The sequence below is a fragment of the Pseudomonas sp. IT-232MI5 genome, from assembly GCF_949767845.1.
GTDB lineage: Bacteria > Pseudomonadota > Gammaproteobacteria > Pseudomonadales > Pseudomonadaceae > Aquipseudomonas.
In genome coordinates, this window is record NZ_CATKQE010000058.1 from 1 (window position 1) to 112,882 (window position 112,882).

At 59.9% G+C, this 112,882-nt stretch carries 107 protein-coding genes, 6 tRNA genes and 1 pseudogene (1 of these 114 cut by a window edge); 81 read left to right on the forward strand and 33 right to left on the reverse strand.

Translation table 11 applies throughout. From position 1 onward, the window contains the following. The coding region (locus tag ACM6JQ_RS23265; protein WP_414894740.1) for a calcium-binding protein at window positions 1-1,384 on the forward strand (1,384 nt) is incomplete at its 5' end. 171 nt (window positions 1,385-1,555) lie between these two features. Here ACM6JQ_RS23265 and ACM6JQ_RS23270 read toward each other — a convergent pair. Further along, window positions 1,556-4,450: a ribonucleoside-diphosphate reductase subunit alpha gene (locus ACM6JQ_RS23270; RefSeq protein WP_095114529.1), complete on the reverse strand. Its 2,895-nt coding sequence runs from the start codon at window positions 4,448-4,450 to the stop codon at window positions 1,556-1,558. 877 nt (window positions 4,451-5,327) lie between these two features. Between ACM6JQ_RS23270 and ACM6JQ_RS23275 the strand changes: the two genes are divergently transcribed. Both ACM6JQ_RS23275 and ACM6JQ_RS23280 read left to right on the forward strand, forming a co-directional pair. Continuing rightward, window positions 5,328-6,050, forward strand: a complete 723-nt coding sequence (locus tag ACM6JQ_RS23275; RefSeq protein WP_414894741.1) for a response regulator — start codon at window positions 5,328-5,330, stop codon at window positions 6,048-6,050. Further along, on the forward strand, window positions 6,047-7,657 hold the full coding sequence (locus tag ACM6JQ_RS23280; RefSeq protein ID WP_007917529.1) for an ATP-binding protein: 1,611 nt from the start codon (window positions 6,047-6,049) through the stop codon (window positions 7,655-7,657). Before ACM6JQ_RS23275 ends, ACM6JQ_RS23280 begins: the two co-directional genes overlap by 4 nt. A 71-nt stretch (window positions 7,658-7,728) precedes the next feature. Here ACM6JQ_RS23280 and ACM6JQ_RS23285 read toward each other — a convergent pair whose 3' ends face one another. Both ACM6JQ_RS23285 and ACM6JQ_RS23290 read right to left on the reverse strand, forming a co-directional pair. Then, complete coding sequence (locus tag ACM6JQ_RS23285; protein WP_007917528.1) at window positions 7,729-8,454, reverse strand: 4'-phosphopantetheinyl transferase family protein; 726 nt, start codon at window positions 8,452-8,454, stop codon at window positions 7,729-7,731. Window positions 8,455-8,604: 150 nt separating this feature from the next. After that, on the reverse strand, window positions 8,605-9,396 hold the full coding sequence (locus ACM6JQ_RS23290) for a dienelactone hydrolase family protein (protein WP_007917527.1): 792 nt from the start codon (window positions 9,394-9,396) through the stop codon (window positions 8,605-8,607). A 143-nt stretch (window positions 9,397-9,539) separates the two neighbouring features. On the opposite strand from ACM6JQ_RS23290, the gene ACM6JQ_RS23295 reads away from it, so the two are divergent. The 3 genes from ACM6JQ_RS23295 to ACM6JQ_RS23305 all read left to right on the forward strand — a co-directional run bounded on the left by ACM6JQ_RS23295 (window position 9,540) and on the right by ACM6JQ_RS23305 (window position 12,312). Next, entirely contained in the window at window positions 9,540-10,142 is a 603-nt protein-coding gene (locus ACM6JQ_RS23295) for a membrane protein (protein WP_007917526.1), read from the forward strand. A 149-nt stretch (window positions 10,143-10,291) separates the two neighbouring features. Beyond that, window positions 10,292-10,969: a response regulator transcription factor gene (locus ACM6JQ_RS23300; protein ID WP_007917525.1), complete on the forward strand. Its 678-nt coding sequence runs from the start codon at window positions 10,292-10,294 to the stop codon at window positions 10,967-10,969. After that, entirely contained in the window at window positions 10,966-12,312 is a 1,347-nt protein-coding gene (locus ACM6JQ_RS23305) for an ATP-binding protein (protein ID WP_038367433.1), read from the forward strand. The genes ACM6JQ_RS23300 and ACM6JQ_RS23305 overlap by 4 nt, the downstream gene beginning before the upstream one ends. A 192-nt stretch (window positions 12,313-12,504) precedes the next feature. On the opposite strand, the gene ACM6JQ_RS23310 is transcribed toward ACM6JQ_RS23305, so the two are convergent. Continuing rightward, the gene (locus ACM6JQ_RS23310) at window positions 12,505-13,503 is read right to left on the reverse strand and encodes an AraC family transcriptional regulator (RefSeq protein WP_414894742.1); all 999 of its coding nucleotides are present in this window, start codon (window positions 13,501-13,503) and stop codon (window positions 12,505-12,507) included. Between the two features lie 351 nt (window positions 13,504-13,854). Between ACM6JQ_RS23310 and ACM6JQ_RS23315 the strand changes: the two genes are divergently transcribed. Both ACM6JQ_RS23315 and ACM6JQ_RS23320 read left to right on the forward strand, forming a co-directional pair. Continuing rightward, window positions 13,855-15,189 (forward strand): dicarboxylate/amino acid:cation symporter, encoded by a 1,335-nt coding sequence (locus ACM6JQ_RS23315; RefSeq protein ID WP_007917521.1) that lies wholly within the window; start codon window positions 13,855-13,857, stop codon window positions 15,187-15,189. A 146-nt stretch (window positions 15,190-15,335) separates the two neighbouring features. Then, complete coding sequence (locus tag ACM6JQ_RS23320) at window positions 15,336-16,517, forward strand: CaiB/BaiF CoA transferase family protein (RefSeq protein ID WP_095114434.1); 1,182 nt, start codon at window positions 15,336-15,338, stop codon at window positions 16,515-16,517. A gap of 133 nt (window positions 16,518-16,650) precedes the next feature. On the opposite strand, the gene ACM6JQ_RS23325 is transcribed toward ACM6JQ_RS23320, so the two are convergent. Beyond that, entirely contained in the window at window positions 16,651-17,145 is a 495-nt protein-coding gene (locus ACM6JQ_RS23325; protein ID WP_007917517.1) for a SprT family zinc-dependent metalloprotease, read from the reverse strand. Between the two features lie 127 nt (window positions 17,146-17,272). Next, window positions 17,273-17,875, reverse strand: coding sequence for a Yip1 family protein (locus tag ACM6JQ_RS23330; protein ID WP_007917515.1), 603 nt, complete (start codon window positions 17,873-17,875; stop codon window positions 17,273-17,275). 289 nt (window positions 17,876-18,164) lie between these two features. Between ACM6JQ_RS23330 and ttcA the strand changes: the two genes are divergently transcribed. Further along, window positions 18,165-18,989, forward strand: a complete 825-nt coding sequence (gene ttcA, locus ACM6JQ_RS23335; protein WP_007917513.1) for a tRNA 2-thiocytidine(32) synthetase TtcA — start codon at window positions 18,165-18,167, stop codon at window positions 18,987-18,989. 135 nt (window positions 18,990-19,124) lie between these two features. Then, the gene (locus ACM6JQ_RS23340; protein WP_414894743.1) at window positions 19,125-19,799 is read left to right on the forward strand and encodes a DNA-3-methyladenine glycosylase I; all 675 of its coding nucleotides are present in this window, start codon (window positions 19,125-19,127) and stop codon (window positions 19,797-19,799) included. A 114-nt stretch (window positions 19,800-19,913) separates the two neighbouring features. Here ACM6JQ_RS23340 and ACM6JQ_RS23345 read toward each other — a convergent pair whose 3' ends face one another. Genes ACM6JQ_RS23345 through arsC form a run of 3 tightly spaced genes read right to left on the reverse strand, consistent with a single transcriptional unit; the run spans window position 19,914 to window position 21,287 of the window. Then, the gene (locus tag ACM6JQ_RS23345; protein WP_007917509.1) at window positions 19,914-20,339 is read right to left on the reverse strand and encodes a DUF2069 domain-containing protein; all 426 of its coding nucleotides are present in this window, start codon (window positions 20,337-20,339) and stop codon (window positions 19,914-19,916) included. A gap of 1 nt (window position 20,340) precedes the next feature. Then, complete coding sequence (gene wrbA, locus ACM6JQ_RS23350) at window positions 20,341-20,937, reverse strand: NAD(P)H:quinone oxidoreductase (protein ID WP_414894744.1); 597 nt, start codon at window positions 20,935-20,937, stop codon at window positions 20,341-20,343. Continuing rightward, a complete protein-coding gene (arsC, locus tag ACM6JQ_RS23355) occupies window positions 20,934-21,287 on the reverse strand; it encodes an arsenate reductase (glutaredoxin) (protein ID WP_007968707.1) in 354 nt (117 codons plus the stop codon). Before arsC ends, wrbA begins: the two co-directional genes overlap by 4 nt. 113 nt (window positions 21,288-21,400) lie before the next feature. On the opposite strand from arsC, the gene ACM6JQ_RS23360 reads away from it, so the two are divergent. After that, window positions 21,401-21,868 carry a TlpA disulfide reductase family protein gene (locus ACM6JQ_RS23360; RefSeq protein WP_007917494.1) on the forward strand — a complete coding sequence of 156 codons (468 nt, stop codon included), beginning with the start codon at window positions 21,401-21,403 and terminating at the stop codon, window positions 21,866-21,868. 242 nt (window positions 21,869-22,110) lie between these two features. Here ACM6JQ_RS23360 and ACM6JQ_RS23365 read toward each other — a convergent pair whose 3' ends face one another. Both ACM6JQ_RS23365 and ACM6JQ_RS23370 read right to left on the reverse strand, forming a co-directional pair. Beyond that, the gene (locus ACM6JQ_RS23365; RefSeq protein ID WP_042705045.1) at window positions 22,111-22,515 is read right to left on the reverse strand and encodes an META domain-containing protein; all 405 of its coding nucleotides are present in this window, start codon (window positions 22,513-22,515) and stop codon (window positions 22,111-22,113) included. Beyond that, entirely contained in the window at window positions 22,515-22,949 is a 435-nt protein-coding gene (locus tag ACM6JQ_RS23370) for a hypothetical protein (RefSeq protein ID WP_007917492.1), read from the reverse strand. Before ACM6JQ_RS23370 ends, ACM6JQ_RS23365 begins: the two co-directional genes overlap by 1 nt. Window positions 22,950-23,082: 133 nt before the next feature. On the opposite strand from ACM6JQ_RS23370, the gene ACM6JQ_RS23375 reads away from it, so the two are divergent. Beyond that, window positions 23,083-23,535 (forward strand): hypothetical protein, encoded by a 453-nt coding sequence (locus tag ACM6JQ_RS23375; RefSeq protein WP_007917490.1) that lies wholly within the window; start codon window positions 23,083-23,085, stop codon window positions 23,533-23,535. Between the two features lie 12 nt (window positions 23,536-23,547). Here ACM6JQ_RS23375 and ACM6JQ_RS23380 read toward each other — a convergent pair whose 3' ends face one another. Then, window positions 23,548-24,537 carry a 2-hydroxyacid dehydrogenase gene (locus ACM6JQ_RS23380; RefSeq protein WP_007917488.1) on the reverse strand — a complete coding sequence of 330 codons (990 nt, stop codon included), beginning with the start codon at window positions 24,535-24,537 and terminating at the stop codon, window positions 23,548-23,550. 82 nt (window positions 24,538-24,619) lie between these two features. After that, window positions 24,620-27,373 (reverse strand): response regulator, encoded by a 2,754-nt coding sequence (locus tag ACM6JQ_RS23385; RefSeq protein WP_095114444.1) that lies wholly within the window; start codon window positions 27,371-27,373, stop codon window positions 24,620-24,622. A gap of 219 nt (window positions 27,374-27,592) precedes the next feature. On the opposite strand from ACM6JQ_RS23385, the gene ACM6JQ_RS23390 reads away from it, so the two are divergent. From ACM6JQ_RS23390 to ACM6JQ_RS23420, 7 genes are all read left to right on the forward strand, one after another. Next, window positions 27,593-28,315 carry a response regulator transcription factor gene (locus tag ACM6JQ_RS23390; protein ID WP_414894745.1) on the forward strand — a complete coding sequence of 241 codons (723 nt, stop codon included), beginning with the start codon at window positions 27,593-27,595 and terminating at the stop codon, window positions 28,313-28,315. Continuing rightward, the gene (locus ACM6JQ_RS23395; RefSeq protein WP_414894746.1) at window positions 28,302-29,726 is read left to right on the forward strand and encodes a histidine kinase sensor domain-containing protein; all 1,425 of its coding nucleotides are present in this window, start codon (window positions 28,302-28,304) and stop codon (window positions 29,724-29,726) included. Before ACM6JQ_RS23390 ends, ACM6JQ_RS23395 begins: the two co-directional genes overlap by 14 nt. 253 nt (window positions 29,727-29,979) lie before the next feature. Beyond that, window positions 29,980-30,882, forward strand: coding sequence for a cysteine synthase CysM (gene cysM, locus ACM6JQ_RS23400; protein ID WP_042705044.1), 903 nt, complete (start codon window positions 29,980-29,982; stop codon window positions 30,880-30,882). Continuing rightward, the gene (gene rlmD, locus ACM6JQ_RS23405) at window positions 30,882-32,258 is read left to right on the forward strand and encodes a 23S rRNA (uracil(1939)-C(5))-methyltransferase RlmD (RefSeq protein ID WP_007917478.1); all 1,377 of its coding nucleotides are present in this window, start codon (window positions 30,882-30,884) and stop codon (window positions 32,256-32,258) included. Before cysM ends, rlmD begins: the two co-directional genes overlap by 1 nt. A gap of 101 nt (window positions 32,259-32,359) precedes the next feature. Then, window positions 32,360-34,603, forward strand: coding sequence for a GTP diphosphokinase (gene relA, locus ACM6JQ_RS23410; RefSeq protein ID WP_007917476.1), 2,244 nt, complete (start codon window positions 32,360-32,362; stop codon window positions 34,601-34,603). Between the two features lie 126 nt (window positions 34,604-34,729). Beyond that, complete coding sequence (gene mazG, locus ACM6JQ_RS23415) at window positions 34,730-35,563, forward strand: nucleoside triphosphate pyrophosphohydrolase (protein ID WP_007917475.1); 834 nt, start codon at window positions 34,730-34,732, stop codon at window positions 35,561-35,563. 25 nt (window positions 35,564-35,588) lie between these two features. Then, the gene (locus ACM6JQ_RS23420) at window positions 35,589-36,131 is read left to right on the forward strand and encodes a DUF2058 domain-containing protein (RefSeq protein WP_016987455.1); all 543 of its coding nucleotides are present in this window, start codon (window positions 35,589-35,591) and stop codon (window positions 36,129-36,131) included. Window positions 36,132-36,201: 70 nt separating this feature from the next. Here the strand turns inward: ACM6JQ_RS23420 and ACM6JQ_RS23425 are convergent, their stop codons facing one another. From ACM6JQ_RS23425 to ACM6JQ_RS23450, 6 genes are all read right to left on the reverse strand, one after another. Beyond that, on the reverse strand, window positions 36,202-36,390 hold the full coding sequence (locus ACM6JQ_RS23425) for a hypothetical protein (RefSeq protein WP_007917473.1): 189 nt from the start codon (window positions 36,388-36,390) through the stop codon (window positions 36,202-36,204). 391 nt (window positions 36,391-36,781) lie between these two features. Beyond that, entirely contained in the window at window positions 36,782-38,002 is a 1,221-nt protein-coding gene (gene fabB / locus ACM6JQ_RS23430; protein ID WP_003227152.1) for a beta-ketoacyl-ACP synthase I, read from the reverse strand. 11 nt (window positions 38,003-38,013) lie between these two features. Beyond that, window positions 38,014-38,529 carry a 3-hydroxyacyl-[acyl-carrier-protein] dehydratase FabA gene (fabA, locus tag ACM6JQ_RS23435; RefSeq protein ID WP_003227150.1) on the reverse strand — a complete coding sequence of 172 codons (516 nt, stop codon included), beginning with the start codon at window positions 38,527-38,529 and terminating at the stop codon, window positions 38,014-38,016. A gap of 247 nt (window positions 38,530-38,776) precedes the next feature. Continuing rightward, the gene (locus ACM6JQ_RS23440) at window positions 38,777-40,681 is read right to left on the reverse strand and encodes an ATP-binding protein (RefSeq protein WP_123376383.1); all 1,905 of its coding nucleotides are present in this window, start codon (window positions 40,679-40,681) and stop codon (window positions 38,777-38,779) included. Next, a complete protein-coding gene (locus ACM6JQ_RS23445; protein WP_007917470.1) occupies window positions 40,678-41,610 on the reverse strand; it encodes an ABC transporter substrate-binding protein in 933 nt (310 codons plus the stop codon). Before ACM6JQ_RS23445 ends, ACM6JQ_RS23440 begins: the two co-directional genes overlap by 4 nt. Before the next feature lies 1 nt (window position 41,611). After that, on the reverse strand, window positions 41,612-43,735 hold the full coding sequence (locus ACM6JQ_RS23450) for a TonB-dependent receptor plug domain-containing protein (RefSeq protein ID WP_414894747.1): 2,124 nt from the start codon (window positions 43,733-43,735) through the stop codon (window positions 41,612-41,614). Window positions 43,736-43,931: 196 nt separating this feature from the next. Between ACM6JQ_RS23450 and ACM6JQ_RS23455 the strand changes: the two genes are divergently transcribed. The 9 genes from ACM6JQ_RS23455 to ACM6JQ_RS23495 all read left to right on the forward strand — a co-directional run bounded on the left by ACM6JQ_RS23455 (window position 43,932) and on the right by ACM6JQ_RS23495 (window position 52,123). Continuing rightward, complete coding sequence (locus tag ACM6JQ_RS23455) at window positions 43,932-44,957, forward strand: NAD(P)H-dependent glycerol-3-phosphate dehydrogenase (RefSeq protein WP_095114424.1); 1,026 nt, start codon at window positions 43,932-43,934, stop codon at window positions 44,955-44,957. A gap of 21 nt (window positions 44,958-44,978) precedes the next feature. Continuing rightward, window positions 44,979-45,326 carry a DUF4389 domain-containing protein gene (locus tag ACM6JQ_RS23460; RefSeq protein WP_008087808.1) on the forward strand — a complete coding sequence of 116 codons (348 nt, stop codon included), beginning with the start codon at window positions 44,979-44,981 and terminating at the stop codon, window positions 45,324-45,326. Beyond that, the gene (sixA, locus tag ACM6JQ_RS23465) at window positions 45,323-45,775 is read left to right on the forward strand and encodes a phosphohistidine phosphatase SixA (RefSeq protein WP_095114423.1); all 453 of its coding nucleotides are present in this window, start codon (window positions 45,323-45,325) and stop codon (window positions 45,773-45,775) included. The genes ACM6JQ_RS23460 and sixA overlap by 4 nt, the downstream gene beginning before the upstream one ends. Before the next feature lie 204 nt (window positions 45,776-45,979). Then, window positions 45,980-47,635 (forward strand): AMP-binding protein, encoded by a 1,656-nt coding sequence (locus tag ACM6JQ_RS23470; RefSeq protein ID WP_095114422.1) that lies wholly within the window; start codon window positions 45,980-45,982, stop codon window positions 47,633-47,635. A gap of 31 nt (window positions 47,636-47,666) precedes the next feature. Further along, window positions 47,667-48,110 (forward strand): hotdog fold thioesterase, encoded by a 444-nt coding sequence (locus ACM6JQ_RS23475; protein WP_042560476.1) that lies wholly within the window; start codon window positions 47,667-47,669, stop codon window positions 48,108-48,110. 311 nt (window positions 48,111-48,421) lie between these two features. Beyond that, window positions 48,422-49,228 (forward strand): alpha/beta fold hydrolase, encoded by an 807-nt coding sequence (locus ACM6JQ_RS23480; protein ID WP_007917459.1) that lies wholly within the window; start codon window positions 48,422-48,424, stop codon window positions 49,226-49,228. Then, entirely contained in the window at window positions 49,225-50,079 is an 855-nt protein-coding gene (locus ACM6JQ_RS23485; protein ID WP_007917457.1) for an alpha/beta hydrolase, read from the forward strand. The genes ACM6JQ_RS23480 and ACM6JQ_RS23485 overlap by 4 nt, the downstream gene beginning before the upstream one ends. Before the next feature lie 115 nt (window positions 50,080-50,194). Beyond that, window positions 50,195-51,001, forward strand: coding sequence for a DUF4892 domain-containing protein (locus ACM6JQ_RS23490; protein WP_042704990.1), 807 nt, complete (start codon window positions 50,195-50,197; stop codon window positions 50,999-51,001). Window positions 51,002-51,070: 69 nt separating this feature from the next. Further along, window positions 51,071-52,123, forward strand: a complete 1,053-nt coding sequence (locus ACM6JQ_RS23495; protein WP_007917454.1) for an AI-2E family transporter — start codon at window positions 51,071-51,073, stop codon at window positions 52,121-52,123. Between the two features lie 511 nt (window positions 52,124-52,634). Here ACM6JQ_RS23495 and xopAW read toward each other — a convergent pair. From xopAW to ACM6JQ_RS23510, 3 genes are all read right to left on the reverse strand, one after another. Further along, complete coding sequence (gene xopAW, locus ACM6JQ_RS23500) at window positions 52,635-53,492, reverse strand: XopAW family type III secretion system calcium-binding effector (protein ID WP_414894748.1); 858 nt, start codon at window positions 53,490-53,492, stop codon at window positions 52,635-52,637. A gap of 234 nt (window positions 53,493-53,726) precedes the next feature. Beyond that, the gene (locus ACM6JQ_RS23505; RefSeq protein WP_095112864.1) at window positions 53,727-54,776 is read right to left on the reverse strand and encodes a sensor histidine kinase; all 1,050 of its coding nucleotides are present in this window, start codon (window positions 54,774-54,776) and stop codon (window positions 53,727-53,729) included. Continuing rightward, window positions 54,776-55,537, reverse strand: a complete 762-nt coding sequence (locus ACM6JQ_RS23510) for a response regulator (protein WP_007917450.1) — start codon at window positions 55,535-55,537, stop codon at window positions 54,776-54,778. The genes ACM6JQ_RS23505 and ACM6JQ_RS23510 overlap by 1 nt, the downstream gene beginning before the upstream one ends. 284 nt (window positions 55,538-55,821) lie before the next feature. On the opposite strand from ACM6JQ_RS23510, the gene pyrF reads away from it, so the two are divergent. Continuing rightward, window positions 55,822-56,520: an orotidine-5'-phosphate decarboxylase gene (pyrF, locus tag ACM6JQ_RS23515; protein WP_161986598.1), complete on the forward strand. Its 699-nt coding sequence runs from the start codon at window positions 55,822-55,824 to the stop codon at window positions 56,518-56,520. Window positions 56,521-56,645: 125 nt separating this feature from the next. On the opposite strand, the gene ACM6JQ_RS23520 is transcribed toward pyrF, so the two are convergent. Both ACM6JQ_RS23520 and ACM6JQ_RS23525 read right to left on the reverse strand, forming a co-directional pair. Further along, complete coding sequence (locus ACM6JQ_RS23520) at window positions 56,646-57,650, reverse strand: NADP-dependent oxidoreductase (protein ID WP_414894749.1); 1,005 nt, start codon at window positions 57,648-57,650, stop codon at window positions 56,646-56,648. Beyond that, entirely contained in the window at window positions 57,647-57,784 is a 138-nt protein-coding gene (locus tag ACM6JQ_RS23525) for a hypothetical protein (RefSeq protein ID WP_157279740.1), read from the reverse strand. Before ACM6JQ_RS23525 ends, ACM6JQ_RS23520 begins: the two co-directional genes overlap by 4 nt. A gap of 103 nt (window positions 57,785-57,887) precedes the next feature. Here ACM6JQ_RS23525 and ACM6JQ_RS23530 point away from each other — a divergent pair, with 103 nt between their 5' ends. The 4 genes and pseudogenes from ACM6JQ_RS23530 to ACM6JQ_RS23545 all read left to right on the forward strand — a co-directional run bounded on the left by ACM6JQ_RS23530 (window position 57,888) and on the right by ACM6JQ_RS23545 (window position 62,318). After that, the gene (locus ACM6JQ_RS23530; RefSeq protein WP_007917441.1) at window positions 57,888-58,649 is read left to right on the forward strand and encodes an SDR family oxidoreductase; all 762 of its coding nucleotides are present in this window, start codon (window positions 57,888-57,890) and stop codon (window positions 58,647-58,649) included. A gap of 191 nt (window positions 58,650-58,840) precedes the next feature. Then, the gene (locus ACM6JQ_RS23535; protein ID WP_095112866.1) at window positions 58,841-60,241 is read left to right on the forward strand and encodes a PLP-dependent aminotransferase family protein; all 1,401 of its coding nucleotides are present in this window, start codon (window positions 58,841-58,843) and stop codon (window positions 60,239-60,241) included. A gap of 991 nt (window positions 60,242-61,232) precedes the next feature. Then, window positions 61,233-61,457 (forward strand): annotated as a pseudogene (locus tag ACM6JQ_RS23540) (HAMP domain-containing protein); the annotation flags it as partial. Next, window positions 61,455-62,318 (forward strand): methyl-accepting chemotaxis protein, encoded by an 864-nt coding sequence (locus ACM6JQ_RS23545; protein WP_371857963.1) that lies wholly within the window; start codon window positions 61,455-61,457, stop codon window positions 62,316-62,318. The pseudogene ACM6JQ_RS23540 and the gene ACM6JQ_RS23545, both read left to right, overlap by 3 nt. A 1,229-nt stretch (window positions 62,319-63,547) precedes the next feature. Here the strand turns inward: ACM6JQ_RS23545 and ACM6JQ_RS23550 are convergent. Continuing rightward, window positions 63,548-64,306: a hypothetical protein gene (locus tag ACM6JQ_RS23550; protein ID WP_042705064.1), complete on the reverse strand. Its 759-nt coding sequence runs from the start codon at window positions 64,304-64,306 to the stop codon at window positions 63,548-63,550. A gap of 384 nt (window positions 64,307-64,690) precedes the next feature. Between ACM6JQ_RS23550 and ACM6JQ_RS23555 the strand changes: the two genes are divergently transcribed. The 6 genes from ACM6JQ_RS23555 to ACM6JQ_RS23580 all read left to right on the forward strand — a co-directional run bounded on the left by ACM6JQ_RS23555 (window position 64,691) and on the right by ACM6JQ_RS23580 (window position 65,314). After that, window positions 64,691-64,766 (forward strand) — tRNA-Glu (locus tag ACM6JQ_RS23555). 2 nt (window positions 64,767-64,768) lie between these two features. Further along, window positions 64,769-64,844: transfer RNA gene (locus ACM6JQ_RS23560), tRNA-Gly, on the forward strand. Window positions 64,845-64,948: 104 nt separating this feature from the next. Then, a tRNA-Glu gene (locus ACM6JQ_RS23565) sits at window positions 64,949-65,024 on the forward strand. 3 nt (window positions 65,025-65,027) lie between these two features. Further along, a tRNA-Gly gene (locus tag ACM6JQ_RS23570) sits at window positions 65,028-65,103 on the forward strand. 57 nt (window positions 65,104-65,160) lie between these two features. Then, window positions 65,161-65,236, forward strand: a tRNA-Glu gene (locus ACM6JQ_RS23575). A gap of 2 nt (window positions 65,237-65,238) precedes the next feature. Continuing rightward, a tRNA-Gly gene (locus ACM6JQ_RS23580) sits at window positions 65,239-65,314 on the forward strand. A gap of 123 nt (window positions 65,315-65,437) precedes the next feature. Here the strand turns inward: ACM6JQ_RS23580 and ACM6JQ_RS23585 are convergent. The 3 genes from ACM6JQ_RS23585 to ACM6JQ_RS23595 all read right to left on the reverse strand — a co-directional run bounded on the left by ACM6JQ_RS23585 (window position 65,438) and on the right by ACM6JQ_RS23595 (window position 67,563). Continuing rightward, on the reverse strand, window positions 65,438-66,076 hold the full coding sequence (locus ACM6JQ_RS23585; protein ID WP_095112868.1) for a LysE family translocator: 639 nt from the start codon (window positions 66,074-66,076) through the stop codon (window positions 65,438-65,440). Between the two features lies 1 nt (window position 66,077). Further along, the gene (locus ACM6JQ_RS23590) at window positions 66,078-66,848 is read right to left on the reverse strand and encodes a 2OG-Fe(II) oxygenase (protein WP_007908184.1); all 771 of its coding nucleotides are present in this window, start codon (window positions 66,846-66,848) and stop codon (window positions 66,078-66,080) included. An 88-nt stretch (window positions 66,849-66,936) separates the two neighbouring features. Beyond that, window positions 66,937-67,563, reverse strand: a complete 627-nt coding sequence (locus ACM6JQ_RS23595; protein WP_007908185.1) for a hypothetical protein — start codon at window positions 67,561-67,563, stop codon at window positions 66,937-66,939. A 90-nt stretch (window positions 67,564-67,653) separates the two neighbouring features. On the opposite strand from ACM6JQ_RS23595, the gene ACM6JQ_RS23600 reads away from it, so the two are divergent. Next, entirely contained in the window at window positions 67,654-68,652 is a 999-nt protein-coding gene (locus tag ACM6JQ_RS23600) for a LysR family transcriptional regulator (RefSeq protein ID WP_095112869.1), read from the forward strand. A 110-nt stretch (window positions 68,653-68,762) separates the two neighbouring features. On the opposite strand, the gene ACM6JQ_RS23605 is transcribed toward ACM6JQ_RS23600, so the two are convergent. Together ACM6JQ_RS23605 and ACM6JQ_RS23610 are read right to left on the reverse strand one after the other, a co-directional pair. Further along, window positions 68,763-69,170 (reverse strand): PA2817 family protein, encoded by a 408-nt coding sequence (locus tag ACM6JQ_RS23605; protein ID WP_414894750.1) that lies wholly within the window; start codon window positions 69,168-69,170, stop codon window positions 68,763-68,765. A 74-nt stretch (window positions 69,171-69,244) separates the two neighbouring features. After that, entirely contained in the window at window positions 69,245-71,692 is a 2,448-nt protein-coding gene (locus ACM6JQ_RS23610) for an acyl-CoA dehydrogenase (RefSeq protein WP_414894751.1), read from the reverse strand. Window positions 71,693-71,940: 248 nt separating this feature from the next. Between ACM6JQ_RS23610 and ACM6JQ_RS23615 the strand changes: the two genes are divergently transcribed. The 4 genes from ACM6JQ_RS23615 (at window position 71,941) to ACM6JQ_RS23630 (ending at window position 75,099) form a co-directional block, all read left to right on the forward strand. Further along, window positions 71,941-72,600 (forward strand): transglutaminase-like domain-containing protein, encoded by a 660-nt coding sequence (locus ACM6JQ_RS23615; protein ID WP_095112871.1) that lies wholly within the window; start codon window positions 71,941-71,943, stop codon window positions 72,598-72,600. A gap of 43 nt (window positions 72,601-72,643) precedes the next feature. Continuing rightward, complete coding sequence (locus ACM6JQ_RS23620) at window positions 72,644-73,267, forward strand: glutathione S-transferase family protein (protein WP_414894752.1); 624 nt, start codon at window positions 72,644-72,646, stop codon at window positions 73,265-73,267. 123 nt (window positions 73,268-73,390) lie between these two features. After that, window positions 73,391-74,323: an ABC transporter ATP-binding protein gene (locus tag ACM6JQ_RS23625; protein ID WP_414894753.1), complete on the forward strand. Its 933-nt coding sequence runs from the start codon at window positions 73,391-73,393 to the stop codon at window positions 74,321-74,323. Further along, window positions 74,320-75,099 carry an ABC transporter permease gene (locus ACM6JQ_RS23630; protein WP_007908200.1) on the forward strand — a complete coding sequence of 260 codons (780 nt, stop codon included), beginning with the start codon at window positions 74,320-74,322 and terminating at the stop codon, window positions 75,097-75,099. Before ACM6JQ_RS23625 ends, ACM6JQ_RS23630 begins: the two co-directional genes overlap by 4 nt. A 135-nt stretch (window positions 75,100-75,234) precedes the next feature. Here ACM6JQ_RS23630 and ACM6JQ_RS23635 read toward each other — a convergent pair whose 3' ends face one another. Beyond that, window positions 75,235-75,753 carry a DUF2062 domain-containing protein gene (locus ACM6JQ_RS23635; RefSeq protein WP_007908202.1) on the reverse strand — a complete coding sequence of 173 codons (519 nt, stop codon included), beginning with the start codon at window positions 75,751-75,753 and terminating at the stop codon, window positions 75,235-75,237. A gap of 136 nt (window positions 75,754-75,889) precedes the next feature. Between ACM6JQ_RS23635 and ACM6JQ_RS23640 the strand changes: the two genes are divergently transcribed. The 12 genes from ACM6JQ_RS23640 (at window position 75,890) to ACM6JQ_RS23695 (ending at window position 87,355) form a co-directional block, all read left to right on the forward strand. Further along, window positions 75,890-78,124, forward strand: coding sequence for a DNA internalization-related competence protein ComEC/Rec2 (locus ACM6JQ_RS23640; RefSeq protein WP_414894754.1), 2,235 nt, complete (start codon window positions 75,890-75,892; stop codon window positions 78,122-78,124). 101 nt (window positions 78,125-78,225) lie between these two features. Further along, entirely contained in the window at window positions 78,226-78,861 is a 636-nt protein-coding gene (locus ACM6JQ_RS23645) for a MotA/TolQ/ExbB proton channel family protein (RefSeq protein ID WP_414894828.1), read from the forward strand. Continuing rightward, complete coding sequence (locus ACM6JQ_RS23650; RefSeq protein WP_007908223.1) at window positions 78,858-79,286, forward strand: ExbD/TolR family protein; 429 nt, start codon at window positions 78,858-78,860, stop codon at window positions 79,284-79,286. The genes ACM6JQ_RS23645 and ACM6JQ_RS23650 overlap by 4 nt, the downstream gene beginning before the upstream one ends. After that, window positions 79,286-80,296 carry a tetraacyldisaccharide 4'-kinase gene (gene lpxK / locus ACM6JQ_RS23655; protein ID WP_007908225.1) on the forward strand — a complete coding sequence of 337 codons (1,011 nt, stop codon included), beginning with the start codon at window positions 79,286-79,288 and terminating at the stop codon, window positions 80,294-80,296. The genes ACM6JQ_RS23650 and lpxK overlap by 1 nt, the downstream gene beginning before the upstream one ends. Before the next feature lie 21 nt (window positions 80,297-80,317). After that, window positions 80,318-80,503: a Trm112 family protein gene (locus ACM6JQ_RS23660; RefSeq protein WP_003174668.1), complete on the forward strand. Its 186-nt coding sequence runs from the start codon at window positions 80,318-80,320 to the stop codon at window positions 80,501-80,503. Next, on the forward strand, window positions 80,500-81,264 hold the full coding sequence (gene kdsB, locus ACM6JQ_RS23665) for a 3-deoxy-manno-octulosonate cytidylyltransferase (RefSeq protein ID WP_414894755.1): 765 nt from the start codon (window positions 80,500-80,502) through the stop codon (window positions 81,262-81,264). Before ACM6JQ_RS23660 ends, kdsB begins: the two co-directional genes overlap by 4 nt. After that, the gene (locus ACM6JQ_RS23670; RefSeq protein WP_102900035.1) at window positions 81,264-81,728 is read left to right on the forward strand and encodes a low molecular weight protein-tyrosine-phosphatase; all 465 of its coding nucleotides are present in this window, start codon (window positions 81,264-81,266) and stop codon (window positions 81,726-81,728) included. The genes kdsB and ACM6JQ_RS23670 overlap by 1 nt, the downstream gene beginning before the upstream one ends. After that, on the forward strand, window positions 81,725-82,744 hold the full coding sequence (murB, locus tag ACM6JQ_RS23675; protein ID WP_414894756.1) for a UDP-N-acetylmuramate dehydrogenase: 1,020 nt from the start codon (window positions 81,725-81,727) through the stop codon (window positions 82,742-82,744). Before ACM6JQ_RS23670 ends, murB begins: the two co-directional genes overlap by 4 nt. Before the next feature lie 249 nt (window positions 82,745-82,993). Then, complete coding sequence (locus ACM6JQ_RS23680; RefSeq protein WP_007908233.1) at window positions 82,994-83,464, forward strand: (2Fe-2S)-binding protein; 471 nt, start codon at window positions 82,994-82,996, stop codon at window positions 83,462-83,464. Then, window positions 83,461-85,782 carry a molybdopterin cofactor-binding domain-containing protein gene (locus tag ACM6JQ_RS23685; RefSeq protein WP_414894757.1) on the forward strand — a complete coding sequence of 774 codons (2,322 nt, stop codon included), beginning with the start codon at window positions 83,461-83,463 and terminating at the stop codon, window positions 85,780-85,782. The genes ACM6JQ_RS23680 and ACM6JQ_RS23685 overlap by 4 nt, the downstream gene beginning before the upstream one ends. Then, a complete protein-coding gene (locus tag ACM6JQ_RS23690; protein ID WP_414894758.1) occupies window positions 85,782-86,762 on the forward strand; it encodes an XdhC family protein in 981 nt (326 codons plus the stop codon). Before ACM6JQ_RS23685 ends, ACM6JQ_RS23690 begins: the two co-directional genes overlap by 1 nt. Beyond that, entirely contained in the window at window positions 86,759-87,355 is a 597-nt protein-coding gene (locus ACM6JQ_RS23695; protein WP_414894759.1) for a nucleotidyltransferase family protein, read from the forward strand. Before ACM6JQ_RS23690 ends, ACM6JQ_RS23695 begins: the two co-directional genes overlap by 4 nt. 295 nt (window positions 87,356-87,650) lie before the next feature. On the opposite strand, the gene rne is transcribed toward ACM6JQ_RS23695, so the two are convergent. After that, complete coding sequence (gene rne, locus ACM6JQ_RS23700) at window positions 87,651-90,872, reverse strand: ribonuclease E (RefSeq protein WP_007908237.1); 3,222 nt, start codon at window positions 90,870-90,872, stop codon at window positions 87,651-87,653. Between the two features lie 699 nt (window positions 90,873-91,571). Here rne and rluC point away from each other — a divergent pair. Genes rluC through sppA form a run of 3 tightly spaced genes read left to right on the forward strand, consistent with a single transcriptional unit; the run spans window position 91,572 to window position 94,194 of the window. Continuing rightward, window positions 91,572-92,531, forward strand: coding sequence for a 23S rRNA pseudouridine(955/2504/2580) synthase RluC (gene rluC, locus ACM6JQ_RS23705; RefSeq protein ID WP_034155359.1), 960 nt, complete (start codon window positions 91,572-91,574; stop codon window positions 92,529-92,531). After that, window positions 92,518-93,180, forward strand: a complete 663-nt coding sequence (locus ACM6JQ_RS23710; protein ID WP_007908241.1) for an HAD-IA family hydrolase — start codon at window positions 92,518-92,520, stop codon at window positions 93,178-93,180. Before rluC ends, ACM6JQ_RS23710 begins: the two co-directional genes overlap by 14 nt. A 24-nt stretch (window positions 93,181-93,204) precedes the next feature. Next, complete coding sequence (gene sppA, locus ACM6JQ_RS23715; RefSeq protein ID WP_007908243.1) at window positions 93,205-94,194, forward strand: signal peptide peptidase SppA; 990 nt, start codon at window positions 93,205-93,207, stop codon at window positions 94,192-94,194. A 48-nt stretch (window positions 94,195-94,242) separates the two neighbouring features. On the opposite strand, the gene ACM6JQ_RS23720 is transcribed toward sppA, so the two are convergent. Then, window positions 94,243-94,821, reverse strand: coding sequence for a Maf family protein (locus ACM6JQ_RS23720; protein WP_007908245.1), 579 nt, complete (start codon window positions 94,819-94,821; stop codon window positions 94,243-94,245). A 105-nt stretch (window positions 94,822-94,926) separates the two neighbouring features. On the opposite strand from ACM6JQ_RS23720, the gene ACM6JQ_RS23725 reads away from it, so the two are divergent. The 22 genes from ACM6JQ_RS23725 to araG all read left to right on the forward strand — a co-directional run. Further along, window positions 94,927-95,454 carry a YceD family protein gene (locus ACM6JQ_RS23725; RefSeq protein ID WP_007908248.1) on the forward strand — a complete coding sequence of 176 codons (528 nt, stop codon included), beginning with the start codon at window positions 94,927-94,929 and terminating at the stop codon, window positions 95,452-95,454. A 13-nt stretch (window positions 95,455-95,467) separates the two neighbouring features. Continuing rightward, on the forward strand, window positions 95,468-95,650 hold the full coding sequence (rpmF, locus tag ACM6JQ_RS23730; RefSeq protein ID WP_003179396.1) for a 50S ribosomal protein L32: 183 nt from the start codon (window positions 95,468-95,470) through the stop codon (window positions 95,648-95,650). Window positions 95,651-95,654: 4 nt separating this feature from the next. Continuing rightward, the gene (plsX, locus tag ACM6JQ_RS23735; protein WP_081498723.1) at window positions 95,655-96,665 is read left to right on the forward strand and encodes a phosphate acyltransferase PlsX; all 1,011 of its coding nucleotides are present in this window, start codon (window positions 95,655-95,657) and stop codon (window positions 96,663-96,665) included. 123 nt (window positions 96,666-96,788) lie between these two features. Then, window positions 96,789-97,727 carry an ACP S-malonyltransferase gene (gene fabD, locus ACM6JQ_RS23740; protein ID WP_414894760.1) on the forward strand — a complete coding sequence of 313 codons (939 nt, stop codon included), beginning with the start codon at window positions 96,789-96,791 and terminating at the stop codon, window positions 97,725-97,727. Window positions 97,728-97,743: 16 nt separating this feature from the next. Then, window positions 97,744-98,487 (forward strand): 3-oxoacyl-ACP reductase FabG, encoded by a 744-nt coding sequence (gene fabG / locus ACM6JQ_RS23745; RefSeq protein ID WP_007908254.1) that lies wholly within the window; start codon window positions 97,744-97,746, stop codon window positions 98,485-98,487. 196 nt (window positions 98,488-98,683) lie between these two features. Next, entirely contained in the window at window positions 98,684-98,920 is a 237-nt protein-coding gene (gene acpP, locus ACM6JQ_RS23750) for an acyl carrier protein (RefSeq protein WP_003175607.1), read from the forward strand. 108 nt (window positions 98,921-99,028) lie between these two features. Then, window positions 99,029-100,273, forward strand: coding sequence for a beta-ketoacyl-ACP synthase II (gene fabF / locus ACM6JQ_RS23755; RefSeq protein WP_007908259.1), 1,245 nt, complete (start codon window positions 99,029-99,031; stop codon window positions 100,271-100,273). After that, window positions 100,273-101,088: an aminodeoxychorismate lyase gene (gene pabC / locus ACM6JQ_RS23760; RefSeq protein WP_007908266.1), complete on the forward strand. Its 816-nt coding sequence runs from the start codon at window positions 100,273-100,275 to the stop codon at window positions 101,086-101,088. Before fabF ends, pabC begins: the two co-directional genes overlap by 1 nt. Before the next feature lie 2 nt (window positions 101,089-101,090). Beyond that, window positions 101,091-102,266 carry an endolytic transglycosylase MltG gene (mltG, locus tag ACM6JQ_RS23765; RefSeq protein WP_414894761.1) on the forward strand — a complete coding sequence of 392 codons (1,176 nt, stop codon included), beginning with the start codon at window positions 101,091-101,093 and terminating at the stop codon, window positions 102,264-102,266. 19 nt (window positions 102,267-102,285) lie between these two features. Next, window positions 102,286-102,918 (forward strand): dTMP kinase, encoded by a 633-nt coding sequence (gene tmk / locus ACM6JQ_RS23770; RefSeq protein ID WP_007908268.1) that lies wholly within the window; start codon window positions 102,286-102,288, stop codon window positions 102,916-102,918. Beyond that, window positions 102,911-103,894, forward strand: coding sequence for a DNA polymerase III subunit delta' (locus tag ACM6JQ_RS23775; protein ID WP_414894762.1), 984 nt, complete (start codon window positions 102,911-102,913; stop codon window positions 103,892-103,894). Before tmk ends, ACM6JQ_RS23775 begins: the two co-directional genes overlap by 8 nt. A gap of 42 nt (window positions 103,895-103,936) precedes the next feature. Beyond that, window positions 103,937-104,293, forward strand: coding sequence for a PilZ domain-containing protein (locus ACM6JQ_RS23780; protein ID WP_007908272.1), 357 nt, complete (start codon window positions 103,937-103,939; stop codon window positions 104,291-104,293). A 14-nt stretch (window positions 104,294-104,307) separates the two neighbouring features. Next, window positions 104,308-105,099: a TatD family hydrolase gene (locus tag ACM6JQ_RS23785; RefSeq protein ID WP_007908274.1), complete on the forward strand. Its 792-nt coding sequence runs from the start codon at window positions 104,308-104,310 to the stop codon at window positions 105,097-105,099. A gap of 454 nt (window positions 105,100-105,553) precedes the next feature. Continuing rightward, entirely contained in the window at window positions 105,554-106,192 is a 639-nt protein-coding gene (locus ACM6JQ_RS23790) for a TetR/AcrR family transcriptional regulator (RefSeq protein WP_007908276.1), read from the forward strand. Window positions 106,193-106,329: 137 nt separating this feature from the next. Continuing rightward, window positions 106,330-107,298, forward strand: coding sequence for a GTP 3',8-cyclase MoaA (locus ACM6JQ_RS23795; protein ID WP_007908278.1), 969 nt, complete (start codon window positions 106,330-106,332; stop codon window positions 107,296-107,298). A gap of 171 nt (window positions 107,299-107,469) precedes the next feature. Further along, entirely contained in the window at window positions 107,470-108,075 is a 606-nt protein-coding gene (locus ACM6JQ_RS23800) for a DUF4823 domain-containing protein (protein WP_007908280.1), read from the forward strand. Between the two features lie 15 nt (window positions 108,076-108,090). Beyond that, window positions 108,091-108,651 (forward strand): DUF1285 domain-containing protein, encoded by a 561-nt coding sequence (locus ACM6JQ_RS23805; RefSeq protein ID WP_007908283.1) that lies wholly within the window; start codon window positions 108,091-108,093, stop codon window positions 108,649-108,651. 137 nt (window positions 108,652-108,788) lie between these two features. Then, window positions 108,789-109,505, forward strand: a complete 717-nt coding sequence (locus tag ACM6JQ_RS23810) for a FadR/GntR family transcriptional regulator (protein WP_007908284.1) — start codon at window positions 108,789-108,791, stop codon at window positions 109,503-109,505. Window positions 109,506-109,637: 132 nt separating this feature from the next. Further along, the gene (locus ACM6JQ_RS23815) at window positions 109,638-110,513 is read left to right on the forward strand and encodes an SMP-30/gluconolactonase/LRE family protein (RefSeq protein WP_007908286.1); all 876 of its coding nucleotides are present in this window, start codon (window positions 109,638-109,640) and stop codon (window positions 110,511-110,513) included. A gap of 271 nt (window positions 110,514-110,784) precedes the next feature. Continuing rightward, window positions 110,785-111,603, forward strand: a complete 819-nt coding sequence (locus tag ACM6JQ_RS23820; protein WP_007908288.1) for an SDR family oxidoreductase — start codon at window positions 110,785-110,787, stop codon at window positions 111,601-111,603. Between the two features lie 136 nt (window positions 111,604-111,739). Beyond that, entirely contained in the window at window positions 111,740-112,744 is a 1,005-nt protein-coding gene (locus ACM6JQ_RS23825; protein WP_007908290.1) for a substrate-binding domain-containing protein, read from the forward strand. 53 nt (window positions 112,745-112,797) lie between these two features. Continuing rightward, window positions 112,798-112,882, forward strand: the beginning of a protein-coding gene (gene araG, locus ACM6JQ_RS23830; protein WP_007908292.1) for an L-arabinose ABC transporter ATP-binding protein AraG. The gene runs 1,460 nt beyond the window's last position; 85 of the gene's 1,545 nt are visible here — the first part of the coding sequence; its start codon is at window positions 112,798-112,800; its stop codon lies beyond the right edge, outside the window.

Sequence of the window (112,882 nt, forward strand, 5' to 3'; positions counted from 1 at the left end):
TAACCAAAATACCTACCGATTGAGCGTGGAAATCGAGCGCCTGAACTTCACCGGGACTGGCAATTTCACTGCATACGGCAATGCTTCCGACAACATCATCACGGGCGGGGCTGGCGATGACACGCTGTTCGGTGGTGCAGGGGCGGACCAACTCATTGGTGGAGATGGTTTTGATACGGTCAGTTATGCCGATGCCGACAAGGGCGTGAGCATCAATACTAAAACGGGGATCCACACCGGAATTGCTGCCGGCGATGTTTACACCAATATTGAAGCGATCATTGGTTCGAACTTTGGTGATGCGTTTGTCGGGGATGCGGGAGTCAATCGCTTCAACGGTGGTAGTGGTATGGATTTGGTGAGTTTTGCCAGCGAAACTGCGGGTATCACCCTGGATTTGGGGGCGCCTGTTTTCACCGGGGCTGCCGCTGGCGATATTTACACGTCGATCGAAATATTCCAGGGCACGGCGCAGGCCGACAGCTTTACCGGCAGCGCGGCAGGGGCGGAGAATTTCGTCGGTGGCGCTGGTGCGGATCTATTGACGGGGGTTGGTCGAGGTGATGGCGCTTGGTACTTGACCAGTACTGGTGGCGTTCAGATCAACTTGTTGGATGGCACAGTCGCAGGAGGCGACGCTCAAGGTGACGTGTTGATCAACATCGATAACCTGATGGGATCGGCATTCAATGACACGCTGACTGGCAACGCCTATTCGAACAAGCTTGAGGGTGGTGCGGGTAACGACATTATCTACGGCGGCGAGGGTGATGATTTTATTTACGGCTATACGGTCACTGATATCGGCGCTTTCGGGCCAACAGCTATCAGTGGTGTCCAGGCTGATACGCTCTACGGCGGTAACGGCAATGACACCATGCGTAGTGCCGATAACGATACTGGCAGTGTTCTTTATGGTGAGGCAGGCAACGACAACATCACCGTGTCGGCCGGGATTGCCTATGGTGGTGACGGCAACGATACCTTGACGGGTACCGGTTACGGCTATGAACTCCAGGGTGGTGCAGGTTTTGATACGTTGAACTTGCGCGGCTCGGGTGATGCCTTGGGCGGTGAGGGTGGTGATGCCTATGTCGTGTACTCGAAAACCATGGTAGGCATTCAGGACACAGGCACATCGGGGGTTGATACCGTCACCCTCAAGAACATTCAGAGTGTCAGTGATGTGCGGATCGTCCAGAACGATCTTGGCGCCTACGTCTTCAATGCCGCCGATCTGCAAAGCGGCAACTTGGACTCCGGCGTGTTCCTGAAGGACTGGTACAAGGGCGGTAATACCATTGAAACCTTTTTCACCAACAACGGTGAGTCCTTCACCATTCCTGTCGTAGGACAGGCGATGTCCGAGTCATTCGCAGTCTGACAAAGGCGTTGCATGCATAAAAACGGCGAAGCCTGCATTCAGGTTTCGCCGTTTTTTTTGCTTCAATATTTACTCCAGACAAAAGAAAACCCCCGACACACCAGAAGTCTGTCGGGGGTTTCTTTTGCCCGGAGAGTATCAGGCGTCTCGCAACGCCTGATTCAGCTCAGCTTATTGGCAAGCTTCGCAATCCGGCTCGTCGATCGCGCAAGCCTTTGGCACTGGAGCAGGACCGGCAGGTGCTGCCAGAACCGAATCGTCGCCGTGGTTGCCGCCGCTGGAAACAGCGTTCAGCTTGCCGGTGTTGATGGTCGACTTCTCGGTGCTGGTCGCGGCCAGGGCACGGAGGTAGTAAGTGGTTTTCAGACCACGGTACCAGGCCATGCGGTAGGTCACGTCGAGCTTCTTGCCCGATGCGCCGGCGATGTACAGGTTCAGCGACTGGGCCTGGTCGATCCACTTCTGACGACGGCTGGCCGCGTCAACGATCCACTTGGTGTCCACTTCGAACGCGGTCGCGTAGAGCTCTTTGAGTTCTTGCGGGATGCGCTCGATCTGCTGAACCGAACCGTCGTAGTACTTCAGGTCGTTGATCATGACCGAGTCCCACAGACCGCGAGCCTTGAGGTCGCGAACCAGGTACGGGTTGATCACGGTGAATTCGCCCGACAGGTTCGATTTCACATACAGGTTCTGGTAGGTCGGTTCGATCGACTGCGAGACGCCAGTGATGTTGGCGATGGTCGCGGTCGGTGCGATGGCCATGATGTTCGAGTTACGAATGCCTTTTTGTACACGGGCGCGAACCGGTGCCCAGTCGAGGGTTTCGTTCAGGTCGACATCGATGTACTTCTGGCCACGGGCTTCGATCAGGATCTGTTGCGAATCCAGCGGCAGGATGCCTTTGGACCACAGCGAACCCTGGAACGTCTCGTATGCGCCGCGCTCGTCAGCCAGGTCGCAGGAAGCCTGGATCGCGTAGTAGCTGACCGCTTCCATCGACTTGTCGGCGAACTCGACGGCAGCGTCGGAACCGTAAGGAATGTGCTGCAGGTACAAAGCGTCCTGGAAGCCCATGATGCCCAGACCGACCGGACGGTGCTTGAAGTTGGAGTTCTTCGCTTGTGGCACCGAGTAGTAGTTGATGTCGATAACGTTATCGAGCATGCGTACAGCGGTGTTCACGGTGCGTTCCAGCTTGGCGGTGTCCAGCTTGCCGTTGACGATGTGGTTCGGCAGGTTGATCGAGCCCAGGTTGCAAACGGCGATCTCGTCCTTGTTGGTGTTCAAGGTGATCTCGGTGCACAGGTTCGAGCTGTGAACCACGCCGACGTGCTGCTGCGGGCTACGCAGGTTGCACGGGTCTTTGAAAGTCAGCCATGGGTGGCCGGTTTCAAACAGCATGGAGAGCATTTTGCGCCACAGGTCTTTGGCCTGGATGGTCTTGAACAGTTTGACCTTGCCTGGGTATTCGGTCAGCGCTTCGTAGTACTCGTAGCGCTCTTCGAAGGCTTTACCGGTCAGGTCGTGCAGGTCCGGCACTTCGGATGGCGAGAACAGGGTCCACTTGCCGTCATCGAAGACACGCTTCATGAACAGGTCAGGGATCCAGTTGGCAGTGTTCATGTCGTGGGTACGACGACGATCATCACCGGTGTTCTTGCGCAGTTCGATGAACTCTTCGATGTCCATGTGCCAGGTTTCCAGGTAGGCACACACAGCGCCTTTGCGCTTGCCACCCTGGTTAACGGCAACGGCGGTGTCGTTCACCACTTTCAGGAACGGAACCACGCCTTGCGACTTGCCGTTGGTGCCCTTGATGTACGAACCCAGAGCACGCACCGGCGTCCAGTCGTTGCCCAGGCCGCCAGCGAATTTCGACAACATGGCGTTGTCGTGGATCGCGTGGTAGATGCCCGACAGGTCATCCGGCACGGTGGTCAGGTAGCAGCTCGACAGCTGTGGACGCAGGGTACCGGCGTTGAACAGGGTCGGGGTCGACGACATGTAGTCGAAGGACGACAGCAGGTTGTAGAACTCGATCGCACGGTCTTCTTTCTGCTTCTCTTCGATCGCCAGGCCCATGGCCACGCGCATGAAGAAGATCTGCGGCAGTTCGAAACGCACGCCATCCTTGTGGATGAAGTAACGGTCGTACAGGGTTTGCAGACCCAGGTAGGTGAATTGCTGATCACGCTCGTGGTTGATCGCCTTGCCCAGTTTTTCCAGGTCGAAGGAGGCCAGCACAGGGTTCAGCAGTTCGAACTCGATACCTTTGGCGATGTAAGCCGGCAGCGCCTTGGCGTACAGGTCGACCATTTCGTGGTGAGTGGCGCTTTCGGCCACACCGAGGAAGCCCAGGCCTTCGGCACGCAGGGTGTCCATCAGCAGGCGGGCGGTGACGAACGAGTAGTTCGGCTCACGCTCGACCAGGGTACGGGCGGTCATCACCAGCGCGGTGTTGACGTCGGTCAGGGCCACGCCGTCGTAGAGGTTTTTCAGGGTTTCGCGCTGGATCAGGTCGCCGTCGACTTCTTCCAGACCTTCGCAGGCTTCGGTGACGATGGTGTTCAGACGACCCATGTCCAGCGGCGCCAGGCTACCGTCGGCACGGGTGATGCGGATCGACGGGTGAGCGTTGACCGCTTCTTCGGCCGGTGCGTGGGCAGCGCGCTCTTTCGAACGACCGTCACGGTAGATCACGTAGTCGCGAGCGACTTTCTGCTCGCCGGCACGCATCAGGGCCAGTTCGACCTGGTCCTGGATTTCTTCGATGTGGATGGTGCCGCCCGATGGCATGCGACGCTTGAAGGTTGCAGTGACCTGTTCGGTCAGGCGCGCAACAGTGTCGTGGATTCGCGACGAAGCGGCAGCGGTGCCGCCTTCAACTGCGAGGAACGCTTTGGTGATAGCGACGGTGATCTTGTCATCGGTGTAAGGAACGACAGTGCCATTGCGCTTGATCACGCGCAGTTGACCAGGCGCGGTGGCTGCCAGATCCGAATTCGAATCGGCGGCCTGCGGCAAGGTGCCCTGCGGGTTCTCGCGAGTTGTGTCGGTTTGCATGGGTGTCTCCACGTTCTCTATGTTTGTTTGGGCACCATCACGGTGCCCACCGTTCCGTCCTGAAGCACTACAACCGGCACGCGCCGGGCATAACGACTTCGGGACAGTTCAGGAAGAGGGCCTTGTGAGCGCCGCTTCCATGCCGAAGTCTTCGGTTCACGCGATACGCGTATCACCGCATTCCTTTCGGGGAGCAGTTTCGCCACTGCAACACCCGTACCGTAAACACCGTGATCGGCGCAAAAACGGTAGCCATCCGCAGGCGCGGTTTGGGCTTTCGAAAATACGTTTGGTTCAACCAGACAATGGCAATAAAAAGCCTTGAATTCACTGCCGGGTTTGTGTTTGGTTTTTTAGCGTCAAACCCTACATGTAGGGTTTTTTTGCGCTCGGGCTACAAGATAATGCGTTTCAGGGGGGGATTGCAACGTACTACCTGTGGATAAGCCTGTGCGTAAATTGTGTAAGAAACTTCGAAAATGCGTGTAGGCCGCGAACCTGCTGAGCTAGACCGTCTGTCACTGTTTTTTCACCGGGAAAAACGCTTCAGCGGATTTTTAAGGGCGCGAACCCTATCACAAAAAACCGCCTTGTCCGAACGCATTTACCGACTTGTGTTCTGGCTGTACGCCGTTTATACAATCGGCTCATGCGCAGGCATTGTTATCCTCCAGAAACATGACAAAAGGACGGGAGGATCACGCTAAATATCGCGTACCTCTGTAGGAGCTGCCGAAGGCTGCGATCTTTTGATCCTGATCTTGAAAAGCAAGATCAAAAGATCGCAGCCTCGTTTCACTCGACAGCTCCTACAGGGATTGTGTGTCTGGGCAATCGCCTTCCTTTTATCAATAACAATAGAAAGTAGAGGTCACCGGTGGAGCAACAAGCCTTTCAGGTATTGATCGTCGAGGATGACCAGCGATTGGCCGAACTGACGCGCGACTACCTGCAAGCCAATGGACTGCGCGTGGACATCGAAGGTAACGGTGCGTTGGCGGCGGCGCGGATCATCAAGGAGCAGCCGGATCTGGTGATCCTCGACCTGATGCTGCCCGGCGAAGATGGCCTGAGCATTTGCCGCAAGGTGCGTAATCAGTATGACGGGCCGATTCTGATGCTCACTGCGCGCACCGACGATGCCGATCAGATCCAGGGGCTTGACCTCGGTGCCGACGATTACGTGTGCAAACCGGTGCGCCCACGGCTGTTGCTGGCGCGAATCCAGGCGTTGCTGCGCCGCAGCGACACACCCGAACCGGTCACCGAGAAATCCCGTCGTCTGCAATTTGGTCCGTTGGTGGTCGACGACGCCTTGCGCGAGGCGTGGCTGAGCGACAATGGCATCGAACTGACCAGCGCCGAATTCGATCTGCTCTGGCTGCTGGTGTCCAACGCCGGGCGCATTCTGTCGCGCGAAGAAATTTTCACCGCACTGCGCGGCATCGGCTATGACGGTCAGGACCGTTCGATCGATGTGCGCATTTCGCGCATTCGCCCGAAAATCGGTGACGACCCCGACCATCCGCGCCTGATCAAGACCATCCGCAGCAAAGGTTATCTGTTCGTGCCTGAAGCCTGCGTAGATCTGCCGCTGTGAACTCGATCTTCCTGCGCATCTACGGCGGCATGTGCGCAGCGATCATTCTGGTGGCGGTGCTCGGCGTGCTGGCGCTCAACCTGCTCAATCAGGTGCGCAGCGAGCAATATCGCGAGCGGCTGGCCCACGGCACATTCTCGCTGATGGCCGGCAATCTGCAACCGATGAACGAAACCGAGCGCCATCGCGCGTTGCTGGTGTGGGAGCGGTTGCTGGGGATTCCGCTGGCGCTGAAGAAGTTTGCCGAGACCGATCTCGATCTGTCCCAGCGCACCCGCGTACAGCGTGGTCAGGCGCTGGTCGAGCAGACCGGGCCGCACGCGGCGAAAGTCTATCGAATGGTCAGCGACAAAGAGCAACTGGTGCTGGTGGGGGAAGTGCAGCAGATCAGCGAACAACTGGCCCGCGCGACCATTTACCTGCTGGCCGATGAACTGGTGCGCGTACCGGTCGGCGAACAGCCCAAGCGCCTCGCGCAGATAAAGGAAGAAAAGGGTTTCGGTTTCGATCTGCGCCTGGTCACGGTGAATGATGCCGACATGGACGAAGACCAGAGCCGCCGCGTGGCCGAAGGCGACACCGTCATGGCGCTGGGCAAGGGCGGCGATTCGATCCGCGTCTTTGCCGGCATGGTCGGCACGCCGTGGGTGCTGGAGATCGGCCCGCTGTATCAGATGAACCCGTATCCGCCGGAATGGCTGGTGCTGATTGCTGCACTCGGCCTGACCCTGATCGGCCTTATCGTTTATTTGTTGGTGCGTCAGCTCGAACGCCGTTTGCGTGGCCTCGAAGCGGCGGCCACGCGGATTGCCAAGGGCAGCCTGGAAACCCGTGTGCCAGCGCGCGGTGCTGACTCGGTCGGGCGTCTGGCGTCGGCGTTTAATGGCATGGCTGAGCACTTGCAACAGCTGCTGGCGATTCAGCGCGAACTGGTGCGCGCGGTGTCCCATGAATTGCGCACACCGGTGGCACGCCTGCGTTTCGGCCTGGAGATGATCGGTTCGGCAACCACGCCGCAAGCGCTGGAAAAGTACCGTGAAGGCATGGATCACGACATCGAAGACCTCGATAAGCTGGTCGATGAAATGCTCACCTATGCGCGGCTGGAACAGGGTTCGCCGGCGCTGACCTTCCAGCGCATCGATCTCGATGCACTGGTCAATCAGGTGATCGAGGAACTGGCGCCGTTACGCGCCGAGGTCACCGTGCAGCGTGGTTTGTGCCTGTCTGCTGCGGATAACGATGATGCCTGGGTCGAAGCCGAGCCGCGCTATCTGCACCGGGCGCTGCAGAATCTGGTGAGCAACGCGATGCGCCACGCCCGTTCGAACGTGACGGTGAGTTATCAGGTCGGGCAATTGCGCTGTCGCGTCGACGTCGAGGACGACGGTCCGGGTGTGCCGGAGGTCGCGTGGGAGCGGATTTTTACCCCGTTTCTGCGTCTGGACGACAGCCGTACGCGGGCGTCGGGCGGGCATGGTCTGGGCTTGTCGATTGTGCGGCGGATCATTCACTGGCATGACGGCCGGGCGATCATTGGCAAGAGCAAGAGTCTGGGTGGGGCGTGTTTCAGCCTGAGTTGGCCGAGGAATCAGGAGCGCCGCTAGGTATTTGCGGTGATTGTGCTGGCCCCATCGCTGGCTTGCCAGCGATGAGGCCCGGACAGGCGCTAAAGATTTCAGGCGTGGATACTGACCAGACTCAACAACTGCCCATCCTGCACCCCGAACTGCGCCTCCAGTTCAGTGCCGTTGCGCCACTCGGCAGACAAGTCCGTCAACAACCGCAACCGGACTTCACCGGCCTCAGTCCATTCCAGCACTTCAGCATGCTCGAAATAAAAGCGCTGCTGCACGATCGGATACAGCGCCTTGAACAGACTTTCTTTCACCGAAAACGTCAGTGTCACCAGCAACGCCAACTGATCTCGCGAGGCGGCCGTCATGCGCTGCATTTCAGGTGGCGTCAGAATCTCCCCGGCCAGACGCTCGGCACGTTCGGTACTCAGCAGATTTTCCAGATCCATTCCCAGCCCGCGCCAGTGTCGTTTGTTGGCAACAATTGCCGCCGCACGACCGGTGCTGTGGGTGATCGAGCCGCAGATATGTGCCGGCCATATCGGCGCGCGGTCTTCACCAATCGCTGGGACAACGCTGCTGCCTTCCAATTGCCGCAACGCCGCGCGGGCGCAAATACGCCCGGCGAGGAATTCCGCCTGCCGCTTGGCCACCGAACGCTGAATGCTCGGCGGTGCTACCACGGCACTGCGCTGAAAGTCATCGCCGAGCAGTCGGGCCGGATCGAAGTGGGTGCTGAGCAGCACGGTGTCGGCCAATACCGTCGGCAACGGCCAGTGGCTGTCGAGTGCGGTGCAGCAGGCGGGCAGGGCGGGGGTGAGATTCATGGCGGGCATTTTGCCGGTTAGTCGCGGCAAGGTCGAGATCGGTGGTGCGGCTTTCGCGAGCAGGCTCGCTCCCACACTGGATCTATGCCGCCCAGAAGATCCTCTGTGGCAGCGAGCCTGCTCGCGAAGGCCGCGCCTCGGTGTTCCTGTTCAGCTAAAGATTTTCTGCAAGAACGCTTTCATGTCCGCCCAGGATTTTTCATCCGCTGCCTTGTTGTACCCGATGTCCGGGCCACCGTGCTCGCCATGGCTGAGGCGATCGGCATCCGGATTGGTGAAGCCATGCTTGGCACCGTCAAGGCTGACAAATTTATAGTCAGCACCGGCCTTGTCCATTTCCGCTTTGAACGCCGTGACATTGTCGGCAGTGACCATGCTGTCTAGCGCACCGTGCTCGACCAGAATCTTCGCTTTCACACTGCCGGGCGTCGCCGGGGTTTTGGTCGCCAGCGCGCCGTGGAAACTCACCACGCCCGCCAACGGTTCACCTTGCCGCGCGGCGTTGAGCACCACGCCACCGCCGAAGCAGTAACCGATAGCGGCGATTTTGTTGGCGTCGGTCTGCGGCTGCTGCTTCAGCAAATTCAGCCCGGCCTCAAAGCGCTTGCTGGAAGCCGCCGCATCCTGAGTCGCTGCCTGCATGAACGCCATCGCGTCTTTGGGGTGTTCGGTGTTCTTGCCTTCGCCGTACATATCGATCGCCAACGCGCTGTAGCCGAGTGCGGCGAGATCGCGTGCGCGGCGTTTGGCGTAATCGTTCAGGCCCCACCATTCGTGCACTACGACGACACCCGGACGTTTGCCTTTGATGGCGTCGTCATAGGCGTAGTAGCCGATCAGCTTTGTGCCATCGGCGCTTTGATAGGGGATTTCCTCGGTCTTGATCGCTGCCTGAGTGAGGCTGCTGACGGCCAGCAAAATGAGGGCAAGGAACAGGCGCATGGTCGGATCTCCTGACAATAAACGGTCAAATCAGCCTAGTTCATTTGGTTCAGGTCGGGTTCAGAGACGGTTCAGGGGCGGTACAGGGGAAGGTCAGTAACCTTGCGCCATACCCAAACAGCACTGTGAAAGAGGAAATACCCATGACTTTTAACAAACTGTTGCTGGCATTGACCGTAATGAGCGCCAGTATCGCGGCCCAGGCCGACACCACTTCGAACTTCGCCGGCCTGTCCTTCGGCCAGACCAGTGACAAGATCAACAAATCCAACTCGCTGAACAACAACCTCGACCACCCGAACGCCACTGGCGCCATCGACGGCAACAACACCTACGGCGTCCGCCTCGGTCAGCAAAACAGCCAGGGTCGCTACTACGCCACCTACGACAACGTGTCCGGTTCGCACAATGGCATTAAACTGCGTCAGGAAAACCTGTTGGGCAGCTACGATCTGTTCTACCCGGTGGGTGGCAGCACCAAGCTGTTCGGTGGCGCGACGGCGGGTTTGACCAAGCTGACTCAGGACTCGCCGAGCTACAGCCGCGACAGTGACATCGGTTATGCGGTTGGCGGCCAGTTCGGTGTGTTGCAGCAAGTCTCGCAGAACACCTCGGTCGAACTTGGTTACCGTTACCTGCGCAGCAACGCCAGCACTGAAATGAAAGAGAGCGGCGGCAGCAAGCAAGGCTCGCTGGATTTGACCAGCAGCGCCCAGACTTACCTGTCGGCCAACTACAATTTCTAAGGAGTTGCCAGCAGGTTCAATGTGGGAGCGAGCCTGCTCGCGAAAGCGCCGGTTCAGTCGATGAGAGGTCGACTGAGCCATCGCCTTCGCGAGCAGGCTCGCTCCCACAGGTGTGTGACTGGAGATTCTGATTTGCCCGGGAGAGTGTTATGAAACTGTTGGTCGTCGAAGATGAAGCGCTCTTGCGCCATCACCTGCAAACCCGCCTGACGGAAAGTGGCCACGTGGTCGAGTCCGTGGCCAATGCCGAGGAGGCGCTGTACCAGACCGGACAGTTCAACTTTGACCTGGCGGTGATCGATCTCGGCCTGCCGGGCATGGGCGGTCTCGACCTGATTCGCCAGTTGCGCGCGGGCGGCAAGACCTTCCCGATCCTCATCCTCACCGCGCGCGGCAACTGGCAGGACAAGGTCGAAGGCCTCGCCGCCGGCGCCGACGATTACGTGGTCAAGCCGTTCCAGTTCGAAGAACTCGACGCGCGTCTGAATGCCTTGCTGCGCCGTTCCAGCGGGTTCACTCAGTCGACCATCGTTGCCGGCCCGCTGCTGCTCGACCTCAATCGCAAACAGGCGAGCCTCGACGAACAACCGCTGGCGCTGACCGCCTACGAGTACCGCATCCTCGAATACCTAATGCGTCATCACCAGCAAGTGGTGCCCAAGGATCGCTTGATGGAGCAGCTCTATCCGGACGACGACGAGCGCGATCCGAATGTCATCGAAGTGCTGGTCGGCCGTCTGCGGCGCAAACTCGAAGGGCCGGCCGGGTTCAAGCCGATCGACACCGTGCGCGGCCTCGGCTACCTGTTCAATGAGCGCTGCACTTGATTCGTTCTCTTCGCGTTCGCTTGATGCTCGCCGCCACGACGTTGGCGGTGTTGTTCATGCTCGCTTTGCTGCCGGCGATGCAAGGCGCGTTCAGCCTGGCGCTGCAAGACTCGATCGAGCAGCGGCTGGCCTCGGACGTCACTACGCTGATTTCTGCCGCGCGCATTGAAAACGGTCGGTTGGTGATGCCGACGCAACTGCCGGATGAGCGTTTCAACCTCACCGATTTCCGTTTGCTCGGCTATATCTACGATCGCGAGGGGCATCTGGTCTGGCGCTCGAAAGCCACCCAGGAAGAGCAGATCAACTACAAACCGCGCTACGACGGGCTCGGTAATGAGTTCGCGCGGATCCGCGAAAGCAATGGCCAGGAATTCTTCGTCTATGACGTCGAAGTCAAACTGCTCGGCGGCAAAAGCGCGGCGTTCAGCATCGTCGCCCTGCAACCGGTGCGCGAGTACGAAACCACCCTCGAAGGCCTGCGCGAAAATCTCTATCTAGGCTTCGGCGCGGCATTACTGGTATTGCTGGCGCTGTTGTGGATCGGCCTGACCTGGGGCCTCAAAGCGCTGCGCCGGCTCAGTCAGGAACTCGACGAAATCGAAGGCGGCACCCGTGAAAGCCTCACCGAACAACATCCACGTGAACTGCTGCGCCTGACCGGCTCGCTCAACCGTTTGCTGCACAGCGAGCGCCAGCAGCGCAGTCGTTATCGCGATTCCCTCGATGATCTGGCGCACAGCCTGAAAACGCCGTTGGCGGTGTTGCAAGGGGTTAGCGAGGACATGGCCCAGCGTCCCGAAGAACGCGATCAAGCGTGGGTGCTGCAGAGTCAGATCGAACGCATGAGCCAGCAGATCAGCTATCAACTGCAACGGGCCAGTTTGCGCAAAAGCGGACTGGTGCGACATCAGGTGCGCTTGCAACCGGTGCTGAAAAGCCTGTGCGACACCCTCGACAAGGTGTACCGCGACAAGCATGTCCGTGTGGCATTCGATCTGCCTGAACACTGTTATGTGCCGATCGAGCAGGGCGCGTTGCTGGAGATGATGGGCAACTTGCTGGAAAACGCTTATCGCCTGTGTCTGGGCGAAGTGCGTATCAGCGTGCGTGAGACTCTGGCCGGGATTGAACTGTGCGTCGAAGATGACGGCCCCGGTGTGCCGCCGGATCAGCGTGCGCGGATCCTCGAGCGTGGTGAACGCCTGGATGCCCAGCATCCGGGGCAAGGGATCGGGTTGGCGGTGGTCAAGGATATTATCGAAAGCTACAACGCCAAACTCGCGCTGGGGGATTCGCCGATGGGTGGGGCGGCGTTCAGGATTCATTTTCCGGCGGTGTGATTGGGAGTTGCCCTCTCCCAGAAGGAGAGGGGACTGACCGAAGTGTCTTTGGAAAATTATCGACCTGAGCGATTTGCAGCGAATATGGATTCAATAGAGAGCTTGCAGGTCGGCGTATTTACCGAGTATCCCCCAATCAGTCCCCTCTCCCCCCGAGAGAGGATTAGGGTGAGGGGCTTTTGATTTGGCGTCTCACTGCTCCTGCGCCCGATACGCCCCCGGCGTCAAACCCGTCCACTTCTTGAACGCCCGATGAAACGCCGACGGTTCGGAAAACCCCAACTGCTCGGCAATCTGTTGCAACGACAGATCCGCCCGCCCCAAATGATAAATGGCGATATCCCGCCGCAACTGATCCTTCAGCTCCTGAAAACTCGTGCCTTCCTCACGCAAATGCCGGCGCAGGGTCTGCGGGCTGATGTGCAAGTGCGCCGCCACCGCTTCCAGATCCGGCCAGTTCGCACTGTCACGGCTGAGCAAACGACGCAGGCGACTGCTCAGGCTGTCGCCATCATCGGGACGTGAGAGCAGGTCGGCGGGGGAGCGTTCGAGGAAGTGTTTGAGCGTGCGTTCGTCCTGCAACAGCGGCATAGACAGATAGCGGCTGTGGAATAAAAGGCTGCTTTGCTCGGTGCCGAAGGTTAGCGGGCAGGGGAACAACAGGTCATATTCGGCCCCATGCTCGGGGCGCGGATAGCTGAAGCTCGCCTGTTCGAGGCGAATCCGCTGGCCGATCAGCCAACTGCCGAGGCGATGCCAGATCACCAGCAGACTCTCGGTGAGAAAGTGATCCGGGTCCCACATCTGCGAATCATCGAGGCTCAAACGCACCCATTCGTCTTCGCGCGTCAGGCTCAGGCGCGGGGCTTCGGGGAATAGGCTATAAAACAATAAGCCGCGTTGCAGGGCTTTTTCCAGATTGCGGCAGTGAATCGAGGCGTGGCACATCATGGCGAAACTGCCGGGCTTGCTCGCGGCGTTGCCGAAACCCAGGTATTCGTCATCCAGCGCTAGCCACAGGCCCTGAATCAAGCGGGTGAATTGTTCCGGAGCAATGCGCGCGCGAGGTTCGTCGAGCAATTCCGGGCTGATGCCCAGTTGCAGCAGCAGGCCCGAGTAATCGAAACCCACGCGGCGTGTGCCACCGAGAGCGGCACGGGCAAAATGACTGGCGATGGTGCGTTCGCGCATAAGCGGCAGATCCTTCCTCAGGCGCCGGATGGTAGCGGCGGGCTGGACGCATCGACAAGGCGGATTTCCGCCAAATTGTAGGACGAGAAGCGGTGAGTTGGCGGAAATCCGCCACGCCTGAGTCACAGGATGGTGACATCCGTAGACCCGTTACCCCTGATATCAAAAGGCTTGCTGGCAATCGCACCAAAGTGGCACGAGGTTTGCGATACAAGCCACAGAAGCGTGCGTTTGGCCCAGATGGAAAATGCTGCTCCAACAACAAATCCCTCCAGTGCAGGAGGGTTCGCAATTAAGGTTTCGCGGCCAACAGATGGATGTTGCCACGCGGGACGCTTGAGGAAACCTGCAATGACGACTCGTCAGCCACTGTACAAATCCCTGTATTTCCAGGTGATCGTTGCCATCGCCATCGGCATCCTGCTTGGTCACTTCTACCCTCAGACCGGTGTGGCCCTCAAGCCGCTGGGTGACGGGTTCATCAAACTGATCAAAATGGTCATCGCCCCGATCATTTTCTGTACCGTTGTCAGCGGCATCGCCGGCATGCAGAACATGAAATCCGTGGGCAAGACCGGCGGCTACGCGCTGCTGTACTTCGAAATCGTTTCCACCATTGCCCTGCTGATCGGTCTGATCGTGGTCAACGTTGTGCAACCGGGCGCCGGCATGCACATCGACGTCACCACCCTGGACGCCTCGAAAATCGCCACTTATGTGACGGCCAGTAAAGACCAGAGCATTGTCGGTTTCCTCCTCAATGTAATCCCGAACACCATCGTCGGCGCGTTCGCCACCGGTGACATCCTGCAAGTGCTGATGTTCTCGGTGATCTTCGGCTACGCCCTGCATCGCCTGGGTTCGTACGGTCGTCCGCTGCTGGACATGATCGATCGCTTCGCCCACGTGATGTTCAACATCATCAACATGATCATGAAACTGGCGCCGCTGGGTGCTTTCGGCGCGATGGCCTTCACCATCGGTGCTTACGGCGTCGGCTCGCTGGTGCAACTGGGCCAGTTGATGATCTGCTTCTACATCACCTGCATCCTGTTCGTGGTGGTGGTGCTGGGTGCGATCTGCCGTGCTCACGGTTTCAGCGTGTTTAAACTGGTGCGTTACATCCGTGAAGAGCTGTTGATCGTACTGGGCACGTCTTCGTCGGAATCGGCACTGCCACGCATGCTGATCAAGATGGAGCGTCTGGGCGCGAAGAAATCCGTAGTAGGTCTGGTGATCCCGACCGGTTACTCGTTCAACCTCGACGGTACTTCGATCTACCTGACCATGGCGGCCGTGTTCATCGCTCAGGCGACTGATACCCACATGGACATCACCCACCAGATCACCCTGCTGCTGGTATTGCTGCTGTCCTCCAAAGGCGCAGCCGGTGTGACCGGCTCGGGCTTCATCGTACTGGCAGCGACCCTGTCGGCGGTCGGTCACCTGCCGGTGGCCGGTCTGGCGCTGATCCTCGGTATCGACCGCTTCATGTCCGAAGCGCGCGCACTGACCAACCTGGTTGGTAACGCTGTAGCGACCATCGTGGTTGCCAAGTGGGTCAAGGAGCTGGATACCGATCAGTTGCAAACCGAGCTGGCCTCGGGCGGTCGCGGTATCTCCGACGAGCGTGAAGAAGATGACCTGGGTGTGGCTGAAGGCCCAACCCCAAGCAATGTGAAGTAAGCACTGCTTGAATTGAAGAAACCCGCTTCGGCGGGTTTTTTCTTGCCTGCGATTTGAGCGTAACGGTCATACCCGCTGACATTTCCGGTGATTGCCGTACACGGCATCGCTGCCTAGGCTGAGTGCATCGCCCAAGGAGTTCGCCCATGTCCGCACCGCTGGCCTCACTGAAAATCCTCGATTTCTCGACGCTGCTGCCGGGGCCGTTCGCCTCGTTGTTGCTGGCGGACATGGGCGCTGAAGTGCTGCGCATCGAATCACCAACGCGCATGGACCTGCTGCGGGTATTGCCGCCACATGATGGCGGAGTCTCGGCCAGTCACGCCTACCTCAATCGCAACAAGCGCAGCCTGGCGCTGGATCTGAAACAGCCTGAAGCCGTGGAAGTGATCAAGCAGTTGCTGGCCGATTACGACATCGTCCTCGAGCAGTTTCGTCCCGGTGTAATGGAGCGTCTGGGCCTGGGCTATGAAGCGCTGAAGGCGATCAACCCGAAGCTTATTTACGTGTCGATTACCGGTTACGGCCAGACCGGGCCATACAAGGACCGCGCCGGGCATGACATCAACTATCTGGCGCTGGCGGGGCTGGCCAGCTACACCGGTCGCGCCGACAGCGGGCCGTTGCCGTTGGGCATGCAGGTGGCGGATGTCGCCGGTGGTTCGCTGCACGGGGTGATCGGGTTGTTGGCCGCTGTGATTGCGCGTCAGCAGAGCGGGCAGGGCACGCATCTGGATGTGAGCATGACCGATTGCGCGTTCAGCCTGAATGCCATGGCCGGTGCCGGCTATCTGGCTTGCGGCGAAGAACCTGCGTGGGAAGACCAGATGCTCAACGGCGGCAGCTTTTACGATTATTACCGTTCCCGCGATGGCCGCTGGATGTCGGTGGGCAGTCTGGAACCGGGGTTCATGCAGCAACTGTGTACGGCGTTGGGGCGGCCGGAGTTGGCGGCGCAGGGCTTGTCCTCAAAGCCCGAGCAGCAGCGGGCATTGAAGTACGCGCTGACGGTCGAGTTCGAAAAACACGACTTTGCTGAGTTGTGCGAGATGTTTGCCGGGATCGATGCGTGTGTCGAGCCGGTATTGAGTCTGGGTGAGGCGGTGCGCCATCCGCAGTTGCAGGCGCGGGAACTGGTGACGCAGGTGCCGCGCGGGGATGGTTCGACGCAGGCGCAGATGGCCTGTCCGTTGAAGTTTTCCCAAGCGTTGCCGGCGCCGCGGCATGTTGGCGCGGTGTTGGGGCAGCATACGGATCAGGTGTTGGCGGAGTTGGGGTTGAGTCCTTCGAAAATTGAAGAGCTGCGCCGGGCCAAAGTCATTCTTTAGTGCCTGTTCTGGCCTCATCGCTGGCAAGCCAGCTCCCACAGTTTTCGAGGTGTCCACAGATTCTGTGTAAGACACCTAAACCTGTGGGAGCTGGCTTGCCAGCGATGGGGCCAGTCAGGGCGACACAAACTGACTATTCGACGCGCATCTCACCACTGAACACCAACGTGTTGCGGCAGCGGCGACACAGGTAACGCCGCCCCTGCCGCACCAGGCTATGGCGCTGCGCCGAAAACGGGAAATCACTGTCGGCGCACGGGCATTTGTAGATATAGCGGGTCACGCTGCGGCGCTTGATTGCATAGGTGTGGCAGCGATCCGGCGGCAGTTCGTAAACGCCGCGCATGATCAGTTGCCATTCCTCGCCGTGGGGCTGAATGCGCTCGCCAAACAACTGATGGGCGATCAGGTGCGCAACCTCGTGGGCCACGGTCTGCTTGAGGAAGTGCTCGGTGTTTTCCCGGTATAACTGCGGGTTGAAGCGCAGCAGGTTCTCGTGCAGATGCGCGACACCGGCCTTTTGCCCGCGCAGCTTGAGGCTGACGACAGGGCGTGGGAAGGAACGTTTGAAAAAGGATTCTGCGAGTTGGTAACAGTCTTCGACGCGGGTATTGAGTTGCTCGGGCATGCTTGATGGATCTCCATAGACGTCGAGTATGCCGTAACGCCCCGGACTTGCGAATCGCCGAGCTGCCGAATGGTCATCCGGCAAACGACAAGGCCGCCTTGCGGCGGCCTCTGATTGGTTTGGCGAGTCAGTTCGTATAGACGGGACCAACGCCCAGCCCCCAGACGATCACGGTGAACGCCATGATGGCTACCAGCACCACCAGACCCACCGCCAGCACCGAGCTGGAAAACAGGAAGCCTTCATCCGACGGAATATTCATGAACGTCGGCAGCCCCACGTACAACAGATACACCGTGTAGCAGATGGCCGCCGTGCCGACGATCATCCCCAGCCACATGTGCGGATACAACGCCGCCAGCCCGCCGACAAACAACGGTGTCGCGGTGTAGGTGGCGAAGGCCACACAACGGGCCAGACTTGGATTGGCGTCGTAGGTGCGAGCCATCCAGTGCACAAAGGCGCCCATGACCGCGACCCCGCCGAGCATGGCCAGGTACGACATGACGGTCATCCAGATCGCGCTTTCGACGGTGAGCATGACCGGCGCGCGATTGCCGATTACCCAGCCGACCTGTGTGGTGCCGATAAAGGCCGAGACAGCGGGGATAGCCGCCAGAATCAGCGTGTGTGTCAGGTACATGTGGCTGATGCTTTCCTCTTGGTCGCCACGGATTTCCTTCCATTCCTGATCGGGGTGGGTAAAAAGTCCCACTACGTGATGGATCATGCCAGTCACTCCTCTTGTTATTGCCATCGCCCCCCAGCGGAGCGCCTACGGGCCAAGGTGGCCGAGCAAATACAGGTCTTCAGATTGTGTGCGACCTTATGTCGCAGTATAGAAAGGTCTTAACCGCACAGGTATTAGGGGCTTAGAGCAAATCGCGCTGTAAAAACAGGGCGTAATCGCCTCGGGGTCTGTAAATGTTCCATCTCCGGGCTACGACAACCTGTGCCCACAACCCCGGGGTTTTTGCGTAAAATGCCGGCCTTTCGTCACACCTCACGGATTTCGCGTCATGGGCACTCTTACGGTCAACCAGAACAAACTGCAAAAGCGCCTGCGCCGCCTGGCCGGCGAAGCGGTCGCCGATTTCAACATGATTGAAGATGGCGACAAGGTCATGGTCTGCCTGTCCGGGGGCAAAGACAGCTACACCATGCTCGACGTGCTGCTGCACCTGCAGAAGGTTGCCCCGATCAAGTTCGAGATCGTCGCGGTGAACATGGACCAGAAACAGCCGGGCTTCCCCGAGCATGTGCTGCCGGCCTATTTGAAAGAGCTGGGCGTTGAGTACCACATCGTCGAGAAAGACACCTACTCGGTGGTCAAGGAGCTGATCCCGGAGGGCAAGACCACCTGCTCGCTGTGCTCGCGTCTGCGTCGCGGCACGCTGTACACCTTCGCCGACGAAATCGGCGCGACCAAGATGGCCCTCGGTCACCACCGTGACGACATCGTCGAGACGTTTTTCCTCAACATGTTCTTCAACGGCAGCCTCAAGGCGATGCCGCCGAAGCTGCGCGCCGATGACGGTCGCAACGTAGTGATCCGTCCACTGGCGTACTGCAACGAGAAAGACATTCAGGCGTATTCGGACCTCAAGGAATTCCCGATCATCCCGTGCAACCTCTGCGGTTCGCAGGAAAACTTGCAGCGTCAGGTGGTCAAGGAAATGCTGCAGGACTGGGAACGCAAGACCCCGGGCCGAACCGAAAGCATCTTCCGCAGTCTGCAGAACGTGATCCCGTCGCAACTGGCCGACCGCAACCTGTTCGACTTCACCAGCCTGAAGATCGACGAGACCGCCGCTTCGCGCTTCGTCAACGTCGTCAACTTGTAAACACATTTCAAATGTGGGAGCGAGCCTGCTCGCGAAAGCGGTGCGTCATTCAACTGATTTGTTGACTGAGACTCCCACTTCGCGAGCAGGCTCGCTCCCACATTGGTTTCTTCGCTTTATTCAATAGGAGAGGGCATGCGCGATTACAAGTGGCTGCACGAATACTGTCTGAACCGCTTCGGTTCGGCGGCTGAACTGGAAGCCCATCTGCCCGTTCCCAAGACCCCGGCGCAACTGCGCAAGATCAGCGACGACCGCTACCTCTCGACCATGGCCCTGCGTGTGTTCCGCGCCGGCCTCAAGCACAGTCTGGTCGACGCCAAGTGGCCAGCCTTCGAAGAAGTGTTCTTCAAGTTCGACCCGGAAAAAGTCGTGCTGATGAGCGCCGAACACCTTGAGCGTTTAATGCAGGATGCGCGGATCATCCGTCACCTGGGCAAGCTCAAGAGCGTGCCGCGCAATGCGCAGTTCATTCTTGATGTAGAGAAAGACAAGGGCAGTTTCGGTGCGTTGATCGCCGACTGGCCGGTGACCGATATCGTCGGTCTGTGGACTTACCTGAAAAAGCACGGTCATCAACTGGGTGGGCTGTCGGCGCCACGGTTTTTGCGCATGGTCGGCAAGGACACGTTTGTACCGAGCTACGACGTGGTCGCCGCGCTGAATGCACAGAGGATCGTCGACAAGGTGCCGACCAGCCAGCGCGATCTGGCGATTGTGCAGGATGCGTTCAATCAATGGCACGAGCAGAGCGGCGGGCGGGCGATGAGCCAGATTTCGATGATGCTCGCGTACACAGTGAATCATTGATACCGAGTTGCCCCAATCGCTGGCAAGCCAGCTCCCACAGTTTTTTGTATTGATCACAATATTGTGTTTCAACACAGACCCTGTGGGAGCTGGCTTGCCAGCGATGGCGATCTGTCAGGCGACGGAGATCTCGCCCTCGCCAGCCAGCTTGCGATTCAACTGATACCGCCAGCGCACATACAGCAGCGCCGAGCAGAACACCGCCAGACTCGCGACCATCTCCAGCACACCAAACAACTGCCGGTTCGGGTCATACGCCGCCAGTGCGCCCTTGATGAAATACAGATTCACCACAAAACACATCCACGAATGCCCGCGGGCGCTGCCCATGATCATTGCCGGGGCGAGCACGATCCATGGGATCAACTCGACCAGCAGAATCACCCACGGCCGCGCGCCGTGCAGATCGGCGAACAGCAGATAGTAGGCCGCCAGCAGGCCGGCGAGGGCGAAGAAGCTCAGCAGGCTAATCACCCGCATCGCCTTCACTCGTGGCTCCAGCCACTCGACACTCGGCAGAATCTTCGGCTTCTTCGCCATATCAGCCCACCAGTTTCTGAGCGGTTTTCGCCAGCCGCAGACCCAGCGCGCGACACAGCGCCACTTCATGCTGATCGAGAGCACTTTTGCCGTCAGCCCCAGCGTGATGACTGGCACCGTAAGGCGTACCGCCGCCCTGGGTTTCGAGCAACGCCGATTCGCTGTACGGCAGGCCGGTGATGAGCATGCCGTGGTGCAGCAGTGGCAGCATCATCGACAGCAAGGTGGTTTCCTGACCGCCGTGCAGGCTGGCGGTGGAGGTGAATACACCCGCCGGTTTGCCGACGAGGGCGCCGGTCAGCCAGAGGTTGCTGGTGCCATCGAGGAAGTATTTCAGCGGCGCGGCCATGTTGCCAAAGCGTGTCGGACTGCCGAGGGCCAAACCCGCGCAGTTCTTCAGGTCATCGAGCGTGGCATACAACGCGCCTTCGTCCGGGATGTCCGACGACACCGCTTCGCACTCGGTGGAAATGGCTGGCACCGTACGCAAGCGTGCTTCGAGACCCGCCTGCTCGACACCTCGGGCAATCTGCCGGGCCATTTCATTGGTCGAGCCGTTGCGGCTGTAATACAGCACCAGAATGTACGGCGCGCTCACGGCAACAACTCCAGCACATTTTCCGGCGGACGACCGATCACGGCTTTGTCGCCGACTTCGAGAATCGGCCGCTCCATCAGTTTCGGGTGCTGAGCGATGGCGTCGATCAATTGCGCTTCGCTGAGGCTTTCGTCAGCCAGCTGAAGCATTTTGTATTCATCTTCCCCGGTGCGCAGCAACTGACGCGCGCTGATCCCGAGCTTGCCGAGCAGGGCCTTGATTTGCGCGGCATTCAGCGGGGTTTCGAGGTAACGCACGACGTTCGGGGTCAGGCCGCGGGCTTCAAGAAGCTCCAGCGCGCCGCGGGATTTCGAGCAGCGCGGATTGTGATAAAGCGTCAGATCGGTCATGGCGGGTCGCTTCTGGCGTAAAGTGGCGGCTATTCTAACTGTGCAGCGCGCAATCCAGAACCTTCGGAGGCAATGGGTCGCAGGCGCCTTCAAATTTTCACAAGGAACACGACATGACACGGCGATTGGCAGCGGCATTGACGATAATCGGGGCGTTGATGCTGGGGGGCTGCGGCAATGATTACGGTATCGACCAGAACGGCCAGAAGGTTGCGTCGGAGCGTCTGGACAAACAATGGGTAGTGCTGAACTACTGGGCCGAATGGTGTGGTCCGTGCCGGACCGAAATCCCGGAACTCAATCATTTGGCGGATGAGCTGAAGAGCAAGAACGTCGGCGTGTTCGGGGTGAACTTCGACAATGTGCAGGGCGTGGAGCTGAAAGACGCCAGCGAAAAGCTGGGCATCAAGTTCACCGTGCTGGCGCAGGATCCGGCGGAACTGTTCGAGTTGCCGCGCAGTGAAGCGCTGCCGGTGACGTACATCATCGACAACAAGGGTAAGGTGCGGGAACAGTTGATGGGCGAGCAGACGGCGGCGGGGGTGATGGCCAAGCTTGAGGCGTTGCAGGCGACCAAGTGAGTTGCCGCTAAAGAGCAACCCTCACCCCAGCCCTCTCCCAGAGGGAGAGGGGGCCGACCGAGGTGTCCGGCGAGGTACATCGACCTGAGAGATCGAGTCGATTGTAGATTCGCCAAAGCAAGACCCAGTCGATTATGGATTCAGTTGCACTCGTTCAAGTCGGCGTACCTCTCCAATATCCCCCAATCAGTCCCCTTTCCCTCTGGGAGAGGGCTAGGTGAGGGTATCGGCGGTCTAGCCAATCAACCCTCTTCCAGCCACCAACGCAACGGCTTGCCTTCCGCCGGCCAGAAGCGCATCTGCTCGATCGGCGAGATGTCCCAGCGCTCGACATGCTCCAGCGCCTGCAGGAAGCGTTGTTCCTGCTCCATCAGCGCTGGTGCACAAAGCTTGCGGGTCTTGCCGATCTTGCCGAAAGTCAGCTTGTCACCGTCCAGCGTGTACGGCGCGAACCAATGGTTGCAGCCACCGTTGCCGTAGGCGCGGCCATCATCGCCAAGGGTCACGGTCAGATGGCTGTAATCCATCAACGGCCGCTCACCGATCCACTCCAGAATGTAGCTGCGGTTCTGTTGCAGTTGCACAGGTTCTGCGGCACAGCCCACCAGGCCGGCACCGACCAGCGCGGTCAGGGCAAGGCGTTTGATCATGCCGACACCTGGCATTTCGGGCACAAATGCTTGTCGCCAACGGCTTTCCAGCCCAGCTCGGCGATGCGCGCGGTGGCTGCCGGTTTTTCGGCGGTTTTACCGAGTTTGGCGTCCACGGCGAATTCGAAGCTCAGCTCTTTGGCACAGCTGTCGCAGTTGACCTGCCAGGTGTGGATCGCCAGTTCACCGAACACCGGGCCTGTGGTCATCGCGGTCCATTGGCCCGGCGGATTGATCAGGTGGCGGACGGTTTCAACGGTCAGGCGCATGGACAAGTCCTTGCTGCCTTTGAGGGTGACCAACAGCGCGTCACCGATGCGAATCGAGCCACCATTGCCGGTGACCTGATAGCGGCCCGGGACGAGGGCGCGGCATTCGGTGAGGGTGTGTTGCGGGTTCATCAGGGTGTAGCGGAAATCGTGTTCGACCATGGGTCCTCCAAATATGCGCGACATGCTAGCACGGGCTTGATTGCAGAATGATGCGCGCGTGCGACCTTCGATCCGGTTCAAATGCAACGACGCTCATGGCAAACTGCCGGCCTCGAATCTGAAGGAACGGAACATGGCGCTGATCGAATGTTATGAATGCAAGAAGAGCATCAGCTCCGAAGCCAACGCGTGCATTCATTGCGGGGCTCCAATGGCGGAGCAAGCAGTACACGCGCAAACCGTAGCCGCGCCTGTTCAGGCTGCGACAATCTCGTTCGGCAGTCTGCCGCGTAACAAGGCTGTGCCCGAAGTCAGTGCTCCAGCGCCTGAGCCGCAACCTTTGCCGAAAGTGATGCCGGCCGCAGCGCGGCGTCGGCGCCAGCAGCCCACCGAGCAACCGGCCACTGAGCAGACCAATGCCGACGGCAGTCGCCCGGTGGAAGGCTGGCTGAAGATCATGATCTTCCTGCTGCCGATGTTTTTCGTCTGGTTCCTGCTGCGCTACGGCCACTCGATGAAACAGCGCTTTTTTGGCTTCGGCTGGCTGGCGATGCTGATTCTGGCGACTTCGCTTTCACCCAAGTAAGCGGAAAAAATTTCAACCCTCGACCTGGTTCTGTGGCGTTCCCGCCACCCAGGTCGCGATGTTGTGCAGGGTGGTTGCAGCAATCGCACCCAGTGCTTCGCGGGTCAGAAACGCCTGATGCGCGGTGATGATCACGTTGGGAAAGGTCAGCAGGCGCGCCAGCACATCGTCCTGCAGGGGCAGGTCGGAGCGATCCTCGAAAAACAGTTGTGCCTCTTCCTCATAAACATCCAGCCCCAGATAGCCGAGCTGGCCGTCCTTCAATGCATCGATCAGTGCCGGTGTGTCGACCAGGCCACCACGGCCGGTATTGATCAGCATGGCGCCGGCCTGCATGTGCGCCAGCGAGTCGCGGTTGATCAGGTGTTTGCTCTGCTCGTTGAGCGGGCAGTGCAGGCTGATGATCCGCGACTGCGCGAGCAGTTCCGGCAGGCTCAGATAACGCGCACCCAACGCCAGCACCTCCGGGTTGGGGAAAGGATCGTAAGCCAGCAGCTCACAGCCGAAGCCGTGCATGATTTTGGCGAACGTGGCGCCGATCTGGCCGGTGCCGACAATTCCCACGGTTTTGCCGACCAGGTCGAAACCGGTCAGGCCATGCAGGCTGAAATCGCCTTCACGGGTGCGGTTATAGGCACGGTGCAGACGACGGTTGAGGGCCAGGATCAGCGCCACGGCGTGTTCGGCCACCGCATGCGGCGAGTAGGCCGGCACGCGCACCACGGCCAGTCCGAGACGTTTCGCCGCGGCCAGATCGACATGGTTGTAACCCGCCGAGCGTAGGGCAATCAGGCGCGTGCCGCCCGCGGCCAGACGTTCCAGCACCGCAGCGCTGAGATCATCATTGATAAACGCACAGACCACTTGGTGTTTGTCGGCCAGTGCTGCCGTATCGAGGCTGAGCCGGGCCGGTTGAAAGTGCAGCTCGATACCCGCCGGGCAATCGGCGGCGAGGAAGCTGTCGCGGTCGTAGGTCTGGCTACTGAAAACGAGCGTGCGCATGAAATCCTCCTGGAACATCGACACGGATTGAATCACCCGATCCCACTTTAGCGCTGCCGGTGTTGGCCGGCATTGCTGTGGATCAGGCGCTGATCTTCGCTTGCGCCGCGAGCCGGTTGATCGCGCGCTCCAGTTCTTCCAGCGCTGCCACAGCCTTGGGGTCGTCCTGCTTGAGCAGGGTTTCGCTGCGCTGGCAGGCCGCGCGCAATTGCGGTACGCCGCAATAACGGGTGGCACCGTGCAGGCGATGGACGCGCTCGATCAATGCGTTCTGGTCGCGGTTTTCGCACGCCGCGCGGATGGCTTCGCGGTCGGCTTCCAGTGAGGCGAGCAACATGGCCAGCATGTCCGCCGCCAAGTCAGCCTTGCCGGCAGCCAGGCGCAAGCCTTCCTCGTGATCAAGCACCGGCAGTTCGTTATTGCCCGCCGCGCTGTCGCTGATCCGTTCCGGCCCTTGATTGCGCAAGGCCAGGCCGGTCCACTTCAGCACCACCTGCGCCAGTTGCCGCTCGCTGATCGGCTTGGTCAGGTAGTCATCCATGCCGCTTTGCAGCAGCGCGCGTTTTTCGTTGGCCATGGCGTGGGCGGTGAGGGCGACGATCGGCAGCGGCGTGCAGTGTCGCTCGCTTTCCCACTGGCGAATGGTTTCGGTGCTCTGGCGGCCGTCCATGCCTGGCATCTGCACGTCCATCAACACCAGATCGAACGATTCGCTCTGCACCGCTTTGACCGCCGCGTAGCCGCTTTCCACCGCAAGTACCTTGGCGCCCATGTCTTCGAGCAGGGTTTGCACCAGCAGCAGGTTGGCCGGGTTGTCGTCGACACAGAGCACTTTCGGCGCGCGGCTCGACAGCGGTTCGCCTGGCTCATTGCGCGGCTGGCGCGGGTTGACCAGATCGGCCAGGGCTCGGCGCAATTTACGTGTGCAGGCCGGTTTCGCTTGCAGTTGGCTGTGCGGGTTCGGCACCGACAGATGGAACAGCGTCTGTTCGGTGGTCGGGCACAGCACCAGCACTTTGCAGCCGAGGTGTTCGAGGTCCCAGATGTGCTGATTCAAACGCTCGGGCAGCATGTCGTTGCTGGTGATGCCGATGACCGCCAGATCGATCGCCTGATCGGTCTGGTGCGCGCCGGTGACGCCGTTGGTCAAACTTTCGAGGGTGTTGAACGGCGTGACATCGAGGCCACAGTCTTCCAGTTGGTGCTGCAAGGCCTGACGTGCCAGTTCGTGATTTTCCAGCACCGCCACGCGGCGCCCGAGCAACGGCGCGGCCGGCAAATCTTCGGCGTCGTCACGGGTTTTCGGCAGGCTCAGGCTGATCCAGAATTCCGAGCCTTCGCCCGGCGTGCTGTCGACGCCGATTTCGCCGCCCATCTGTTCGATCAGGCGTTTGGAAATCACCAGCCCCAGACCGGTGCCACCCGGTTGCCGCGACAGCGAGTTGTCGGCCTGACTGAACGCCTGGAACAACGCGCGCACATCCTGATTCGACAGGCCGATGCCAGTGTCCTGAATGCTGATGCGCAGTTGCACGCTGTCTTCGTGTTCCTCTTCAAGCATCGCCCTGGCGACGATGGTGCCTTCGCGGGTGAACTTGATGGCGTTGCTGACCAGGTTGGTGAGGATCTGCTTCAGACGCAGCGGGTCACCGACCAGCGACAGCGGCGTGTCGCGATAGACCAGACTGACCAGCTCCAACTGCTTGGCGTGTGCGGCCGGGGCGAGGATGGTCAGGGTGTCCTGTAGCAGGTCGCGCAGGTTGAACGGAATGTGGTCGAGTACCAGTTTGCCGGCCTCGATTTTCGAGAAGTCGAGGATCTCGTTGATGATCCCCAGCAGGCTGTCGGCAGACTTTTCGATGGTGCCCAGATAATCGAGCTGGCGCGGGGTCAGTTCACTTTTCTGCAACAGGTGGGTGAAGCCGAGAATGCCATTGAGCGGCGTGCGGATCTCGTGGCTCATGTTGGCGAGGAATTCGGATTTGATCCGGCTGGCTTCCAGCGCTTCTTTGCGCGCCAAGTCCAGTTCGATGTTCTGGATCTCGATGGTTTCCAGATTCTGCCGGACGTCTTCGGTGGCCTGATCGACACTGTGCTGCAGTTCTTCGCGGGCGTTTTGCAGGGTGCCGGCCATGCGGTTGATGCCCGACGCCAGTTCGTCCAGCTCCTGACTGCCGAGCGGCGGCAAACGCGTTTCCAGATGGCCGTCCTTGAGTTGCGCGACGGCTTGCTTGATCTGGCTCAGCGGACGGTTGATGGTGCGGCCCATGCGTAACGCCAGCAATGCCGCGCCCGCCAGACCGGCGGCAATCAGCAACAGGCTGGCGAACAGGCTGCGATAACCGCGCAGCAGCATGCCGTTGTGCGACAGCTCCAATTCGACCCAGCCGAGCAGTCGGTCGGATTCGTCCGGGATCAGTTCACCGGCGAGGTTGCGGTGTTTGCCGAACACCGGCATCAGGTAACGCGTCGCGTCATTGCCGCTGCGCCGTTGCAAATGCGCGCTGTCGCCGCTCGGCGCCTGATTGAGCATGGTCGGCCCGGCATGGGCCAGCGGCGAGCGGTCCGGGGCGAGGAAGGTCACCGCGCGCACGTCCGGTTGTTCAAGAGACTGGGTGGCGATGCGTTCAAGCAGATCGCTATTGCCGTGCCCCATGGCGGGTGCCACCAGCGGCGCCAGTTGCTCGGCGATCATTTCGCCGCGTTGCATCAATTGGCTCTGCAAGTCGGACTGCTGCGTCCAGGTGAAATAACCACCCAGCACCAGCGCCATCAGGCTGGTCGGCAACAAGGTCAGCAACAACACGCGACCTTTGATTCCCAGTTTCTTGAGCACGCCTATCTCCTGCATCCCGCTGATCTGTTGACTCATGCGTGCATCCGGCACGCGGCATGGGCGCAGTGTAGCGATTTGCTCGCAGGCAATCTCCGGAAAAATACACTCGTGGTGGGGCAGGGCGCCGCTGTTCGTTTGTCGGCTGGACCAACCTTGAGTTGCCCGATCCCCGGCAATCTTGAATAATCAGTCTCAACTGAGAATTACTTGCAGATACTCATGACTCCTGTTTCCGCTGGCCAGCCACGCATTCTCTCCATCGAAGACGATCCGGTGCTCGGCGCCTATGTTCACGAACATCTGGGCCGCAGCGGCTTTCAGGTGACCTGGTGCCAGAACGGCCAGGAAGGCCTGAGCATCGCCAAACGCCAGCCGTTCGACGTGGTGCTGATGGATATCCTGTTGCCAGGCATGGACGGTTTGAATGTGTTGACGCAATTGCGCCAGAGCCATTCGACGCCGGTGCTGCTGATGTCGGCCCTCGGCGCCGAGGCGGATCGTATCAGTGGTTTCCGTCTGGGGGCCGACGACTATTTGCCCAAACCGTTCAGCATGGCCGAGTTGCATGTGCGCATCGAAGCGATCCTGCGCCGGGTTGCCCTGGATCGGCGCCCGGCCGCCCCCGCGGTGCCCGTGGCGGCCGGTACGCTGCGGTTCGACGACGAACAGTGCGATGTGTTTTTCCGCGAGCAAGCCGCCGGGCTGACCCGTAGCGAATACCGTTTGCTGGAAACCCTCAATCGCAATGACGAGGAAGTGCTGAGCAAAGCCTTCCTTTATCAGCACGTTTTGCAGCGCGGCTACGCGGCCCACGACCGCAGTCTTGATATGCACATCAGCCAGATCCGCCGCAAACTGAAAGCCATCGGTTACACCGAGCGTGAAGTGCGGACTGTCTGGGGCAAGGGCTACGTATTGAGCGCCGCCGATGAAACGCTCTGAACTGCCGGGGCGGCATTCGCTGTTCTGGAAACTGGCGTTTCTGCTGGTGGCCTTCTGTCTGCTGATGATCTGGCTGAGCTGGTCGTGGGGGCGTTACATGGAGGAGCGCAACCAGTTCCTCTCCGACGAAGCGCGCGGCACGCTCACTCGTTATGCCGCGCAAGCGGAACAGGCGTGGCAGCATGGTGGACGCAGCGGTGTTGATGACTGGTTGCAGAGCATGGAATTGCGCGAAGCCAGTTGGGTCGGTGTGATCGGCGGCAATTTGCAGTCGCTGGGCAATGATCCGCTCAATGATCAGGAATTGCAGCGCCTGACCTTCCTGCGCGGTCTCGACTGGCCGATTCACAAACAGGGGCGGCCGTGGTTGCGCATTCCTTTCCCCAAAGAGCCGTCTGCCGGCAGCCTGGTGATCGAATTGCCCGAACGATTTGTTCCGGGCAAGTACCGGGTGTTCTGGCGCGTCATCACCAACGGCGTGATTCCCGGGTTGTTCACGTTATTGCTGTGTGTCGGTCTGTACCGCTTGCTGGTCGTGCCGCTGAACAACCTGCGCGAACAGGCCAACGCCTGGCGCGCCGACCAGTTGAATGTACGGCTGTCGAGCGGCATCACCCAACGGCCGGATGAACTCGGTGAGCTTGCGCGGGCATTCGACTCGATGTCCGAACGCTTGCAATCGACCGTCGCCCTGCAACAGCAATTGCTGCGCGACCTGTCCCACGAATTGCGCACACCGCTGAGCCGCTTGCGGGTCGCCAGTGAAAGCGAACAAGGTCTGCTGCAACTGCGTGAGCGCATAGGTCGTGAAGTCGACGGTATGCAACGCTTGGTCGAAGACACCCTGCAACTGGCCTGGCTCGATACCGAGCGCTCGCCATTGCCCGACGAGGCGATTCAGATCCAGGCGCTGTGGGAAATGCTCACCGACAATGCCTGTTATGAAAGCGGCTGGCCGAGTCTGCAATTGCAGTGCGCGGTCGAGGCCTCATGCTGGGTGCGTGGCAACCTGAATACGCTGGCGCAGGCGCTGGAGAACATTCTGCGTAACGCGATTCGGCATTCGCCGCCGAGCGGGATCGTGCGTCTTGATGGACGGCGCGATGGTGATTACTGGCATCTGTGGCTGGAAGATCAGGGCGGCGGCGTAGCGGAAGGGGATCTGCAACGGATCTTTTCACCGTTCACCCGCCTCGACGGCTCGCGGCCCGGGGACGGTGGATTTGGCTTGGGGCTGAGCATCGCGCGCAATGCCGTGCAGCGTCAGGGCGGAAGTATTTGGGCGGAGAACAGCGGGGCGGGGTTGCGGTTGAATTTGCGGTTGGTCGCTGAGGGTGATTTCGCGCCGCCTGACGCCTTCGCGAGCAGGCTCGCTCCCACATTGGAACTCGGTTCGCCGCAGATCGTGTGATCAACAGTTAATAGTGTCATCACTGCTGACACTATTCTGCGAATGACACTACTCCCTGTGGGAGCGAGCCTGCTCGCGAAGAGGCCACACGCATCACCGCCAATTAAGATGACCCACCGCAAAAGTCGCACCACTGGTGCGACTTTCAATCCCTTATTCCCATAAACCATAAGCACCGCACTTTGCGTGATATGGCCTGCGCGGGTTTGCCGGTATGATAGGCGCCCCCGCACGTCTGGATTGCGAATACGCCATGACCCTGCAGTACCCAACCATCGCCGATTGCGTCGGCAACACGCCGCTGGTGCGTTTGCAGCGCCTGCCCGGTGCTACCAGCAACACCCTATTGCTCAAGCTCGAAGGGAATAACCCGGCGGGTTCGGTCAAGGACCGTCCGGCGTTGTCGATGATCACTCGCGCCGAGTTGCGCGGGCAGATTCATGCCGGTGATACGCTGATCGAAGCGACCTCGGGTAACACCGGGATCGCGCTGGCCATGGCGGCCGCGATCAAGGGTTACAAAATGATCCTGATCATGCCGGACAACTCCAGCGCCGAACGTAAAGCGGCAATGACCGCGTACGGTGCCGAGCTGATTCTGGTCAGCCAGGAAGAAGGCATGGAAGGCGCCCGCGACCTCGCCCAGCGTATGGAAGCCGAAGGCCGTGGCAAGGTGCTCGATCAGTTCGCCAATGGCGACAATCCTGAAGCGCATTACACCACCACAGGTCCGGAAATCTGGCGTCAGACCCAGGGCACCATCACTCATTTCGTCAGCTCGATGGGCACCACCGGCACCATCATGGGCGTGTCGCGCTACTTGAAAGAGCAGAGCGACAAGGTGCAGATCGTCGGACTGCAGCCGATGGAAGGCTCGGCCATTCCGGGCATCCGTCGCTGGCCGCAGGAATACCTGCCGAAGATCTATCAGGCCGATCGCGTTGACCGTATCGTCGACATGGCGCAAAGCGAAGCCGAGGACGTCACCCGGCGTCTGGCCCGCGAAGAAGGCATCTTCTGCGGCGTGTCCTCGGGCGGTGCGGTGGCAGCGATGCTGCGCCTGTCCAAAGAAGTTGAAAACGCGGTGATCGTCGCGATCATCTGCGACCGTGGCGACCGTTACCTGTCGACCGGCATTTTCGACGCGCCCAACTGATGGCCAAGCACGAGAGAGGCCTGCGCTTCCAGCCCACGGGCGGCAGCAAGGCCGCGCAAATCCCGACCGGCAAAAAGCAGCGCTTGAGCATCGAGCGCCTGGCCAATGACGGTCGCGGCATCGCGTTTTTCGAAGGCAAGACCTGGTTCGTCCTCGGCGCCCTTGCCGGTGAAGAGGTCGAAGCGCGGGTGCTCGGCGCCCACGGCAAAGTGGTCGAAGCGCGCACCGAACGCGTGTTCAAGGCCAGCGAGCTGCGCCGCCCGGCACCCTGCCAGCACGCCGGCCGTTGCGGCGGTTGCAGCGTCCAGCATTTGCCTCACAACGAACAGCTTGCCCTGAAACAGCGCATGCTCGCCGAGCAATTGTCGCGTGTCGCCGGTGTCGAACCTGAAGAATGGGCAGCACCGCTGACCGGACCTGAATTCGGCTATCGCCGTCGCGCCCGCATCGCCGTGCGCTGGGACATGAAGGCGAAGAAACTCGAAGTCGGTTTCCGCGCCGCCGGCAGTCAGGACATCGTCGCGATCAGCGAATGTCCGGTGCTGGTACAGCCCTTGCAACCGATCATGACCCGTTTGCCGGAGATGCTTCGTCGTTTGAGCAAACCGCAGGCGCTGGGGCATGTCGAGTTGTTCAGTGGCTCGTCACTGGCGGTGTTGCTGCGGCACATGGCGCCGTTGTCCGAAGCGGATCTGACGATCCTCAAGGATTTCTGCCAATTCCATGAAGCGCAGTTGTGGCTGCATGGCGAAGGCGAGCCGCAACCGGTCGATGCGACCCAGTCGCTGGGCTATCGCCTGGAACAGTGGGATCTGGATCTGGCTTACCGGCCGGGCGACTTCGTCCAGGTCAACGCTGGCGTCAACGAAGCGATGGTGGCGCAGGCGCTGGACTGGCTGAAACCGGGTAGCGATGAACGTGTGCTGGATCTGTTCTGCGGCTTGGGCAACTTTGCTTTGCCGCTGGCCAAAGCCGTGCGCGAAGTGGTGGCAGTCGAAGGTGTGCAGACCATGGTCGATCGCGCCGAAGCCAACGCCGCTAGTAACAATTTGCATAACACAAAGTTTTTTCAAGCCGATTTATCCCAGCCTTTGACCGATGCCCAGTGGATCGGAAACGGCTTTTCTGCGGTACTCTTGGACCCACCGCGTGACGGTGCTTTCGAGGTGGTTCGCAAGCTGGCGACCCTGGGTGCCAAACGGTTGGTGTATGTGTCGTGCAACCCTGCAACTCTGGCGCGCGACACGGTCGAATTGATCAAGCAGGGCTACCGGTTAAAACGTGCCGGGATTCTCGATATGTTTCCTCAGACGGCACATGTCGAGGCCATGGCGTTATTTGAAGCGAGCCAGGATGGCTCGTCTGAATCCGTCTGACCTGTCCGCGCAGCGCTCGCTTTAGCCCCGCGAGCGCGAATGGGCACTGAAGGTCAGCGATTTGACGCATTGAATCTGCGTCGTAGGGAAGGTAAAGCAACATGGTACAGGTGAGAGCACACCAGCCGATCAACACTGACGGCAGTATCAATCTCGAGGCTTGGCTCGATCACGCGGTCAGTGTCGATCTGGCACTGGATCGCGAAGCCTTGAAAGAAGCCTGCGAGTTCGCTCGCGAGGCCGAACAACAGTCCAATGCCAAGAAGAATCTGTGGGCCGAAGGCTCCGGTAGTTTCAGTACCGGCCTGGAAATCGCCGAGATTCTCGCCGACCTCAAGCTCGATCAGGATTCTCTGGTCGCGGCGGTCCTGTATCGCGGTGTACGCGAAGGCCAGATCGAACTGGCGGCCGTCGGTCAGCGCTTCGGCCCGGTGGTGGCCAAACTGATCGACGGCGTGCAGCGCATGGCCGCTATCAGCGCCAGCCTCAGTCCGCGTCAGTCGATGGTCATGGGCACGCAGGGGCAGGTGGAAAACCTGCGCAAGATGCTCGTGGCGATGGTCGACGATGTCCGTGTTGCGCTGATCAAACTGGCCGAACGAACCTGCGCCATTCGCGCGGTGAAAACCGCCGACGATGAAAAACGTAACCGTGTCGCCCGCGAAGTGTTCGATATCTATGCGCCGCTCGCGCACCGCCTCGGCATCGGTCATATCAAATGGGAACTGGAGGACTTGTCCTTCCGCTATCTCGAACCTGATCAATACAAACAGATTGCCAAGTTGCTCCACGAGCGACGGCTTGATCGCGAGCGTTTCATCGCCGACGTGATGACCCAGCTCAAGGATGAATTGCAGGCCACCGGCGTCGATGCCGACATCAGCGGCCGGGCCAAACACATCTATTCGATCTGGCGCAAAATGCAGCGCAAGGGTCTGGAATTCAGCCAGATCTACGACGTGCGCGCGGTGCGCGTGCTGGTCCCGGAAATGCGCGACTGCTACACCGCGCTGGGTATCGTCCACACCTTGTGGCGGCACATCCCGAAAGAGTTCGACGACTATATCGCCAACCCGAAAGAGAACGGCTACCGCTCGTTGCACACGGCGGTGATCGGCCCTGAGGGTAAAGTGCTTGAGGTGCAGATCCGTACGCATTCGATGCACGAAGAAGCCGAACTCGGCGTCTGCGCGCATTGGCGTTACAAAGGCACCGACGTCAAATCCGGCTCGAACCATTACGAAGAGAAAATCTCCTGGCTGCGTCAGGTCCTCGAGTGGCATGAAGAACTGGGTGACATCGGTGGCCTGGCCGAACAGCTGCGCGTCGACATCGAGCCGGACCGAGTCTACATCTTCACCCCCGACGGTCACGCCATCGACTTGCCAAAAGGCGCGACGCCGCTGGACTTCGCTTACCGCGTGCACACCGAAATAGGCCACAACTGCCGTGGCGCGAAGATCAACGGGCGCATCGTGCCGCTCAACTACAGCCTGCAGACCGGTGAGCAGGTCGAGATCATCACCAGCAAGCACGGTACGCCGAGCCGCGACTGGCTGAACTCCAACCTCGGGTACGTCACCACCTCGCGGGCGCGGGCGAAGATCGTTCACTGGTTCAAGCTACAGGCGCGCGACCAGAACGTTGCCGCCGGTAAAACCCTGATCGAACGCGAACTGACGCGCCTCGGTCTGCCTGCGGTGGACTTCGACAAGCTGGCCGACAAGGCCAACATGAAAACCGCCGAAGACATGTTCGCCGCCCTCGGTGCCGGCGACCTGCGTCTGGCGCAACTGGTCAACCTGGCGCAGCAACTGGTCGAGCCGGAACGCGGTAACGAACAGCTGGAACTGATTCCGCGCAAAGCCACCGGCTACAAACCGGGCAAACGCGGCGACATTCAGATCCAGGGCGTCGGCAACCTGATGACGCAGATGGCCGGCTGCTGCCAGCCACTGCCGGGCGACGCGATCGTCGGTTACATCACCCAGGGCCGTGGCGTGAGCATTCACCGTCAGGACTGCGCCTCGGTGCTGCAACTGGGCGGGCGCGAGCCGGAGCGGATCATTCAGGTCAGCTGGGGCCCGGTGCCGGTGCTCACCTACCCGGTGGACATCGTCATCCGCGCCTACGACCGCTCCGGTCTGCTGCGTGACGTCTCGCAGGTGCTGCTCAACGAGCGCATCAACGTGCTGGCGGTCAATACCCGCTCGAACAAGGAAGACAACACCGCGCTGATGTCCCTGACCATCGAGATCCCGGGGCTGGATGCGCTGGGGCGCTTGCTCGGGCGCATATCGCAGTTGCCGAACATCATCGAAACGCGGCGTAACCGTACGCCCTGAAGATGACCAATGTAGGAGTGAGCCTGCTCGCGATGAGGGAGTGTCAGTCAACATTAATGGTGGCTGATACACCGCGATCGCGAGCAGGCTCACTCCCACAGGGTTTTGTGGTGAGACAGCTAAATGATGTACAGCCTTGAAGACCTGCTCCACCTCATGAACCGTCTGCGCGATCCTCAGTACGGTTGCCCGTGGGACATCAAGCAAACCTACGCGACCATCGTTCCGCACACCCTCGAAGAAGCCTACGAAGTGGCCGATGCCATCGAACGTGGCGACTTCGATCATTTGCAGGGGGAGTTGGGCGATCTGTTGTTTCAAGTGGTGTATTACAGCCAGTTGGCCAAGGAAGAAGGGCGCTTCGAATTTGCCGGGGTGATCGACAGCATCACCCGTAAACTGATTCGTCGTCATCCTCATGTCTTTCCAACGGGCGATCTGTATGCACCGCTCGACGTGCCGCGCTTGAGCGAGGAACAGGTCAAACAGCGCTGGGAAGAGATCAAGGCAGAGGAGCGTGCGGAGAAATCTGCCGCGCCCGAGCAACTGTCATTGCTTGATGATGTGCCGGCCACGTTGCCGGCGCTGTCGCGTTCGGCCAAATTGCAGAAGCGCGCCGGCCAGGTCGGTTTCGACTGGCCGGATGCCTTGCCGGTGCTCGATAAGGTGCGCGAAGAACTCGACGAAGTCCTCGAAGCCATGTCCGAAAACGATCCCGTCGCCGTGGCTGACGAGATCGGCGACTTGCTGTTTTCCGTGGTCAACCTGGCCCGGCACTTGAAGGTTGACCCGGAAACCGCGCTGCGTGGCGCCAACGGCAAGTTCGAAAGACGTTTCCGATTTATCGAACAGGCATTGCGCGACACCCACCGTCCCATAGAAGATTGCACCCTCGAAGAGTTGGACGCCCTGTGGGGTGAAGCCAAACGTCAGGAAAAGAATTTGCCCGGCTGCGGCTGAGCCACTGCCCAAGTGAGTAAGCACCATGAGTATTTCCCTTCGCGACCAGTTGCTCAAAGCAGGACTGGTCAATCAAAAGCAGGCCAAGCAGGTCAGCAAGGACAAGCAGAAGCAGCAACGTCTGGCGCACAAAGGCCAGATCGAACTGGATGACTCGCAGCAGCGCGCGGCTCAGGAAGCCATGGCCGAGAAGGTCAAGCGTGACCAGGAGTTGAACCGCCAGCAGAAAGAGAAAGCCGAGGCCAAGGCGCGTGCAGCGCAGGTCAAGCAACTGATCGAAGTCTCGCGTTTGCCGAAGCTGACCACCGAGGATTACTACAACTTCGTCGACGACAAGAAGGTCAAGCGCATCTCGGTCAACACGCTGATGCGCAACAAGCTCAGCAGCGGTTCGCTGGCGATCGTGCACCATGCCGGCGGCTACGAAGTCATCCCGCGTGAAGCGGCCCTGAAGATCCAGGAGCGCGATCCGCAGCGTATCGTCCAGCTCAACGTGCAGACTGAAGAGGTCAGCACCGAGGACGATCCTTACGCGGCGTATCAGATCCCTGATGATCTGATGTGGTAAATCGATAAAGCTGTAACAACGACAAACCCCGCTCATGGCGGGGTTTGTCGTTTTCAATGCTGTGGTTGAATCAGGCGGATTTCAGATCCCGCTGCTGTTCTTGCACTTCCAGTTCGGCCTTGTAGTTGTGGGCATCGATCTCGTTGTGGAACATGCCGACCAGCAAGTCTTGTTGATGCACATCCCAGATGCGGATACCGGCGGCTACGCCTTCGTGGGACATGTGTGAATCGTCGCGTTCAGTTACTTTTACAGTCATCTGCTAGCTCCAAATCTCAAGTTATCTGCAGCAAGGCGTGTGCAGGACTCTGTTATAGAATTTGTTAGCCTGCTAAGTAAACGGCTGATTTGTGCAAGGTGTTGTTGCGTTTTTTGCAACAGTGCTGCAGCCCGCGTAATCCGCGACATTCGGTCGCAGGGCGGTAAGTTTCATGACAGAAGTTTCATCTCCAGAACGCTCTGGATCCCTGTGGGAGCTGGCTTGCCAGCGATGACGTCGGCACAGCAAGCATCTTCGTTGCCTGACACTCCGCTATCGCTGGCAAGCCAGCTCCCACAGGGATCAGCGGTGTTCCGGCTATTTTCTGCAGGCGAAAAAAAACGCCCCGAACCAGTCGGGGCGTTTTTGTGTGTGGCTCAAGCGGGGGGAATTACTTGCCTTCCCAGCGCTTCAGTACCAGCGTGGCGTTGGTGCCGCCGAAGCCGAAGCTGTTGCTCATCACGGTGTTGATGGTGGCGTTCTCGCGGGTCTTGGTCAGCACCGGCAGATCGGCCACTTCAGGGTCCAGCTCGTCGATGTTGGCGGAACCGGCAATGAAGTTGCCTTCCATCATCAGCATGCAGTAGATCGCTTCGTGAACGCCGGCAGCGCCCAGGGAGTGACCGGACAGGCTCTTGGTCGAGCTGATCGCAGGTGCCTTGTCGCCGAACACTTCACGCACACCTTTCATTTCCGCGACGTCGCCGACCGGAGTCGAAGTGCCGTGGGTGTTCAGGTAGTCGATCGGGGTATCAACGGTGGACATCGCCATCTGCATGCAGCGGATCGCGCCTTCGCCACTTGGGGCAACCATGTCGTAGCCGTCGGACGTGGCGCCGTAGCCAACGATTTCCGCGTAGATCTTGGCGCCACGGGCCAGAGCGTGTTCCAGCTCTTCAACCACGACCATGCCGCCACCGCCAGCGATGACGAAACCGTCACGATCAGCGTCGTAGGCACGTGAAGCCTGTTCCGGGGTGTCGTTACGCTTGCTGGACAGCGCGCCCATGGCGTCGAACAGGAACGATTGGCTCCAGTGCTCTTCTTCACCGCCACCGGCGAAGACGATGTCCTGCTTGCCCATCTGGATCTGTTCCATGGCCGTACCGATGCAGTGAGCACTGGTGGCGCAGGCAGAAGCGATGGAGTAGTTCAGGCCCTTGATCTTGAATGGCGTGGCCAGGCAAGCGGAAACGGTGCTGCTCATGGTCCGCGTTACACGGTATGGGCCAACGCGTTTCACGCCTTTCTCGCGCAGGATGTCCAGCGCTTCCATCTGGTTCAGCGTGGAAGCACCACCGGAACCAGCGATCAGGCCGGTACGCGGGTTGGACACTTGCTCTTCGGTCAGGCCGGAGTCAGCGATAGCGTCTTTCATGGCCAGGTAAGCGTAAGCCGCTGCGTGGCCGACGAAGCGATAGATCTTGCGATCGATCAGCTCTTCAAGGTTGAGGTCGATGGAGCCGGAAACCTGGCTACGCAGACCCATTTCGGCATATTCCGGGTTGAACCGGATGCCAGGGCGGCTTGCACGCAGGTTAGCGGAGACGGTCTCTTTGTCATTGCCCAGGCACGAAACAATGCCCAGACCAGTGATAACGACGCGGCGCATGCGAATAACCCTTAGAAGTTGTCAGTGGAGGTGAACACGCCGACGCGAAGGCCTTCGGCGGTGTAGATTTCGCGACCGTCGACAGTCACCGAACCATCGGCGATGGCCAGGTTCAGCTTGCCCTTAAGGACGCGTTTGATATGAATGTTGTAGGTGACTTTCTTGGCGGTCGGCAGCACTTGACCGAAGAATTTCACTTCGCCCGAACCCAGCGCACGGCCACGGCCCGGCAGACCTTGCCAGCCCAGGAAGAAACCGACCAGTTGCCACATGGCGTCCAGACCCAGGCAGCCCGGCATCACCGGATCACCTTCGAAATGGCACGCGAAGAACCACAGGTCAGGGTTGATATCCAGCTCGGCGACCAATTCACCTTTGCCGTACTTGCCACCTTCTTCGCTGATCAGGGTGATGCGATCGACCATCAGCATGTTCGGGGCGGGCAGTTGCGCGTTACCTGGGCCGAACAGCTCACCGCGACTGCAGCGCAGCAGATCTTCCCGAGTAAAGGCGTTTTGTTTGGTCATGCGAGCTCCTCAATAATCCCATGCGGCAGGTGGGGCAAATCTTCCCGACCGTTCGAAGCGTTCATGCCTCGAACCGGCAGCCTACTCATAGACTATTGCGTTGTGGTGAAAGTCACAGCACCAAGGACATGAATGTACACTTGTGCACTGAAATTTTTATTCAAGCCCCTTTTGAGGCTCGTTCGGGTGCCTAAGACTGCCGCACTTTCGCTTTTCATGCCAGTCGCAGATGGTCGAAAGGCCCACACTACGACACCCAGCGCTGCAGAATCTGCTGCAGATCATTACGTTTGAACGGCTTCGCCAAATAATCGTTCATGCCCGCCGACAGACAGGTTTCGCGGTCACCCTGCAAGGCGTTGGCCGTCAGGGCGATGATCGGCACTTCGCTGCGACCCGGCAGAAGACGGATCTGCCGTGTCGCTTCGTAGCCATCGATAATCGGCAAGCGGCAATCCATCAGAATCACTTCGAAGTCGCTGCCCTCGGCGCTGCGCACGGCTTGTGCGCCATCGCTGGCAACACTGACAGTAAAGCCCAGACTGCGCAGCATCGCTTCAATCACGGTCTGATTCACCGGGTTGTCTTCGACCAGCAAGACATTGCGCCCTTCGCCATGGCCCTTGCCGTTCAGTGCTCGAGGCGCGGTCAGTGCCGGCAGCGCCTGCTTATACAGGGCCAGCGGAATTTCCAGGGTGAACACCGAGCCACGACCTTCTTCGCTCTGCGCGCGCAAGGTGCCACCCATGCGTTCGGCCAGTGTACGGGCGATCGGCAAACCGAGACCGGTGCCGCCGTAACGCCGCGAAATCGAGCTGTCGGCCTGCTGGAAGGCGTTGAACATCAGCTCCAGGCTTTCTGACGAAATACCGATGCCGCTGTCGCGCACCGAGCAGGTGAACCACAACAATTCGTGATCCAGCGACTGCCACTGCGCCTCGATGCTGACGCGACCCTGCTCGGTAAACTTCAGCGCATTGCCGACGAGGTTGACCAGAATCTGCCGGATCCGCGTCGGATCGCCCTGCACCTGCAAACCGCGCATGTCGTCCGGGATGCGCAGATTCAAAGCCAGGCCGCGTTGCACTGCGCTGTGCTGGAACGACTGCGCGCAGGCGCCGATCAGTTCAGCGAGGTTGAACGGGATGTGCTCCAGTTCCAGCTCGGAACGTTCGATGCGCGAGAAGTCGAGAATATCGTTGATGACTTTCAGCAGGTGTTCGGTGGACTCCGAGGCGAGGGCGGCGTACTCGACCTGCTCCTCGGTCATCTCGGTGGTTTCCAGCAATTGCAGCATGCCCAGCACACCGTTCATGGGGGTGCGCAGTTCATGGCTCATCATCGCCAGAAAGTCGGACTTGGCGTTGTTGGCCTTTTCCGCTTCCTCGCGGGTCTGGATCAGTTGCGCCATGGCTTGATGTTGCTCACGGCTGGCTTGTTCCAGCGCCTGGGCGAGGTTGTTGATGTGCTGCGACAGCGCGCCGAGTTCGGTGTCATCGACGATCGGTAGCGGCGTTTTGTAGTCGCCGTCCTGAATGGCCTTCACCGCGTCACCGATATCGCGGATCGGCTGCGACAAGCTGCCGGCCAGGCGCCGCGCCAACACAAACGTGAAGAGCAGGGCGAACAGCGCGAGGATTGCGGCCTTGAACAGGATTTCCTGCTGGCGCTGACTGAAGGCATCGTTGGACAGACCGACGATCACCCGGCCCAGATAATCTTCGCTGGCCCCGCTATTGCTGACCTTGCCGTCCTGGAAGAAATCATTGTGCAGGGCGATGCGTTGCAGGCGCACCGGTGCCTGGAATACTTCGACCTGATGCGGTCGACCGTGCGCCGCCGCGGGTTGTTCGACGTAGACCAGAATCCGGTTGGCGCTGTCCTGCACTTCAAGAAAACGCACATTGGGCGTGGCCAGTGTGGCCTTGAGCAGGCTCTCCAACACTTCGTTGTTGCCGGAAATCACCCCGTATTCGGTGGCGGGCGCCAGTTGGTTGGCGATCAGTTGGCCGGTGTGGTTCAACTCCTGACGCAAATCCTGAATGCGCACGAAGGTGAAAAAACTGATCAACAGCAGGGTCAGCAACAACGCCGGGCCCAGGCTGATCAGCTGGGTGCGGGTATTGATGTCCCAACGGCGACGGAAACTCATGGGCGGTGTTCTCCTTCAGCCAGCGCGCTGGCGACAGACGCTTCATTCAACGGTTCGATACCCAGTGAACGAGCGACCTGCGCATTACTTGAGACTTTGAAACGTGCGGGGTAGAGGGTTCGCGGCCAAGTGGCCGGCGGTTGGTCGAGCAATTGATCGAGCATCGCCAGCCAGTCGTTCTGATCGCTGTACGTACTGGCCAGGCTGCCGGCGCGAACGAACGCGACGTTGGGGCCGACCAGTGCGACTTGCCGTGAGTAACTGCTGAGCAGCAGGTTTTTCGCGGTTTTCGGGTTGTACAGATCGGGGTCGTCGAGCCCGAGCAGCACGTCGCTGTTTTTCAGCACGGTTTGCAGCGGGCGGCTGTCGTGGGTGTTGTCCCAGCGCTGGCTGACGACTTGCAGGTTCAGCGGCGCGGCGGCGAGATTCAGTTCCTTGAGGAGGAATTCACTGTGCTGATCGAACAGCACGCCGATCCGCCGGGCCTGGGGCAAAATGCGCCGGATCAACTGCAACTGTCGGCTCAGCGGCGGATCACTCCAGAGCAAACTCAGATGCGCCGGTTGCGCGTTGCCCAGGCGCTGGCGAGCTTGCAGGCGACTGATGCGCAGCACCAGTGTCGCCGGGCCTTGTGGTTCTTGCAGACGCCAGTCGAGACTCGGCAGGTCGAGCAGAATCAGGCGCAGGCTGGCGGGCAGTTTGCCCGGTGCCGGCAGACTGGCCAGTGGCTGGAAACGCACGTTGTCGGTCGGGCGCAATTCGCTGAGTGCCTGCACGAACGCTTGCACGCCAGGACTTTCCTCGGCGCCGGTCAACAGAATATCGGCCGCCTGCACCGCCACGCCATGCAGCCATGCGGTCAGAAACAGACACACCCCGGCCAGCCAGTGGCCAAAGGTTGGCAGCTTCCGTGACGGCCCGTAGTGCATCCTAGAACTCCAGCTCGGCGCTGAAATACATCACCCGGCGTTCGTCGTAATTGTTGTCGACGAAAGTGGTCGGCTCATGATCGAGGCGCTGTTGCAGCACGCCGGCCAGTTGCAGTTGGGCTTTGCCCAGCGCAATGCGTTTGGCGATGCGCGTGTCGACGCGTTCGAAACGGTAGCCGTTGAGCGCGTTGTCGCCGTAATAGAAGAGGGCGCTGTTCCAGCCGTGGCCCCAATCGCGCAGCCAGCCGGCCGAACCGCTGTTGCGCGAGGTGAATTGCTGATCCAGTGGGTTACTCGCCTCGGCATCGACAAAGGCGTAGGTGAAGCGCAGGCGATCGGCGAGGCTCACGCGCCAGTCGAGCTGGGTTTCCGTACCGCGAAACCGTGAGCTGTTGGCGTTGCTCGCGATGTATTGGTTGTTGCGCAGCGGCTCACTGATCATTCCGGTGATCTCGTCGTAGAACAGCTTCACATCCAGGGCCAGGCCCAACTCGGCGAAATAGCCGTTGTAACCCAGTTCGCGCGAGCGCATGTGTTCCTGATCGAGATCGCCCGGGCCACGCGTTTTGACAAAGTAGCGCGCCGACGACTGGCCGTAGGCCGAGGGCCGCAGGTTGCTGACCTGATAGCTCCAGTTGACGTTGTTCTCGAACATGTCCGGCGAGCGGATAGCCTCCGAGTACACCGCACGCAGGCCGTGGCGCGGGTTGATCAGGTAATTGACGGCAAATCGCGGGGTCAGCGAACTGCCAGTCAGTTGCGTGTTTTCAAACATCGCGCCGCCCTGCAACAGCCAGTGTTCCGTGGCGCGCCATTCCAGTTGGCCGAACGCGCGCCAGGTGGTGTCGTCCAGCGTGCCATTGAAGTAAGTCTCGGAGTCGGCGCGGTCGTAACGGTAGTTCATGCCGCTGACCAGTCGCAGGCTGTCGGACAGGCTGAGGGTGTCCTGCAGTTCGAGGTCGTAGCGCGATTCGCGGGCACTCTGGTCGATGTCGCCGCACAGGGTTCGACTCGCGCCGTTGCGCCATTGCTCGAGCACCTGATTGGCCAGGGCCATTTCCTGCGGTGTGCCGGGCGCCGCGCCGGGGCCGGTGAACTGCGTGATATTGCGCGCCAGACGCTCGGTGTAATTCGGGTTGAGCTGCCACAGTTGCGTCAGCTCGGGGCTGAATGACACCTCGGCATCGCAGGCGCGCCAGGTTTGCTGACGATCCCAGTGTTGCGCCGAGCCTTGTATATAAAGGCTGTGTTCAGGGTTGATGTCGAGGTTCCAGCGCACCGAGCCGGCGTAATCCTTGGCCACCACGTCGGAATTGTTCCCAGCGTCGGTAATCCCTGAGAACACCGGGCGGTAGGTGTACGGCCGCTGGTTGGTCCCGTCCTTGGCGTTGACCTGCCAGTCGAGGCTCTGGTTGTCGCTGAGCGTGTGGCTGACCGCGAGACTGAAGCGATTCAAGCGGCGACTGTCGCGGTAATCGGCGCCGCTGCGATCGCTGTCGAAGCCATCATCTTCCTGGCCAGACAACGACAGGCGCAAATCACCGCCATTCCAGCCAGTGCCCTGGCTGGCATAGAAATCATTGATGCCGCGCTGGCCTCGGGTGTACTTCATCCGCGTGCCGTGGCTGTCCGCCGGGTGGCGGGTGATGATGTTGACCACTGCCATCAACGCGTTGGCGCCATAACTGACGGTGTTCGGGCCGCGAAAGACTTCGATGCGATCGATGTCTTCCATGGCCACCGGAATATCGCTCCAGTCCACCGTGGACAAGCCTGCGCGATAGACCGAACGGCCGTCGATCAGCACTTGCATGCGCCGTGCTTCGCTGGCGTTGGTGCCGTGGTAATTGACCGCCGCCTGATTGCCGCTGATGTTGCCGACCATCATCCCTGGCACCAGCCGCAGCAGTTCACTGATGTCGCGCGCGCCGCTGGCGTTGATCAATTCGCTGTCGATGACGGTCATGCTCCCCGGCACTTCTGCCGGCGTCTGTTTCAGGCGCGTGGCCGTCAGCACCTGCGGCAGTGCTTCGTTGTCCAGGAACAGGTCGTCCGCCAGCACTACCGGGCTGAACAACAGCGCCAGTAAAACGGACGAACGCGGGGACGCAGAGCCAAAAGACACGACACAACCTTGATAGCGAAGAATTGGCGCGCATGTTAACCGAGGACAGCGACTTTTCCAGTCACGTTGCAGGCATTTTCCTAGGTTTTGTTGGTCTTCTTCCTACAAGTGTCGGTAATTGATGCAGGGGCTGGCCGCGCGTGGGCTGCCCCGTATAATGCCGGCATCGCCACTGGTATGGATTAACGGATTGCATATGACTGAACAGCGCCCGATTGCGGTCCTGGGAGGCGGAAGTTTTGGTACCGCCGTGGCCAACCTTTTGGCCGAGAACGGCCATCAAGTCCGGCAGTGGATGCGTGACCCCGAGCAGGCCGAGGCCATCCGGGTCAATCGCGAAAACCCGCGTTACCTCAAAGGCATCAAGATTCTGCCGGGGGTGACCGCCGTCACCGACCTGCAGGCAACCCTCGACGCCTGCGATTTGTGTTTTGTCGCGCTGCCATCCAGCGCACTGCGCACGGTGCTCGCCGCTCACGCCGAGCGGTTGAGCGGCAAGATGCTGGTCAGCCTGACCAAAGGCATCGAAGCGCAGACTTTCAAACTGATGAGCCAGATTCTCGAAGAGATCGCCCCGCAGGCGCGCATCGGCGTGTTGTCCGGGCCGAACCTGGCGCGCGAGATTGCCGAGCACGCGCTGACCGCCACCGTCGTCGCCAGCGAAGACGAAGAACTCTGTAAAGCCGTGCAAGCCGCGCTGCACGGTCGCACCTTCCGCGTGTATGCCAGCGCCGACCGTTTCGGCGTCGAGTTGGGCGGGGCGTTGAAAAACGTTTACGCGATCATCGCCGGCATGGCGGTGGCGCTGGAGATGGGCGAGAACACCAAGAGCATGCTGATCACCCGCGCGCTGGCCGAGATGACCCGCTTTGCCGTGAATCAGGGCGCCAACCCGATGACCTTTCTCGGTCTGGCCGGTGTTGGTGATCTGATCGTGACCTGCTCATCGCCAAAAAGTCGCAACTATCAAGTCGGTTTCGCGCTGGGTCAGGGCTTGAGCCTCGACGAAGCCGTGTCGCGCCTCGGTGAAGTTGCTGAAGGCGTCAACACGCTGAAAGTGCTCAAGGCCAAATCCCAGGAAGTCGGCGTGTACATGCCGCTGGTCGCCGGGCTGCACGCGATCCTGTTCGAAGGACGCACGCTGGAGCAGGTGATCGGTCTACTGATGCGAGCCGAACCGAAAACCGACGTCGATTTTATTTCCACCAGCGGTTTCAACTGATTGAGCCGGGAGTAGCAAGCCATGAACGATCCGAAAACCGAAGCCAAGTACGAATCCATCCTCCTGCGCGTGTTGTGGATGATCGTCTACGTGCTGGTCTGGCAAGTGGCGCAGTTCATCCTCGGCGCGGTGGTGCTGGTGCAACTGATCTATCGTTTGATCTATGGCGCGCCGAGCGCCAGCCTGATGAATTTCGGCGACAGCCTGAGCCAGTTTCTGGCGCAGATCGGGCGTTTCGGCAGTTTCCACAGCGACCAGAAACCCTGGCCGTTCGCCGACTGGCCAACGCCGCGTACCCCGGAAGGTGAAGCGCCACACGCCGTTGCCCCGGCGCCACATCCGGTGCGAGATGAGGAACCCAAGCTATGAAACTCTGGGTATTGCGTCACGGCGAGGCCGTGCCTTACGGCTCGTGCCCCGACTCCGAGCGTGAACTGACCGAGCACGGTCGCAAAGAGGCCTTGAGCAGCGCCGCCCGTTTGATCGGCCAGCCGCTGACCGCGATTTACGCCAGCCCTTATTTACGCGCGCAACAGACTGCGCAGATTGTTCGTGAAACGCTGGGTTTCGAGCCGGAAATTCGCACGGTCGAGTGGCTGACGCCGGAGGTTGATCCGGACAAGGTCACCGATCAACTGGTGTCGGTGAGCAACGTGCTGCTGGTCAGCCACAACCCGTTGGTGGGCAACTTGCTGAGCTATTTGCAGCATGGCGCCGGGTATCCGCCGGAGAAGGTCAGCACCGCCGGCCTGGCAGAGCTGGAAAGCCCAGAGTTGCTCATCGGCTCGATGACCCTCAACAGCCTCAAGCACCCGTAACGCTGATCCCTTGTGGGAGCGAGCCTGCTCGCGAAAGCGGCGTGTCATTCACCCTTTATGTGTCTGACAGACTGCATTCGCGAGCAGGCTCGCTCCCACATTGGTTTCTGCGTACACCATGAAATTATTTGTTTGAATTTTCCAACCAAGCACTTGCTTGGTTGACTACGCTTGCTCCAGACCCAAAAAACAGGAGCGAGTCGCATGTCTGCCGCCTTCCGTTTGCCGCTGGACGTGTTCTACGAGCGTGAAGCCCGCCATCCGCGCCAGCGCTTCCTCGTGCAGCCCATCGGCGGCGGCCAGGTCGAGACGCTGAGTTGGGCCGACGTCGGCCATCAGGCCCGCTGCGCCGCACATTGGTTGCGCGCCCGCGAGTTGCCACAAGGCAGCCACATCGCCCTGATCTCGAAAAACTGTGCACACTGGATCATCGCCGACCTGGCGATCTGGATGGCCGGGCACGTCTCCGTCCCGTTGTACCCCAACCTGACCGCCGACTCCGTCGCGCAAGTACTCAATCACTCGGAAAGTGTCCTCGCCTTCATCGGCAAACTCGACGATTGGCCGGGCATGGCCAAAGGCGTGCCGGCCGATTTGCCGACCATCAGCCTGCCGCTGCATCCGCCCGGGGAGTTCGATTTCAGTTGGGCAGACTTGCAGCGCAGCTCACCGATTCAGGACGATCCTCGCCCGGCTGCCGAGCAACTGGCGACGATCATCTATACCTCCGGCACCACTGGCCTGCCCAAAGGGGTGATGCACAGTTTCGCCAATCTCGGCTTCGCCACCACGCGCGGCACGCAACTGTTTGGTCTCAACGAGAACGACCGGCTGCTGTCGTACCTGCCGCTGTGCCACGTTGCCGAGCGGATGTTCGTTGAGCTGGCCTCGATCTATACCGGGCAAACGGTGTTCTTTGCCGAAAGCCTTGAGACCTTTATCACCGATCTGCAGCGAGCTCGGCCAACCGCGATGTTCGGCGTGCCGCGCATCTGGACCAAATTCCAGATGGGCGTGTACAGCAAGATCCCGGCGAAGCGTCTGGATTTTCTCCTCGGCCTGCCGTTCATTGGCAAACGTGTCGGGCACAAAGTGCTGGCGGGACTGGGGCTGGATGCCTTGCGTGTGGCGCTGTCCGGCGCCGCGCCTGTGCCGCAGACGTTGCTCGCCTGGTATCGCAAACTTGGCCTTGATGTGCTGGAGGTCTATGGCATGACCGAGGGCTGCGGTTACTCGCACATCTGCCTGCCGGGGCAATACAAACAGGGCTGGATCGGCAAACCGTGCCCGGAAGTCGAGGTGCGCATTGATGAGTCGGGCGAGGTGCAGGTGCGCAGTCAGGCGAACATGCTCGGCTACTTCAAGGAACCGCAGAAGACCGCCGAGACCCTGACCGAGGATGGCTTTCTGCGCACCGGCGACAAGGGCGAGCAGGATGCCGAAGGGCGCCTGCGCCTGACTGGCCGCCTCAAGGAAATTTTCAAGACAAGCAAAGGCAAATACGTCGCCCCGGCGCCGATCGAAAACCGCTTGGCCGTGCATTCACGGATTGAACAGGTGTGCGTGGTGGGAGACGGCTTGAGCGCGCCGTTGGGTTTGTGTGTGCTGTCGAGCGTCAATCAGGAGGAGGGCCGGGCGAGCCTGCATTCGAGTCTGGAAAAACTCTTGGAAGAGGTCAACGCCGTGCTCGACAAGCACGAACGCCTGCGCCGCCTGGTGGTGGTCAAGGACAGTTGGGCGGTGGAAAACGGCTTCCTCACGCCGACTCTGAAGATCAAACGCAACGTCATCGAAGACACCTATGGCGCGCGTTTCGAAGAATGGAGCGAGCGCAGCGAGGCGGTGCTGTGGCAGGATTGAGCGACCACTAAAACAACAAAGGAAGTCTGCGATGAGCTTGTGGCGTACCACCCCCAACATCGAGCAGTTGAACGCGATCCAGAAAAACACCATCGGCGAAGTGCTGGACATCCGCTTCGAAGCGTTCGACGAGGAATCGCTGACCGCGAGCATGGTCATCGACCATCGCACCCATCAGCCCTACGGCTTACTGCACGGTGGCGCATCGGTGGTGCTGGCGGAAACCGTCGGTTCGATGGCCAGCTATCTGTGCATCGACGCCAGCAAGTTTTATTGCGTCGGCCTCGAGATCAACGCCAACCATTTGCGCGGCTTGCGCAGTGGCCGGGTGACGGCGGTGGCCAAACCGATTCACATTGGTCGCACCACCCATGTATGGGATATCCGTTTGACCAGCGATGAAGGCAAGGCCAGTTGTGTGTCGCGGCTGACCATGGCCGTGGTGCCGCTGGGTGAGCAGCCGCCGGCACGTTGAGTGAGTTTCTTCAGTGATCAGCCCCTCACCCCAGCCCTCTCCCAGAGGGAGAGGGGGTCGACCTCGTTGTTTTCACGTGCTTCATCGACCTGAGATACCGAGTCGAATACAGATTCGGAAAAGCATGGAGATCGGCTCCCTTTCCCCCTCGCCCCCCTGGGGGAGAGGGCTGGGGTGAGGGGGTAGCGATCCGACTGACTCACCATAGCCCTGACCGGACTGTCATCATTCCTGGCAGTTACGGTCATTGCTCCTGGACGCGGTCTTACGGACAATCAACGCCACGTTTCCCGCTCATGGATTTACCCAGCATGTCGCAACCGATCTTTTTCGCCCACGCCAACGGATTTCCCTCGGGCACCTATGGCAAGTTGTTCGCGGCGCTGGCGCCTGAGTACCGGGTTGCGCATCTGGAGCAGCATGCCCATGACCCGCGTTTCCCGGCGGACGACAACTGGTACAACCTTGTCGATGAGTTGATCCACCATTTGCAGCAACAGGATCAACCAGTGTGGGGCGTTGGCCACTCCTTTGGCGGGGTGTTGCACCTGCACGCGGCGCTACGTTGCCCTGAGCTGTATCGCGGTGTGGTGATGCTTGATTCACCCGTGTTGACTCGCACTGATCAGTGGGTGATCCGTGCCGCCAAGCGTTTTGGCTTCATCGACAGACTGACCCCGGCGGGCCGCACCCTGGGCCGGCGGGAAGAGTTCGCCGACCTCGACAGTGCGCGCAGCTATTTTGCTGGCAAGACACTGTTCCGTGGTTTCGATCCGGAATGCTTCGATGCCTACCTGCAACACGGTTTGCATCAGGTCGGCGACAAACTGCGCCTGCGTTTCGACCCGGCCACCGAGATCAGCATCTATCGCGGCGTGCCGCACACCAGTCCTGGCCGCACCCGGCAATTGCAGGTGCCGCTGGCGGTGGTGCGCGGGCACAAGAGTCGTGTGGTCATGCGTCATCACACCCGTTTCGTTTCGCGTCTGGCCCAAGGCGAGGCGTTGAGCATGCCCGGCGGGCACATGTTCCCGCTTGAGCGCCCGCAGGACACCGCACGGTTGTTGAAGAACCTGTTTACCCGTTGGGAAAAACGCCAGGACAAGGATTGCGCATGAGCCCGCCCTTCGAAGAAGTCCGCCTGAGCCTGCCGCATATCGAACTGGCCGCGCATTTGTTCGGGCCCGAGGACGGTGTGCCGGTGATCGCGCTGCATGGCTGGCTCGACAACGCCAACAGCTTTGCCCGTCTGGCGCCGAAGCTCAAAGGCTTGCGCATCATCGCGCTGGACATGGCCGGGCACGGGCATTCCGGGCATCGACCCAACGGCGCCGGCTATGCCCTGTGGGATTACGCCCATGACGTGCTGCAGGTCGCCGAGCAACTTGGTTGGAAGCGATTCGGCCTGCTCGGGCATTCGATGGGCGCCATTGTCTCGATGGTGTTGGCGGGTTCGTTACCGGAACGCATCAGTCATCTGGCACTGATTGACGGCGTGATTCCTCCTACAGACAAAGGCGAAAACGCCGCCGAACGCATGGGCATGGCCCTGCAAGCGCAACTGGATCTGCGCGACAAACGCAAACCGGTCTACAACACCCTCGACCGTGCCATCGAAGCGCGGATGAAGGGGCTGGTCGCGGTCAGTCGAGAAGCCGCCGAGTTGTTGGCTCAGCGCGGATTGATGCCGGTACCGGGTGGCTACACCTGGCGCACCGACAATCGACTGACCTTGCCATCACCGCTGCGCCTGACCGAGGAACAGGCAATGGCTTTCGCGCTGCGGGTCAGTTGCCCGGCGCATCTGGTGGTCGCGGCTGACGGCATGCTGGCTAAACATCCCGAGTTGCTGGAGCGTCTACCCTTCAGTCGGGAACAGTTGGCGGGCGGGCACCATTTGCACCTTAACGATGAGGCCGGGGCCGACCTTGTCGCAGACTGTTTCAATCGGTTCTTCGCCATTCCTTGACTTGCTGCGGGCAACTGTCGAGGCTGGGCGGGTTGAAATGGGAGACAACCACGATGGATTTCTACACCGCTGCGACCTCGAATCATCCAGCATTACCGATCCGATGAGCCTGACTATACGGTCACTCAGTCTGTTGGCACTGTGCTGTTTCAGTACCGTTTCGTTCGCCGCCGATGTGCCGGGCAGCCAGGATCTGCAGATCGTGCCGCGTCTGGCCGATGCGCAGATCGTCGACTATCGCCCTCCGGTTGAACTGGAGCGCATCTACCCGCTGGGCTCGATCCGCAAGATCAGCGGGCAACTGCGCTTCGACGGCCAGGTCACTGCTCGTGGCCAGATCACGTCGGTGACTTACGAGTTGCCCCCCGAACACTCCGCCACCGAAGCCTTCACCGCCGCCCGCGAGGCCCTGCAAAAGCAGGACGCAGAATTGCTGTTCTGGTGTCAGGCGCGTGATTGCGGCGAAAGCAGCCTCTGGGCCAACGAGGTGTTCGGTAACTCCAAGTTGTACGGCGCTGACGAACAACAGGCGTATCTGTTGTTGAGGCTGGCCGCACCGCGCGACAACACGCTGGTGGCGCTTTACAGCATCACCCGTGGCAATCGCAAAGCCTATCTGCATGTCGAACAGTTCGAGGCGGTTGCACCGCTGGGTGAGTTGCTGCCGACTTCGGCAACCTTGTTGCGTCAGCTCAAAAGCACCGGTGAGCTGGACTTTCCTGATCGCGTGAATGAGCCGGATGACACTTGGCTGCGGTTGATTTCCCGTGGACTTAATCTCGACACGACGTTGCGTGTAACGGTGTCAGGGCCAAAGGCCGAAGCCTGGCGCCAGGCGCTGATCAATCAGGGGGTGCGGGCGGCACGCATGGAAACCGGCAGTGTCGAAGGCTCTGGCCTGCGCATCGATCTGTTGCGGTAAGCTGTTTTTGGCGAGCACGAGCCGTGTGTTCGCCTACTCTTTGCCTGACTGACTTTTTCGAGACCTTACATGCTCAATAATGATCGCCTGCTGGTGCAGATCCTGCTGCTGGTGTTGTTTGGTGCCAGCCTCTGGGTGATGGCGCCATTCTGGTCGGCGCTGTTCTGGGGCGCGGTGCTGGCGTTTGCCAGTTGGCCGTTGATGCGCCTGCTGACCCGTTGGCTCAATGGCCGTGAATCCTTGGCTGCGGCGATTCTGACGTTGGGCTGGATGTTGCTCGTGGCCGCGCCGCTGGTGTGGCTGGGGTTCAACCTGGCGGATCATGTGCGCGATGCCACGGCGTTTATCAAGGATGTGCAGGTCGACGGTCTGCCGGAAGCGCCGGTGTGGCTGGGGACTCTGCCGTTTGTGGGCGAGCGTCTGGTCGGGCTGTGGAACAGCATCGATCAGCAGGGCGCCGCTCTGATGGTGTCGATCAAACCTTATCTGGGGCAGGTCGGTAACTGGCTGCTGGCGCGCAGTGCGCAGATCGGCGGCGGGATTCTCGAGCTGACCCTGAGCATTGTCTTTGTGTTCTTTTTCTATCGTGACGGGCCGCGACTGGCGGCGTTTGTACACAGTCTGCTGCAGCGGCTGATCGGTGATCGGGCGGGGTATTACATCGACTTGGTGGCCGGCACGGTGCAGCGGGTGGTCAACGGGGTGATCGGCACGGCGGCGGCGCAGGCAGTTCTGGCGTTGATCGGCTTTTTGATTGCCGGGGTGCCGGGGGCGCTGGTGCTGGGGATTGTCACCTTCCTGCTGAGTCTGATTCCGATGGGGCCGCCGTTGGTGTGGGTGCCGGCGACGGCCTGGCTGGCGTGGAAAGGTGAGTATGGGATGGCGGTGTTTCTCGGGATCTGGGGGACGTTCATCATCAGTGGCGTGGACAACGTGCTCAAGCCGTATCTGATCAGTCGCGGGGGGAATTTGCCGTTGGTGATTGTGTTGCTTGGGGTGTTTGGCGGGTTGATTGCGTTTGGGTTTATCGGGTTGTTTATCGGGCCTACGTTGTTGGCGGTGGCTTATAGTTTGTTGACGGATTGGAGTAAGAGTCAGTCTCGGGTTGAGGAGCGGCGCTAGCGGTTTTGGGTTTTGGGTGAATATCCGTTGCTGCGGTAACGGCGGCTTAGGGTTCCGCCCTTACGGCGGGTCACCTTTTCCAAACGCCGAAAAGGTAACCCAAAAGGCTTGCTCCTACGTGCGGCCCGCTCGCTGGGGCTCGGGGTTCCTTCGCTGCGGGATCGATCCGGGCGCAGCGTCTCCGGTTTGCTTCGCTGCACCTACTCCCGCTGTGTTTGGCTGCGCCAAACGGTCGCTGCGCTCCCACGCCCGGATCAATCCCTCCACTCAGCCTTCCGACGTCGCCCGTGGATCAAGATCAAGATCAAAAGCAGGCGAGCTGACACTCGGCCTATTGAGTGGTGAAGAGCGTGGGGTGTTCGGCGTTTGATTTGCGTTCAACGCGGTATCGCACGTCGGTGTAGCTCTCCCAAACAACTCGGTCAGTCCCCTCTCCCTATGGGCGGTCCGACGTTTCGGGAGGGCTAGGGTGAGGGGCTTTTGATTGTCCGTGGCAAATAATGGCGTCGACTCAAGTCGCCACATTCAAATACTTGCCCACCGACGCCGTTTTTTCCAGCGAGTACTGTTTGCTCAGATTGGCAATCATGCGGTTCAGCGCTTCAGTGGTGCTCTGGGTCGAAGCGGTCTGTTCTTCCTCCGGTCGTTCTCTCCCAGCCTGTAACGCCGCTTTCAGTTCATCACTGCTCACGCCGCCGCTGCTGTCGCTATCGAGCACCTTGAGCAGCGCGGCGCTGGTGTCGGTGCTGGTCGTTGCGGTGCTGTTGTTGCTGGTTTGCAGTGCGCTGCTGAGTTCTGTCGCGGTCACGCTGTCGTCGCCATCGGCGTCGAGTTGGCTGAACAGTTCGTCGCTGTTGATTTGTGGTGGCGGAGGCGGCGGAGGGGTCAGGCTGGCGGTGAGTTCGTCCTGGCTGACGGTGCCGTCCTTGTTCTTGTCCAGGGCGGAGAAGATTTCGTTGCTGTCGGCGCTGCTGCCGGCGCTGGTCAGGCCGCTGCTCAGTTCGTCGCTGCTGATGGCGCCGTCGCCATCGGTGTCGAGGGCGCTGATCAGGGCGTCGGCGAGATCGGTGTCCGGAGCTTGATCGTGTGGCGGTGGCGGAGGCGGCGCCATGGCGGTCATTTCTTCGGCGCTGAGGCTGCCGCTGGCGTCGCTGTCCAGATCACCGAACTGTTTGCTCAGGTTGACCAGCAGGCCGTCGTTGGACTTCTGCGACAGGGCGCTTTTCAGTTCGTTCTGATCCACTGCGCCGTCGCTGTTGCTGTCGAGTTTGGCGAACAGTTCTTTTTGCAGTTGCTGGCTGCGCGCGTTTTGCGTGGAGGTGCTGCTGGTGCTGGTATAGCTTGTGTAGTTGCTGACGCTACCGATCATTGGACTCACTCCCTGGAATGGCAAACCGGTGGGTGTACCGGCTTATGCAGCCTCAGGGCACAAGTTGTCGGGGGTATGTGGGGTTTGTACCGGTGGGTACACACGGCAGAATGAACACCGCCGAACTCTGTGGGAGCGAGCTTGCTCGGGAAGAGGCCGGTACATTCAAAAGAGATGTTGGATCAGTTGACGCCTTCGCGAGCAGGCTCGCTCCCACATTGGACGGTGGTGTTTTCAGGGGCGCGGCAGGCGAATGATGGCGGTAAGGCCGCCGCCCGGGGTTTCTTCGAGATTGAGCTGCCCACCCAAACGCTGCGCCGCCTCGCGGGCAATGGTCATGCCCAGCCCCACACCGCCGGAGTTACGATTGCGCGAACCTTCCAGCCGATAAAACGGCTCGAACACCGCTTCACGTTTGTCCTCGGCAATCCCCGGGCCATGGTCGATCACGTGGATCAGCAGTTGCTCGCGTTGATCTTGTAACTCGATGCGCGCCTGGCCGGCATAACGCAGGGCGTTGTCCATGAGGTTGTTGATGCACGAACGCAGCGCCATCGGCTGCACCGGCAACGGCGCGCAGTGGCCGCTGACCTGCACGTCGGCGCCCTGGTCCTGAGCGTTTTCGCACAGCGATTCGACCAGCGCCTGCACATCCATCAACTGCAAGGCTTCGCTGGTGCGCTGTTCGTGCAGGTAGGTGAGGGTGGCGTCGAGCATGCCGATCATGTCGTCCAGGTCCTGACGCATCTGGCCTTGCAGCTTTTCATCGCTGATGTTTTCCAAGCGCAGTTTCAGGCGTGACAGCGGTGTGCGCAGGTCGTGGGACACGGCGCCGAGCATTCGTGCGCGCTGCTGCACCTGTTCGCGAATGCGCCGCTGCATCAGGTTGAAGGTGTAGGCGGCTTGTCGTGCTTCCCGTGGGCCGGACTCGTCGAGTGGCGGGCTGTCGAGGTCTTCGCTGAGGCGTTCGGCGGCGTCGCTCAGGCGCTGGATCGGGCGACTGAGCAGTTTGGCGCCGTACCAGGCCGCGATCATCAGCGTGATGAACTGAAAGGTCAGTGGCACCACCGGGCCACCGAACCACGGACGCGGTGGCCGTGGCGGGTAGCGCGGGTCTTGCGCCATTGCTTGGCCATTGGCGCCCTGGGAGAACTCCGGAGGCGGCGGAGGCGGGGGCGGGCCGTAGAGACGGAACCAGGTGAAAGCCAGCAGGTGCGCGAGGACGATCGCCACGAACAGCACGCCAAACAGGCGCCCGAACAGCGTGTCGAAGCGCGCCCGCATCAGCCGATGTCTCGCGCGTCGAACAGGTAACCCTCACCGCGCACGGTTTTGATCAACTGTGGGGCTTTCGGGTCATCGCCGAGTTTCTGCCGCAGGCGCGAGACCAGCAAATCAATGCTGCGGTCGAAGGCTTCGATCGAGCGACCCCGGGCTGCGTCGAGCAATTGCTCGCGGCTGAGCACCCGGCGCGGACGTTCGATAAACACCCACAGCAGGCGGAATTCGGCGTTGGACAGCGGCACCACCAGACCATCGTCGGCGATCAATTGGCGCAGGACGCTGTTCAGGCGCCAGTTGTCGAAACGAATGTTGGCGCGTTGTTCGGTGCGGTCGTCACGCACCCGGCGCAGAATGGTCTGGATGCGCGCGACGAGTTCGCGCGGTTCGAACGGTTTGGCCATGTAGTCGTCGGCGCCCAGTTCCAGGCCGATGATGCGGTCGGTCGGTTCGCAGCGAGCGGTGAGCATCAGGATCGGGATGTCCGATTCAGCGCGCAGCCAGCGGCACAGCGACAAGCCGTCTTCGCCGGGCAGCATCAGGTCCAGCACGACGACATCGAAATGCTCGGCCAGCAGCGCCTGACGCATCGCCGCACCGTCGGTGACGCCGCTGGCGTGGATGTTGAAGCGGGCGAGGTAATCGATCATCAGCTCGCGAATCGGCACGTCATCGTCGACGATCAGCGCGCGAATGCTCCAGCGCTTGTCGTCTTTAGGCTCATCCGTCGCGGTCATTTGGGTGTTGTGCATGAGGCTGTTCATCTGCCAGTAGGCCGCCAACCACAAAAGATGGGCTGCGAGGTGGTGGTTTCAGCATAGGCGTCCAGCCGCGAGGCGGGAAGTGCTGATGTAAGGACGTGTTGCGGCTGGCGAGGCTAGCGCGGATGCTTGTTGCTGGCGTGTCGGCTGTGTATCGGAGTCGACACAATAGCAGCGAGCGCTATGCTGATCACGGTTGGTGCGACGATTTACCGATCATCGGGTGCCGCGCCGCTGCCGGTTCCGCTACAATGCGCGCCGATTTCGACCTGCCTGAGAGCCCATTCATGTCCGCCTGCCAGACTCCTATCATCGTCGCCCTGGATTTCCCTACCCGTGACGCCGCACTGAAGCTGGCCGACCAGTTGGACCCGAAACTGTGCCGGGTCAAAGTGGGCAAGGAACTGTTCACCAGTTGCGCCGCCGAAATTGTCGGCACCCTGCGTGACAAGGGTTTTGAAGTATTCCTCGACCTGAAATTCCATGACATTCCCAACACCACCGCGATGGCCGTGAAAGCCGCCGCCGAGATGGGCGTGTGGATGGTCAACGTGCATTGCTCCGGTGGTATGCGCATGATGGCCGCTTGCCGTGAAGAGCTGGACAAGCGCAGCGGCCCGCAGCCGTTGCTGATCGGCGTGACCGTGCTGACCAGCATGGAGCGTGAAGACCTGGCCGGTATCGGTCTGGATATCGAACCGCAGGAACAAGTGCTGCGTCTGGCTGCACTGGCCGAGAAGGCTGGCATGGACGGTCTGGTGTGCTCGGCGCTGGAAGCCACGGCACTGAAAACCGCGCATCCGTCGCTGCAACTGGTGACCCCGGGGATTCGTCCGGCGGGCAGCGCGCAGGACGATCAGCGCCGCATTCTGACCCCGCGTCAGGCGCTGGATGCCGGTTCCGATTATCTGGTGATTGGCCGTCCGATCAGCCAGGCGGCGGATCCGGCCAAGGCGTTGGCTTCGGTTGTAGCCGAAATCGCCTGATCAGACACCGCGAAACCCTGTAGGAGTGAGCCTGCTCGCGATAGCGGTGTGTCAAACAACGTTAATGTTGACTGACACACCGCTATCGCGAGCAGGCTCACTCCTACCTTTGTTTTGTGGTGGGCTTAAACCTTCAACACCAACTTGCCGAAGTTCTCGCCGCTGAACAATTTCATCAGCGTCTCCGGGAACGTCTCCAGGCCTTCGACGATATCTTCCTTGCTCTTGAGCTGCCCCTTGGCGATCCAGCCGGCCATTTCCTGCGCGGCGCTGGCGTATTGCGCGGCATAGTCCATCACCACAAAACCTTCCATCCGCGCGCGATTGACCAGCAGCGACAGGTAGTTGGCCGGGCCTTTGACCGCTTCCTTGTTGTTGTACTGGCTGATCGCGCCGCAGATCACCACGCGCGCTTTCATGTTAAGCCGACTCAACACCGCATCGAGGATGTCGCCGCCAACGTTGTCGAAATAGACGTCGACGCCTTTCGGGCATTCGCGTTTAAGCCCGGCTACAACGTCTTCGGACTTGTAGTCGATGGCGCCGTCGAAGCCCAGTTCATCAATGAGGAATTTGCACTTGTCGGCACCGCCGGCAATGCCAACCACACGGCAACCTTTGATCTTGGCGATCTGCCCGGCAATGCTGCCCACTGCGCCCGCCGCACCGGACAGCACAACGGTGTCGCCGGCCTTCGGTGCACCGACATCCAGCAGGGCGAAATAGGCGGTCATGCCAGTCATGCCCAGTGCCGACAGATACACCGGCAGCGCTGCCAGTTTCGGATCGACTTTGTAGAAACCTCTTGGCTCACCGAGGAAATAATCCTGCACGCCAATGGCGCCGTTGACGTAGTCCCCGACGGTAAAGCCCGGATTGTTCGAAGCAACGACTTTGCCTACACCCAACGCGCGCATGACTTCGCCGATACCGACCGGCGGGATGTAGGACTTGCCTTCGTTCATCCAGCCACGCATGGCCGGGTCGAGGGACAGGTATTCGTTCTTGACCAGAATCTGCCCCGCCGCCGGTTCACCCACCGGGACTTCCTGATAGGTGAAGGTCTCGCGGGTTGCCGCGCCCACCGGGCGTTTGGCGAGCAGGAACTGGCGATTGGTCTGGTTGGTCATGACAGGCACTCGAACGGAATGAAGCTTTGTTGATAGACCTTCGCCGGCATTGGCGCAAGGTTGGCTGATGCGGCGAATGCACGCCGATCCAGTGCAGTGATGATCACCGGGTTGGTTTTATCACTGCAACGCATGGGCACATAAACAGCCATTGGATAGTGCTGACGCTCGGCAGACCTCAATGGCTATGCTGCCATTCCACACATCCCCTGCATCCATCCCTTCGAGGACATAACAATGAGCATGACGTTTTCCGGTCAGGTTGCCGTAGTCACCGGCGCCGCCAACGGCATCGGCCGTGCAACCGCGCAGGCGTTCGCTGCCGAAGGCCTGAAAGTGGTGGTCGCCGACCTGGACGCGGCAGGGGGCGAGGGCACCGTTGCGCTGATTCGTACCGCTGGCGGCGAAGCGACCTTCGTGCGTTGCAACGTGACCGTCGAAAGCGAAGTGAAGAATCTGATGGACGAGGTGATCAATACCTACGGTCGTCTGGACTACGCCTTCAATAATGCCGGTATCGAAATCGAAAAAGGCAAACTCGCTGAAGGCTCGATGGATGAGTTCGACGCAATCATGGGCGTCAACGTCAAAGGCGTCTGGCTGTGCATGAAGTATCAACTGCCATTGTTGCTGGCGCAGGGCGGCGGGGCGATCGTCAATACTGCCTCGGTGGCGGGACTGGGCGCGGCGCCGAAGATGAGCATCTACGCGGCGTCCAAGCATGCGGTGATTGGCTTGACCAAATCGGCAGCCATTGAGTACGCGAAAAAGAAAATCCGCGTCAACGCTGTGTGTCCGGCGGTGATCGATACCGACATGTTTCGCCGCGCTTATGAGGCTGATCCGAAGAAGGGCGAATTCGCCAACGCGATGCACCCGGTCGGTCGCATCGGCAAGGTCGAGGAAATTGCCAGCGCTGTGTTGTACCTGTGCAGCGACGGTGCCGCCTTCACCACGGGCCACTCTCTGGCAGTGGATGGCGGCGTCACCGCTTTCTGAATAAAGCGCCAGAAAAAACAGCCCGCATTCATTGCGGGCTTTTTTGTGGGTCACGGTCAGTTCCGTGAAGTCCCTTAAACAATGTGTATCAAACGGTTAGAACGGTCGCTTTTGGCGGCGTTGTCGCACAGCCTGTCCGGCGCGGCTGTGATTTACTGCCGCCAGCAAAACGGACAGGAGTTTGCTTGCTCATGGAATTGAGAATTGATCGACAGGCAATGGTGCCGGTCGTGCAGCAGATTGTTGACGGACTGACCGAGTGGATCCTGCAAAATGGCGTACCGCCGGCCACTCGTTTGCCCTCCGTGAGGCAAATCGCCCGGGGTAATCTGCTCAGCCAGTCGTGTGTGGTCGAGGCCTGTGAGCGTCTGGTATCGCAGGGCGTTCTAAGCACCTGCCAAGGCACCGGATTCATCGTCGCCGCCTCGCCGTCGACACTGGGCGCAGAGGATGAACTGGCGCTGTTCGGGGGGCGGTATGCCTGGTGCGATGCAGTGTGCGAGACGGCCGGTGGCTTGAAGCTGGGTGCTGGTGGTCTGCCGCAAAGCTGGCGCGAGCCTGACGACCTCAGCTATGCGCTGCGCGAGGTGGCGCGCACCGATATGGCCAGTCTGTTCAACTACAGCACACCCTTTGGGCTTCCAGCGTTGCGCGAGCAGATCGTCAAGCGCCTGAAGCTGCTCAATATCGAGGCCCGCAGTGCGCAGTTGCTGAGTACCTGCGGTGCCAGCCATGCGCTGGATCTGATCGTGCGTACCTTGTTCAAGTCAGGAGACTGCGTGGTGGTCGAAACGCCCGGTTACGCGCCGCTGTTTGATCTGCTGCGTCTGCATGGCGTGCACATGCTTGAGGTGCGTCGTACCCCGAACGGGCCGGATATCGAAGCGCTCGAGGCTGTGCTGCAACAGTTTCGCCCCGGCGCATTGTTCATCAACAGCCATCATCACAACCCTACCGGTACTTGCCTGTCGCCGAGCGTTGCGCAACGCATCCTGCAACTGAGCAAGACCTACGATCTGCGCGTGATTGAAGACGACGTCTATGCGGACTTGCACACGGACAACGGCACACGACTGGCGGCGCAGGACCATGAGGGGCGCGTCATTTACGTGGGCAGCTTTTCCAAGACACTGAGCAGCTCGTTGCGGGTCGGGTTCGTCTTCGCCGACAGCGAAATCGTCAGGCGGCTGGCGCAGGTCAAGATGATCAGTGGTTTGGGGGGGTCGAGGTTTTCCGAAGCGGTGCTGGCCAGTCTGATGGTCAGTGGCGCTTACCGCAAACTGGTGCAGCGTCAGCGTCAACGTTTGAATGCCGATCGCGCCGCCGCGCTGCAGGCGCTGGAGGACGCTGATTGGGAGGTGTTCGGCAAACCTGCGGGTGGGCTTTTCATTTGGGCGCGCTCGCGCATGACCGATCAGGTTCGAGTGCGTCGTCATGCTCAACGCTGCGGCGTGCTGCTGTCAGCGCCTGACGCGTTCAGTCCCAGTGGTGAGTCGGGCGACTGGCTGCGCATCAACGTTACCTATGCATGCGATCCACGCGCTCGGCAGTTTTTCCGCCACACCGGTTCGGATCGACCTCAAGTGTTCTGAAAACGACGCGGGCGTAGCTTTTTGCCATTATTCCGACGCCAGAGACTTGTGTCGGTGGATGGCCGTTGCGACTCTTCGCTCTACTGACAATGGCAGGGGACTACGCGCAATGATTTCGGCCATGCAAGGACGTTTTGCCAACCTCGGTATGGCGAAAAAACTGGGTATCGGGTTTGTGCTGGTTTTGCTCCTGACTGCGCTGGTGGCGGCCATTGGCGTCTGGTCCCTGCAAACCATCAGTCAGCGTTTCGACGGGCTGAAACAGATGTCCTCGCTCAACAGTGGCCTGCTCAACGTGCGCCTGCTCGAGCAGGAATACGCTTTGCGAGGCAATCCGAAGACCGCCGATGCGCTGCGTAAGGGCGTCGACGAACTGGTCGTTCTGGCTGATCAGCTCAAGACGCAGTCGGCGGCGAATGTGCCGGTCATGAATGATGTGCAGCAGTCGCTGGGAGCCTATCGAAAGGCGTTCGATGAATTTGTGTCGTTGACTCAGGCCAAGGATCTGGCACTGGAAATGGCCAGTTGGTCGGTGTCCAGTGTGGCCAACAACCTCGACGTATTGCAGGCCGGGCTTGCCGACGACGGTGCATATACCTTGAAGGACACCGAGGGCAAGGACGGCGCGCAATTCATCGAGCAGGCCAGTCAGGTCAGTCAGGTCTCCCGGCTTATGCTGCAAGCGATGAACGAAGCGCGGATTCGTCTGGATCAAAGCCGCAAGGGTGATGCCGACGGTGCCGGCAAGGGCAATATCGAACAGGCCGCACAGGCCCAGGCCCAGGCCGAAGAACTGAAAACCACGGTCAAGGACGAAGGCTATCTGACCGTGCTCAACGAAGTCTCCGGACATATCGCCGGTTTCAACGACAAGCTTGCCGAATACACCGGCTTGCTCGCGCAGGAAAAAACCGTCTACGAGCAATTGCACCAACGTGCCGACCAAGTGGTCGAGCGGGTCAATCAGGCGTATGTCGCTGAAGACGGCGCGATGCAGGTGGAATTGAAGAAAAATTCGCTGCTGATCATTGGTTCATCGGCGCTGGCGTTGTTGGTCGGCTTGTTCGCGGCGTGGCTGATCACCCGACTGATTGTCGCGCCATTGCGCAGCGTGATCCAGGTCGCGCAACAGATTGCCGCCGGCGACTTGAGTGCGACCGTGGAAGTGACCCGCCGTGACGAGATCGGCCAGTTGATGCTGGCGATGCAACAGATGGGGGCGGGGTTGAGTACGATTGTCAGCGGCTTGCAGGCTGGGATCGAACAATTGGCCAGTTCGGCGCAATCGTTGTCGGCGGTCACCGAGCAGACCAACCTTGAGGTCAGCAGCCAGAAGGAAGAAACCGAGCAGGTCGCCACGGCGATGAACCAGATGACCGCCACCGTGCATGACGTTGCACGCAATGCCGAAGAGGCGGCGGTGGCCGCGCAAACGGCGGATGACAAGGTCGAGAGTGGTCAGCAAGTGGTGCGCCAGAGCATGGCGCGCATCGAGCAATTGGCTGATTCGGCGACGTCGGCCAGTTCCAGCATCGAAAGCCTGAGTGCGGAAATCCAGAATATCGGCACGGTGCTGGAGGTGATCAAGAGTGTCGCCGAACAGACCAATCTATTGGCGTTGAATGCCGCGATCGAGGCGGCGCGGGCCGGGGAGCAGGGCAGGGGCTTTGCGGTGGTGGCCGATGAGGTGCGTGCTTTGGCTCGGCGCACGCAGCAATCGACCGAGGAAATTGAGCGACTGGTGAGTGCATTGCGCTCGGCGGCGCATTCGTCGGTGCAGCAGATTCAGAGCAGCGGCGAGTTGGTGAAGCTGGCGGTGAGTGATGCTTTGCAGACCGAGAGTGCGCTGGGGAGTATTGCGGCGGCGGTGTCGTTGATTCAGCAGATGAATCAGCAGATTGCGGCGGCGGCCGAGGAGCAGAGTTCGGTGGCGGAGGAGATCAATCGCAGTGTGACGAGTATTCGTGCGAGTGCGGATCAGTCGTCGATCGCGATGCGCGGGAATGCGGCTTCGAGTGTTGAGCTGGCGCAGTTGGGGAGTGAGTTGCGCGGGATGGTTGGGCATTTTCGGCTTTGACGCTTTGGGCTTGGCGGCCTTTGGGCCGACCAGGCTCTTGGGGTTTTGGGGGGATATCCGTTGCTGCGGGTGTTGCTGATTAGGGTTCCGCCCTTACGGCGGGTCACTTTTGGCAAACGCCCCAAAAGTAACCAAAAGGTCTGCGCCCTGACGTTCGGCCCGCTCGCTGGGGCTCGGGGTTCCTTCGTTCCGGGATCGATCCGGGGGCATCGCCTACGGTTTGCTTCGCTGCACCTCCTCTCGATGTGTTCGACTTCGTCGAACGGTCGCTGCGCTCCCACCCCCGGATCAATCCCTCCACTCAGCCTGCCGACGGGCTTTAAGATCAAGAGCTGCAGCCGAGCTAACGCTCATCCTGTTGAGTGGTGAGAAGCGACGCGGTGCGAGGTGGGCGCTGTTTTGCTTTTCTGTAGGAGTGAGCCTGCTCGCGATCGCGGTCTGGCAGCCAAGCCATTTCTGCCGGATGTACTTAAACCCTGTGGGAGCTGGCTTGCCAGCGATGGCGGCCTGACAGCCGGCCAATCTCTGTCAGATGTACTCAATCCCATTGTAGGAGTGAGCCTGCTCGCGATCGCGGTCTGGCAGCCAACCCATTTCTGCCGGATGTACTCAAACCCTGTGGGAGCTGGCTTGCCGGCGATGGCGGCCTGACAGCCGGCCAATCTCTGTCTGAATGCACGCAGTTCAAACTGTAGGAGTGAGCCTGCTCGCGATCGCGGTCTGGCAGCCAACCCATTTCTGCCGGATGTACTCAAACCCTCTGGGAGCTGGCTTGCCAGCGATGGCGGCCTGACAGCCGACCAATCTCTGTCAGATGAACTCAATCCCATTGTAGGAGTGAGCCTGCTCGCGATCGCGGTCTGGCAGCCAACCCATTTCTGCCGGATGTACTTAAACCCTGTGGGAGCTGGCTTGCCAGCGATGGCGGCCTGACAGCCGGCCAATCTCTGTCAGATGTACTCAATCCCTTGTAGGAGTGAGCCTGCTCGCGATCGCGGTCTGGCAGCCAACCCATTTCTGCCGGATGTACTCAAACCCTGTGGGAGCTGGCTTGCCGGCGATGGCGGCCTGACAGCCGACCAATCTCTGTCTGAATGCACGCAGTTCAAACTGTGGGAGCGAGCCTGCTCGCGAAAGTGTTCTCACATTCACCGGTTTTCTTTCGGATTCACACCCGCGAGCCCACAAAAAAAGCCACCTCTCGGTGGCTTCTCTTTCAACCTCTGCAATCAGTCGTAAATCACTTTCTTTTTCCAGTCGGCATCGGCCTCTACATCTTTTAGGCCGGCGGTCAGTTGGTTCTCCTCACCTTCAACCGGTGCAATTTTGTCCATGACCTGGGCGTTGGCGCGGGCCAGCAGTTTTTCCAGATATTGCAGTTGTTCTGCATACACCTGCGGATCCTGCTGTTTGCGCAAGTATTGCACGCCGCGTTCGAAGGCGAGGCGGGCCTGGCCGGGCTGGTTTTGTTGCAGGGACTGTTGGCCGAGGTTGTTGAAGAATTCGATGTGCAGCAGCACCAGTATGTGGCGGACCTCGCGGATCCAGTGTTTGGCTTCGTTCGGTGGCAGGAAGCCGTCGTGGGCGGCGCGGGTGATCTGGCCGTGGAGGGCTTCGAGCAGGAAGCGCACGTCTTTGGCTTTGGCTTCGGTCAGGATCGGCGCCGGAGGGTTGTTGACCGGGATCGATTCGCCTTGGGCGACCAATGCGCTCAGTTCGGTGATGCGCGCTTTGGTGGTGGCGCTGGTTTTTTCCAGGTTCAGCAGGCGCTGGCAGACATTCAGCTCCAGGCGGGTCAGCAGCAGCTTGAGGGCCGGGGTCATGAACTGGCCCGGAAAGGTCTCGGTCAGTTCGCCGCAGCGGCGCAGGCGGTCGTTCAGTTCGACCTTGGTACGGGCCTTCTCCAGTTTGTTGTTTTCCACCACATGGTTCATGTAGCCAATGGCGATCAGAATTGCGATCCCGGCTATGACTAGCAGGGTGATCATGAGTGGTGTCACCGGTAAGACCTCTTTATAGGGTTCGCATGCGAGTGTAGTGGCTGGGCATTTAGCCGCCTAGCGCCGCTCGACGAGTTGGATCGGCAGGTTCAATCTGTATCGGCCGCACGCTGCTTATATGAATGCTGGCGATGCATGTGCAGATTGCCATCACTGTGCGGTGGACTATAACGTCTTGGCGAGTGGCGGAATATAGGCGTCAATCGTCGGGCGACGGAAAAGCCCGGTTGCCGCCGTAAAGCAGGTCGAAGTCATTGATTTAAATAAATTTATATCAAGGGGTTGACGACCTCTCAATCCATCCATAGAATGCGCGCCACTTGCAGCGTAAAGCACACAGCGAAGCGCGGCAGGGAGTGAATGTTGTAGCGTGTCCCCTTCGTCTAGTGGCCTAGGACACCGCCCTTTCACGGCGGTAACAGGGGTTCGAGTCCCCTAGGGGACGCCAATGCGGGAATAGCTCAGTTGGTAGAGCACGACCTTGCCAAGGTCGGGGTCGCGAGTTCGAGTCTCGTTTCCCGCTCCAATTTTAAACAGCAGTGCTTTCGGGCGGTGCTGAGTGAAACCAGAACCAAGTCTTCGGACAAGGATCTGGACACCGAAACACACACCATGTGTTCCGGGTAGCGTGTCCCCTTCGTCTAGTGGCCTAGGACACCGCCCTTTCACGGCGGTAACAGGGGTTCGAGTCCCCTAGGGGACGCCATTTGCGGGAATAGCTCAGTTGGTAGAGCACGACCTTGCCAAGGTCGGGGTCGCGAGTTCGAGTCTCGTTTCCCGCTCCAAATTCTAAAGACGCCGCTCAGTGAGCGGCGTTTTTATTAGTGAAAGTTGTAGCCTGTGTCCCCTTCGTCTAGTGGCCTAGGACACCGCCCTTTCACGGCGGTAACAGGGGTTCGAGTCCCCTAGGGGACGCCATTGCGGGAATAGCTCAGTTGGTAGAGCACGACCTTGCCAAGGTCGGGGTCGCGAGTTCGAGTCTCGTTTCCCGCTCCATATTCACAAAAACGCCGCTCAACTGAGCGGCGTTTTTGTATGCGCACGATTTGTAGTTGAGTCATCAGTCATGAAAAAGGCCCGCCGAAGCGATTCGGCGGGCCTTTTGCGTTATGCGTCGGCTTACCAGGACAGCATCAGGCGACCGGCAAACAGAATCAGCACCACGCCCATCGTGCGTTCAAACCAATGGCCCATGCGCATGAACAGCAAGCGAACCCGATTGCTTGAGAAAAACAGCGCGACCACAACAAACCACAGCGCATTCACAAAGCACATCCACAGCCCGTAAAAGGCCTGGATCTGCAGGGGCGTGCTGGCGCTGATGATCGTGGTGAAGATGGCCAGGAAAAACAGCGTGGCCTTGGGGTTGGTCGCATTGGTCAGAAAACCGGTGCTGAAGGCCTTGAATAACGTCTGTTCAACCACCGGCTCCTCGCTGGTCTTTTCACCTTCAAGGGACGATTTCGGCTTGCTGCGCAACAGGCTGACACCCAGATACAGGATATAAGCCCCGCCAATCACTTTGGCCACGGTCAGCAACCACGGTGTGGTGTGCATCAGCGCCCCGACTCCCAGCAGCGTGTACAGCACGTGCACGGAAATCCCCGCGCCGATCCCCAGCGCCGTACAGATTCCCACCAGTCGGCCGAAGCGTACGCTCTGGCGAATAGTGACTGCGAAGTCCGGGCCGGGAGCAACCACGGCCAGAAAGTGAATGGTAGCCAGCGCCAAAAACTCGCCCAGATAATTCGAATACATCTCAGCTCCAGTAGGTCAGGGGTGAAGCATTGCCGCGATAGCCGACAAAAAAGGAAAGACTCAAGCGCGGGTCTGCCACGCCCGGGGTCACCGAGTGCATGCGACGCGAATTGAACATGATGAAATCGCCGGGTTGCGGTCTCACTTCGAGGGCCGGCGGGCCGAGCAGCGCCGGTTCGATGCCATAGCTGTCACCCCGCATTTCGTCGAATTGATCGGGGCTGATGTCGTCGTCCCACATCTGCAACGCGCCGCCTTCGGTCGGCATGTTCAGGTAGACGTTGCAGGCAAACTGCGCCTCAAGGCTGCGGGCCTGGAAGCTGTCCGGGGCGTCCTTGGCGAAGATGTCGTGGTGGGCGAGGAAGCACACCCCCGGTTTCACCACTCGCGAAAGGCCAACATACATTTTCCGGCCGTAGAGGTTTTCCAGGTGTGCGCCGGCGGGCCAGGATTCGTCGAGCATGCAGCGCAAGGTGTCGATCGGTGAAGAGTAGGGCGCGCAGCGATTGCGCAGTTCGGCGATGTTGCTGGTGGCGCGTTCGAAGTAGTCCTCAATCAGCAACGGTTGATTTTCCGCCTCATAAAAGGCCATGCCGATGCGGCCGATACTCGGTGCGTTGATGTAACCCTCAAAGCCTGGAGCGAGAATCTTGTCGCCAATCTGAATGGCCAGCGGCTCAGGCAAAAAGCCTTTGACGCGGATGGCGAGGACTTCTTCGTTGGCCAGTTTTTTTATGCACGTCTCATCGAGACGCTCGACGTCTAGCATCATTTTTTTAGGTCCATCTATCGATAGTCAACGGAACCTGCGAATGCGGTTCCCCGGCGTCGGACGTTGCGTGAGGCCGCGTCCGAAATGCTCAATCCACGCTGTAGTGGACGGACAACGTGCCTTTCTTCTGCGAAAGGGACGCGATCGTGACAGTGCCCAGATCCTTCAGGCTACGTACATGGGTGCCGCCACAGCCATAGGCGGGCAGTTCACCGAAACCGATTTCTCGCGCACCTTCGCGCAGCGAGGTCAGGCGCGGCAGATCGTGCTCGATCCACTGGGCGATTCCGTGTTGAACGGTCTCTGCATCGACTTCCTGCGCACCATCGCCGGGTTTGAATTGCACTCGACCTTCGTCCGGCCAGTGGTGTGCCTTGATCGGCATCCAGCCCAACGCCTGAACGAAATGCCCGATCAAGTGGCCGGCTGAATGCATGCGTGTATTGAAGTTTCGGCGCTGTTCGTCGATGCGGATACAGGTCATGCCGAGCGCCACCGGGCGATCGACAAAATGGATGATCCGGTCCGGCTCCTGTACCACGCGCAGCACCTGGCTTTCACCGATCCAGCCGGTATCACAGGGCTGGCCGCCGCCCTGCGGGTGAAACAGCGTGGCGCGTAATACCACGGCGAATTCGTGCTCTTGGGGCGTGCAGTCGAGGACTTCCACATTGGCCTTGAGGTCATCACTATGGAAAAAGAGGCGAAGCGTCATATTCCATGCCCTTATTAAAGTTTCTTTTTTTATTATATGAATCGTGCAATAACGTGATAATCCGTTCAAACATCAAAGGACTTGTGCGCTGTGAGCATCAATCTGCCGCTACCGCTGCTCGGTGAAATGGCGATTTTCGTCAAGGTCGTGGAGACCGGCAGCTTCTCTGAGGCCGCTCGGCAGCTGGGGTCATCGCCGTCAGCGGTGAGCCGCAGTATCTCGCGCCTGGAAAAAGCCTTGGCCACGCGGCTGCTGCAGCGCACCACGCGCAAGCTGCGTTTGAGTGATGGCGGCGAGGAGGTATTCAAGCGCTGTCAGGAAATGGTCAGCGCAGCCAAATCGGTCATGGAGATCAGTGGCCAGTTCACCCATGAAGCCGAAGGACTGGTGCGGGTCAGCGTACCGAAAGCGGTAGGGCGCTTTGTGATTCATCCGCACATGCCCGAGTTTCTGCGACGCTATCCCAAGGTCGATGTCGAGTTGTTGCTGGAGGATCGTCAGGTCGATTTGATCGACGACCATGTCGATCTGGCGATTCGCATCACCGATCGACCACCGGCCGGGCTGGTCGGGCGGCAATTGCTGACCATTGACCACTTGCTCTGTGCCACGCCGCAATACCTGGCCGAACACGGCACACCGACTCACCCGCATGATTTGCTCAATCACAGTTGTATCTATCTGGGCGAAACCCCGAGCGATGCGCGCTGGAAATTCAAGAAAGGCAGCAAAGCGGTAACGGTGGGTGTCCGCGGTCGCTATGCCGCCAATCACACCGGTGTGCGATTGGGCGCAGTGTTGCAGCACATCGGCATCGGCAGTCTGCCGTATTTCACTGCCCGCTATGCGCTGGAGCAAAAGTTGGTGGTCCAGGTGCTGCCGGATTGGACCTTCCTTGCGTCCTATCACGGTGGACTGTGGTTGCTGCACTCGCCGACGCGTTATCTACCACCCAAATTGCGGGTGTTTATCGACTATCTGGTGGAATGCCTGGAGAAAGAACCGACCTTGAGCAAGCCGGGTAAGTCAGGTGGTGCGAGTAACGCAGCCATGGCGTATGAATTACCGGAAAGCGAGGGATTGCTGTAACGCAGAAGCAAAAGATCGCAGCCTTCGGCAGCTCCTACAGGGGATTGCGTGAGTCCACTGTAGGAGCTGCCGAAGGCGGCGATCTTTTGACCTTCAACCAAACAGTTAAATCAGTGCTTGCTGTCCTGAGCGGACATCGCCAGCAGCTGTTTTTCCTGGTTCCAGTCGAACGGTTCATCGTTCTGTTCGGCTTCGTAACGGCGTTCTTCCAGTGCCTGATACATGTCGATCTCTTCATCGGCCAGGTAGTGCAGGCAATCACCGGCGAAGAACCACAGCAGATCGCGCGGGATCAGGTGGGCGATTTGCGGGTAACGGGTAATCACTTGAGTCAGGATGTCCTGTCCCAGGTACTGGCTTTCGATCGGATCGATCGGCAGCGATGCCAGCAGTTCGTCGAAACGCTCCACGAACAGGGCATGGCTTTCTTCGGGAACCTGTTCGGCCTCACCTACGGCGACCAGGATACTGCGCAGGTGGTCGAGCAAAACAAGATGATCGGCAACGACGTTGGACACGAGATAAGTCCTCAAGAGCAAAACGGGCGCGGGAGTATAAAGCTCCTGCGCCCTGTTGGACATGTTTGTCAGGATCAGCGGACTTTGCCCTCTGCCAGCGCCAGCTCCTCTTTGTCGAAATCATCGACGTCGATCACCTTGCGTCGCGCCGCTTCGGCATCGCGCAGACTCTGCGCTTCCACTGGTTGCAATACTCCAGCTTCAAGCGCGGCATCGATGGCGTGTTCACCCGCGACCGGTTTGACCTGACCGCTTTTCAGCGAGGTGTGCAGTTTTTTGTGCAACGGCTGCGCAGCATTCAGCAGATCGCTGGCGTGTTGCAGCGCGCCGACGGCATCGTCTGCCGACTGTGGGCGATAGCAACCGGCAAGCAGTTCTTCCAGCGCCGGATCGCCCTTGGCGCGACCAATCACGCCAGCCACTTCGGCACCGAGTTTGTCCGACGGGCCTTTGTGACGACGACCGAACGGGAAAACGATGACTCGCAACAGACAACCGAACACTTTGTTCGGGAAGTTGCGCAGCAACTCATCCAGCGCCCGTTCCGATTGGCCGAGGCTTTCTTCCATCGCCCAACGGAACAGCGGTTCCATATAGGGCGGCGAATCCAGATCGTGGTAACGCTTAAGCGCAGCCGAGGCCAGATACAAGTTGCTCAATACATCACCCAAACGTGCCGACAGACGCTCACGACGCTTCAGTTCGCCGCCGAGCAGCATCATGCTGAAGTCGGCGAGCATGGCAAATGCCGCTGCCTGGCGATTGAGTGCGCGGAAGTAACCCTGACTGATCTTGTCGCCCGGCGCATGTTCGAAGTGGCCGAAACCGAGGTTCAGCACCAGCGTGCTGGCCGCGTTGCTTACGGCGAAACCGATGTGTTTGAGCAGCAGGCCATCGAACTCTTTCAACGCCTGATCCTTGTCTTCGCGGCCGGCCAGAGCCATCTCCTTCAGTACAAACGGATGGCAGCGAATCGCGCCCTGACCGAAGATCATCAGGTTGCGCGAAAGGATGTTTGCGCCCTCCACGGTGATGAAGATCGGCGCACCGTTCCAGCTGCGCCCGAGGTAGTTGTTCGGCCCCATGATGATCGCCTTGCCGCCGTGCACATCCATCGCATGGCTGATGCACTCGCGGCCGCGTTCGGTGAGGTGGTACTTGAGGATCGCCGACAGCACCGAAGGTTTTTCGCCCAGGTCCACCGCGTTGGCGGTAAGCATGCGTGCCGCGTCCATCATCCACGCGTTGCCGCCGATGCGCGCCATGGCCTCCTGAATACCTTCGAACGCCGACAGCGGCACGTTGAACTGCTCGCGAATCTGCGCGTACTGACCCGTGACCAGACTGGTGAATTTGGCTGCGCCGGTCCCGACGGCCGGCAACGAGATCGAACGGCCGACCGACAGGCAGTTCATTAGCATCATCCAGCCCTTGCCGAGCATTTCCTGACCGCCGATAAGGAAGTCCAGCGGGATGAACACATCCTTGCCGGAGTTCGGGCCGTTCATGAATGCCGCGCCCAGCGGCAGGTGACGACGACCGATTTCCACGCCGGGGGTGTCGGTCGGGATCAGTGCCAGACTGATGCCAAGGTCTTCCTTGTCGCCCAGCAGATGTTCCGGGTCATAGGCCTTGAAAGCCAGGCCGAGCAGGGTGGCCACGGGGCCAAGAGTGATGTAACGCTTTTCCCAGTTCAGGCGCAGGCCGATGACTTCCTGACCTTGCCATTGGCCTTTGCAGATGATCCCGGTGTCGGGCATCGCGCCGGCATCGGAACCCGCGAGCGGGCCGGTGAGGGCAAAGCACGGAATGTCATCGCCCCGGGCCAGACGCGGCAGGTAGTGATTGCGTTGTTCGTCGGTGCCGTAATGCAGCAGCAGTTCGGCCGGGCCGAGTGAGTTCGGCACCATGACAGTGGAGGCGAGGTCACCGCTGCGGGTGGCCAGTTTCATCGCCACTTGCGAGTGCGCGTATGCAGAGAAGCCTTTGCCGCCGAATTCTTTCGGAATGATCAGGGCAAAAAAGCCGTGTTCCTTGATGTGCGTCCAGGCTTCGGCCGGTAGGTCCATCGACTGGCCGATCTGCCAGTCAGTGACCATCGCGCAAAGCTCTTCGGTCGGGCCGTCGATGAACGCCTGTTCTTCTTCGCTCAATTGCGCCTTGGGATAGGCCAGCAGCTTGTCCCAGTCCGGGCGGCCGCTGAACAGCTCGCCGTCCCACCACACGGTCCCGGCGTCGATCGCGTCGCGTTCGGTCTGCGACATCGGCGGCAGGGTTTTCTGGAACCAGCTGAACAGCGGCGCAGTGAAATGTTTGCGGCGCAGGTCAGGCAGCAGCAGCGGTGCGGCGACCACCGCCAGCAAGATCCACAACACCGCCAATAACCAGCCCGGCGCATGACTGAAAATGCCCATCGCCAGCAGGTAGGCGGCAACGATGCCCAACGCAGGCAGAGGGGAAATACGCCGGTGGGCGAGATACGCCACGCCAACGATCAAAACCAGTATCCACAACAACAGCATATTCAGTCCTCCGTGAACCAAGGCAAATCGACCCTCCAGAGCTTAGACGGCATCTGTAAAAGCGGGTGGTCAGACCAAGGTGATTGAAATCGTGGGAAACCCCGGATGGTGTTCGTAGGTTCGGTGGGCAACACCTGTGGGAAATCGTTCGCTGATCCCGCGTCTTTGCGTGCAAGTTTGGCCGAAACGTCGTTATCTCTGTGCTGAAGGTATCGCTAGACTCGGGGCTCACCCAGGAGATTGTCGTCATGCACGAGTATCTGAGTCCCGGCCGCTTCATCGATAGTGACCACCCGGCGGTGGTGGAGTTCGCCGAACTGCATCGGGGCATCAGTCGCGATCCGCTCGAGCAGTCGATCAGTCTTTATTACGCCGTGCGTGAGGCGGTGCGCTACAACCCCTACACCTTCAGCCGCGATCCGCAGACCTTGTGCGGCAGTTATGCGCTGGCGACGGGGGAGAGTTATTGCGTACCGAAAGCCACGCTGCTGGCGGGCTGCGCGCGGCATTGCGGGATCCCGGCGCGCATCGGTCTGGCCGATGTGAAAAATCACCTGTCGACCCCGCGTCTGCTCGAGTTGCTGAAAAGCGATATGTTCGCCATGCACGGCTATACCGAGTTCTTTCTCAATGATCGCTGGATCAAGGCAACACCGGCGTTCAACCAGAAGCTCTGCGAGTTGTTCAATGTCGCGCCGCTTGAGTTCGACGGCATCAACGACAGCGTTTTCCATCCGTTCAACCGTGACGGTGCGCAGTTGATGGAGTATCTGGTCGACCACGGGCAATTTTCCGATGTGCCGGAAACGTTCTTCTTCGAGCATCTGCAAAAGTGCTATCCGCATCTGTTCACTGATCAGCAACCACAGTTGCTGGGCGATATGCAGAGTGATTTGAGCCGTACCTGATCCGGCGTATGCTGCCTGCCCACTCATTTGAAAAGAGGCGGTCATGCTGAAGATCTGGGGACGGAAAAACTCATCGAATGTCAGAAAGCCATTGTGGGCCGCCGAGGAGCTCGGCCTGGCCTACGAAGCGATTGATGCCGGCGGCGCATTCGGCGTGGTCGACACACCCGAGTATCGGGCGATGAACCCGAACGGGCGGGTGCCGGTGATCGATGACGACGGTTTTGTGTTGTGGGAGTCCAACGCCATCGTCCGCTATCTGCTGGCCAGACATGCGCCCGACAGCCATTGGTATTCGGCAGATCCGCAGGCGCGCGCCGTCGCTGACAAGTGGATGGACTGGACCACGTCGAGTTTTGCCGGTCCTTTCCGCACGGTGTTCTGGGGTGTGCTGCGCACGCCGGCGGACAAGCAGGACTGGACGGCAATCAACGCCGCGATCAAGGAATGCAACGAGTTGCTGAGCATGGCCGACAGTGCCTTGGCCAGTCAGCCATATCTTTCCGGCAATGACATCGGCATGGGCGATATCCCGTTGGGCAGTTTCATTTATGCCTGGTTCGAGATGCCCATCGAACGCGCCCCGCAACCCCATCTCCAAGCCTGGTACGAGCGCCTGAAGCAGCGTTCGGCCTACCAGAAAGCGGTTATGACCGCGTTGACTTAATACCTACTATCGACACACTTGACTGTACTTGTACGGCGGCGGCAAGCACCATTGCGCACTTGCGCTGCGGTTCGATCCTTCGCCGCCGTCTCCTTTTTCCCTTCAATGGTGCGTAAATCAGATATGAGTTCCGCTCTGTCCATCCGGCAGCTAACCAAAACCTACGGCAACGGGTTCCAGGCCTTGAGTGGTATCGATCTGGACGTCGCCGAAGGTGACTTTTTCGCCTTGCTCGGCCCCAACGGTGCCGGCAAATCCACGACCATCGGCATTCTCTCGACACTGGTGAACAAGACCAGCGGCACGGTGAATATCTTCGGTCATGACCTGGACAAAAATCCTGCGCAGCTCAAGCGCTCGATCGGCGTCGTGCCCCAGGAATTCAACTTCAACCAGTTTGAAAAGACCTTCGATATCGTCGTGACCCAGGCCGGTTACTACGGCATTCCGGCGAAGATCGCCAAGGAACGCGCCGAGCAGTATTTGACCCAACTGGGCTTGTGGGACAAGCGCGATGTGCCGTCGCGTTCGCTGTCGGGCGGTATGAAGCGGCGCTTGATGATTGCCCGCGCACTGGTGCATGAACCGCGTCTGCTGATCCTCGATGAACCGACCGCAGGTGTTGATATCGAGCTGCGCCGTTCGATGTGGACGTTCCTCACCGAACTGAACCAGAAAGGCATCACCATCATCCTCACCACGCACTATCTGGAGGAGGCTGAGCAGTTGTGTCGCAACATCGGCATCATCGACCACGGCACCATCGTCGAGAACACCAGCATGAAACAATTGCTGGGCCAGTTGCACGTGGAAACCTTCTTGCTCGACCTGAAAAACGACTTGAGCGCCGCGCCGCAATTGCTCGGCTATCCGGCCCGGTTGATCGACGGCCATACCCTGGAAGTCCAGGTCGACAAATCCATGGGCATCACGGCGTTGTTCACCCAGTTGGCGCAGCAGAACATCGAAGTATTGAGCCTGCGTAACAAAACCAATCGCCTCGAGGAGCTGTTCGTGTCCCTGGTCGAGAAAAAACTGTCGAAGGTGGCGGTATGAGTTCCGAATTCCGTCCCAACCTCGTCGCCCTGCAGACCATTGTTTACCGCGAGGTCAAACGCTTCACGCGGATCTGGCCGCAAACGCTGCTGCCGCCGGCGATCACCATGGTTCTGTACTTCGTGATCTTCGGCAATCTGATCGGTCGCCAGATCGGTGACATGGGTGGCTTCACTTACATGGAGTACATCGTGCCGGGGCTGATCATGATGTCGGTGATCACCAACTCTTACGGCAACGTGGTCTCGAGTTTCTTCGGCAGCAAGTTCCAGCGTTCCATCGAAGAATTGATGGTCTCGCCGGTATCGCCGCACACGATTCTGATCGGCTTCACCATTGGCGGCGTGTTGCGTGGCTTGATGGTGGGTGTGATCGTGACGATTCTGTCGCTGTTCTTCACCCATTTGCAGGTGCATCACCTCGGCGTGACCATCCTCGTGGTGGTACTGACGGCGACGATCTTCTCGCTGCTGGGCTTCATCAACGCAGTGTTTGCGCGCAACTTCGATGATATTTCGATCATCCCGACCTTTGTGCTGACGCCGCTGACGTACCTGGGTGGGGTGTTCTACTCGATCACGCTGCTGCCGCCGTTCTGGCAGACCGTGTCGCTAGCCAACCCGGTGCTGCACATGGTCAACGCTTTCCGTTACGGCATTCTGGGTGTGTCGGATATCCGCATCGGCATCGCGATCACCTTTATGCTGGTGGCGACGGTGGTGTTGTATCTCGGTTGTGCGCGGTTGCTGGTGAGTGGGCGCGGGATGCGTACCTGACTCCAGACCGAGTCGTGGCCATCGCGAGCAGGCTCACTCCTACAGGGGAACGAATTCCAATGTAGGAGTGAGCCTGCTCGCGAATGCAGACGCCACAAACCAGAACGGCCTCCCATTGTGGAGGCCGTTTTGCATTCAGCGCATGCGGCTTTTCTTGCGCCGCGCCCATTGCCGCGCGACCCACCAGCGCCAATACATCATCACCAGACAGTAGGCGAGGGCGCCAAGCACCAGCCCTACCACCACCGAACCGAGCAGAAACGGCTGCCACAGCGTCGACAACTCGCCGCTGATCCATTCCCAGGTCAGCTCATCCGGCAGATGCCGGGCGGGCACGTCCATCAAAAACGCCCCGGCCTGATAAGTGCAGAAAAACACGGCCGGCATGGTGATCGGATTGGTCAGCCACACCAGACTGACCGCAATCGGCATATTCCCTCGCACCATGACGGCGAGGGCAGCCGCCACCAGCATCTGCGCCGGAATCGGCAGGAATGCGGCGAACAGGCCGACGGCCATCGCTCGGGCGACCGAGTGGCGATTGAGGTGCCAGAGGTTCGGGTCATGCAGCAACTTGCCGAGAAAGCGTAAGGATTTGTGTTCCCTGATGCTCGTCGGGTCGGGCATGTAACGTTTGAATAAGCGCCGGGGCATAAGGCTTCTCGGTCGGTTAAGGCGGCAAGTATGTCTGGATTCTACGAAGCGCCCATTCAGACTTTGTGACAATTGTTGACGACGCTTGTGCCCGACACCCGCTATGCCTAAAAGCGGGACTCTCAAGGACGGGCTTATGCGCACAGGGATGATGGCGCTCGCAGTCGGTCTGCTGGCCCCGGTTTTTATGCCGGCACTACCGCCGGTCTGGTTGATGGTGCTGTTGCCGGTCGTGGCTTTGATGCTGCTGCCGTTTCGCAGCTACCCCTTGGCGTTTTTGCTGTTTGGCTTCACGTGGGCCAGCGTCGGTGCGCAGTGGGCGCTGAATGATCGCTTGCCGATCGGGCTGGATGGCGAAACCCGGTGGGTTGAAGGGCGGGTCGTCGGTTTGCCGCAGAACAGCGACGGCGTGGTGCGCTTCGAATTGGCCGATGCACACTCACGGCATGAAAAACTGCCGGCGCTGATGCGACTCGCCTGGTACGCCGGCCCGCCGGTCAACAGTGGCGAGCGTTGGCGATTAGCGGTCAAGCTCAAGCGTCCGGGTGGATTGCTCAATCCGCACGCTTTCGATTACGAAGCATGGCTGCTGGCGCAACGCATCGGCGCCACAGGCACGATCAAGGATGGCCAGCGCCTGACAGCCGCACGCTGGGCCTGGCGCGACAGCATTCGCCAGCGTTTGCTGAGTGTGGATGCGCAGGGGCGAAGCGGCGCGTTGGCCGCGCTGGTGCTTGGCGATGGCTCGGGACTCAGTCGCGAGGACTGGCAGATTCTGCAGGACACCGGCACCGTGCACTTGCTGGTGATTTCCGGCCAGCACATTGGCTTGCTGGCGGCAGTGATGTACATGCTGGTCAGCGGATTGGCCCGTTTTGGCCTGTGGCCGCTGCGCTGGCCCTGGTTGCCGTGGGCCTGTGGTCTGGCATTTGCGGCGGCGCTCGGTTATGGCCTGCTCGCAGGATTCGACGTGCCGGTACAGCGCGCCTGTGTGATGGTCGGTCTGGTGCTGTTGTGGCGCCTGCGTTTTCGTCATCTTGGTGCATGGTGGCCGTTGTTGCTGGCGTTCAATGCGGTGCTTTTGCTCGATCCCCTGGCCAGTCTGCGCCCCGGTTTCTGGCTGTCCTTTACCGCTGTTGCCGTGTTGATCTTCACCTTTGGCGGTCGGCTGGGCGCGTGGCGTTGGTGGCAAACCTGGACGCGGGCGCAGTGGTTGATTGCCATCGGTCTGTGTCCGGTGTTGCTGGCACTGAATCTGCCGATCAGTCTTAGCGGACCACTGGCGAACCTGTTGGCAGTGCCTTGGGTCAGCCTGGTTGTATTGCCGCCAGCACTGCTCGGCACGTTAATGTTGCCGGTGCCGTATGTCGGTGAAGGTCTTTTGTGGCTGGCCGGCGGTTTGATCGATGCGCTGTTTCGTACTTTGGCCGTGATCGCCGGGCAGTGGCCGGCATGGACAGCCGCCGCTGTGCCGGGTTGGGTCTGGTTGCTCGGCAGCCTCGGTGCCGTGTTGTTGCTGTTGCCGCGCGGCGTGCCGATGCGTGCACTGGGCTGGCCATTGCTATTGCTGCTGGTCGTGCCACCACGCGAACGGCTGGATGAAGGATTGGCCGATATCTGGCAGTTCGATGTCGGCCAAGGCCTGGCCATCTTGATTCGTACTCGTCATCACGCGTTGCTCTATGACGCTGGGCCACGCTTTGGCGATTTCGATCTCGGCGAACGGGTGGTACTGCCCGCGTTGCGCAAGCTCAGTGTAGAGAAACTTGACCGGATGCTGCTTAGCCATGCGGACGCCGATCACGCGGGTGGCGCTCTGGCGATCATGCGCGGTTTGACCGTCGCTCATGTGCTCAGCGGCGATCCGGCGGCACTGCCCGCGCAATTGGGCGCCGAAGCCTGCGAAAGCGGCCAGCAATGGCAATGGGACGGCGTGCGTTTTCAGCTCTGGCAGTGGGCGGAGGCTCACGACAGCAATCAGCGTTCCTGCGTAATGCAGATCGAGGCCAATGGCGAGCGCTTGCTGCTGACCGGCGACATCGACAGCCATGCCGAGCGCTTGCTGCTCGACAGTCCGCTGGCCGTGCCGACGCAATGGCTGCAATCGCCGCACCATGGCAGCCGCAGTTCATCGTCCATGGCGCTGCTCAAAGTCTTGCAGCCTGAGTCCGTGCTGATCTCGCGAGGCCATGGCAACTCTTTCGGCCATCCGCACCCGACCGTGCTGGCGCGTTATCGCAAATTGAATCTGCACATGTACGACAGCGCCGAGCAGGGCGCCATTCATCTGCAACTGGGTACCTTCAAGGCGCCACGCACAATGCGTCAGCAACGGCGTTTCTGGCGTGATCCGCCCGCACTGGCCCGTTGATCGGGGCGTGGGCGAATGGGGCATCACGGTCGTCGGGGCGGCGGGTCTTAATCGTGAATCGGTATGGTAAAGTGGCGCACTTTTTCGAGGGGACTGTCACTGTGTGGGAATTGGTCAAATCCGGCGGCTGGATGATGTTGCCGATCATTCTGAGCTCCATCGCGGCCATGGCGATCGTCGCCGAACGCCTGTGGACCCTGCGCGCCAGTCGCGTCACCCCCGAGCATCTGCTGGGCCAGGTCTGGGTGTGGATCAAGGACAAGCAGCTCAATAAAGAAAAGCTCAAGGAATTGCGCGCCAATTCGCCGCTGGGAGAAATCCTCGCCGCCGGTCTGGCCAACTCCAAGCATGGTCGCGAGATCATGAAAGAGTGCATTGAAGAAGCCGCCGCCCGCGTTATTCACGAGCTCGAACGCTACGTCAATGCGCTGGGCACGATTGCCGCCATGTCGCCGCTGCTGGGCCTGCTGGGCACGGTGTTGGGCATGATCGACATTTTCAGTGCCTTCACCGGTTCAGGTATGACCACCAATGCCTCGGTATTGGCCGGCGGTATCTCGAAAGCGCTGATCACCACGGCGGCGGGCTTGATGGTCGGTATTCCGGCAGTGTTCTTCCACCGGTTCCTGCAGCGCCGCATCGATGAACTGGTCGTCGGTATGGAGCAGGAAGCGATCAAACTGGTTGAAGTGGTGCAGGGCGACCGTGACGTCGATCTGACCGAGGGCCGCGCGTGAAATTCCGTCGCAAGCCTCGGGAAACCATCGACATCAACCTCGCATCGCTGATCGATGTGGTGTTTATCCTGCTGCTGTTTTTCGTCGTGACCACCACGTTTACCCGTGAAACCCAGTTGCGCGTCGACCTGCCGGAAGCGGTCAGCGGCTCACCGGCCGAAGACCAGCAGCTCAAGCAGATTGATGTGGCTATCAGCGCTGAGGGCGTGTTTTCGGTGAACAACAAGATTTTGCCGAAAAATGATCTGGCGACCCTGATGGAAGCCATGCAGAAAGAGTCCAACGGCGACACCAACATGCCGTTGTCGATCAGTGCCGATGGCAAGACTCAGCATCAATCTGTGATCACCGCCATGGACGCGGCCGGCAAGCTCGGTTTCAGCCATCTGCGCATGACCACGGTCGAGGCGGCGCCGAAATCCTGATGAGTCTGTCCGATCGTTTGCTAGCCGCGTGGTATCAGGGGCACCCGGCCCTGACGTTGCTGCGGCCGTTGGAGTTGTTGTACCGCCGCGTGGTGGTCAAAAAACGCCAGCGCTTTCTCGACGGCGAGGGCGAGATCTATCAGCCACCGGTGCCGTTAATCGTCGTCGGCAACATCACCGTGGGTGGCACCGGCAAGACACCGATGATTCTCTGGCTGATCGAGCACTGTCGGCGCAGCGGCTTGCGCGTCGGCGTGGTCAGCCGTGGTTACGGTGCCAAACCGCCGCAGCTGCCGTGGCGGGTTGAGGCCGATCAAGCCGCCGACATTGCCGGAGACGAACCGCTGCTGATCGTCCAGCGCACCGGCGTACCGTTGATGATTGACCCCAATCGCAGCGCCGCCGTCAAAGCCTTGCTCGCCAGCGAACCGCTGGATCTGATCCTGTCGGATGACGGCATGCAGCATTACCGTCTGGCGCGAGATCTGGAACTGGTGCTCATCGATGCCGCCCGTGGTCTGGGCAACAAGCGTTGTCTGCCGGCCGGACCGTTGCGGGAGCCGATCGAGCGCCTGCAAAGCGTCGACGGCGTGCTGTTCAATGGTGCCACTGAAGACCGAGACGACGGTTTTGCTTTCCGTCTGCAACCCACCGCGCTGGTCAATCTGCGCAGTGGCGAGCGCAAGTCGCTCGATCATTTCCCGTCCGGCCAGGCCGTGCACGCGGTCGCCGGGATCGGCAATCCGCAACGTTTCTTCAATACCCTCGAAGCGCTAGACTGGCGCGCAGTGCCCCACGCGTTTGCCGATCACGCCGAATACAGCGTGCAGGCCTTGAATTTCACACCGTCATTGCCGTTGGTGATGACCGAAAAGGACGCGGTGAAGTGCCGTGCCTTCGCTACAGCCGACTGGTGGTATCTGGCGGTCGATGCCGTGCCGTCGCCGGCCTTCGTGGCCTGGTTTGACACGCAGCTGATGCGCCTGTTGCCCGATCGGCTTTTGCCTTAACTCTTTACTCAGGGAATGTTCATGGACACCAAATTGCTCGATATCCTCGCGTGCCCGATCTGCAAAGGCCCGCTCAAGCTCAGCGCCGACAAGACCGAGTTGATCAGCAAGGGCGCCGGTCTGGCATACCCGATCCGCGACGGCATCCCGGTGATGCTCGAAAGCGAAGCCCGTACCCTGACCACCGACGAGCGTCTGGATAAATGACCACTGCCTTCACCGTTGTCATCCCGTCACGTTTCGCCTCGACCCGTCTGCCGGGCAAACCGCTGCTGGACATCGCCGGCAAGCCGATGATCCAGCACGTCTGGGAACAGGCGAGCAAAAGCAGCGCCAGCCGCGTGGTGGTTGCGACTGACGATGCGCGCATCGTCGAGGCCTGCAAGGCCTTTGGCGCCGAAGTGGTGCTGACCCGTGAAGACCATAATTCCGGCACCGACCGTCTGGCCGAAGTCGCGGCGAAACTGGGCCTCGAGCCTGACGCGATCGTGGTCAACGTGCAGGGTGACGAGCCGCTGATTCCACCGAGCGTGATCGATCAGGTCGCCGCCAACCTCGCCACCCACACCGAAGCGCGCATGGCCACGCTGGCCGAGCCGATCGAGGACGTGGAAACCCTGTTCAATCCGAACGTGGTCAAGGTCGTCAGTGACATCAACGGTCTGGCGCTGACCTTCAGCCGCGCGACCTTGCCGTGGGCACGCGATGCGTTTGCCAAGAGCCGCGAGCAACTGCCGGAAGGCGTGCCGTATCGTCGCCACATCGGCATTTATGCCTACCGCGCCGGTTTCCTTCAGGATTTCGTCAACTGGGGGCCGTGCTGGCTGGAAAACACTGAATCCCTCGAGCAACTGCGTGCCCTGTGGCACGGCGTGCGCATTCATGTTGCTGACGCGTTGATCGCGCCACCGACCGGAGTTGACACCGTCGAAGACCTTGAGCGCGTTCGTCGCCTGCTGGAGGCCTGATGCGCGTTCTGTTTGTGTGCCTGGGCAATATTTGCCGTTCGCCCACCGCTGAAGGCGTGTTGCGCCACAAACTGCGTGAAGCGGGGCTGGCGGATCAGGTTGAAGTGGCCTCCGCCGGCACCGGTGACTGGCACGTCGGCAACCCGCCGGACAAACGCAGCCAGGCTGCGGCGAAAGTGCGCGGTTATGACTTGTCGGCGCAACGCGCGCAGCAGGTCAGCCGTGCTGACTTCGCCAGTTACGATCTGATTCTGGCCATGGATAACAGCAACCTGCGCAACCTCAAAGCCTTGCAACCATCCACCGGCAAGGCTGAACTGGATTTGTTCCTGCGCCGTTATGCCGGGCTGGTCGATGAAGTGCCGGATCCGTATTACGACGGCGATCAAGGGTTCGAGCAGGTGCTGGATCTGATCGAAGCGGCTTGTGACCAACTGTTGATCGAAGTGAAGGGCCGGTTATGAGTTTGCAGGTGCAACCGCAGGTTTCCCTGAAACCGTTCAACAGTTTTGGCGTGGATGTTCGCGCGCAACTGTTCGCCGAGGCCCACAGCGACGCCGATGTCCGTGAGGCGTTGGCTTATGCGAAAACACATGACGTGCCAATGCTGGCGATCGGCGGTGGCAGCAACTTGCTGCTGACCGCAGATATCCCGGCGCTGGTGCTGCGCATGGCGACGCGGGGGATCCGCGTGGTCAGTGATGACGGCAATCGTGTGGTGATCGAAGCTGAAGCCGGCGAGCCTTGGCATCCCTTTGTGCAATACACGCTGGCGCATGGTTTTTCCGGACTGGAAAACCTCAGCCTGATTCCCGGCACCGTCGGCGCTGCGCCAATGCAGAACATCGGTGCCTACGGTGTCGAGATCAAGGATGTGTTTGCCGGATTGACCGCGCTGGATCGCCAGACCGGCGAGCTGCGCGACTTCAGCCTCGAAGAGTGCAACTTTGCCTACCGCGACAGCCTGTTCAAGCAGCAGCCTGGGCGTTGGTTGATTCTGCGCGTGCGCTTCAAACTGGATCGCGTCGCGCATCTGCATCTGGAATACGGCCCGGTGCGTCAGCGCCTGACCGAGCAGGGTATCGAGCAGCCGACGCCAAGTGACGTCAGTCGCGCCATCTGCAGCATCCGCAGTGAAAAACTGCCGGACCCGGCGGTGCTTGGCAATGCCGGCAGCTTCTTCAAGAATCCGCTGGTGTCGGCGGCCGTCGTCGCGCAAATCAAAACGCAGCACCCGGACGTGGTGGCTTACGCGCAACCGGACGGGCAGATGAAACTGGCGGCGGGTTGGCTGATCGAGCGTGCCGGCTGGAAAGGTTTCCGTGAGGCCGATGCCGGCGTGCATAAATTGCAGGCGCTGGTGCTGGTCAACTACGGCGCGGCAACCGGTTTGCAACTGCTCGACCTCGCGCAACGCATCCAGAAAGACATTGCCGAACGTTTCGATGTCGAGCTGGAGATGGAGCCTAACCGCTATTGAGGCTACGCTTTCAAAAGCGCCATCCAAAGCCCTGCACTGATAAAAAAGTGCAGGGCTTTTTTGTTAACGCTGGGTTAACTTAGCGAGCTAACGATAACCGTCATTTGCTCCACCAAAGGCCCGGTGCAGACGTTCCCGTCGGCACGAGAGAGCCTGATTAGCCTGAGTCGATCTGCGTGAACCACACCGCTGATTTTCCGGCGGCAGATTGCTCGACCCCATAACCACTAAAAATATGCGGGCGTGCCCATGATTACCCTGAAGCTCAACGGTCAAGACCTTCCCCTCGATGTCACTGAAGACATGCCGCTGTTGTGGGCGATTCGTGATGTCGCCGGTTACAACGGCACCAAATTTGGCTGCGGCATGGGCCTGTGTGGCGCGTGCACCATTCATATCGATGGCTTGCCCGCGCGCAGTTGCATCACGCCGATCGGCTCGGTGGTCGGACAGAACGTCACCACCATCGATAACCTGCACGCCGACCCGGTGGGTCAGGTCGTCCAGCAAGCCTGGCTCGACACCGCTGTAGCCCAATGCGGTTTCTGTCAGGGCGGGCAAATCATGTCGGCCACCGCGTTGCTCAAGACCAACCCGAACCCGAGCGACGAGCAGATCGAAGAAGCCATGGTCGGCAATATTTGTCGCTGCGGCACCTACAACCGAATCAAAACCGCTATTCGTCAGGCCTCCACTCACTTGAAGGAGGCCAAGGCATGAGCCGTCTTCCGAATGATTTCGCCCTGAGCAATCTCAGCCGTCGCGGTTTTCTCAAAGGCGTCGGCGCCACCGGTGCGCTGGTGCTGGCGGCGAGTTGGGGCTGGCAGGATGCGTTGGCCGAGGACAAACCGAAACAGTTCGGCGCCGATGGCATGCCTAATGGCTGGATCGATGATCCGAAGGTCTACGTCAGCATCGCCGCTGACGGCACCGTCACCGTGGTCTGCAACCGTTCGGAAATGGGCCAGGGCGTGCGCACCAGTCTGACCATGGTCGTTGCCGACGAGTTGGAAGCCGACTGGGCGCACGTCAAAGTGCAACAGGCGCCGGGCGATGAAGTGCGTTTCGGTAACCAGGACACTGACGGTTCGCGCAGCATGCGTCATTGGTACGAGCCGATGCGTCGTTGTGGCGCGGCGGCGCGGACCATGCTCGAGCAAGCTGCCGCTGCGCAGTGGAAAGTGCCGGTCGGCGAATGCCACGCGCAGTTGCATAAAGTCATCCATAAACCGTCCGGCCGTGAACTGGGCTATGGCGAACTCGCCGCTGCCGCCAGTGCGTTGCCAGTGCCGGCGCGTGACAGTCTGCGCCTCAAGCAACCGTCGGAATTTCGCTACATCGGCAAGGAAGGCAGCAAAGCCATCGACGGTGACGACATCGTCAACGGTCGTGCCGTGTACGGCGCCGATGTGCATTTCGATGGCATGTTGTACGCGACCATCGCCCGTCCGGCGGTGTACGGCGGCAAGGTCAAATCGCTGGATGACAGCGCCGCGCTGAAAGTCCCTGGCGTACTCAAAGTGCTGCAGATCGAAAGTCGCCCGTTGCCTTCGGAATTCCAACCGTTGGGCGGTGTGGCCGTGGTGGCCAGCAATACCTGGGCAGCGATCAAGGGCCGCGAGGCGCTGAAAATCGAATGGGACGATGGGCCGAACGCCAGTTATGACTCGATCGCCTATCGCAAGGAACTGGAAGCTGCGTCGCTGAAGCCTGGCAAAGTGGTGCGCAACACCGGCGATATCGACAAGGCCCTGAGCGGCGCCGCGAGTACGCTCGAAGCTTCGTATTACCTGCCGCACTTGGCGCAGGCACCGATGGAGCCCATGGTCGCCATCGCCCGTTACAAGGATGGCGTTTGCGAAGCGTGGGCGCCGAGTCAGGCGCCACAAGTCACCCGCGAACGCATCGCCGAGCGTCTTGGGCTGCCGTTCGACAACGTCACGTTCAATGTCACCTTGCTTGGCGGCGGTTTCGGCCGCAAGTCGAAACCGGACTTCGTCGTTGAAGCAGCGATTCTCGCCAAAGAGTTTCCCGGTAAAGCCGTGCGGGTGCAGTGGACGCGTGAAGATGACATCCACAACTCGTATTTCCACACTGTGTCTGCTGAGTACCTCAAGGCGGGCGTGGGCAAGGACGGTATGCCGTCCGGTTGGCTGCATCGCACCGTGGCACCGAGCATCACTGCGTTGTTCGCGCCGGGCATGAACCATGAAGCGGCATTCGAACTGGGTATGGGCTTCACCAACATGGCCTACGCGATTCCCAATGTGCGTCTGGAAAACCCCGAAGCCACCGTGCACACGCGAGTCGGCTGGTATCGCTCGGTGTCGAACATTCCCCATGGTTTCGCGATCCAGAGTTTCGTCGATGAGCTGGCGCACAAGGCCGGCGAAGATCCGCTCAAATACCAGATCAAACTGCTCGGCCCGGATCGCCAGATCGACCCGCGCACCTTGAGCGAAGAGTGGAACTACGGCGAATCGCCCGAGCGTTATCCAATCGATACCGGGCGCATGCGCACCGTGCTGGAAACCGCCGCGAAAGCAGCCGGTTGGGGACGCAAACTGCCGAAGGGCCGTGGTCTGGGTCTGGCGGTGCATTACAGCTTCGTCACCTATGTGGCGGCGGTGATTGAGGTTGAAGTAAAAGACGACGGTACGCTGATCGTGCACAAGGCTGACATTGCCGTGGACTGCGGGCCGCAGATCAACCCCGAGCGCATTCGTTCGCAGTTCGAAGGCGCTTGCGTGATGGGCTTGGGCAACGCGGTGCTGGGCGAAATCAGCTTCAAGGACGGCAAGGTGCAGCAGGACAACTTCCACATGTACGAAGTGGCGCGCATGTCGCTGGCGCCGAAGGAAGTCGCCGTGCATCTGGTGACACCGCCGGGCGACGTGCCGTTGGGCGGCGTTGGCGAACCGGGCGTGCCACCGATTGCGCCGGCACTGTGCAACGCGATCTTCGCCGCCACCGGCAAGCGCATCCGCAATCTGCCGGTGCGTTATCAGTTGCAGGGCTGGCAGAAGGCAGAGGCGTAATGGACAGCGTCGACCTCAATGTCCTGCGCAGCGTCCTCGAATGGCGCCGCGCCGGGCAGCGGGTGGTGCTGTTCAGCGTGGTGCAGACCTGGGGCACTGCGCCCCGGGCGCCCGGCGCCATGCTCGCCTTGCGCGAGGATGGCGTGGTGATTGGTTCGGTGTCGGGCGGCTGCGTCGAGGATGACTTGATCGCCCGCCTGCACGATGGACGGATCGCCACCGATGGGCCGCCGGTGCAGTTGATTACTTATGGCGTCACGCGTGAAGAGGCGGCGCGCTTTGGCTTGCCTTGCGGCGGCACGTTGCGCCTGACCGAAGAGCGCGTCGGCGACCCTGCCTGGGTTGCCGAATTGCTGGCCCGTTGTGAGGCTCACGAGATCGTTGCTCGCGAACTGAACATCGAAACCGGCGAAGTGCTTCTGTCACCGGCGAGCAAAAGCGATGCGCTGGAATTCGATGGCAAAACCCTGCGCGCCATTTACGGTCCGCGCTGGCGTCTGCTGTTGATCGGCGCCGGCCAGTTGTCCCGCTACGTCGCGGACATGGCTCGACTGCTGGATTTCGAGGTATTGATCTGCGATCCGCGCACCGAGTTTGTCTACGGTTGGGAGGAGCATCACGGGCGTTTCGTCCCGGGCATGCCAGATGACGCGGTGCTGAGCATCCAGACCGATGAGCGCACGGCGATTGTCGCGCTGACTCACGATCCGCGTCTGGATGACATGGCATTGCTGACGGCGCTGGATTCGCCAGCCTTCTATGTTGGCGCGCTCGGCTCGCGGGTCAACAGTCAGAAACGTCGGGAGAATCTCGCTCAGCTAGGCTTGTCGGTAGAGGCGATCAATCGACTGCACGGGCCGATCGGCTTGCACATCGGCAGTCATTCGCCGGCGGAAATTGCCTTGTCGTTGTTGGCGGAAATCGTCGCAATCAAGAACGGCGTCGAACTGAAGCAGAAAAAAAACCTGGAGGGCACATGAGTCGATCCATTGCAGTGATTGTGCTGGCGGCGGGCGAGGGCAGTCGCTTTCGCCAGGTGGCGGGTGCCGACAAGGACAAGTTGCTGGCGGACTGCACCGGGCGGGATGGTGCGGTGCGTTCGGTGATCGAGCAGGTGCTGGTGAATCTGCCGGCCAGTCTGGACAAGCGCGTGCTGGTGACGACCGAGGCACGGCCGCAGGTGATGCGCATGGCGCAGGCTTATGGTTGTGACGTGGTCTCGATCGAATCGACCGGGATGGGTGACAGTATTGCCGCTGGCGTTACCGTGTGCCCGGATGCTGATGGCTGGTTGATTGTGCTGGGGGATATGCCGTTTATCTTGCCGTCGAGTATTGAGCGTGTGGTTGAGGCGATTGCTGACGATGCGGTGAGTGTGCCGGTGCAGGATGGCGAGTTTGGTCATCCTGTGGGGTTTGGGCGTTCGTTTGGCGCGGGGTTGCAGGCGTTGAGCGGTGATCGTGGGGCCAGGCCGTTGTTCACGCAGGGCAGGGTGGTGGAGATTGCTGTCGATGATCCAGGCGTTCTGTGGGATATCGATGTGCCTGAGGCTTTGGTTTTTGCCTCGTCTTGAGATCTGTGTGAATTCCTTAGAGGCCCTCACCCTAACCCTCCCGAAACGTCGGACCGCCCAGAGGGAGAGGGGACTGACCGACGTGTTCTTTCGAGGTGCACCGACCCAAACTTCGAGTCGAGCACCGGCCTTGAAGTACACGGAGATCGGCTCCCTTTCCCCCTCGCCCCCTGGGGGCGGTCCGACGTTCGGGAGGGCTGGGGTGAGGGGGAAATCTAGAATCCACCACAAAAAATCGATGCATAAAAAAGCCCCGCCTGAATAATCAGGCGGGGCTTTTTAACGGCTTTGGGAATTACACGAGAGGTTTAGGCTCGTGCTCTTTTTCCTCGGCCTCTTGGTGTTGCTCGACCGCGTCCTGAACGGAGCGTGGTGCTTCAGCGATCACCGCTTCAACTACCGCTTCTTCAGCGACCGGGGCAGGAGCTGCCTCGACCACGGCAGCGACTGGAGCAGCTGCGGCAGCCAGTTCGGCTTCCTTCTGCAGACGCTCTTCTTCACGCTTGCGACGACGCACTTCACGTGGATCGTTCGGCGCGCGGCCGCTTGGCGTCAGGGCGCTGACCGGAGCCGGTGCTTCAACCACCGGGGCTGGCGCTTCGGCAACCACTGGCGCTTCGACAACGGGCGCTGGTTCAGCAACGACCACTGGCTCGGCAACCTTGGTTTCTTCAACTACTGGCGCTTCGAACACTGGCGCTTCAACAACCGGTGCTTCAACCACAGGCGCAGGCGTTTCAGCGGTTGCTGGTTCGGCAACCCAGTTGAAAGCGGTCTGCTCTTCGCGAACTTCACGCACGGTTTCAGTCACGGTTTCAGCGACGGTTTCAACCACCGGCTCGGCAACCACGGCTGGAGCTGGCTCTACCTGAGGCAAGGTTTCCTGAACCGGTGCCACTTCGACTTCCGGAGCAGCAACCACTTCTACCGGAGTGGTCGCTTCAACTACCGGCGCTTCCACTGGAGCGGTTTCCTGAACAGCAGCGGTGGCGCGTTCGGCTTGCTCGTGAGCTTGTGCTTCAGCCGGGGCGCTGATCACGGTGCTGGCAACAGCGGCGGTCACCGCCAGGCCAGCAGCCAGATCGGCAGTGCCTGGGCCTTCGCCGTTTTCGCCGGCTTCGGATTCTTCCGAACCTTCGATCACGTTGCCGTTGGCATCACGCTGACGCTCACGACGGTTGCTGCGACGACGCTGACCGCGCGAACGACGACGTGGACGATCGCCTTCGGCGTTCTCCGAACCGTCTTCCGGCAGTTGCTCTTCGTTGCTGTTCACTTCTTCTTCAGCGACGGCAGCAGCGGCCTGTTCGGCGCGTGGCTGACGCTCTTCACGCGGCGGACGCGGTGCGCGCTCTTCACGTGGCTGACGGGCCGGGCGCTCTTCAGCGGTAACAACTGCGGTGTCTGCAGTCACTGGAGCGGCGTCCAGTGGCTCGCGCAGTTCACGTACACGCTCTTCGCGCTCGCCACGTGGCTTGCGGTCTTCGCGCGGTGCACGTGGCGCACGTTCTTCACGCGGAGCACGTGGTGCGCGCTCTTCGCGGGCAACTGGTGCTTCGGTGCGGGCTTCACGAGGCTCGCGGACTTCACGGGCTTCGCGTGGCGCACGCTCTTCGCGCGGTTCACGTGGGGCGCGTTCTTCACGCGGTGCACGTTCTTCACGCGGTTTGCGCTCTTCATCGCGGCGACCATTACGGTTGCGGCTCTGCTGACGACCGTTGCGACGTTCTTCGTTACGGGCCGGGCGCTCGGTGGCTGGTTTTTCAACCACAACCGGAGCGGCAGGCTCTTCTTTGGTGGCGAACAGGCTGACCAGCGATTTCACCAGGCCTTTGAACAGGCTTGGCTCTGGCGCGGCAACTGGCGCCGGTGCCGGAGCAACAGGCGCGGCGGCTTCGGTCGGAACCGGAGCGTTGGCGCGGGCCGGAGCAGTCTTGACCGCAGCTTCCTGGCGAACCAGGGTGCGGGTCGCAGCGGCTGGCTGAACTTCTTCGACTTCAGCAGCGGCAGCAGCGATTTCGTAGCTGGACTGGTTGGTCGCGGCTTCCGGGCTGTCGTCACGCAGACGCTGAACTTCGAAGTGCGGCGTTTCGAGGTGATCGTTCGGCAGGATGACGATACGAGCGCGGGTGCGCAGTTCGATCTTGGTGATCGAGTTGCGTTTTTCGTTGAGCAGGAACGCGGCGACCGGGATCGGCACCTGAGCGCGCACTTCGGCAGTGCGGTCTTTCAGAGCTTCTTCTTCGATCAGGCGCAGGATCGCCAGCGACAGCGATTCAACGTCACGGATGATGCCGGTGCCGTTGCAACGCGGGCAGACGATGCCGCTGCTTTCGCCCAGGGATGGACGCAGGCGCTGACGGGACATTTCCAGCAGGCCGAAGCGCGAGATGCGGCCGATCTGCACGCGAGCGCGGTCGGCTTCCAGGCATTCGCGGACTTTCTCTTCCACGGCGCGCTGGTTCTTGGCAGGGGTCATGTCGATGAAGTCGATGACGATCAGGCCGCCGATGTCACGCAGGCGCAACTGACGGGCGATTTCTTCGGCGGCTTCAAGGTTGGTCTGCAGAGCGGTTTCTTCGATGTCGCTGCCTTTGGTGGCGCGCGCCGAGTTGATGTCGATGGACACCAGAGCTTCGGTCGGATCGATAACGATGGAGCCGCCGGAAGGCAGTTCAACGACGCGCTGGAAAGCGGTCTCGATCTGGCTTTCGATCTGGAAACGGTTGAACAGCGGCACGCTGTCTTCGTACAGCTTGATCTTGCTGGCGTACTGCGGCATCACCTGGCGGATGAAGGTCAGGGCTTCGTCCTGGGCTTCAACGCTGTCGATCAGCACTTCGCCGATGTCCTGGCGCAGGTAATCGCGGATGGCGCGGATGATCACGTTGCTTTCCTGGTAGATCAGGAAAGGCGCGGAGCGATCCAGCGAGGCTTCTTTGATGGCGGTCCACAGTTGCAGCAGGTAATCGAGGTCCCACTGCATTTCTTCGCTGCTGCGGCCCAGGCCGGCAGTGCGCACGATCAGACCCATGTCGGCTGGCGCAACCAGACCGTTCAGCGCTTCACGCAGTTCGTTGCGCTCTTCGCCTTCGATGCGACGGGAGATGCCGCCGGCACGCGGGTTGTTCGGCATCAGCACGAGGTAACGACCGGCCAGGCTGATGAAGGTGGTCAGGGCTGCGCCCTTGTTGCCACGTTCTTCTTTCTCGACCTGAACGATGACTTCCTGGCCTTCGCTCAGGACGTCCTTGATGTTGACGCGGCCTTCAGGGGCTTTCTTGAAGTACTCGCGGGAGATTTCTTTGAGGGGCAGGAAGCCGTGGCGCTCGGAGCCGAAATCGACAAAGGCAGCCTCAAGGCTTGGTTCGATGCGAGTGATGCGGCCTTTATAGATGTTGGCCTTCTTCTGCTCGCGTGCACCGGATTCGATGTCCAGGTCGTAGAGGCGTTGGCCATCTACCAGTGCAACACGCAACTCTTCGGGTTGAGTTGCGTTAATCAGCATTCTTTTCATGTAGTACCGTCGGTTTCCGGGCTGCCGGAAACGGCGTTCGGCACACACGACTTCTCACGGTCGGTGTCAGGTGCGTCGGGAGTGGTTGGCCATTCCCGTGTCCAGCGATATGCGGCCAATTGGGCCGATATAGCGACGTACGCGTCCTGCTTGCTGTGGCTACTTAAGCACTCAGTCAGGAGGAGGAATCAACCAGCGGCTGTGGACGAGATGAAGCGTCTTGATAAAGCCTATTGCTACACAGTCCGGCGGTTGTGCATCTCCACCCTACACGTATCCCTGATAATTCGGGTGCTGCCGCGCGCAGAATCCGCAGCGGGTTGGCATTTACCGTGAGCTCCGATAGGGGAGGTCACGCATCATGGCTAATTCAGGCGTTGTTTCCGAAGCATTCGCTCGGGGTCATCTGCAGCTGACTGCACTTTGTGAACTGGCCTTGAATGTGTGCCTGCCAGGCGAGTAAAAACTCTGCTCGGCGGTGTAATTCAGGCCTCATGTCACCTGCGCTTGTTACAACTGCAAACTCCACCGTTACGTAGCGAAAGCCCCGTAGGACGGCCTCGCGTCCTGGTGAATTGCGTTGGTCAGGGCCGGTTTTTGACCGTGGTTCCTCTGTCCAGGCCGCTTTTGGCGGCGTTCGCGACTATAGCAGCAATGATTAAGTGCTTCAATTCCATAAAAATTGTTATCATCCGCGGCATGACAACTACTGCCCCTTCGACTCCAGGCGTTCAATTGCTTGAAGTCTCGCCGGAGTATGCCGGCCAACGAATCGACAACTTTCTCCTCGCCCGGCTCAAAGGCGTGCCCAAGACCTTGATTTACCGCATTTTGCGTAAAGGCGAAGTGCGCGTGAACAAAGGTCGGATCAAGCCCGAATACAAGCTGCAGGCCGGTGATATCGTGCGCGTGCCGCCCGTTCGCGTGCCTGAGCGTGACGAACCGGTGCCACTTGCACAGGGTTTGCTGCAGCGCCTGGAAGCCTCGATTGTCTTCGAAGACAAAGCCCTGATCGTGATCAACAAGCCCGCCGGCATTGCGGTTCACGGTGGCAGCGGCCTGAACTTCGGCGTGATCGAAGCCTTTCGTCAGTTGCGCCCCGATGCCAAGGAATTGGAACTGGTTCACCGTCTCGACCGTGACACCTCCGGCCTACTGATGATCGCGAAAAAGCGCAGCATGTTGCGTCACTTGCATGAGCAGTTGCGCGGCGATGGCGTCGACAAGCGGTACATGGCGCTGGTACGCGGCAACTGGGCGACTTCGATCAAGAAAGTCAGTGCGCCATTGCTCAAGAGCAATCTGCGTTCCGGCGAGCGCATGGTCGAAGTCAATGACGAGGGCAAAGAAGCCCTGACCATGTTCAAGGTGCTGCGCCGTTTCGGTGATTTCGCCACCATGGTCGAGGCTAAACCGGTTACCGGTCGTACTCACCAGATTCGCGTGCACACCTTGCATGCTGGCCATTGCATTGCTGGCGACAGCAAGTACGGCGATGAGGATTTCACCAAGGAAATCCGCGATCTGGGCGGCAAGCGCCTGTTCCTGCACGCCTACATGCTGACCGTGCCGCTGCCCGATGGCGGCAAGCTGACCTTGCAGGCGCCGGTCGATGAAATGTGGGCCAAGACCGTGGAGCGATTGAGTGCGCCCATCTGATTACAAACTGCTGATTTTCGATTGGGACGGCACGCTGGCCGACTCCATTCACCGGATTGTCGAGGCGATGCACTCGGCGTCCGGGCGCTCCGGTTTCGAGTTGCGCGATGACTTTGCCGTCAAAGGCATCATCGGTCTGGGTTTGCCCGAGGCGATTCGCACGCTGTATCCCGAGATCAGCGATGCCGAAATGACCTTGTTTCGCGAGTATTACGCCGATCACTACATCGCCGCGGAAGCCGTGCCTTCGCCGTTGTTCGAAGGCGTTGTCGAGTCGATGGCGTCCTTTCGCGAGCAGGGTTATCACCTGGCCGTCGCCACCGGCAAGAATCGTCGCGGGCTGGATCGGGTGCTCAAGGCCAATGGCTGGGAAGATTATTTCGATATCACCCGTGCTGCCGATGAAACTGCGAGCAAGCCGCATCCTCTGATGCTGGAGCAGATCCTTGCTCACTGCGGTGTGCGCGCGGAGCAGGCGCTGATGGTCGGCGATTCGTCCTTCGATCTGCTGATGGCGCGTAACGCAGGGATGGACTCGGTGGCGGTCAGTTATGGCGCGCAATCGATCGAATCGCTGCAGCAGTTCGAGCCACGTCTGTCGATCGACCGTTTTTGTGAATTGCATGCCTGGCTGGAACAGCAGGCTTAATACGTTTTTGCTGGGGTGGATGGCATGACCGACGAATGGAAAGCACCGGCCAAGGCAAGTGCCGACGGCGGTGACGAGAAAAGCTGGAAGCTGTTGGAAAAGACCCTGCTGGCCGGTGTGCAGGAACAGCGTCGTTCGCGGCGTTGGGGGATTTTCTTCAAGCTGCTGACGTTTGTTTATCTGTTTGTGGCGCTGATTCTGTTCACGCCACTGATGGACATGGAAAAAAGCGCCACGCGCGGGTCGAACTACACCGCGCTGATCGACGTCACTGGCATGATTGCCGATAAAGAGCCGGCCAGCGCCGACAACATCGTCGGCAGTCTGCGGGCGGCGTTCGAGGACAAGAAGGTCAAGGGCGTGATCCTGCGGATCAACAGTCCTGGCGGCAGTCCGGTGCAGTCGGGTTATGTATATGACGAGATCAAACGTCTGCGCGGTCTGCACCCGGAGATCAAGGTGTATGCGGTGATTTCCGATCTGGGTGCGTCCGGTGCTTATTACATCGCCAGTGCGGCGGACCAGATCTACGCCGACAAGGCGAGTCTGGTTGGCTCCATTGGTGTGACGGCGGCGGGTTACGGCTTTGTCGGCACCATGGAGAAACTTGGCGTTGAGCGTCGCACGTACACCTCGGGCGAGCACAAGTCGTTCCTTGACCCGTTCCAGCCGCAGAAGCCTGAAGAAACGGCGTTCTGGCAAGGCGTGTTGGATACCACGCACAAGCAGTTCATCAACAGCGTCAAGCAGGGTCGTGGCGATCGTCTGAAAGACAAAGAACATCCGGAGCTGTTTTCCGGGTTGGTCTGGTCGGGCGAGCAGGCGCTGCCACTGGGTTTGATTGACGGTCTGGGCAATGCCAGCTCGGTGGCGCGGGATGTGATTGGTGAGAAGGAGTTGGTGGACTTCACTGTTCAGGAGTCGCCGTTCGATCGCTTCTCGAAGAAGCTCGGTGCCAGTGTGGCTGAGCAGTTGGCGATGTGGATGGGTTTCCACGGGCCTTCGTTGCGTTAACAAATCACTGCATGAAAAAACCGGCCTTGATGGCCGGTTTTTTGTGGGTCAGGGAATCTGCACGCCTTCATCCAAAAGCATGTCGATCAGGCGAATCAGCGGCAAGCCGATCAGGCTGGTGGCATCCGGGCCTGCTGTGGACTGGAACAGGCTTACGCCGAGGCCTTCAGCCTTGAAACTGCCCGCGCAGTCGTAGGGCTGCTCGATGCGCAGATAGCGCTCAACGCGCGCCTGATCGAGTTGGCGCATATGGACAGTGAATGGCACACAATCGACCTGGCACTCGCCCGTCTGGCTATTGAGCAAGGCCAGGCCGGTCAGAAATGTCACGCTGGCGCCGCTGGCGGCCATTAGTTGTTCGCGGGCTTTCTCGAACGTGTGCGGCTTGCCGATAATCTGCTCGCCAAGCACGGCAACCTGGTCTGAGCCAATAATCAGGTGAGCGGGGTGGCTGTCGGCCAGTGCCCGGGCTTTTTGTTCGGCGAGGCGCTTGACCAGTTCGATGGCTGACTCGCCCGGGCGATGGCTTTCATCGATATCCGGCGAGCTGCAGACGAACGGCAGGTGCAGGCGGGCGAGCAATTCACGACGATAAGTCGAGCTTGAAGCGAGTAATAAAGGCAGCATTCGCGTCTCCTGAGGCAGGTGCGAATTCTAGCGGAGGCACGCAAGTGACGGACAGGGCACAATTTCCTTTGACATGGGTGGGTGCATCCCTATAATGCTGCGCCTATGTTGAATGACCCGATTCCACCTCACGTTGACCCGCGCAAATTGGCTGATCGTGGCACCACCCTTCAAGGTGAAATGCTGCTGGCCGATTTGGAGAGACTCTGCGACCCGCTTTCCGACAATGTCGGTACGGTGCAGGCGAAATTCGTTTTTGAACGAGATGAACGTAAATCTGTGGTAATCCACAGCTTTATCGACACCGAGGTCAAAATGGTTTGCCAGCGTTGTCTTGAGCTGGTCACCCTGCCGATCCACAGCGAATGCAGTTATGCTGTGGTGAAAGAGGGTGCGAATACCCAGTCGTTGCCGAAAGGTTATGACGTGCTGGAACTGGGCGAAGATCCATTGGATCTGCAGTCACTGATCGAGGAGGAGCTTCTGCTCGCCTTGCCCATTGTGCCTGCTCATCATCCGGAAGAATGCCAGCAGCCGGCGGGTCTCGATGAGCCCGAACCGAGCGAGGACGAGTCAACGCGGTCCAACCCGTTCAGTGTATTGGCGCAGTTAAAGCGTGACCCAAACGTTTAGGAGTTAATCAATTATGGCTGTTCAGCAGAACAAAAAATCCCGCTCTGCCCGTGACATGCGCCGTTCGCACGACGCTCTCGAGGCTAGCACTCTGTCTGTAGAAAAAACCACTGGTGAAGTTCACCTGCGTCACCACGTATCGCCAGAAGGCGTATACCGTGGCCGTAAAGTGATCGACAAGGGCGCTGACGAGTAATCACTTGTCCGCTCAAGTCATCGCGATTGACGCAATGGGCGGGGACTTCGGTCCCCGCAGCATTGTTCAGGCCAGCCTTGCTTGCCTGTCTGCTACGCCCTCGCTGCACCTGACCCTCGTCGGTCAACCCTCCCTTCTTGAAGAATTGATCAACGGCCAATCGGCTGCCGATCGCGCGCGCCTGACGATTGTTGCGGCCAGCGAAGTCATCACCATGGACGAAAAACCGACCCAGGCCTTGCGCGGCAAGCCGGATTCGTCGATGCGTGTTGCTCTCGAACTGGTGCGTGACGGCAAGGCTCAAGCGTGTGTCAGTGCCGGTAATACCGGTGCGTTGATGGCGCTGTCGCGGTTCGTTCTGAAAACGTTACCGGGTATTGACCGTCCGGCCATGGTTGCCGCGATTCCGACGCAGAAGGGTTTTTGCCAGTTGCTCGATCTGGGCGCCAATGTCGATTGCAGTGCCGAGCATTTGCTGCAATTTGCGGTGATGGGCTCGGTGGCGGCGCAGACGCTGGGCATCCATCGCCCGCGTGTCGCGCTGCTGAACATCGGCACCGAAGACATCAAGGGCAATCAGCAGGTCAAACTGGCTGCGACACTGCTGCAAGCTGCTCGCGGTATCAACTACATCGGTTTTATCGAAGGCGACGGGTTGTATCGCGGAGAGGCTGACGTGGTGGTTTGCGATGGTTTTGTCGGCAATATCCTGCTGAAGTCCAGCGAAGGCCTGGCGACGATGATTGCTGCACGTATTGAAGCGTTGTTCAAAAAGAATCTGGCTTCCCGTGCGGTAGGGGCTTTGGCGTTGCCACTGATGAAGCGCTTGCAGGCGGATCTGGCGCCGGCGCGACATAACGGCGCAAGCTTTCTCGGTTTGCAGGGTATCGTCGTGAAAAGTCACGGTTCGGCCGGGGTCCAGGGCTTTCAGAGCGCGATTCAGCGCGCGCTGATCGAGATTCAGGAGAATCTTCCCGAACGCCTCCACGGTCGTCTGGAGGATTTGTTGTCTTAGGCGTTTTCGTCGGACAATGCTTAAATGTGACCGCCCGGTTCAAAGGGCCATCCAACTGTCAGTTTCTTGCGTCCCCCAGCGGGGCGTCATTTTCCGACGACAAGATCATTAGGGGCTTGTTACATGTCTGCTTCCCTCGCATTCGTCTTTCCAGGACAGGGTTCGCAGTCCCTCGGCATGTTGGCCGAGCTGGGCGCGGAATATCCGTTGATCCTCGAAACGTTCAAAGAAGCTTCTGAGGCTCTGGGCTATGACCTGTGGGCACTGACCCAACAGGGCCCGGAAGAGCTGCTCAATCAAACCGATAAAACCCAACCGGCCATTCTGACCGCTTCGATCGCCCTGTGGCGTCTGTGGCTGTCTGAAGGCGGAGCGCGTCCGGCATTTGTTGCCGGTCACAGCCTGGGCGAATACAGCGCGCTGGTCGCTGCCGGCAGCCTGACACTGGCTGACGCGGTCAAGCTCGTTGAGCGTCGCGGTCAGTTGATGCAGGAAGCGGTTCCGGCCGGGCAGGGCGGCATGGCTGCCATTCTTGGTCTGGAAGATGCCGACGTGCTGGCAGCCTGCGCAGAAGCTGCGCAAGGCGAAGTCGTCAGCGCCGTCAACTTCAATTCGCCAGGCCAGGTGGTAATCGCCGGGGCCAAGGCTGCTGTCGAGCGCGCCATCGAAGGCTGCAAGGCGCGTGGTGCCAAGCGCGCCATGCCGTTGCCAGTGAGCGTGCCTTCGCACTGTGAACTGATGCGTCCGGCTGCCGAGCGCTTTGCTGAATCCATCGCCGCCATCGACTGGCAGGCGCCGCAGATCCCGGTCGTACAGAACGTCAGCGCGCAAGTGCCGGCCGATCTGGAAACCCTCAAGCGCGATCTGCTCGAACAACTCTATAAGCCAGTACGCTGGGTCGAGTCGGTACAGACTCTGGCCGCCAAGGGCGCGACCAATCTGGTCGAATGCGGCCCGGGCAAAGTGCTGGCCGGTCTGAACAAACGTTGCGCTGAAGGCGTCGCGACTTCCACCCTCAATACCCCAGACGCTTTCGCTGCCGCCCGTGCAGCGCAAGCCTGAATCAGGAGAAACTTGCATGAGTCTGCAAGGTAAAGTTGCACTGGTTACCGGTGCAAGCCGCGGCATTGGTCAGGCTATCGCGCTGGAACTGGGTCGTCAGGGCGCCATTGTTATTGGCACCGCGACCTCCGCTTCGGGCGCTGAGCGTATTGCTGCCACCCTGAAGGAAAATGGTATCCAGGGCACGGGCCTTGAGCTGAACGTCACCAGCGATGAATCGGTCAGCGCGGTGCTGGCAAGCATTCAGGAGCAGTTTGGTGCGCCAGTGGCGATCCTGGTCAATAATGCTGGCATCACCCGCGATAACCTGATGATGCGCATGAAAGACGACGAGTGGTACGACGTGATCGATACCAACCTGAACAGTCTGTTCCGCCTGTCCAAGGGCGTTCTGCGCGGAATGACCAAGGCGCGTTGGGGCCGAATTATCAGTATTGGCTCGGTAGTGGGTGCCATGGGCAACGCAGGCCAAGTAAACTATGCAGCCGCCAAGGCCGGTCTGGAAGGTTTCAGCCGTGCGATGGCGCGTGAAGTCGGTTCGCGTTCGATTACAGTCAACTCGGTAACCCCTGGGTTTATCGACACCGATATGACGCGCGAGCTGCCTGAAGCACAGCGTGAAGCCTTGCAGACGCAGATTCCGCTGGGTCGTCTGGGACAAGCTCAAGAGATCGCGTCTGTGGTCGCTTTTCTTGCATCCGACGGTGCGGCATACGTCACTGGGGCTACAATCCCGGTGAACGGTGGGATGTACATGTAAGTAAAATGTGACGGATTGCTTCAAAAAAATGTCATACGAGCTGTCTAAAATCCGTTATAAAGCTGCAATCTATTTATAGGCAGAGGGCCGCAGGGTTTGAGGAGTGAAGCTTTCAGTTGAAAAGCTGAAAAGTCTTTCTATACACTTACCCACTGGCCAGCTGCCTGAATTTGTCCATTAGGAGTGAAAACAAGGTATGAGCACCATCGAAGAGCGCGTCAAGAAAATCGTTGCCGAGCAACTGGGTGTTAAAGAAGAAGAAGTGGTCAACACTGCTTCCTTCGTTGAAGACCTGGGTGCCGACTCCCTTGACACCGTTGAGCTGGTGATGGCTCTGGAAGAGGAATTCGAGACCGAAATCCCTGACGAAGAAGCTGAAAAGATCACTACTGTACAAGCTGCAATCGACTACGTTACTAGCCACCAGGCGTAATAGTTTGTAATCGTTGTTTGCTGTCATGGAAAAACCGCACTGCCATCATGGCGTGCGGTTTTTTCTTTAGGCCTGATGCAAAATCGTCATTTGAAAAAGGAGAGTGCTGTGTCGCGTAGACGCGTCGTAGTCACCGGTATGGGTATGTTGTCGCCACTGGGCACGGATGTGCCGAGCAGTTGGCAGGGCATTCTGGCTGGCCGCAGTGGCATTGGTCTGATCGAACACACCGACCTTTCTGCCTATTCCACCCGCTTTGGCGGCTCGGTAAAGGGCTTCAATGTCGAGGAATACCTGTCGGTCAAGGAAGCGCGCAAGCTCGACCTGTTCATTCAGTACGGCCTCGCCGCAGGCTTTCAAGCCGTGCGCAACGCCGGTCTGGAAGTCACCGACGCCAACCGTGAACGCATTGGCGTGGCCATGGGTTCGGGTATCGGCGGTCTGACCAACATCGAAGAAACCAGCCGTACTCTGCATGAGACGGGTCCGCGTCGAATCTCGCCATTCTTCGTGCCAGGCTCGATCATCAATATGATTTCCGGTTTCCTGTCCATCCACCTGGGCGCACAGGGACCTAACTACGCCATCGCCACGGCGTGTACCACCGGTACGCACTGCATCGGCATGGCGGCGCGCAACATCATGTACGACGAAGCCGACGTGATGATCGCCGGCGGTGCCGAAATGGCTGCATGCGGTCTGGGCATGGGCGGCTTCGGCGCGTCCCGTGCACTGTCGACCCGCAACGACGAGCCAACCCGTGCCAGCCGTCCATGGGACAAGGGCCGTGATGGCTTCGTCCTTTCCGACGGTGCCGGTGCACTGGTTCTCGAAGAACTGGAGCACGCCAAGGCGCGTGGCGCGACCATCTACGCCGAGCTGATCGGCTTCGGCACCAGTGGCGATGCGTTCCACATGACTTCGCCACCCGCCGACGGTGCCGGTGCGGCACGCTGCATCACCAATGCGTTGCGCGATGCGAAGATCAACGTCGATCAAGTGCAGTACATCAACGCCCACGGCACTTCGACCCCGGCCGGCGACCTCGCCGAAGCCAACGCGATCAAGTCGGTGTTCGGTGACCACGCCTATAAGCTGGCAGTCAGCTCGACCAAATCGATGACCGGTCACCTGTTGGGTGCGGCGGGCGCAGTCGAGGCGATCTTCAGCGTGCTGGCGATCAACAGCCAGGTCGCACCGCCGACCATCAACCTCGATGAGCCGGACGAAGGCTGCGATCTCGATTTTGTGCCGCACACCGCGCGCAACATGGACATCGATGTCGTGCTGTCCAACTCCTTCGGTTTTGGCGGCACCAATGGCACCTTGGCATTCCGCCGGTTCGCAGGCTGATGGACAGTTGGGTCGACGGTCAACCGGCTGACGCTCTGTCGCTGAAAGATCGCGGCCTGGCTTACGGTGATGGTCTGTTCGAGACTATCGCTGTGCGTAGCGGCCAGCCGATCCTGCTGGATCGGCACCTGACGCGTCTGGCCGATGGCTGTTCGCGTCTGGCCATTGCGGCCGATATCGAGCTGATTCGCCATGAGCTGCTGAGTTATGCAGCAGCGATGGGCGAGGGTGTGCTCAAGCTCATCCTCAGCCGTGGCGACGGTTTGCGCGGTTATGCGCCCGACCCGGCGGCGCCGGGCCGACGCATTCTGCAAGGCAATCCTGCGGCGACTTATCCTGCTGTGCATGCTGAACAAGGCGTTCGCCTGTTTCCCTGCAACACGCGACTGTCCAAACAGCCGCTTCTCGCCGGACTCAAACATCTCAATCGATTGGAGCAGGTTCTCGCCCGTGCCGAATGGCAGGACAGCGAGCACGCCGAAGGCTTGATGCTGGATCAGGTCGGTCGAGTGATCGAGGGCGTGTTCAGCAATCTGTTTCTGGTAAGCGACGGTGTGCTGATAACGCCGGACCTCAAGCGTTGCGGTGTCGCCGGGGTGATGCGCGCCGAAATATTGTTTCAGGCCGAGTCATTGGCCATCCCCACGCAAATCGCCGATATCAGCCTCGAACAGCTGCAATGGGCTGATGAAGTGTTTGTCTGCAACAGTGTTTATGGTGTCTGGCCGGTACGCGCCTGTGCTGCACTGAGCTGGCCGGTTGGCCCGCTCACCCGTAAACTGCAAACCATTGCCCGCGCCCTATTGGATGCCTGATTTTGAGACGTAAACTTTTGCTGCTGCTGGAAACCGGACTGGTTCTGGCAGGGCTGTTGCTGGGCGCTAGCGCCTGGAAGATTCACTCCGCACTGGAGCAGCCGCTGAACATCACGCAGGAAGAGCTGCTGGATGTGCCGAAAGGCTCGACACCGACCCGTACTTTCCTTTCACTTGAAACCGATGGCGTCATCAAGGACGCCTTCTGGCTGCGCGTCTATTGGCGCTTCAACCTCGCCGGTACACCGATCCACAGCGGTGAATACCGCATGCAGCCGGGGATGACCGTCAACGGTCTGATCGACTTGTGGAGGCGCGGTGAAGTGGTGCAGTACAGCCTGACGCTGGTCGAGGGCTGGAATTTCCATCAGGTGCGCGCGGCGTTGGCCAAGGATGACAAGGTCGAGCAGACCCTGAACGGTTTGAGCGACAGCGACGTCATGGCGAAGATTGGTCATAAGGGCTTGTTCCCGGAAGGCCGTTTCTTCCCTGATACCTACCGCTTTGTGCGCGGCATGTCCGATGCTGAGTTGTTGAAGAAAGCCTTTGATCGCCTTGATGAAGTGCTGGCGAAAGAATGGGAAAGTCGTTCTGCCGATGTGCCGTACACCGAACCTTATCAAGCGCTGATCATGGCGTCGCTGGTCGAGAAGGAAACCGGCGTGCCGCAGGAGCGTGGGCAGATTGCCGGTGTCTTTGTGCGTCGCCTGGCCTTGGGCATGCAACTGCAGACCGATCCGACCGTCATCTATGGTCTGGGCGATCGCTATACCGGCAAGTTGACCCGCGCGCATCTGAAAGAGCCGACGGCGTATAACACTTACGTGATCCCCGGCTTGCCGCCGACGCCGATCGCGATGGTTGGCCGCGAAGCGATTCACGCCGCATTGAACCCGGTAGACGGTACCAGCCTGTACTTTGTTGCGCGTGGTGACGGTAGTCATGTGTTCTCTGACGATCTCGATGCACATAACAATGCGGTGCGTGAGTACCAGCTCAAGCGCCGTGCCGATTACCGCTCCAGCCCTGCGCCGGCGCAAACGCCTGAAGCGGCTCCCGCTGCCGAGGATGCGATTCCTGCGGCATCTCCGGATGTAACACCGGAGTCGGTGCCACAGGTGGCACCACAGGAGCCAGCGCCGACTCCAGAAGCCGCCGCCCCACAAAACACGCAATGACTTTGATTAAGGACTGCCTGTGACTGGCTTGTTTATTACCTTGGAAGGCCCGGAAGGCGCCGGCAAAAGCACCAACCGCGAATACCTCGCCGAGCGCCTGCGCGCCGCCGGTATCGAAGTGGTGCTGACCCGTGAGCCCGGTGGCACGCCGCTGGCCGAGCGAATTCGCGAGGTGCTGCTGGCGCCGGCTGACGAAGTCATGAATCCGGATGCCGAACTGTTGCTGGTATTCGCTGCACGTGCCCAGCATCTGGCCGAAGTGATTCGCCCGGCCATGGCCCGAGGCGCGGTGGTCCTGTGCGATCGCTTTACCGATTCCACTTACGCCTATCAGGGCGGCGGTCGCGGCTTGTCACTGGAGCGCATCGCCGCGCTGGAAACCTTTGTGCAAGGTGATCTGCGCCCGGACCTGACGCTGATTTTTGATCTGCCGGTGGAAATCGGTCTGGCCCGCGCCAGTGCCCGCGGTCGTCTGGATCGTTTTGAATTGGAAGGTCGGGCTTTTTTCGAGGCCGTGCGTAGCGCTTTCCTCAAACGTGCCGAAGCCGATCCTGCGCGCTATGTGCGCATCGATGCCGGTCAGCCATTGGCCAAGGTTCAACAATCGCTGGATACCCTGATTCCGAATCTGCTGGAGCTGGCCCGTGGCTGAGGCCTACCCGTGGCAGGACAGCCTCTGGCAGCAACTGGCCGGGCGTAAGCAGCACGCACACGCCTATCTGCTGCATGGCCCGGCCGGGATCGGCAAGCGCGCACTGGCCGAGCGTCTGATGGCGAGTCTGTTGTGCCAGCGTCCGACGCCGGAAGCTTGCGGCGAGTGCAAATCCTGCCTGCTGCTCAAGGCCGGTAGTCACCCGGATAATTACATCCTCGAACCGGAAGAAACCGACAAGGCGATCAAGGTCGATCAGGTGCGTGATCTGGTCAGTTTCGTGGTGCAGACCGCGCAACTGGGCGGGCGCAAAGTGGTGCTGATCGAGCCAGTCGAGGCGATGAACATCAACGCTGCCAACGCTTTGCTCAAGAGCCTTGAAGAACCGTCCGGCGATACCGTGTTGCTGTTGGTCAGCCATCAGACCAGTCGTTTGCTGCCGACGATCAAGAGTCGTTGTGTGCAGCAGGCCTGTCCGCTGCCCGGCGAAGCGATGAGCCTGCAATGGCTGGCTCAGGCGTTGCCGGATTGCTCCGAAGACGAACGTGTCGAATTGCTGACGCTGGCGGCCGGCTCGCCGTTGATGGCGGTCAGTCTGCAGTCTCAGGGCGTGCGCGAGCAGCGTGCACAAGTGGTCGAAGGCGTGAAAAAACTGCTCAAGCAGCAGCAGTCGCCGACGCAACTGGCCGAAGAATGGAAAAGCATTCCGATGCTGCGTCTGTTCGACTGGTTCTGCGATTGGTCGAGTCTGATCCTGCGTTATCAACTGACTCAGGATGAAGCCGGCCTCGGCCTGACCGACATGCGCAAGGTCGTACAGTACCTGGCGCAGAAAAGTGCGCAAGGTAAAGTCCTCGATATTCAGGACTGGATCCTCGCCCAGCGGCAGAAGGTCATGAGCAAAGCCAACCTGAATCCGGCCTTGCTGCTGGAAGCGTTGTTGGTGCAATGGGCGGGATTGCCTGGTCAAAGATAAGAATGTGTACCTAGACTCTGAACATCAGCAGTGGAGGTCAACATGAATGAACCCGTCAGCCCGGGGCCGCGCAACGGCATTTTGTCCCTGACCATCAAGGACAAGTCAGTGCTCTACGCCGCCTACATGCCGTTCATCAAGAACGGTGGCCTTTTCATCCCGACCAACAAGAGTTACAGGTTGGGCGATGAGGTGTTCATGCTGCTCAACCTGATGGACGAGGCCGAGAAGATCCCGGTGGCCGGCAAGGTTGCGTGGATCACCCCGAAAGGGGCGCAAGGCAATCGCGCTGCCGGCGTCGGCGTACAGTTCAACGATGGCGACAATACCGCGCGCAGTCGCATCGAAACCCATCTGGCCGGAGCGCTTAAATCCGACCGTCCCACTCATACGATGTAAGTAGCCGTCTTTTTATGCTTGTAGATTCCCATTGTCACCTTGATCGCCTTGACCTCGCCGCCCATGACGGCTCGCTGGATGCCGCACTGGATGCGGCCCGTGGGCGCGGAGTAGGGCACTTCCTGTGTATCGGCGTGAGTGCGGACAACGCCGCTGACGTCAAAGCCCTGGCTGAGCGTTATGACGACGTTGATTGTTCGGTTGGCGTGCATCCGCTCGATGTGCAACCCGGCGCAGCCCCAGCGCTGGACTGGCTGCTGCACGAACTCAACCACCCGAAAGTGGTGGCGATCGGTGAAACCGGTCTGGATTATCACTACGAGCCGGAAGCGGCCGAGCTGCAGCAAGAGTCATTCCGTCTGCACCTGCAAGCGGCGCAGCACACCGGCAAACCGGTGATCATCCACACCCGTGGCGCCCGTGCCGACACCCTTGAGTTGCTGCGCGAAGCGGCGTTGCCGCAGGCCGGTGTGCTGCATTGCTTCACCGAAGACTGGGACATGGCCAAGGCTGCACTGGACATGGGTTATTACATTTCCTTGTCGGGCATTGTCACATTCCGCAATGCCGATGCGTTGCGTGATGTCGCGAGCAAGGTCCCGGCGGATCGTCTGCTGGTGGAGACCGACTCGCCGTATCTGGCGCCGATCCCTTATCGCGGCAAGCCCAATCTGCCGCAGTATGTGCGCGAAGTGGCGGAATTCCTGGCCATGCTGCGCGGTGAGAACTACGAGCGTTTTGCCGAGCAGACCACCGAGAACTTCAAGCGTCTGTTCCCATTGGCCTCCGTTAAATCTGCCGTGTAGGAGCTGCCGAAGGCTGCGATCTTTTGATCTTGATTTTGACAGGCAAAGGCAAAAGATCGCAGCCTGCGGCAGCTCCTACAGTTGTGATGTGCAGGTAGCTGCGCCAAGCGTTAAATCGCAGGCAAAAAAAACCCGGGTTCTGGGGGGTGAATCCGGGTTAAGACCATTAGGAGTAAAACAAAGGCACGCGGTCCCTTGGTACCTTTATCGGCGCGACACTTGGGGGAGATGTCGCCCGACAGTTCAAGTATTGATCAGTCTGGCGTGCAGTCCAGTTAGCCGGTCGGGGTTTTTAAACAAATTTGGAATACGTTCGCTTCAGTTGAGTTCTCATTGCGCCCAAAACGTTCTCAAAATGAACAAGAAACACAGATATGGTCGGATGATCCGTGCATTTTTGCGCAAGTTAGGCATAATACGCGGCTTCGAATTTTGACCCTTCAGACCTTTTCTTATGCACAAAGAACCTCGTAAGGTCCGTGAGTTTCGTCGCCGCGAGCAAGAAATTCTCGATACCGCGCTCAAGCTGTTCCTCGACCAAGGTGAAGACAGTGTCACCGTCGAGATGATTGCTGATGCCGTGGGTATCGGCAAAGGCACGATCTACAAGCACTTCAAATCCAAGGCCGAGATCTATCTGCGCCTGATGCTCGATTACGAGCGTGATTTGAACGAGCTGCTGCATTCGGCCGATGTCGACAAGGACAAGGAAGCGCTGTCCCGCGCCTACTTCGAATTCCGCATGCGCGACCCGCAGCGCTATCGCCTGTTCGACCGTCTCGAAGAGAAGGTCGTAAAAGGCAATCAGGTGCCGGAAATGGTCGAGGAGCTGCACAAGATTCGCGCCTCGAACTTCGAACGCCTGACCCTGCTGATCAAAGGGCGCATCAGCGAAGGCAAGCTCGAAGACGTGCCGCCGTACTTCCACTACTGCGCGTCCTGGGCGCTGGTGCACGGCGCTGTCGCGCTGTATCACTCGCCGTTCTGGAGCAATGTGCTGGAAGATCAGGAAGGTTTCTTCCAGTTCTTGATGGACATCGGCGTGCGCATGGGCAACAAGCGCAAGCGTGATCCGGAAACCCCAAGCAGCTGAGCCATTCAGCTGCCTTATTGCGCCATGATTTAGCTACATGACGCAGTACCGCAGGAATATACTCAGGCATAGGGCTTGCTAAAACTTGATTTGTGAGTCAAGTTTTAGCGGCTCGAAATTCTTTCGCCGGAGTGATCATGATCGTTGACCGTCAAGGCAGGCGTTTTCGCAATTTGCGGATCAGTCTGACTTCAGCCTGCAATTACGCGTGTACCTACTGCGTGCCTAACGGCAAGCGGTTGGTGGCTGCGCAGGATGAGCTGTCGGCTGAGGCCATGGCGCGTGGCGTGGCGTATCTGATCGAAGCCGCCGGCATCGAACGGCTGCGCATCACTGGCGGCGAGCCGCTGGTCAGCCCCAAGCTCGAATCGTTCATGACCGCTGTCGGCAAGATGGGCCTGGAAGACATCAGCCTGACCACCAACGGTCAACTCCTCGCGAAGAAACTCCCGTTGCTGGTAGATGCCGGTCTGCGTCGGATCAACGTGTCCCTCGATACCCTCGACGCCGGTGCTTTCCGCAGCATCGCCCGTGGCGGCGATCTGGCCACCGTGCTGGATGGCATGGATCAGGCGAAAGCGGCGGGGATGAAGATCAAGGTCAACATGGTGCCGTTGCGCGGGCAGAACCTCGATCAGGTCATGCCGCTGCTCGATTACTGCCTGGAACGCGGATACGAACTGCGCTTCATCGAATTGATGCGCATGGGCCACCTAGCCAAGGACAACAATGCGTTCCTGCAACAGTTTGTCAGTCTGCAGCAGCTGTTGGAGCTGATTGGCGAACGTTATGAGTACGCACAAACCGATGCGCCCGTAGACGCCACCGCCGTGCGTTACGCAATTCCCGGTCTTGGCAACTTTGGGGTGATCGCCAACGAAAGCGTGCCGTTCTGCCGGACGTGCTCGCGGTTGCGCTTGTCGTCGACCGGTTGGCTGCATGGCTGCCTGTCATCGAGCAACCGCCACTATGTTGGTGATCTGCTCGACAAGCCGCGTCATCAGGCACTGCCGGCGCTTCAGCGTTTGCTGGTCAAAGCGTTGGGCGATAAACAGGAAGTGGCGTTCTCGGGCGGTGCTACCGTCATGAAGATTATCGGCGGCTGAACTTCCCTCATCGCTAGCAGGCTAGCTCCCACAGGTTGAACGCATTCCAAATGTGGGAGTGAGCTTGCTCGCGAAGGCGATCCATCATTCGCCAAAAATCCCGAGCTGGCGCAAAAGCTGCATCCAACGGCCATTCGCCGGTTTTCCGTCACCGGCCTCTGGAGGAATAGGATGCGTAGCCTGGTTTTGCTGCTGGCCGTTTTGGCGCTTGGCGGCTGTATGACTGTCAGCGATATGGCCGAAGGCACTCGCTACCAAATGAGCGACGCAGGCTTGCTGGACCACAGCGATAGCCGCCGCGTGAACAACTTCCGCATTCAGCCGGACTCGTTTATCTACATCGCTCAAGGCGCGTTCGCACCGCCGGGTGGTTCTTACCCACGGCCGAACGTTGTGGCTGAAGAAGCCTTCAAAGGCTTCGTCGAATACTTCCCGATGGTCCGCCGTGCCCGTGCGCCGGAAGGCCTCGATCAGGCGATGGGCGAAGCTCGCGATGCTGGCGCGCACTATCTGCTGTACACCCGCTTCGCCAAGGCTGACGACCGCATCGGCAACTCCGATGAATGGCTCGATGAAGAAGCGGTTGATCGTCTCGGCATCGACGGCGGCGTGATTCAGATCATGTTGATCGAGACCAGCACCCAGTATTTGATTGATACTGCTCGGATCAAGAGTCGTGGCGGTTTACTGACGTTCCACGACAGCAAGCCCGAAGACCTGATCGGCCCGCCGCTGGCCCAGTACGCGCGCAGCCTGTTGGGAGTCGGCGACCAATAATTCAAGGAGAACGCCATGAGTGGCCCGCAAAAAGCCAATGACCTGTTGGGACAGATCCCGAAAACCAAAGGCCTGCCGCCGGTGCACTTGTGGAACCCGGACTTCTGCGGCGACATCGACATGCGCATCGCTCGCGACGGCACCTGGTATTACCTGGGCACTCCGATCGGGCGTAAGCCGATGGTCAAATTGTTCTCCACGATCATGCGCCGCGATGGCGATGATTATTTCCTGATCACGCCGGTCGAGAAGGTCGGGATCAAGGTTGATGATGCGCCGTTCGTGGCGATTGCGGTCGAGGTTGAAGGCGAGGGCGAGGCGCAGCTGTTGCGCTTCACCACTAACGTCGATGAAACCGCCGAGGCCGGGCCGGAGCATCCGATCCGCGTCGAGATTGATCCGACAACGCAAGAACCCGCGCCTTACGTGCATGTGCGCACCAACCTTGAAGCGCTGATCCACCGAAATGTGTTCTATCAACTGGTGGAAATGGCGGTCAGCCGCGAAATCGACGGGCAGCGTTGGCTCGGTGTGTGGAGTGGCGGCGAGTTCTTCCGCATCGGCCTCGAACCTTAAAAGATCGCAGCCTTCGGCAGCTCCTACATGGCGTACATCTGTAGGAGCTGCCGAAGGCTGCGATCTTTTTTTGTCGTTGACACCTAATCATATGATGATTAGCTTAATCACCCATCGCAATCCGCTTTGAGGTGTTCATGTCCAGCAGCTTTCACGCGTCGACGGTCGACTGGCTCGGCAGCTGGATCGCCGCTGGCCAAGTCAAACCCGGGCAGACCATCAAAGTCGAGGCCGATCTGGGCGAACAGCTCGGTGTCAGCCGCACCGTGATCCGCGAAGCAATCAAAACCCTCGTCGCCAAAGGCATGCTCGAAGTCGGGCCGAAAGTCGGCACGCGCGTATTGCCGGTGCGGCGCTGGAACCTGTTTGATCCGCAAGTCGTCGGTTGGCTGTCGCGCAACGGGCTGCCGGAAAACTTTGTCGATGACTTGCTCGACCTGCGCCGCACTATCGAACCCATGGCTGTGCGCTGGGCGTGTGAGCGGGCGACGCTGGACCAGATCGAAGCGGTGCAACTGGCCTATAACGCCCTCGAGCGCGCGGTCGACAGCGGCACCGATTACAACCGCGCCGACCAGTTCTTCCACGAATGCATTCTCGCCGCCAGCCACAATCAATTCATCGAACAAATGGTCCCGGCCCTCGGCGCATTGCTGGCGGTGTCGTTCGAAGTCTCCGCCGCTGACCCGGATGAACTGCGCCGTACGCTACCCATCCACAAGGACATGGCCGATGCCATCGCCGCCCGCGATTCTGCGCGCGGCGTGTGGGCGTGCATGACCCTGATCGACAACGCGGACTTGGCAATCAAACGCTTCTACCCGAAAGTCATGGCCGACAAAAAAGCCAGCTGAATACACAGATCCACTGTAGGAGTGAGCCTGCTCGCGATAGCGTCGTATCAGGCAAAGTAGCTTCGACTGGTCCACCGCGATCGCGAGCAGGCTCACTCCTACAGTTAAAACAAGAACAATGGAGACCGTTATATGCCGTGGACCGCCCTGACCCAACACCGCGCTCAACTCGGTGAAGGCCCGTTCTGGGACGCGCCGACCCAGGCGTTGTACTGGGTCGATATCGCCGGCAAACAGGCGCTGCGCTTGATCGGTCAGAACGTACAGATCTGGCAGATGCCTGAACACGTTTCCGCGTTCATCCCCTGCGCCAGCGGTGACGCACTGGTGACCCTGAGTAGCGGCGTCTATCGCCTCGATCTCGACTCCCCAGGCCTCGAACCGCGACTGACGCTGTTCTGCGTCGCCGACCCGCAACCCGGCAATCGCCCCAACGAAGCGCGCTGCGATGGCCAGGGTCGTTTGTGGCTCGGCACCATGCAAAACAACATCGGCGAGAACGGCGAAGATCTGCCGATCACCCGTCGTTCCGGTGGCCTGTTCCGCATTGATCCGGATAAACGTGTCACGCCATTGCTGCGCGGCCTGGGCATTCCCAACACGCTGCTGTGGAGCGACGACGGCACCACAGTCCTGTTCGGTGACAGTCTCGATGACACGCTGTATCGCTATTTTATTCACGCCGACGGCAACCTTGATGCTGCGCAAGTCTGGTACGGCCCCGACCAGCAGGGTGGCCCGGACGGTTCTGCGATGGACGCCGAAGGCTACATCTGGAATGCCCGTTGGGACGGCAGTTGCCTGCTGCGGCTGACACCTGATGGCAAGGTCGAGCGCAAAATCGATCTGCCTGTCAGCCGCCCGACCAGTTGTGTATTCGGCGGTGAAGACCTGAAAACCCTGTTCATCACCAGCGCCCAGAGCCCGCACAACCATCCATTGGATGGCGCAGTGCTGTCGATGCGCGTGGATGTTGCAGGAAAACTCTGTACGCGGTTTGCGGATTAAATCCCAAAATATGGGATGCAAAATTATATATTGAGATTATTCGGCGGTCGGGTTTATAGTCGGCTCCAGCAGTAACACGCACTCACACTTAAAAAGAACAAAACAGGTGAAGTGATGCAGCGAATGTCTATCGCACTCCCGCGTGGAGTCCGCGTCTCGCAACGGCTCGATGCCGTCGGCCGCGCCTGCCTGTTTCGTTCAAACCGCCTTCCAGACCGGACATCGGCAGATGCCCGGTTTTTTTGTGCCTGCGAAACAGGAGTCCTGATCCATGGCTGAACCTCTTTCCCTGCCGCCGGTGCCCGCACCGCCGAAGGGCGAGCGTCTGAAAAACAAGGTCGTGCTGCTGACCGGCGCCGCGCAAGGTATCGGCGAAGCCATCGTCGCGGCCTTCGCTTCGCAGCAAGCGAAACTGGTTATCAGCGATATCCAGGCCGAGAAAGTCGAGCAGGTTGCCGGCCATTGGCGTGAGCAGGGTTACGATGTGCAAGCGCTGAAGGCGGATGTCTCGCATCAGCCTGATCTGCACGCCATGGCCAAACGCGCCGTTGCGCTACACGGACGCATCGATGTGCTGGTCAACTGCGCCGGGGTCAATGTGTTCCGCGATCCGCTGCAAATGACCGAAGAAGACTGGCATCGTTGTTTCGCCATCGATCTGGACGGTGCCTGGTTCGGTTGTAAAGCGGTACTGCCGCAGATGATCGAACAGGGCATTGGCAGCATCATCAATATCGCGTCGACCCATTCCAGCCACATCATTCCCGGCTGCTTCCCGTACCCGGTGGCCAAACACGGTTTGCTCGGCCTGACCCGCGCACTTGGCATCGAGTACGCCGCGAAAGGCATTCGCGTCAACGCCATCGCCCCGGGCTATATCGAAACGCAACTGAACGTCGATTACTGGAACGGTTTCGCCAACCCGCACGCCGAGCGTCAGCGCGCCTTCGATCTGCACCCGCCGAAACGCATCGGTCAGCCGCTCGAAGTGGCGATGACGGCGGTGTTTCTGGCCAGCGATGAAGCACCGTTCATCAATGCATCATGCATCACCATCGATGGTGGTCGCTCGGTGATGTACCACGACTGAGCACAGTGGCTTTCACGCGGATAAATCCGTTTGCAATCCAATCATCATACGATATGACTATTGTCAGAAGATTTTGCAGGAACACGCTTTAACGTTTTTCAAACATTGCTCAAAAAAAATAACAAGGAGTCAGCTTATGAAACGTCGTTTCGGGATTCGTACCCTGTGCAGTACCGCTCTGGCGGTCACCGCGTTCAGCCTGAGCAGTGCGCTGCTCGCTGCCGATACTGTGAAAATCGGTTTTCTGGTGAAACAGGCTGAAGAACCGTGGTTCCAGACCGAGTGGGCCTTCGCCGAGAAAGCCGCCAAGGACAAGGGCTTCGAACTGATCAAGATCGCCGTGCCGGATGGCGAGAAGACCCTCTCGGCGATCGACAGTCTGGCGGCCAACGGCGCCAAAGGCTTCGTGATCTGCCCGCCGGATGTCTCGCTCGGCCCGGCGATCATGGCCAAAGCCAAACTCAATGACCTGAAAGTGATTGCCGTCGACGACCGCTTTGTCGACGCCAACGGCAAGTTCATGGAAGACGTGCCGTACCTGGGCATGGCCGCGTTCGAAGTCGGCCAGAAGCAGGGCAATGCAATGGTCGCCGAAGCGAAGAAGCGTAACTGGGACTGGAAAGACACCTACGCGGTGGTCAACACCTACAACGAACTCGACACCGGCAAGAAACGCACCGACGGCTCGGTGAAATCCCTTGAAGACGCCGGCATGCCGAAAGATCACATTCTGTTCGCCGCACTGAAAACCCTCGATGTACCGGGCAGCATGGACGCCACCAACTCGGCTTTGGTGAAACTGCCGAGCGGCGCAAAAAACCTGATCATCGGCGGCATGAACGACAACACCGTGCTCGGCGGTGTGCGCGCCACTGAAGCGGCCGGTTTCGCCGCCGCCAACGTGATCGGCATCGGCATCAACGGCACCGACGCCATCGGCGAGCTGAAAAAGCCTAACAGCGGTTTCTTTGGCTCGATGCTGCCAAGCCCGCACATCGAAGGCTACAAAACCGCAGAGATGATGTTCGAGTGGGTCACCACCGGCAAAGAACCGCCGAAGTACACCGCCATGGACGACGTCACCCTGATCACCCGCGAGAACTTCAAGCAAGAGCTGGAAAAAATCGGCTTGTGGAACTGATGCAGCGACGGCCCGGGCAGCCGGGCCGTTTTTCGGTGTGAAGAGGTGGCTTTATGCACGCGCAAGTACAAACACAACAACACAGCTCCGGCGGCAGCCTGCGCTTCAACGGGATCGGCAAAACCTTTCCTGGCGTGA

Coding starts and splice junctions, on each gene's coding strand:
- xopAW (WP_414894748.1), bottom strand. CDS start 53,492: ATGATCGGTAGCGTCAGCAACTACACAAGCTATACCAGCACCAGCAGC.
- ACM6JQ_RS23445 (WP_007917470.1), bottom strand. CDS start 41,610: ATGCACTACGGGCCGTCACGGAAGCTGCCAACCTTTGGCCACTGGCTG.
- ACM6JQ_RS23520 (WP_414894749.1), bottom strand. CDS start 57,650: ATGACCAACCAGACCAATCGCCAGTTCCTGCTCGCCAAACGCCCGGTG.
- ACM6JQ_RS23795 (WP_007908278.1), top strand. CDS start 106,330: ATGATCGTTGACCGTCAAGGCAGGCGTTTTCGCAATTTGCGGATCAGT.
- ACM6JQ_RS23615 (WP_095112871.1), top strand. CDS start 71,941: ATGCACGAGTATCTGAGTCCCGGCCGCTTCATCGATAGTGACCACCCG.
- ACM6JQ_RS23595 (WP_007908185.1), bottom strand. CDS start 67,563: ATGACGCTTCGCCTCTTTTTCCATAGTGATGACCTCAAGGCCAATGTG.
- ACM6JQ_RS23550 (WP_042705064.1), bottom strand. CDS start 64,306: ATGATCACCCTGCTAGTCATAGCCGGGATCGCAATTCTGATCGCCATT.
- ACM6JQ_RS23315 (WP_007917521.1), top strand. CDS start 13,855: ATGACGACTCGTCAGCCACTGTACAAATCCCTGTATTTCCAGGTGATC.
- ACM6JQ_RS23290 (WP_007917527.1), bottom strand. CDS start 9,396: ATGCGCCTGTTCCTTGCCCTCATTTTGCTGGCCGTCAGCAGCCTCACT.
- ACM6JQ_RS23420 (WP_016987455.1), top strand. CDS start 35,589: ATGAGTATTTCCCTTCGCGACCAGTTGCTCAAAGCAGGACTGGTCAAT.
- fabB (WP_003227152.1), bottom strand. CDS start 38,002: ATGCGCCGCGTCGTTATCACTGGTCTGGGCATTGTTTCGTGCCTGGGC.
- ACM6JQ_RS23460 (WP_008087808.1), top strand. CDS start 44,979: ATGAACGATCCGAAAACCGAAGCCAAGTACGAATCCATCCTCCTGCGC.
- ACM6JQ_RS23510 (WP_007917450.1), bottom strand. CDS start 55,537: ATGAACAGCCTCATGCACAACACCCAAATGACCGCGACGGATGAGCCT.
- ACM6JQ_RS23585 (WP_095112868.1), bottom strand. CDS start 66,076: ATGTATTCGAATTATCTGGGCGAGTTTTTGGCGCTGGCTACCATTCAC.
- pabC (WP_007908266.1), top strand. CDS start 100,273: ATGGACAGTTGGGTCGACGGTCAACCGGCTGACGCTCTGTCGCTGAAA.
- ACM6JQ_RS23660 (WP_003174668.1), top strand. CDS start 80,318: ATGGACACCAAATTGCTCGATATCCTCGCGTGCCCGATCTGCAAAGGC.
- ACM6JQ_RS23505 (WP_095112864.1), bottom strand. CDS start 54,776: ATGCGGGCGCGCTTCGACACGCTGTTCGGGCGCCTGTTTGGCGTGCTG.
- rluC (WP_034155359.1), top strand. CDS start 91,572: ATGACAACTACTGCCCCTTCGACTCCAGGCGTTCAATTGCTTGAAGTC.
- ACM6JQ_RS23640 (WP_414894754.1), top strand. CDS start 75,890: ATGCGCACAGGGATGATGGCGCTCGCAGTCGGTCTGCTGGCCCCGGTT.
- murB (WP_414894756.1), top strand. CDS start 81,725: ATGAGTTTGCAGGTGCAACCGCAGGTTTCCCTGAAACCGTTCAACAGT.
- ACM6JQ_RS23790 (WP_007908276.1), top strand. CDS start 105,554: ATGCACAAAGAACCTCGTAAGGTCCGTGAGTTTCGTCGCCGCGAGCAA.
- ACM6JQ_RS23320 (WP_095114434.1), top strand. CDS start 15,336: ATGTCCGCACCGCTGGCCTCACTGAAAATCCTCGATTTCTCGACGCTG.
- rpmF (WP_003179396.1), top strand. CDS start 95,468: ATGGCTGTTCAGCAGAACAAAAAATCCCGCTCTGCCCGTGACATGCGC.
- ACM6JQ_RS23810 (WP_007908284.1), top strand. CDS start 108,789: ATGTCCAGCAGCTTTCACGCGTCGACGGTCGACTGGCTCGGCAGCTGG.
- ACM6JQ_RS23310 (WP_414894742.1), bottom strand. CDS start 13,503: ATGCGCGAACGCACCATCGCCAGTCATTTTGCCCGTGCCGCTCTCGGT.
- ACM6JQ_RS23360 (WP_007917494.1), top strand. CDS start 21,401: ATGACACGGCGATTGGCAGCGGCATTGACGATAATCGGGGCGTTGATG.
- ACM6JQ_RS23295 (WP_007917526.1), top strand. CDS start 9,540: ATGACTTTTAACAAACTGTTGCTGGCATTGACCGTAATGAGCGCCAGT.
- ACM6JQ_RS23440 (WP_123376383.1), bottom strand. CDS start 40,681: ATGAGTTTCCGTCGCCGTTGGGACATCAATACCCGCACCCAGCTGATC.
- ACM6JQ_RS23780 (WP_007908272.1), top strand. CDS start 103,937: ATGAATGAACCCGTCAGCCCGGGGCCGCGCAACGGCATTTTGTCCCTG.
- mazG (WP_007917475.1), top strand. CDS start 34,730: ATGTACAGCCTTGAAGACCTGCTCCACCTCATGAACCGTCTGCGCGAT.
- ACM6JQ_RS23345 (WP_007917509.1), bottom strand. CDS start 20,339: ATGGCGAAGAAGCCGAAGATTCTGCCGAGTGTCGAGTGGCTGGAGCCA.
- ACM6JQ_RS23800 (WP_007908280.1), top strand. CDS start 107,470: ATGCGTAGCCTGGTTTTGCTGCTGGCCGTTTTGGCGCTTGGCGGCTGT.
- ACM6JQ_RS23545 (WP_371857963.1), top strand. CDS start 61,455: ATGGGGGCGGGGTTGAGTACGATTGTCAGCGGCTTGCAGGCTGGGATC.
- ACM6JQ_RS23325 (WP_007917517.1), bottom strand. CDS start 17,145: ATGCCCGAGCAACTCAATACCCGCGTCGAAGACTGTTACCAACTCGCA.
- ACM6JQ_RS23330 (WP_007917515.1), bottom strand. CDS start 17,875: ATGATCCATCACGTAGTGGGACTTTTTACCCACCCCGATCAGGAATGG.
- ttcA (WP_007917513.1), top strand. CDS start 18,165: ATGGGCACTCTTACGGTCAACCAGAACAAACTGCAAAAGCGCCTGCGC.
- ACM6JQ_RS23380 (WP_007917488.1), bottom strand. CDS start 24,537: ATGCGCACGCTCGTTTTCAGTAGCCAGACCTACGACCGCGACAGCTTC.
- ACM6JQ_RS23270 (WP_095114529.1), bottom strand. CDS start 4,450: ATGCAAACCGACACAACTCGCGAGAACCCGCAGGGCACCTTGCCGCAG.
- fabA (WP_003227150.1), bottom strand. CDS start 38,529: ATGACCAAACAAAACGCCTTTACTCGGGAAGATCTGCTGCGCTGCAGT.
- ACM6JQ_RS23635 (WP_007908202.1), bottom strand. CDS start 75,753: ATGCCCCGGCGCTTATTCAAACGTTACATGCCCGACCCGACGAGCATC.
- ACM6JQ_RS23590 (WP_007908184.1), bottom strand. CDS start 66,848: ATGATGCTAGACGTCGAGCGTCTCGATGAGACGTGCATAAAAAAACTG.
- ACM6JQ_RS23285 (WP_007917528.1), bottom strand. CDS start 8,454: ATGAATCTCACCCCCGCCCTGCCCGCCTGCTGCACCGCACTCGACAGC.
- ACM6JQ_RS23480 (WP_007917459.1), top strand. CDS start 48,422: ATGTCGCAACCGATCTTTTTCGCCCACGCCAACGGATTTCCCTCGGGC.
- ACM6JQ_RS23495 (WP_007917454.1), top strand. CDS start 51,071: ATGCTCAATAATGATCGCCTGCTGGTGCAGATCCTGCTGCTGGTGTTG.
- ACM6JQ_RS23390 (WP_414894745.1), top strand. CDS start 27,593: ATGACTCCTGTTTCCGCTGGCCAGCCACGCATTCTCTCCATCGAAGAC.
- arsC (WP_007968707.1), bottom strand. CDS start 21,287: ATGACCGATCTGACGCTTTATCACAATCCGCGCTGCTCGAAATCCCGC.
- ACM6JQ_RS23300 (WP_007917525.1), top strand. CDS start 10,292: ATGAAACTGTTGGTCGTCGAAGATGAAGCGCTCTTGCGCCATCACCTG.
- ACM6JQ_RS23685 (WP_414894757.1), top strand. CDS start 83,461: ATGAGCCGTCTTCCGAATGATTTCGCCCTGAGCAATCTCAGCCGTCGC.
- ACM6JQ_RS23425 (WP_007917473.1), bottom strand. CDS start 36,390: ATGACTGTAAAAGTAACTGAACGCGACGATTCACACATGTCCCACGAA.
- ACM6JQ_RS23680 (WP_007908233.1), top strand. CDS start 82,994: ATGATTACCCTGAAGCTCAACGGTCAAGACCTTCCCCTCGATGTCACT.
- rlmD (WP_007917478.1), top strand. CDS start 30,882: ATGGCCAAGCACGAGAGAGGCCTGCGCTTCCAGCCCACGGGCGGCAGC.
- ACM6JQ_RS23620 (WP_414894752.1), top strand. CDS start 72,644: ATGCTGAAGATCTGGGGACGGAAAAACTCATCGAATGTCAGAAAGCCA.
- ACM6JQ_RS23370 (WP_007917492.1), bottom strand. CDS start 22,949: ATGGTCGAACACGATTTCCGCTACACCCTGATGAACCCGCAACACACC.
- sppA (WP_007908243.1), top strand. CDS start 93,205: ATGACCGACGAATGGAAAGCACCGGCCAAGGCAAGTGCCGACGGCGGT.
- ACM6JQ_RS23695 (WP_414894759.1), top strand. CDS start 86,759: ATGAGTCGATCCATTGCAGTGATTGTGCTGGCGGCGGGCGAGGGCAGT.
- kdsB (WP_414894755.1), top strand. CDS start 80,500: ATGACCACTGCCTTCACCGTTGTCATCCCGTCACGTTTCGCCTCGACC.
- ACM6JQ_RS23455 (WP_095114424.1), top strand. CDS start 43,932: ATGACTGAACAGCGCCCGATTGCGGTCCTGGGAGGCGGAAGTTTTGGT.
- ACM6JQ_RS23535 (WP_095112866.1), top strand. CDS start 58,841: ATGGAATTGAGAATTGATCGACAGGCAATGGTGCCGGTCGTGCAGCAG.
- ACM6JQ_RS23670 (WP_102900035.1), top strand. CDS start 81,264: ATGCGCGTTCTGTTTGTGTGCCTGGGCAATATTTGCCGTTCGCCCACC.
- ACM6JQ_RS23530 (WP_007917441.1), top strand. CDS start 57,888: ATGAGCATGACGTTTTCCGGTCAGGTTGCCGTAGTCACCGGCGCCGCC.
- ACM6JQ_RS23375 (WP_007917490.1), top strand. CDS start 23,083: ATGGCGCTGATCGAATGTTATGAATGCAAGAAGAGCATCAGCTCCGAA.
- ACM6JQ_RS23610 (WP_414894751.1), bottom strand. CDS start 71,692: ATGCTGTTGTTGTGGATACTGGTTTTGATCGTTGGCGTGGCGTATCTC.
- ACM6JQ_RS23820 (WP_007908288.1), top strand. CDS start 110,785: ATGGCTGAACCTCTTTCCCTGCCGCCGGTGCCCGCACCGCCGAAGGGC.
- ACM6JQ_RS23395 (WP_414894746.1), top strand. CDS start 28,302: ATGAAACGCTCTGAACTGCCGGGGCGGCATTCGCTGTTCTGGAAACTG.
- ACM6JQ_RS23485 (WP_007917457.1), top strand. CDS start 49,225: ATGAGCCCGCCCTTCGAAGAAGTCCGCCTGAGCCTGCCGCATATCGAA.
- ACM6JQ_RS23785 (WP_007908274.1), top strand. CDS start 104,308: ATGCTTGTAGATTCCCATTGTCACCTTGATCGCCTTGACCTCGCCGCC.
- ACM6JQ_RS23340 (WP_414894743.1), top strand. CDS start 19,125: ATGCGCGATTACAAGTGGCTGCACGAATACTGTCTGAACCGCTTCGGT.
- relA (WP_007917476.1), top strand. CDS start 32,360: ATGGTACAGGTGAGAGCACACCAGCCGATCAACACTGACGGCAGTATC.
- fabG (WP_007908254.1), top strand. CDS start 97,744: ATGAGTCTGCAAGGTAAAGTTGCACTGGTTACCGGTGCAAGCCGCGGC.
- ACM6JQ_RS23725 (WP_007908248.1), top strand. CDS start 94,927: ATGTTGAATGACCCGATTCCACCTCACGTTGACCCGCGCAAATTGGCT.
- ACM6JQ_RS23690 (WP_414894758.1), top strand. CDS start 85,782: ATGGACAGCGTCGACCTCAATGTCCTGCGCAGCGTCCTCGAATGGCGC.
- fabD (WP_414894760.1), top strand. CDS start 96,789: ATGTCTGCTTCCCTCGCATTCGTCTTTCCAGGACAGGGTTCGCAGTCC.
- cysM (WP_042705044.1), top strand. CDS start 29,980: ATGACCCTGCAGTACCCAACCATCGCCGATTGCGTCGGCAACACGCCG.
- sixA (WP_095114423.1), top strand. CDS start 45,323: ATGAAACTCTGGGTATTGCGTCACGGCGAGGCCGTGCCTTACGGCTCG.
- rne (WP_007908237.1), bottom strand. CDS start 90,872: ATGAAAAGAATGCTGATTAACGCAACTCAACCCGAAGAGTTGCGTGTT.
- ACM6JQ_RS23525 (WP_157279740.1), bottom strand. CDS start 57,784: ATGCGTTGCAGTGATAAAACCAACCCGGTGATCATCACTGCACTGGAT.
- ACM6JQ_RS23720 (WP_007908245.1), bottom strand. CDS start 94,821: ATGCTGCCTTTATTACTCGCTTCAAGCTCGACTTATCGTCGTGAATTG.
- ACM6JQ_RS23805 (WP_007908283.1), top strand. CDS start 108,091: ATGAGTGGCCCGCAAAAAGCCAATGACCTGTTGGGACAGATCCCGAAA.
- ACM6JQ_RS23475 (WP_042560476.1), top strand. CDS start 47,667: ATGAGCTTGTGGCGTACCACCCCCAACATCGAGCAGTTGAACGCGATC.
- ACM6JQ_RS23630 (WP_007908200.1), top strand. CDS start 74,320: ATGAGTTCCGAATTCCGTCCCAACCTCGTCGCCCTGCAGACCATTGTT.
- pyrF (WP_161986598.1), top strand. CDS start 55,822: ATGTCCGCCTGCCAGACTCCTATCATCGTCGCCCTGGATTTCCCTACC.
- ACM6JQ_RS23470 (WP_095114422.1), top strand. CDS start 45,980: ATGTCTGCCGCCTTCCGTTTGCCGCTGGACGTGTTCTACGAGCGTGAA.
- lpxK (WP_007908225.1), top strand. CDS start 79,286: ATGAGTCTGTCCGATCGTTTGCTAGCCGCGTGGTATCAGGGGCACCCG.
- ACM6JQ_RS23815 (WP_007908286.1), top strand. CDS start 109,638: ATGCCGTGGACCGCCCTGACCCAACACCGCGCTCAACTCGGTGAAGGC.
- ACM6JQ_RS23825 (WP_007908290.1), top strand. CDS start 111,740: ATGAAACGTCGTTTCGGGATTCGTACCCTGTGCAGTACCGCTCTGGCG.
- acpP (WP_003175607.1), top strand. CDS start 98,684: ATGAGCACCATCGAAGAGCGCGTCAAGAAAATCGTTGCCGAGCAACTG.
- ACM6JQ_RS23625 (WP_414894753.1), top strand. CDS start 73,391: ATGAGTTCCGCTCTGTCCATCCGGCAGCTAACCAAAACCTACGGCAAC.